Source organism: Pedobacter sp. ISL-64 (assembly GCF_018613605.1).
Classification (GTDB): domain Bacteria; phylum Bacteroidota; class Bacteroidia; order Sphingobacteriales; family Sphingobacteriaceae; genus Pedobacter.
The window spans coordinates 173014-288356 of record NZ_JAGGPU010000008.1 but is presented as its reverse complement, the minus strand read 5'-3'; the positions used below and the strand labels follow the sequence as shown (position 1 = coordinate 288356).

At 38.1% G+C, this 115343-nt stretch carries 101 protein-coding genes and 1 other RNA gene (2 of these 102 only partly in view); 55 read left to right on the top strand and 47 right to left on the bottom strand.

What is annotated here, in order from left to right; translation table 11 throughout:
• Positions 1 to 145, bottom strand: partial view of a 7TM-DISM domain-containing protein gene (locus J7E57_RS13120; protein ID WP_215129123.1) — the 5' end (the start) only. It extends 1442 nt beyond the left edge of the window; the window shows 145 of its 1587 coding nt (coding positions 1-145); it begins with the start codon at positions 143 to 145; the stop codon falls past the left edge of the window.
• 155 nt (positions 146 to 300) lie between these two features.
• Here J7E57_RS13120 and J7E57_RS13115 point away from each other — a divergent pair, with 155 nt between their 5' ends.
• From J7E57_RS13115 to J7E57_RS13080, 8 genes are all read left to right on the top strand, one after another.
• The gene (locus J7E57_RS13115; protein ID WP_215129121.1) at positions 301 to 1917 is read left to right on the top strand and encodes a Na+/H+ antiporter; all 1617 of its coding nucleotides are present in this window, start codon (positions 301 to 303) and stop codon (positions 1915 to 1917) included.
• A gap of 112 nt (positions 1918 to 2029) precedes the next feature.
• The gene (locus J7E57_RS13110) at positions 2030 to 3313 is read left to right on the top strand and encodes an ATP-binding protein (protein ID WP_215129119.1); all 1284 of its coding nucleotides are present in this window, start codon (positions 2030 to 2032) and stop codon (positions 3311 to 3313) included.
• A 51-nt stretch (positions 3314 to 3364) separates the two neighbouring features.
• Positions 3365 to 4138: a GDSL-type esterase/lipase family protein gene (locus J7E57_RS13105; RefSeq protein WP_215129116.1), complete on the top strand. Its 774-nt coding sequence runs from the start codon at positions 3365 to 3367 to the stop codon at positions 4136 to 4138.
• A gap of 212 nt (positions 4139 to 4350) precedes the next feature.
• Positions 4351 to 5091 carry a 5-oxoprolinase subunit PxpB gene (gene pxpB / locus J7E57_RS13100; protein ID WP_215129114.1) on the top strand — a complete coding sequence of 247 codons (741 nt, stop codon included), beginning with the start codon at positions 4351 to 4353 and terminating at the stop codon, positions 5089 to 5091.
• Between the two features lie 2 nt (positions 5092 to 5093).
• Positions 5094 to 6092 (top strand): biotin-dependent carboxyltransferase family protein, encoded by a 999-nt coding sequence (locus tag J7E57_RS13095; RefSeq protein ID WP_215129112.1) that lies wholly within the window; start codon positions 5094 to 5096, stop codon positions 6090 to 6092.
• Complete coding sequence (locus tag J7E57_RS13090; RefSeq protein ID WP_215129110.1) at positions 6089 to 6850, top strand: 5-oxoprolinase subunit PxpA; 762 nt, start codon at positions 6089 to 6091, stop codon at positions 6848 to 6850. The genes J7E57_RS13095 and J7E57_RS13090 overlap by 4 nt, the downstream gene beginning before the upstream one ends.
• The gene (locus J7E57_RS13085) at positions 6847 to 8031 is read left to right on the top strand and encodes an NRAMP family divalent metal transporter (protein WP_215129108.1); all 1185 of its coding nucleotides are present in this window, start codon (positions 6847 to 6849) and stop codon (positions 8029 to 8031) included. The genes J7E57_RS13090 and J7E57_RS13085 overlap by 4 nt, the downstream gene beginning before the upstream one ends.
• Positions 8032 to 8042: 11 nt before the next feature.
• Entirely contained in the window at positions 8043 to 10604 is a 2562-nt protein-coding gene (locus J7E57_RS13080; RefSeq protein WP_215129106.1) for a M1 family metallopeptidase, read from the top strand.
• A gap of 311 nt (positions 10605 to 10915) precedes the next feature.
• On the opposite strand, the gene J7E57_RS27270 is transcribed toward J7E57_RS13080, so the two are convergent.
• Positions 10916 to 11050, bottom strand: a complete 135-nt coding sequence (locus tag J7E57_RS27270) for a hypothetical protein (protein WP_262711985.1) — start codon at positions 11048 to 11050, stop codon at positions 10916 to 10918.
• A 197-nt stretch (positions 11051 to 11247) separates the two neighbouring features.
• Between J7E57_RS27270 and J7E57_RS13075 the strand changes: the two genes are divergently transcribed.
• From J7E57_RS13075 to J7E57_RS13055, 5 genes are read left to right on the top strand one after another with little or no spacing between them, the layout of a single operon-like run.
• A complete protein-coding gene (locus J7E57_RS13075) occupies positions 11248 to 12630 on the top strand; it encodes a mercuric reductase (protein WP_215129103.1) in 1383 nt (460 codons plus the stop codon).
• Between the two features lie 2 nt (positions 12631 to 12632).
• Positions 12633 to 13592 (top strand): ABC transporter ATP-binding protein, encoded by a 960-nt coding sequence (locus tag J7E57_RS13070; RefSeq protein ID WP_215129101.1) that lies wholly within the window; start codon positions 12633 to 12635, stop codon positions 13590 to 13592.
• Positions 13585 to 15156, top strand: coding sequence for an ABC transporter permease/substrate-binding protein (locus J7E57_RS13065; RefSeq protein ID WP_215129099.1), 1572 nt, complete (start codon positions 13585 to 13587; stop codon positions 15154 to 15156). Before J7E57_RS13070 ends, J7E57_RS13065 begins: the two co-directional genes overlap by 8 nt.
• A complete protein-coding gene (gene egtB, locus J7E57_RS13060; RefSeq protein WP_215129097.1) occupies positions 15156 to 16307 on the top strand; it encodes an ergothioneine biosynthesis protein EgtB in 1152 nt (383 codons plus the stop codon). Before J7E57_RS13065 ends, egtB begins: the two co-directional genes overlap by 1 nt.
• Positions 16308 to 16314: 7 nt before the next feature.
• A complete protein-coding gene (locus J7E57_RS13055) occupies positions 16315 to 17286 on the top strand; it encodes an L-histidine N(alpha)-methyltransferase (protein WP_215129095.1) in 972 nt (323 codons plus the stop codon).
• Here J7E57_RS13055 and J7E57_RS13050 read toward each other — a convergent pair.
• Positions 17283 to 18356 carry an aminotransferase class V-fold PLP-dependent enzyme gene (locus tag J7E57_RS13050; RefSeq protein WP_215129093.1) on the bottom strand — a complete coding sequence of 358 codons (1074 nt, stop codon included), beginning with the start codon at positions 18354 to 18356 and terminating at the stop codon, positions 17283 to 17285. The genes J7E57_RS13055 and J7E57_RS13050 overlap by 4 nt on opposite strands.
• A gap of 114 nt (positions 18357 to 18470) precedes the next feature.
• On the opposite strand from J7E57_RS13050, the gene J7E57_RS13045 reads away from it, so the two are divergent.
• Positions 18471 to 18947, top strand: a complete 477-nt coding sequence (locus tag J7E57_RS13045; RefSeq protein ID WP_215129091.1) for a DinB family protein — start codon at positions 18471 to 18473, stop codon at positions 18945 to 18947.
• A 115-nt stretch (positions 18948 to 19062) separates the two neighbouring features.
• A complete protein-coding gene (locus J7E57_RS13040) occupies positions 19063 to 19446 on the top strand; it encodes a VOC family protein (RefSeq protein WP_215129089.1) in 384 nt (127 codons plus the stop codon).
• 159 nt (positions 19447 to 19605) lie between these two features.
• Here J7E57_RS13040 and J7E57_RS13035 read toward each other — a convergent pair whose 3' ends face one another.
• The 3 genes from J7E57_RS13035 to J7E57_RS13025 all read right to left on the bottom strand — a co-directional run bounded on the left by J7E57_RS13035 (position 19606) and on the right by J7E57_RS13025 (position 23608).
• Positions 19606 to 20802, bottom strand: coding sequence for an acetate/propionate family kinase (locus J7E57_RS13035; protein WP_215129087.1), 1197 nt, complete (start codon positions 20800 to 20802; stop codon positions 19606 to 19608).
• Position 20803: 1 nt separating this feature from the next.
• Positions 20804 to 22891 (bottom strand): phosphate acetyltransferase, encoded by a 2088-nt coding sequence (pta, locus tag J7E57_RS13030; protein ID WP_215129085.1) that lies wholly within the window; start codon positions 22889 to 22891, stop codon positions 20804 to 20806.
• Positions 22892 to 23389: 498 nt separating this feature from the next.
• Complete coding sequence (locus J7E57_RS13025) at positions 23390 to 23608, bottom strand: DUF6965 family protein (protein ID WP_029276033.1); 219 nt, start codon at positions 23606 to 23608, stop codon at positions 23390 to 23392.
• Positions 23609 to 23819: 211 nt separating this feature from the next.
• Here J7E57_RS13025 and J7E57_RS13020 point away from each other — a divergent pair, with 211 nt between their 5' ends.
• On the top strand, positions 23820 to 24482 hold the full coding sequence (locus J7E57_RS13020; RefSeq protein ID WP_251029904.1) for a competence protein: 663 nt from the start codon (positions 23820 to 23822) through the stop codon (positions 24480 to 24482).
• 115 nt (positions 24483 to 24597) lie between these two features.
• On the opposite strand, the gene J7E57_RS13015 is transcribed toward J7E57_RS13020, so the two are convergent.
• Complete coding sequence (locus J7E57_RS13015; protein ID WP_215129083.1) at positions 24598 to 25179, bottom strand: DUF4142 domain-containing protein; 582 nt, start codon at positions 25177 to 25179, stop codon at positions 24598 to 24600.
• A 272-nt stretch (positions 25180 to 25451) separates the two neighbouring features.
• Here J7E57_RS13015 and J7E57_RS13010 point away from each other — a divergent pair, with 272 nt between their 5' ends.
• Genes J7E57_RS13010 through J7E57_RS13000 form a run of 3 tightly spaced genes read left to right on the top strand, consistent with a single transcriptional unit; the run spans position 25452 to position 30421 of the window.
• Positions 25452 to 27809, top strand: coding sequence for a TonB-dependent receptor (locus tag J7E57_RS13010; RefSeq protein ID WP_215129081.1), 2358 nt, complete (start codon positions 25452 to 25454; stop codon positions 27807 to 27809).
• A 29-nt stretch (positions 27810 to 27838) separates the two neighbouring features.
• Positions 27839 to 29086, top strand: coding sequence for a DUF4374 domain-containing protein (locus J7E57_RS13005; protein WP_215129079.1), 1248 nt, complete (start codon positions 27839 to 27841; stop codon positions 29084 to 29086).
• Positions 29087 to 29122: 36 nt separating this feature from the next.
• Positions 29123 to 30421, top strand: a complete 1299-nt coding sequence (locus J7E57_RS13000; RefSeq protein ID WP_215129077.1) for a PepSY-associated TM helix domain-containing protein — start codon at positions 29123 to 29125, stop codon at positions 30419 to 30421.
• A 137-nt stretch (positions 30422 to 30558) separates the two neighbouring features.
• On the opposite strand, the gene J7E57_RS12995 is transcribed toward J7E57_RS13000, so the two are convergent.
• Positions 30559 to 30759 (bottom strand): hypothetical protein, encoded by a 201-nt coding sequence (locus J7E57_RS12995; RefSeq protein WP_215129075.1) that lies wholly within the window; start codon positions 30757 to 30759, stop codon positions 30559 to 30561.
• Positions 30760 to 30995: 236 nt separating this feature from the next.
• Here J7E57_RS12995 and J7E57_RS12990 point away from each other — a divergent pair, with 236 nt between their 5' ends.
• Entirely contained in the window at positions 30996 to 31640 is a 645-nt protein-coding gene (locus J7E57_RS12990; RefSeq protein ID WP_251029903.1) for a Crp/Fnr family transcriptional regulator, read from the top strand.
• A 514-nt stretch (positions 31641 to 32154) separates the two neighbouring features.
• Positions 32155 to 32739: a molybdenum cofactor guanylyltransferase gene (locus J7E57_RS12985; protein ID WP_215129071.1), complete on the top strand. Its 585-nt coding sequence runs from the start codon at positions 32155 to 32157 to the stop codon at positions 32737 to 32739.
• On the opposite strand, the gene J7E57_RS12980 is transcribed toward J7E57_RS12985, so the two are convergent.
• The 7 genes from J7E57_RS12980 to nirB form a co-directional block, all read right to left on the bottom strand.
• Positions 32734 to 34215: a rubredoxin gene (locus J7E57_RS12980; RefSeq protein ID WP_215129069.1), complete on the bottom strand. Its 1482-nt coding sequence runs from the start codon at positions 34213 to 34215 to the stop codon at positions 32734 to 32736. The two genes, J7E57_RS12985 and J7E57_RS12980, sit on opposite strands and share 6 nt — an antisense overlap.
• Positions 34216 to 34218: 3 nt before the next feature.
• Entirely contained in the window at positions 34219 to 34722 is a 504-nt protein-coding gene (locus J7E57_RS12975; RefSeq protein WP_215129067.1) for a nitrate reductase associated protein, read from the bottom strand.
• 226 nt (positions 34723 to 34948) lie between these two features.
• Positions 34949 to 38500 carry a nitrate reductase gene (locus J7E57_RS12970; protein WP_215129065.1) on the bottom strand — a complete coding sequence of 1184 codons (3552 nt, stop codon included), beginning with the start codon at positions 38498 to 38500 and terminating at the stop codon, positions 34949 to 34951.
• A 42-nt stretch (positions 38501 to 38542) separates the two neighbouring features.
• Positions 38543 to 39910, bottom strand: coding sequence for an MFS transporter (locus J7E57_RS12965; protein WP_215129063.1), 1368 nt, complete (start codon positions 39908 to 39910; stop codon positions 38543 to 38545).
• A gap of 38 nt (positions 39911 to 39948) precedes the next feature.
• A complete protein-coding gene (locus J7E57_RS12960; protein WP_251029902.1) occupies positions 39949 to 40344 on the bottom strand; it encodes a hypothetical protein in 396 nt (131 codons plus the stop codon).
• 51 nt (positions 40345 to 40395) lie between these two features.
• Positions 40396 to 40743: a nitrite reductase small subunit NirD gene (nirD, locus tag J7E57_RS12955; RefSeq protein WP_029276048.1), complete on the bottom strand. Its 348-nt coding sequence runs from the start codon at positions 40741 to 40743 to the stop codon at positions 40396 to 40398.
• A gap of 37 nt (positions 40744 to 40780) precedes the next feature.
• Entirely contained in the window at positions 40781 to 43294 is a 2514-nt protein-coding gene (nirB, locus tag J7E57_RS12950) for a nitrite reductase large subunit NirB (RefSeq protein ID WP_215129061.1), read from the bottom strand.
• A gap of 251 nt (positions 43295 to 43545) precedes the next feature.
• On the opposite strand from nirB, the gene cobA reads away from it, so the two are divergent.
• A complete protein-coding gene (gene cobA, locus J7E57_RS12945; RefSeq protein WP_215129059.1) occupies positions 43546 to 44310 on the top strand; it encodes a uroporphyrinogen-III C-methyltransferase in 765 nt (254 codons plus the stop codon).
• 193 nt (positions 44311 to 44503) lie between these two features.
• Here the strand turns inward: cobA and J7E57_RS12940 are convergent, their stop codons facing one another.
• Positions 44504 to 45853: an alpha-L-fucosidase gene (locus J7E57_RS12940; RefSeq protein ID WP_215129057.1), complete on the bottom strand. Its 1350-nt coding sequence runs from the start codon at positions 45851 to 45853 to the stop codon at positions 44504 to 44506.
• A gap of 194 nt (positions 45854 to 46047) precedes the next feature.
• Here J7E57_RS12940 and J7E57_RS12935 point away from each other — a divergent pair, with 194 nt between their 5' ends.
• The gene (locus J7E57_RS12935; RefSeq protein WP_215129197.1) at positions 46048 to 46899 is read left to right on the top strand and encodes an SDR family oxidoreductase; all 852 of its coding nucleotides are present in this window, start codon (positions 46048 to 46050) and stop codon (positions 46897 to 46899) included.
• Positions 46900 to 46933: 34 nt separating this feature from the next.
• Positions 46934 to 47758, top strand: coding sequence for an ion transporter (locus J7E57_RS12930; protein ID WP_215129055.1), 825 nt, complete (start codon positions 46934 to 46936; stop codon positions 47756 to 47758).
• 52 nt (positions 47759 to 47810) lie between these two features.
• Here J7E57_RS12930 and J7E57_RS12925 read toward each other — a convergent pair whose 3' ends face one another.
• On the bottom strand, positions 47811 to 48125 hold the full coding sequence (locus tag J7E57_RS12925; protein ID WP_215129053.1) for a hypothetical protein: 315 nt from the start codon (positions 48123 to 48125) through the stop codon (positions 47811 to 47813).
• Positions 48126 to 48292: 167 nt separating this feature from the next.
• Here J7E57_RS12925 and J7E57_RS12920 point away from each other — a divergent pair, with 167 nt between their 5' ends.
• From J7E57_RS12920 to J7E57_RS12905, 4 genes are all read left to right on the top strand, one after another.
• Entirely contained in the window at positions 48293 to 48976 is a 684-nt protein-coding gene (locus tag J7E57_RS12920; RefSeq protein ID WP_215129051.1) for a DUF4142 domain-containing protein, read from the top strand.
• A gap of 264 nt (positions 48977 to 49240) precedes the next feature.
• Complete coding sequence (locus J7E57_RS12915; protein WP_251029901.1) at positions 49241 to 50875, top strand: FAD-dependent oxidoreductase; 1635 nt, start codon at positions 49241 to 49243, stop codon at positions 50873 to 50875.
• 49 nt (positions 50876 to 50924) lie between these two features.
• On the top strand, positions 50925 to 52874 hold the full coding sequence (locus tag J7E57_RS12910; protein WP_215129047.1) for a glycoside hydrolase family 97 protein: 1950 nt from the start codon (positions 50925 to 50927) through the stop codon (positions 52872 to 52874).
• Between the two features lie 243 nt (positions 52875 to 53117).
• The gene (locus tag J7E57_RS12905; RefSeq protein ID WP_215129045.1) at positions 53118 to 53714 is read left to right on the top strand and encodes an FMN-dependent NADH-azoreductase; all 597 of its coding nucleotides are present in this window, start codon (positions 53118 to 53120) and stop codon (positions 53712 to 53714) included.
• Between the two features lie 223 nt (positions 53715 to 53937).
• Here the strand turns inward: J7E57_RS12905 and J7E57_RS12900 are convergent, their stop codons facing one another.
• Positions 53938 to 54300, bottom strand: a complete 363-nt coding sequence (locus J7E57_RS12900) for a response regulator transcription factor (RefSeq protein ID WP_215129043.1) — start codon at positions 54298 to 54300, stop codon at positions 53938 to 53940.
• Between the two features lie 294 nt (positions 54301 to 54594).
• On the opposite strand from J7E57_RS12900, the gene J7E57_RS12895 reads away from it, so the two are divergent.
• Positions 54595 to 54909 carry a hypothetical protein gene (locus tag J7E57_RS12895; protein ID WP_057934638.1) on the top strand — a complete coding sequence of 105 codons (315 nt, stop codon included), beginning with the start codon at positions 54595 to 54597 and terminating at the stop codon, positions 54907 to 54909.
• 187 nt (positions 54910 to 55096) lie between these two features.
• On the opposite strand, the gene mnmA is transcribed toward J7E57_RS12895, so the two are convergent.
• Positions 55097 to 56188 carry a tRNA 2-thiouridine(34) synthase MnmA gene (gene mnmA, locus J7E57_RS12890; protein ID WP_215129041.1) on the bottom strand — a complete coding sequence of 364 codons (1092 nt, stop codon included), beginning with the start codon at positions 56186 to 56188 and terminating at the stop codon, positions 55097 to 55099.
• A 462-nt stretch (positions 56189 to 56650) separates the two neighbouring features.
• Between mnmA and J7E57_RS12885 the strand changes: the two genes are divergently transcribed.
• Both J7E57_RS12885 and J7E57_RS12880 read left to right on the top strand, forming a co-directional pair.
• Complete coding sequence (locus J7E57_RS12885) at positions 56651 to 58936, top strand: GH92 family glycosyl hydrolase (RefSeq protein WP_215129039.1); 2286 nt, start codon at positions 56651 to 56653, stop codon at positions 58934 to 58936.
• Between the two features lie 151 nt (positions 58937 to 59087).
• Positions 59088 to 60494, top strand: a complete 1407-nt coding sequence (locus J7E57_RS12880) for a DUF6794 domain-containing protein (RefSeq protein ID WP_215129037.1) — start codon at positions 59088 to 59090, stop codon at positions 60492 to 60494.
• A gap of 37 nt (positions 60495 to 60531) precedes the next feature.
• Here the strand turns inward: J7E57_RS12880 and J7E57_RS12875 are convergent, their stop codons facing one another.
• On the bottom strand, positions 60532 to 60945 hold the full coding sequence (locus J7E57_RS12875) for an EamA family transporter (RefSeq protein WP_215129035.1): 414 nt from the start codon (positions 60943 to 60945) through the stop codon (positions 60532 to 60534).
• A 141-nt stretch (positions 60946 to 61086) separates the two neighbouring features.
• On the opposite strand from J7E57_RS12875, the gene J7E57_RS12870 reads away from it, so the two are divergent.
• The 4 genes from J7E57_RS12870 to arsB are packed head-to-tail and all read left to right on the top strand — an operon-like array spanning position 61087 to position 63528.
• The gene (locus tag J7E57_RS12870) at positions 61087 to 61416 is read left to right on the top strand and encodes an ArsR/SmtB family transcription factor (RefSeq protein WP_215129032.1); all 330 of its coding nucleotides are present in this window, start codon (positions 61087 to 61089) and stop codon (positions 61414 to 61416) included.
• Between the two features lie 37 nt (positions 61417 to 61453).
• Positions 61454 to 62020: a DUF6428 family protein gene (locus J7E57_RS12865; RefSeq protein WP_215129030.1), complete on the top strand. Its 567-nt coding sequence runs from the start codon at positions 61454 to 61456 to the stop codon at positions 62018 to 62020.
• A 19-nt stretch (positions 62021 to 62039) separates the two neighbouring features.
• Entirely contained in the window at positions 62040 to 62459 is a 420-nt protein-coding gene (locus J7E57_RS12860) for an arsenate reductase ArsC (RefSeq protein ID WP_215129028.1), read from the top strand.
• Between the two features lies 1 nt (position 62460).
• The gene (gene arsB / locus J7E57_RS12855; protein ID WP_215129026.1) at positions 62461 to 63528 is read left to right on the top strand and encodes an ACR3 family arsenite efflux transporter; all 1068 of its coding nucleotides are present in this window, start codon (positions 62461 to 62463) and stop codon (positions 63526 to 63528) included.
• Positions 63529 to 63779: 251 nt separating this feature from the next.
• Here arsB and J7E57_RS12850 read toward each other — a convergent pair whose 3' ends face one another.
• The 3 genes from J7E57_RS12850 to J7E57_RS12840 form a co-directional block, all read right to left on the bottom strand.
• Positions 63780 to 64661: an SDR family NAD(P)-dependent oxidoreductase gene (locus J7E57_RS12850; protein WP_251029900.1), complete on the bottom strand. Its 882-nt coding sequence runs from the start codon at positions 64659 to 64661 to the stop codon at positions 63780 to 63782.
• Positions 64651 to 65493 carry an SDR family NAD(P)-dependent oxidoreductase gene (locus tag J7E57_RS12845; protein ID WP_215129022.1) on the bottom strand — a complete coding sequence of 281 codons (843 nt, stop codon included), beginning with the start codon at positions 65491 to 65493 and terminating at the stop codon, positions 64651 to 64653. The genes J7E57_RS12850 and J7E57_RS12845 overlap by 11 nt, the downstream gene beginning before the upstream one ends.
• Before the next feature lie 81 nt (positions 65494 to 65574).
• Positions 65575 to 66486 (bottom strand): helix-turn-helix domain-containing protein, encoded by a 912-nt coding sequence (locus J7E57_RS12840; protein ID WP_215129020.1) that lies wholly within the window; start codon positions 66484 to 66486, stop codon positions 65575 to 65577.
• A gap of 124 nt (positions 66487 to 66610) precedes the next feature.
• Here J7E57_RS12840 and J7E57_RS12835 point away from each other — a divergent pair, with 124 nt between their 5' ends.
• From J7E57_RS12835 to fabF, 5 genes are read left to right on the top strand one after another with little or no spacing between them, the layout of a single operon-like run.
• Positions 66611 to 67198 carry a TetR/AcrR family transcriptional regulator gene (locus J7E57_RS12835; protein ID WP_215129018.1) on the top strand — a complete coding sequence of 196 codons (588 nt, stop codon included), beginning with the start codon at positions 66611 to 66613 and terminating at the stop codon, positions 67196 to 67198.
• A gap of 38 nt (positions 67199 to 67236) precedes the next feature.
• Complete coding sequence (locus J7E57_RS12830) at positions 67237 to 67722, top strand: PaaI family thioesterase (protein ID WP_215129016.1); 486 nt, start codon at positions 67237 to 67239, stop codon at positions 67720 to 67722.
• Between the two features lie 13 nt (positions 67723 to 67735).
• Positions 67736 to 68506 (top strand): SDR family oxidoreductase, encoded by a 771-nt coding sequence (locus J7E57_RS12825; RefSeq protein WP_215129014.1) that lies wholly within the window; start codon positions 67736 to 67738, stop codon positions 68504 to 68506.
• Positions 68507 to 68519: 13 nt separating this feature from the next.
• Complete coding sequence (locus J7E57_RS12820; RefSeq protein WP_029275254.1) at positions 68520 to 68738, top strand: DUF2798 domain-containing protein; 219 nt, start codon at positions 68520 to 68522, stop codon at positions 68736 to 68738.
• An 11-nt stretch (positions 68739 to 68749) separates the two neighbouring features.
• Entirely contained in the window at positions 68750 to 70000 is a 1251-nt protein-coding gene (fabF, locus tag J7E57_RS12815) for a beta-ketoacyl-ACP synthase II (protein ID WP_215129012.1), read from the top strand.
• 271 nt (positions 70001 to 70271) lie between these two features.
• On the opposite strand, the gene J7E57_RS12810 is transcribed toward fabF, so the two are convergent.
• Positions 70272 to 70922: a YceH family protein gene (locus J7E57_RS12810; RefSeq protein ID WP_215129010.1), complete on the bottom strand. Its 651-nt coding sequence runs from the start codon at positions 70920 to 70922 to the stop codon at positions 70272 to 70274.
• Between the two features lie 173 nt (positions 70923 to 71095).
• On the opposite strand from J7E57_RS12810, the gene J7E57_RS12805 reads away from it, so the two are divergent.
• Genes J7E57_RS12805 through J7E57_RS12795 form a run of 3 tightly spaced genes read left to right on the top strand, consistent with a single transcriptional unit; the run spans position 71096 to position 74825 of the window.
• Entirely contained in the window at positions 71096 to 71719 is a 624-nt protein-coding gene (locus tag J7E57_RS12805) for a (2Fe-2S)-binding protein (protein WP_215129008.1), read from the top strand.
• The gene (locus J7E57_RS12800) at positions 71716 to 72699 is read left to right on the top strand and encodes an FAD binding domain-containing protein (RefSeq protein WP_215129006.1); all 984 of its coding nucleotides are present in this window, start codon (positions 71716 to 71718) and stop codon (positions 72697 to 72699) included. The genes J7E57_RS12805 and J7E57_RS12800 overlap by 4 nt, the downstream gene beginning before the upstream one ends.
• 2 nt (positions 72700 to 72701) lie before the next feature.
• Positions 72702 to 74825: a xanthine dehydrogenase family protein molybdopterin-binding subunit gene (locus tag J7E57_RS12795; protein ID WP_215129004.1), complete on the top strand. Its 2124-nt coding sequence runs from the start codon at positions 72702 to 72704 to the stop codon at positions 74823 to 74825.
• Positions 74826 to 75208: 383 nt separating this feature from the next.
• Here J7E57_RS12795 and J7E57_RS12790 read toward each other — a convergent pair whose 3' ends face one another.
• The 4 genes from J7E57_RS12790 to J7E57_RS12775 form a co-directional block, all read right to left on the bottom strand.
• Positions 75209 to 76822: a S8 family peptidase gene (locus J7E57_RS12790; protein WP_215129002.1), complete on the bottom strand. Its 1614-nt coding sequence runs from the start codon at positions 76820 to 76822 to the stop codon at positions 75209 to 75211.
• A 156-nt stretch (positions 76823 to 76978) separates the two neighbouring features.
• The gene (locus tag J7E57_RS12785; RefSeq protein ID WP_215129000.1) at positions 76979 to 77575 is read right to left on the bottom strand and encodes a DUF4142 domain-containing protein; all 597 of its coding nucleotides are present in this window, start codon (positions 77573 to 77575) and stop codon (positions 76979 to 76981) included.
• A gap of 58 nt (positions 77576 to 77633) precedes the next feature.
• The gene (locus J7E57_RS12780; protein ID WP_215128998.1) at positions 77634 to 78080 is read right to left on the bottom strand and encodes a GNAT family N-acetyltransferase; all 447 of its coding nucleotides are present in this window, start codon (positions 78078 to 78080) and stop codon (positions 77634 to 77636) included.
• A gap of 72 nt (positions 78081 to 78152) precedes the next feature.
• Positions 78153 to 78644, bottom strand: a complete 492-nt coding sequence (locus J7E57_RS12775) for a YajQ family cyclic di-GMP-binding protein (RefSeq protein WP_215128996.1) — start codon at positions 78642 to 78644, stop codon at positions 78153 to 78155.
• A 76-nt stretch (positions 78645 to 78720) separates the two neighbouring features.
• Here J7E57_RS12775 and J7E57_RS12770 point away from each other — a divergent pair, with 76 nt between their 5' ends.
• The 3 genes from J7E57_RS12770 to J7E57_RS12760 all read left to right on the top strand — a co-directional run bounded on the left by J7E57_RS12770 (position 78721) and on the right by J7E57_RS12760 (position 82392).
• A complete protein-coding gene (locus tag J7E57_RS12770; protein ID WP_215128994.1) occupies positions 78721 to 79350 on the top strand; it encodes a hypothetical protein in 630 nt (209 codons plus the stop codon).
• Between the two features lie 100 nt (positions 79351 to 79450).
• A complete protein-coding gene (gene ppk1 / locus J7E57_RS12765; protein ID WP_215128992.1) occupies positions 79451 to 81511 on the top strand; it encodes a polyphosphate kinase 1 in 2061 nt (686 codons plus the stop codon).
• Complete coding sequence (locus tag J7E57_RS12760; RefSeq protein ID WP_215128990.1) at positions 81511 to 82392, top strand: exopolyphosphatase; 882 nt, start codon at positions 81511 to 81513, stop codon at positions 82390 to 82392. The genes ppk1 and J7E57_RS12760 overlap by 1 nt, the downstream gene beginning before the upstream one ends.
• Before the next feature lie 118 nt (positions 82393 to 82510).
• On the opposite strand, the gene J7E57_RS12755 is transcribed toward J7E57_RS12760, so the two are convergent.
• The 5 genes from J7E57_RS12755 to J7E57_RS12735 form a co-directional block, all read right to left on the bottom strand.
• Entirely contained in the window at positions 82511 to 82879 is a 369-nt protein-coding gene (locus tag J7E57_RS12755) for a DUF5655 domain-containing protein (protein WP_251029899.1), read from the bottom strand.
• A gap of 5 nt (positions 82880 to 82884) precedes the next feature.
• Complete coding sequence (gene pgl, locus J7E57_RS12750) at positions 82885 to 83610, bottom strand: 6-phosphogluconolactonase (RefSeq protein WP_215128986.1); 726 nt, start codon at positions 83608 to 83610, stop codon at positions 82885 to 82887.
• Positions 83611 to 83706: 96 nt separating this feature from the next.
• Complete coding sequence (gene zwf / locus J7E57_RS12745; protein ID WP_215128984.1) at positions 83707 to 85221, bottom strand: glucose-6-phosphate dehydrogenase; 1515 nt, start codon at positions 85219 to 85221, stop codon at positions 83707 to 83709.
• A 29-nt stretch (positions 85222 to 85250) separates the two neighbouring features.
• Entirely contained in the window at positions 85251 to 86666 is a 1416-nt protein-coding gene (gndA, locus tag J7E57_RS12740; protein WP_215128981.1) for an NADP-dependent phosphogluconate dehydrogenase, read from the bottom strand.
• 88 nt (positions 86667 to 86754) lie between these two features.
• Positions 86755 to 87510, bottom strand: a complete 756-nt coding sequence (locus J7E57_RS12735; protein WP_215128979.1) for an ROK family protein — start codon at positions 87508 to 87510, stop codon at positions 86755 to 86757.
• A 163-nt stretch (positions 87511 to 87673) separates the two neighbouring features.
• Here J7E57_RS12735 and J7E57_RS12730 point away from each other — a divergent pair, with 163 nt between their 5' ends.
• From J7E57_RS12730 to J7E57_RS12700, 7 genes are all read left to right on the top strand, one after another.
• Positions 87674 to 88894, top strand: coding sequence for a sterol desaturase family protein (locus J7E57_RS12730; RefSeq protein WP_215128977.1), 1221 nt, complete (start codon positions 87674 to 87676; stop codon positions 88892 to 88894).
• 502 nt (positions 88895 to 89396) lie between these two features.
• The gene (locus tag J7E57_RS12725) at positions 89397 to 92708 is read left to right on the top strand and encodes a SusC/RagA family TonB-linked outer membrane protein (protein ID WP_215128975.1); all 3312 of its coding nucleotides are present in this window, start codon (positions 89397 to 89399) and stop codon (positions 92706 to 92708) included.
• 11 nt (positions 92709 to 92719) lie between these two features.
• Positions 92720 to 94288 (top strand): SusD/RagB family nutrient-binding outer membrane lipoprotein, encoded by a 1569-nt coding sequence (locus tag J7E57_RS12720; protein ID WP_215128973.1) that lies wholly within the window; start codon positions 92720 to 92722, stop codon positions 94286 to 94288.
• 10 nt (positions 94289 to 94298) lie between these two features.
• Positions 94299 to 95840 (top strand): DUF5689 domain-containing protein, encoded by a 1542-nt coding sequence (locus tag J7E57_RS12715; protein WP_215128971.1) that lies wholly within the window; start codon positions 94299 to 94301, stop codon positions 95838 to 95840.
• An 85-nt stretch (positions 95841 to 95925) separates the two neighbouring features.
• A complete protein-coding gene (locus J7E57_RS12710; protein ID WP_215128969.1) occupies positions 95926 to 97335 on the top strand; it encodes a calcineurin-like phosphoesterase C-terminal domain-containing protein in 1410 nt (469 codons plus the stop codon).
• Positions 97336 to 97480: 145 nt separating this feature from the next.
• Positions 97481 to 98380 (top strand): glycerophosphodiester phosphodiesterase family protein, encoded by a 900-nt coding sequence (locus tag J7E57_RS12705; RefSeq protein WP_215128967.1) that lies wholly within the window; start codon positions 97481 to 97483, stop codon positions 98378 to 98380.
• Positions 98381 to 98407: 27 nt separating this feature from the next.
• On the top strand, positions 98408 to 99103 hold the full coding sequence (locus J7E57_RS12700; RefSeq protein WP_215128965.1) for a GDSL-type esterase/lipase family protein: 696 nt from the start codon (positions 98408 to 98410) through the stop codon (positions 99101 to 99103).
• 378 nt (positions 99104 to 99481) lie between these two features.
• On the opposite strand, the gene bioD is transcribed toward J7E57_RS12700, so the two are convergent.
• The 4 genes from bioD to J7E57_RS12680 all read right to left on the bottom strand — a co-directional run bounded on the left by bioD (position 99482) and on the right by J7E57_RS12680 (position 102595).
• Positions 99482 to 100090, bottom strand: coding sequence for a dethiobiotin synthase (bioD, locus tag J7E57_RS12695; protein WP_215128963.1), 609 nt, complete (start codon positions 100088 to 100090; stop codon positions 99482 to 99484).
• On the bottom strand, positions 100091 to 101212 hold the full coding sequence (locus tag J7E57_RS12690; RefSeq protein ID WP_215128961.1) for an aminotransferase class I/II-fold pyridoxal phosphate-dependent enzyme: 1122 nt from the start codon (positions 101210 to 101212) through the stop codon (positions 100091 to 100093).
• 74 nt (positions 101213 to 101286) lie between these two features.
• Positions 101287 to 101739, bottom strand: a complete 453-nt coding sequence (locus tag J7E57_RS12685; protein WP_215128959.1) for a DUF4890 domain-containing protein — start codon at positions 101737 to 101739, stop codon at positions 101287 to 101289.
• Between the two features lie 79 nt (positions 101740 to 101818).
• Positions 101819 to 102595 carry an XRE family transcriptional regulator gene (locus tag J7E57_RS12680; RefSeq protein ID WP_086546492.1) on the bottom strand — a complete coding sequence of 259 codons (777 nt, stop codon included), beginning with the start codon at positions 102593 to 102595 and terminating at the stop codon, positions 101819 to 101821.
• Positions 102596 to 102728: 133 nt separating this feature from the next.
• Here J7E57_RS12680 and J7E57_RS12675 point away from each other — a divergent pair, with 133 nt between their 5' ends.
• Entirely contained in the window at positions 102729 to 103079 is a 351-nt protein-coding gene (locus J7E57_RS12675; RefSeq protein ID WP_029275228.1) for a GIY-YIG nuclease family protein, read from the top strand.
• 92 nt (positions 103080 to 103171) lie between these two features.
• Here the strand turns inward: J7E57_RS12675 and blaB3PEDO are convergent, their stop codons facing one another.
• The 3 genes from blaB3PEDO to J7E57_RS12660 all read right to left on the bottom strand — a co-directional run bounded on the left by blaB3PEDO (position 103172) and on the right by J7E57_RS12660 (position 109852).
• A complete protein-coding gene (blaB3PEDO, locus tag J7E57_RS12670) occupies positions 103172 to 104029 on the bottom strand; it encodes a PEDO-2 family subclass B3 metallo-beta-lactamase (RefSeq protein WP_215128957.1) in 858 nt (285 codons plus the stop codon).
• A 25-nt stretch (positions 104030 to 104054) separates the two neighbouring features.
• Positions 104055 to 107228, bottom strand: a complete 3174-nt coding sequence (locus J7E57_RS12665; protein ID WP_215128956.1) for a peptidase MA family metallohydrolase — start codon at positions 107226 to 107228, stop codon at positions 104055 to 104057.
• A gap of 173 nt (positions 107229 to 107401) precedes the next feature.
• Positions 107402 to 109852 carry a transglycosylase domain-containing protein gene (locus J7E57_RS12660; RefSeq protein WP_215128954.1) on the bottom strand — a complete coding sequence of 817 codons (2451 nt, stop codon included), beginning with the start codon at positions 109850 to 109852 and terminating at the stop codon, positions 107402 to 107404.
• Between the two features lie 144 nt (positions 109853 to 109996).
• Between J7E57_RS12660 and J7E57_RS12655 the strand changes: the two genes are divergently transcribed.
• A complete protein-coding gene (locus J7E57_RS12655) occupies positions 109997 to 110875 on the top strand; it encodes a polyphosphate kinase 2 family protein (RefSeq protein WP_215128952.1) in 879 nt (292 codons plus the stop codon).
• Here the strand turns inward: J7E57_RS12655 and rnpB are convergent.
• From rnpB to J7E57_RS12620, 7 genes are all read right to left on the bottom strand, one after another.
• Positions 110876 to 111257, bottom strand: an RNA gene (gene rnpB / locus J7E57_RS12650) — RNase P RNA component class A.
• A 181-nt stretch (positions 111258 to 111438) separates the two neighbouring features.
• Complete coding sequence (locus J7E57_RS12645) at positions 111439 to 111861, bottom strand: c-type cytochrome (protein WP_215128950.1); 423 nt, start codon at positions 111859 to 111861, stop codon at positions 111439 to 111441.
• Between the two features lie 143 nt (positions 111862 to 112004).
• Complete coding sequence (locus J7E57_RS12640; RefSeq protein WP_215128948.1) at positions 112005 to 112655, bottom strand: SCO family protein; 651 nt, start codon at positions 112653 to 112655, stop codon at positions 112005 to 112007.
• Positions 112656 to 112801: 146 nt separating this feature from the next.
• On the bottom strand, positions 112802 to 113062 hold the full coding sequence (locus J7E57_RS12635; protein ID WP_215128946.1) for a YHS domain-containing protein: 261 nt from the start codon (positions 113060 to 113062) through the stop codon (positions 112802 to 112804).
• A gap of 109 nt (positions 113063 to 113171) precedes the next feature.
• The gene (locus J7E57_RS12630) at positions 113172 to 113603 is read right to left on the bottom strand and encodes a hypothetical protein (RefSeq protein ID WP_215128944.1); all 432 of its coding nucleotides are present in this window, start codon (positions 113601 to 113603) and stop codon (positions 113172 to 113174) included.
• A gap of 10 nt (positions 113604 to 113613) precedes the next feature.
• Positions 113614 to 114528 (bottom strand): transporter, encoded by a 915-nt coding sequence (locus J7E57_RS12625; RefSeq protein ID WP_215128942.1) that lies wholly within the window; start codon positions 114526 to 114528, stop codon positions 113614 to 113616.
• A gap of 25 nt (positions 114529 to 114553) precedes the next feature.
• Positions 114554 to 115343, bottom strand: partial view of a cytochrome-c peroxidase gene (locus J7E57_RS12620; RefSeq protein ID WP_251029898.1) — the 3' portion only. 221 nt of this gene lie beyond the right edge of the window; the window shows 790 of its 1011 coding nt (coding positions 222-1011); the start codon falls outside the window, past its right edge — the gene reads right to left on this strand; it ends in the stop codon at positions 114554 to 114556.

Here is a 115343-nt window from a genome sequence, read left to right as displayed (position 1 = left end):
AAGATGTTGTTTCGAGCGTGTCCTGCCAAAAGTATCCTGCTTTGCCAATGTTAACAAAAGTTTGTTTCTCCACCCGGATCACCGGTTGAGCTACGCAAAGACTGCTTTTTATCAAAAAAGCAATAAGAATAAAAATGGTCTTCATTAATTAAACCAATGTAAAAAAGCTGGGATGACTTATTACAGGGGAGAAATTATAGCTTTATAATAGAAATTCCAAATTTTATCTGAAAAAAGAACATCACGTTAATGGTTTGGCATTCGCTTCAAATTTGTATTTTAGACCAAGCCCAAAATTATATGCACCAGCTGATTATACAATACGCTTTCTTGCTTGCAATTATTCTGTTTGTGGTAATGCTCGCACAAAAAATCCGTGTGGCATATCCTATTTTATTGGTAATTGCAGGTTTAGCCTTAAGTTTTTTACCAGTACTTCGTAATATTGAGATTGAACCAGAACTCATTTTTGTAATCTTTTTACCTCCATTGTTGTATGAAGCTGCTTGGAATACTTCATGGAAAGATTTCTGGAAGTGGCGTAGGGTAATCAGCAGTTTTGCTTTTCCAATTGTTATTCTTACCTCTAGTATTGTTGCGCTAATTTCTCAAAGCCTGATTCCGGGTTTTACATGGGCCCTGGGTTTTTTGTTGGGTGGAATTATTTCTCCGCCAGATGCGGTATCAGCATCAGCCATACTTAAAAATGTTAAAGTGCCCAAAAGGCTCACCACAATATTGGAAGGCGAAAGTTTACTAAACGATGCATCCAGTTTAGTGGTGTTCCGCTTTGCTTTAGCCGCAGTAATGACAGGAAGTTTCGTGTTTAGTAAGGCTGCTGGTAATTTTGTAATTGTTATTGTAATGGGAATTTTGGTCGGAATTGCAGTGGCCTTAGTTTTTTATGCTTTGCACAGATGGTTGCCAACCACTACAAATATTGATATTATCCTTACTTTTTTAACGCCATATGTAATGTACATAACCGCAGAGGAGTTTGGGTTTTCTGGTGTATTGGCTGTAGTAAGTGGTGGTTTGTTTCTTTCGGCCCGCAGAGACCAGATTCTTACCCACCGAAGCAGGTTGCAGGGTATAAATGTTTGGGAAGCGGTAGCTTTTGTGCTGAATGGCTTTGTTTTCTTGTTAATTGGCTTAGAGTTTCCGGTAATTATTCGTGGTTTGGGCAACGATGGGCTTTTACCAGCCATCCGTTATAGTGCCATTATTTGCGCGGTTTTAATTGTTACGAGGTTAGCCAGTACCTATGGTGCTTTATACTTTACACGTTTCATTAGTCGTTATATTACCACTGCCGATCCCAATCCAAGCTTGAAAGCGCCCCTGCTTTTTGGCTGGGCAGGCATGAGAGGAGTAGTTTCTTTGGCTGCAGCGCTTTCTATTCCGGTCGCATTAAAATCAGGTGAAGCTTTTCCTCAGCGTAACTTAATCTTGTTTATCACTTTTAGTGTAATATTGGTTACTTTAGTTTTGCAAGGTTTAACCTTGCCCGCATTGATAAAATGGGTAGATATGCCCGATCCGGATTATACTGTTCCTTTCGAGCAACAAAAACAAATGGTGAGAAAGAAATTATCCATGTTATCGCTTAAAATCTTGGATGAAAGGTATCACGATGCCTTATTGCATAACGATATGATCAGATCGATAAAAATTCGCATTGAGGCAGAAATGGAGTTGTTGAGAGATTGGGAAAAAGAAGAAAACATTTCAAGGTCTGACGGCTTTTATCACGACTATCGCATTGCACTTGAAGATATTATGGCTGAGCAGCGTATTTTATTGAAAGGACTAAATAAAAAAGAGCAGATTAATGATGAGCTGATTAGAGAACAACTAGAGCTGCTTGATCTGGAAGAAGAAAAACTTCGCAGGCATTTTAGTCATCGGGATATATAAATACTCTTTTAATGCACTAAAACCGGCTAGTTTATTTTGTGTGTAAAACTTGCATATCAACAACTGCAATGATTAAAATATAATCATATATTTGCTAATTAATTTAGTAATCATGTCGGTAAAGGTTAATATTACTTCAAAGGGAATACAAAAGGTTCTTAAAAATTATAATGAAAAGCAGGCCATTGCGGAGTATATTTGGAATGGTTTTGATGCCAATGCGACCACTATACGGGTAGATTATGCAGCCAATCCACTCGGTCTTTTAGCACAATTAACTATTGCTGATAATGGTTATGGAATTAATTTTGATCGCTTACAGCAAAAGTTCGATCCGTTCTTCGAATCTGAAAAATCCATTCAGATTGTAGCGCCAAAGCATACCTCAAAAATGCATGGCCGTAATGGAGTAGGAAGGCTAACCTTTTTTACTTTTGCGCATGATGCCGTTTGGCACACCACTTACCATTCAGAACAGGGGTTTCGCTATGGCGAAATACACATTAGCATTGGCGGTTTAAATAGTTATAGTCACGATTTTACCACTGCTCCAAGCAGTTCTGGTGAGACTGGAACAACTGTTTCATTTACTAATCTGAAAATCAGTCAGCAAGATGTAGAAGAAACGGTACTTCCTTTCCTGATAAACGAATTCTGTTGGTTTATTGAATTGAACAGGTATAAAAACTATTCGGTCATTGTAAATGGCAAAGCATTGGATTTTAGTAGCAATGTTAAAACTTTAGAAGAGTTTAATCTTTTTTACCCCGATACAGCCGTTACTTTTAAGATTAAATACGTTCATTGGAAAGAAAATTTGCATAAAGAACTGTCTAAATACTATTTTTTGGCCGGTGGTGAAGAAATTTATAAAGATTACACCACCCTAAATAAAAAGAGCGACGATTATTTCCATAGTGTTTATATTGATAGTGATTTTTTTCGTGATTTCGATTTTAAGAGTTTCGAAAATGAAGGGCAGGCGGCTATATTTGGAGCAGCTAAATCTTCCGCAGAGTATCGCTTTCTAATTAAAGCGTTAACAGAATATCTTAAAAGTAAACGTAAACCGTTTTTAAAAGAATATGCCATTCGCCTGGTTGAAACTTACGAACAGGATGAAATATTTCCGGTTTATGCTACCGAAAGAGAAAAAGAATTAAGAAAACCAGCGCTGGTTAATTTAATTAAGGGATTATATGAAGTAGAACCTAAATTGTTTAGTAGTTTAAATACCGATCAGAAGAAAACTTTTGTGCGATTGATGGATCTTTTAATACGCTCCAACTTGCGTGATGAGATTTTTGAAATGTTCAATGGTATGATCGAATTGGAGGCCGAAGAGCAGGATGAGCTATTGCAATTGATAAAAGGCCTTGAGCCGGCGAAAAATTAGATTGATACTAGTAAGTAATTTAGTAATTTGTTGCCGATAAAAACAGCTTAGATGAAAAGATACCTATTATTTATTGGCATTTTACTAATTAACATCCCATTATTGTCTGCACAGCATAAGAAGAGAAATCTTAATATTGTTTTTATCGGCAACAGTATCACGCAAGGCGTTCAGATCGCCAATGCTGCTGATGCCCCACCTGCTGTAGCCGTAGCTTACCTGCTTAAGCAAAAAAGAATAAACGAAGTTAAATTCAGTAATCAGGGCCATAGCGGTTATACCACTCTTGATTTTTTACCCAGTGCAAGCCGTACTTTTAACAAAGTTGAAGAAGCAGCCAATGCATTTACCAATAAAGAAGCATTATTGGTTTTTTCGTTAAAACTCGGCACTAACGATAGCGCTATAAAAGGGCCGCATGGAGCTCCGGTTTCGCCTGATCGATATATTGAAAATGTAAAAACCATTGTAGATAAGTTATTGGCCGATTTTCCTAAGGCTATTGTGGTGTTACAGCATCCTATCTGGTATAGTCCCAATACCTATAATAGCTCAAAATATATGGAAGAGGGCTTGTTGAGATTACAGGCTTATATTCCAAAAATTGATAGCCTTGTGGTAAATTATGGTTTAACTAATCCAAAGCATGTTTTTGTAGGGGATAAAAAAGCATTCAATTATTTTAAAAAACACCACCTTACCGAGTTGATTCCTGAGAAAGGGCAAGCGGGTACTTTTTACCTGCATCCAAATAAATTAGGCGCTGCATCTTTAGGCGAATTTTGGGGCAAGGCTATTGAACGGGTGGTGAAAAAGAATTTTTAGGGCCTTGCCTGGCCATTCATTTTAATAGATTACTAAAAATCAGTACCCGTATAGCCACTTAAAAAGACTTCTTTATTGTTTTTGCATGTAGTTAGCTGCGATTATTCACAAAACTTGTGATTTTGATATTATATAGTCATTTTTATAGCAGCAGTTTAGTTGTTTGGTCCGTTTTATGAAGAACACTTATTATTAAATCTTACTGTTTTTGTATGACTGAGCAGGTAGGGTATTTTGGAGCAAACATTCCCATAAAAATTTATGGGTTGAATGAAAAATCGGTTACTATAGGATTCGGAACAGCAATCGATCACGATTTGCTGGCCCTGATCACCGATTTTAATCAATTGTTGTTGCAAAACCCTTTTTCTGGTTTAATAACCACAGTTCCGGCTTACACTACATTAACTGTTTTTTTTGATCCCTTAAGTGTGATGTTATCAGATCTTCCGGGTCAGGTTTGTTTCGAAAAGGTATCAGCACATTTAAATAAAATTGCTCAAACAAAAAGAGAAAAATCAAGAATAACAACCGATAAGCTGATTATCCCTGTATGTTATGGTGGCGATTTCGGACAGGATCTTTCAACGGTAGCTCGCACAAACGAGCTTAGCGAAACTGAGGTAATTGATATACATACTGCCGGGCAATATACTGTTTTTATGATCGGTTTTGTGCCGGGTTTCGCCTATATGGGCGGAGTGGATACCAGATTATCAACCCCTAGAAAAGAGGTTCCCAATGCTAAAATACCCACCGGATCTGTGGGGATTGCAGGCAATCAGACCGGTATTTATCCTATGGAGACACCTGGTGGATGGCAGATTATTGGAAGAACACCATTAAAGATGTTTGATGTAAACCGCTTACAGCCATCACTTTTAAAGGGAGGCGATATGGTTACTTTTAAAGCCATTGGTATAAAGGAGTTTAATGCTTATGCTGAAATATGAGTATGAAAATCAGCATCATTAAGCCAGGTTTATTAAGTACCATTCAGGATATGGGACGATACCGATATCTTTCGCAAGCTGTACCTGTATCGGGCGCAATGGATGAACTGGCCCACCGATTAGCGAATAAAGCTGTTGGTAACGATGATAATAATGCTACCATTGAGTTTACCTATGCCGATGCTTCATTTAAAGCTGAAACACCTGTTCTAATTTCTTATTCTGGCGATGGTGCAACTTTAGTTTACAATAATGAATTAATGCCTGCAGAAAAGCCATTGTTTTTTTCGGCAGGTTCCGTTATAAAGCTGATCCATAATGCAATTGGGGCGCGTACCTATTTGGCTATTGCAGGTGGATGGGATGTGCCTGATGTAATGGAAAGTAAAAGCACCTATCTTACTGCTGCTTTTGGGGGCTTTAAGGGAAGGGCATTGCAAAAGGCAGATGTTTTGGTTAGCGGTACTTTACTTAGCGAAGTATCAGATGGAATATTAAATTATTTGATTGAAAGATCGTTAACCTATCCAAATTGGCGCATTTCGCGCGAAAGCTTACTGCCAGAGAATAGACAAAGCATTAGAGTTGTACTTGCCAATGAAATCAGCTGGTTCGACGCAACATCCATTATTTCATTTTTAACCAATTCTTATACCATCGATAGAAGGAGTAATCGTATGGGTTATCATTTGTTAGGGAAGCCATTGGTGAGGAAAGTTAAAAAAGAATTGCTCAGTACGGCAGTAACACCTGGCGTTATCCAGGTAACCGGAAGTGGCGATTTGGTTATACTCATGGCCGACTGCCAAACAACAGGGGGTTATCCGCGTATCGCGCACATTGCAGCAGTAGATTTACCTTTATGTGCCCAGTTAAAACCTGGCGATACTATTCATTTTTCCGAAATTTCGAGAGATGAGGCAGAATCGCTTTACCTTGAACGTGAACACGATTTATCGTTGATAACCATGGCAATAGGCCTTAAATATATTAAAACATGAAAATGATCGATCTTAATTGCGACATGGGAGAAGCATTTGGGAATTATACCATGCCCAACGATAACAAACTGATGGATTATATTTCATCGGCAAATATTGCCTGTGGCTTCCATGCCGGCGATCCGGCTGTGATGCAGCAAACGGTAACTTCAGCCTTAAAAAAAGGGATAGCCATTGGTGCACACCCTGGCTTGCCCGATCTGCAGGGCTTTGGTCGTAGAGAAATGAAGATTACCCCAACTGAGGCCTATCAATTTACATTATATCAGATTGGTGCATTAAGCGGTTTTGTCAAAGCTGCAGGTAGTAAATTACATCATGTTAAAGCACATGGTGCATTGTATAATATGGCTGCAAAAGATACTGCTTTGGCAAAAGCCATTGTACAGGCCGTTTACGATTTCGACCCTGGTCTGATCCTGTATGCTTTAGCAGGAAGTAAGATGATTGATGAAGCCGAAAAGAAGGGTATTGTAACCGCATCGGAAGTTTTTGCCGATCGAAGTTATCAGGATGATGGTTTACTTACCCCTCGGTCAGCAGACAATGCTTTAATTACGAATGAAGAAGATGCCATCAACCAGGTATTGGGATTTGCTTTAAACCAGGAAGTAAATAGTATAAATGGAAACCGCATTGCGGTTAAGGCCGAAACGGTTTGTTTGCATGGCGATGGTGAACACGCTGTTGCTTTTGCTAAATTAATAGCTGAACGATTACAAAAAGAAGGTGTCGTAATTAAAGCCCCAGCAATATGAAGCCAAAATACAATTGGAGTGTACTTTTAGGCGCAGCTTTTCTAATGGCTTCATCAGCCATTGGTCCTGGATTTTTAACCCAAACCGCAGTTTTTACCCAGCAGTTAGGGGCAAGTTTTGCGTTTGTGATATTGCTGTCCATCATATTAGATGCCATTGCACAGTTAAACATCTGGCGGATTATTGCTGTTGCCGACAAACCTGCTCAAGATATAGCCAATAAGGTATTTCCAGGTTTAGGATACTTTATTTCATTCCTGGTTTTTTTAGGTGGTTTGGCTTTTAATATTGGTAATATTGCTGGTGCTGGCTTAGGACTCAATGTATTATTCGGCGTTAGTGTTGGGCAGGGTGCCGTAATAAGCGCAATTATGGCAATAGGCATCTTTATCTACAAAGAAGCCGGCAAGGCAATGGATGTTTTTGCCAAAACCATGGGGCTGATTAAAATTGTACTTGCCTTAATTATCGCCTATACCAGTTCGCCACCATTGGCAGAAGCTGCATTAAGGGCAGTAAATCCTACGCAGTTTAGTTTTACGGCAGTATTAACCATAGTTGGTGGAACAGTGGGTGGTTATATCACCTTTTCGGGCGCTCACCGTTTATTGGATGCCAGGCAAACTGGGATACATAATTTAGGCGCCGTAAATAAAGGTGCATTAAGTGCCATCGGATTGGCCTCTATTATGCGCTTATTGTTATTTATTGCTGCTTTAGGAGTGGTAAGCAAAGGTTTTACTTTAGATCCATCCAATCCAGCTGCTTCGGTTTTTAAATTGGCCAGCGGCGAAATAGGATATAAGATTTTTGGTGTGGTGATATGGGCTGCGGGAATTTCTTCAGTTGTGGGTTCAGCCTATACTTCCATTTCATTTATTAAGAGTTTTCACCCACTGATATTAAAGTTTAACCGTGAGATTATCATTGCCTTTATAACCATCTCCTGCATTATATTTATCCTCATCGGTAAACCCGTTAAAATACTGCTTACCGTAGGCGCAATTAATGGTTTTATTTTACCCATTGCATTAGGTATTATGCTTATTGCCGCTTATAAAACCAAAATTATTGCAAATTACAAACAACCGTTTTGGTTAACCTTAACAGGTTTAGCTGTGGTATTAACCATGGTTTGGATGAGCTATGGTACCATTATACAAATGATAAAAGGAGAATAAATCTTTATACGATGAATACGATTACCAAATACTTTTGCTTTTTCTTTCTATTAAGTGCTACCTGTTTTGCGCAACAGGTTACTAATCCCGTAGCCATTGAACCTGGAGTTTCTCTTGCACTGGCAAGTTCCAGAAGTGCAGCCATAAGTAATATTCAATATAAGCTTCACTTTAGCATTCCAGCAGAACAAACAGCGCCAGTTCACTCAACTGAAAATATTGATTTTAAGCTAAATAAGTTAATTTATCTGCAGGTTGACTTTAAGCAGAATGCAGATCATATAAAGCGAGTATCGGTTAATGGCAAAACGATACCGATTGATTTTAAAGCCGAACATATCTTGGTAAAGCAGGAGCATTTAAAAGTAGGCGATAACCATATCGAGATTGGATTTATTGCGGGTAACGAATCATTAAACCGAAACAAAGACTTTTTGTATGCGCTTTTTGTTCCTGATCATGCCAGAACGGTATTCCCGTGCTTTGATCAACCCGATTTAAAAGCTAAATTTTTAGTTTCGTTAACCGTTCCAACTGATTGGCATGTAATGGCTAATGCGGTTAAAAAAGACTCATTTGTGCAAGGAAGTTCTACTACCTATCATTTCAATAATTCAGATAAATTACCCACTTATTTATTTTCCTTCACTGCGGGTAAATACACCTTGATAAATAGGGAAATGAAAAATAATAAAATGGAATTTTTGCACCGCGAAACTGATTCAGCCAAAATTAAGCTCAGCGTAGACTCTGTTTTTGTAGCACATCGTGATGCTCTCGATTTTTTGGAAGACTGGACAGCGATAAAATATCCTTTTCAAAAAGTGGGTTTTGTCAGTATTCCAGATTTTCAGTTTGGTGGTATGGAACATCCTGGGGAGGTACAATATAAAGCATCAGCATTGTTTTTAGATCAGGGAGCTACCAGAGATCAGTTCATTTCGCGTTCTAACCTGATTTCGCATGAAACCGCACACATGTGGTTTGGCGATCTGGTAACCATGAAATGGTTTAACGATGTTTGGATGAAAGAGGTTTTTGCCAATTTTATGGCCGATAAGGTAACTGAAAAGTTAATGGGTAAAAGTACTTTCGACCTTAAGTTTTTACAAGACCATTATCCGGCAGCTTACGGGGTAGATAGAACACTGGGCGCCAATCCCATTCGCCAGCAATTGGATAATTTACAAGAAGCAGGATCAATGTATGGAAATATAATTTACCATAAAGCACCCATTATGATGCGTCAATTGGAATTATTGATGGGAAAACAGAATTTTCAGCAGGGTATAAGGGAGTATCTGAAAAAGTACAGTTACAGCAACGCTACATGGAATGATTTGATTGCCATTTTAAGTAAATATAGCAAAAGTGATCTCCATAGTTGGAACAAAGTTTGGGTAAATGAACCTGGTAGGCCGGTTTTTAGTTATGATATTAAATACAACGGAGATAAAATTAGCGATTTAAGCTTAAACCAAAGCAGTGAGATGGGACAGCCACGGGTATGGCCGCAATCTTTTACAGTTAAGCTGGTTTACCCAACAGCGAGTAAGATTTTAGTTGTAGATGCTAAGCTTGCTAAGACAGATTTAATTGAAGCAAAAGGTCTTCCAAAACCACAATATATTTTGTTTAATGCAAACGGTGCGGGGTATGGCCTTTTTCCGATTGATAAAGAGATGATGGCAAATCTTTATGATCTTGCCGACCCGTTAGAACGGGCATCAGCGTATATCAATGCCTACGAAAATATGCTTTCGGGAAAAAGCACTAAACCTAAAGAACTTTTGGCTGTGTTTTTACAAGGATTGTCGGTTGAGAAAAACGAGATGAACCTCAGGCTGATTACGGGGTACCTAACCAATATTTACTGGACTTTTCTAACTGCTGAAGCACGGAATGCGGTGTATGAAAGTACGGAGAAAACAATATGGAATGCAATGGAGCAACAGCAAACGCAAAATAACAGGAAGATTTTGTTCAATGCTTATCAAAATGTATATCTGAGTGCGGATGCCGGAAAACGTATGTATAATATCTGGCTCAAACAAACCGCACCAAATGGAATTAAATTGTTAGAAGATGATTATAGCGCATTAGCATTAACGCTAGCCCTTAAAACAGATACTGCAAATACGATCTTAAAAGATCAGTTGGCACGGACCAAAAATGAAGATCGTAAAAACCGGCTTATTTATTTAACACCTGCCTTGTCTTTAGATGTTAAGGAAAGAGATAATTTTTTTAACGGCTTAAAAGACCGGAAAAACCGACAGAAAGAGGCCTGGGTAACTACAGCTTTATCTTACCTGCACCATCCCATCAGGCAAACAAGTTCTATCCATTATCTCAAAGAAAGCTTAGAATTATTGGAAGAAATACAGAAAACAGGAGATATATTTTTTCCGCAATCGTGGTTAGCGGCTATATTTTCGAGTTATAACAATGAAAAAGCTAATGCAGTTGTGCAGGATTTCTTGAAGTCACATCCTAACTACAACCCAAAATTAAAGGATAAAATTTTGCAGACTACGGATAACCTTCGCCGTGCACAGATCATTTTACATTAACTTTAATGTAAATAAATTTGTTACATACAGGTTTAAGAAGAATTTATACTTTTGTCGCGAGAGCGTTAATTTAGATTGAAAGGGGTAAACATGAATTTGTTTGCCCTTTTCTTTTTTAAGAAGTTACATCTATCTATAAAGCATCTTTATTGCTAAGGATTGAAAGCTTAGGCCCTTAATGCTCTTAAATTCTTAATGTTCAGATTGAATCTGCTTATTTTTTGGACCACCTAGGCCATCTGAGCTTAAAGATCAATATCTAAAGTCTCATTTAACCTTCTCGGCGATTTGTTCGTAATCGATGTTAAATTTTAATTAAAAGATTCTGTTTGACTGTTCAGATCGTCTAACAAACTGTTTAATAAAATGTCTCTTTTATCTTCAATTGAAGAATCATCCTGGATAAAAACGGTAAGGTTCGTGTTTTCTGTTGTTTGAGTTTGCATATAAGGCTGCGGTTTATGTTTGTCAATTAAATGTTTACAATTATTTAACGTCGATTTTGGAATATAGTTTGTAACTTTTTTATTCGAACTTGTAATGTTTCAATTGGACATAGTATAAATCAATATTGACCAAACATTGGACTCGTATTTAGGTTATATTTTTAAGGACAAAACAAATTCTATTAATCTGGAAATCGATGAAACACTACGACGCAATAATTATAGGTGCAGGGCAGGCAGGAACTCCTTTGGCCAAAAGGCTTGCCGAAGCGGGCAAAAAAACAGCGATTGTTGAAAAAAGATATGTTGGCGGCACATGTATTAATGATGGTTGTACACCAACAAAAGCAATGATCGCTTCTGCAAGGGCAGTGTATCAAGCCAGAAGAGCAACTGAACTCGGCGTAGAAGTTGGAGCGATCAAAATTGATTTTAGAAAGATAAAGCAACGGAAGGACGATATCGTAAACCAGTTCAGGTCATCATCTGAAAAAGGCCTTAAAAATACCAAAGGACTTGAGCTTATATTTGGAACAGCCAGATTTAGTAGTGAAAAAGAACTGTCTATTGCACTCAACGATGGCGGTGAAGAAAAAGTAACTGCCGAACGGATTTTTATCAACACTGGTGCAAAAACTACCATACCGGATATTGAAGGATTAGATGAAATTAATTATCTTACATCGACAACAATTTTAGATCTTAAAACTGTTCCAGAACACCTAGTGGTTATTGGCGGAAATTACATCGGGCTTGAGTTTGGGCAAATGTTTAATCGATTTGGTAGTAAAGTAACTGTTTTGGAAAAATCATCAGGCATATTAGCCAGAGAAGATCAGGATATCTCATCAGCACTTACTGAAATTTTAACCGACGAAAACATCGAACTGATCACTGATGTTAAAATCAAGAAAATAGCGCAGGATAAAAAACAGATTAGCATTACGCTGGAGTCTGGGAAAATCAAAAAAGAAATAACTGCGAGCCATGTGTTGGTAGCCGCAGGCCGTACTCCTCAAACTGCAGATTTAGATCTTGGAAAGTGTGGCGTAAAATTGGATGACAAAGGGCATATTCTTGTTAATGAAAAACTCGAAACCAATATTAAAGGGATTTATGCACTCGGTGATGTAAAAGGTGGCCCTTCATTTACACATATTGCTTATAACGATTATACCGTTGTTTACCGGAACCTAATGGAGGGCACAAATTATTCTATTCACGATCGGCCGGTGCCATATTGCATGTTTACCGACCCTCAACTTGGGCGGATAGGTATTTCTGAAAAAGAAGCAAAAGAAAAGAAATTGAATTATAAAGTTGCCGTTCTACCGATGTCGAATGTTGCGCGCGGTATTGAAACAAACGAAACTTTAGGGCTGATGAAAGCAATTGTAGATGCTGATAGTAAAAAGATACTGGGAGCTGCTATCCTAGCCTCAGAAGGTGGAGAAATCATGTCTGTTCTTCAAATGGCGATGGAAGGCGGGATTACTTACGATAGGATCAGATATTGTGTATTTGCACACCCTACATATTCCGAATCGTTAAATAATCTATTTATGAAAATCGATAACTAAGTATGATCCAATTAAAAGAGATAAGTAAGAAATTTGGAGATACCTTAGCGGTAAATAAAGCCTCTTTTAAGGTAGAAGAAAAGGAAACGCTGGTATTGTTGGGCACAAGTGGCTGTGGTAAAACCACCACGCTAAAAATGATCAACCGGTTAATTGAGCCCGATGCAGGTCAGGTTTTTATCAATGGCGAAAATATAACCAATCAAGATCCTGATGTTTTACGAACGGGAATTGGTTATGTGATGCAGAACATTGGGCTTTTTCCACACTATACCGTTGCTGAGAATATTGCCGTTGTGCCGAAGCTTTTAAAATGGGATAAAGAAAAAATTAAAGTCCGAACGCAGGAGCTGATCAAAAAACTCCATCTTCCTGAAAATAGCCTGGCGATGTTTCCACATGAGCTTAGTGGTGGGCAACAGCAGCGTGTAGGCCTTGCCCGTGCTTTGGTTACAGACCCTTCTGTATTGTTAATGGACGAGCCTTTTGGCGCTTTAGACAACGTTACCCGAACCAGTATCCAAAAAGAATTTAAGGGATTAGAAGAACTAAAAAGGAAAACCATTGTAATGGTTACGCATGATGTTCAGGAAGCTTTTGAATTGGCAGATCGCATTTGTTTAATGGATAAGGGAAAAATCATCCAGATTGGAACACCCAAAGAATTGCTTTATCAACCTGTAAATGATTTTGCAAGGAAATTTTTAGCCGGACAAAGGTTAGCCCTCGAATTTAAAGTAGTTAAAATACAGGATATTTGGCCTTATTTACCTAAAAGGGCATTACAAGATGGGAAAAGCCTATCTGCTGATTTGAATGTATGGGATGCGATGGAATTGTTGCGAAGTTCTGATCGGAGCGAACTTCTGGTTTCTGGTGCCAATAAGGACAGCAAAACAGTTAATTTCGAACAGTTAACCAAAGGATTTAACCAATTTCAAAATGCGCAGGCACATGGATGAGCATCAGCAAACTTTATGGCAATTTATGCATGAGCAATCTGATAAATTGTTTGCTCAAACCCTTCAACATGTTGGTTTAACCTTTATTTCCCTACTTTTTGCCATCGCCATTGGCTTACCACTTGGCATATTGATTGCCAGAAAAAGAAAACTTTCGGGAACGGTTTTAGGGATTGCTGGCGTATTGCAAACGGTTCCGAGCATTGCCTTATTGGGATTTATGATCCCCATTTTAGGGATTGGCGCAAAACCTGCAATTGTGGCGCTGCTAATTTATGCCTTGTTACCGATTATCCGCAATACCTATACAGGCATTATTGGCATCGATCAGTATGTTAAAGAAGCGGCCAGGGCAATGGGGATGAGCCAGAGCCAGATACTGTTAAAAGTAGAATTACCTTTGGCTATGCCGGTTATTTTGGCGGGTATCCGTACTGCAACAGTTATCAATGTTGGTGTGGCCACATTGGCTTCTTTTATTGCAGCGGGTGGATTAGGGGAGTTTATTTTTGGGGGCATCTCGCTTAACAACACCAATATGATCTTAGCTGGGGCTATTCCCGCTGCGTTATTGGCCATTATTCTCGATGCCTTACTTTCCCTGGTCCAGAAAATGGATTTTAAGAAGCTGAAAAAAGCATTGTGTATTTTGCCTGTTGTGATTTTAATGTTGGGTGGTTTTTATGCACTTCCATCGGCTTATGGTTCTACGTTAACCGCCGGATTTACCCCTGAATTTATGGGCAGGCAAGACGGGGATCTTGGATTAAAATCTACCTATGGCCTGAAAATCCATACCATTGTAATCAGCGATGCGGTAATGTACAAGGCCGCTTTTTCAAAAGAATTGGATGTGATTAGCGGTTATTCTACCGATGGCCGTTTGAAAGCTTTCGATCTGAAAATTTTAAAAGACGATAAAAGTATCTTTCCGCCGTACTATGCTGCACCAATTGTTCGAGATGAAGCATTGAAGCAATTTCCCCAATTAGCAGAAACTTTGAATTTACTTGCTGGTAAAATTACTGATTCGGTTATGACGGATCTTAATTACAGAACCGATTATTTGCACCTGACACCGGAACGTGTGGCAAAGGATTTCCTCATCAGTACTGGTTTGTATAAAGCGCCAAAAAACGGACATAACGGTGTAGTGAGGATAGGCTCAAAGATTTTTGGTGAACAATATATTCTGGCCGAAATGTACAGCATGTTGATTAAAGGAAATACAGATTATGAGGTATCTACCAAAACAGGACTTGGTGGAACAAAAATCTGTTTTGATGCACTGATGAACGATCAGATCGATTTTTATCCTGAATATACCGGGACAGGTTTATTGGTTTTGTTGCAACCGGATCCAAAAATTGCTAAGGAAATGGCACATGATAAAGATAAAACTTATGATTATGTCTACACCGAATTCGAGAAAAAGTTTAATATCAAATGGCTTAAACCTATAGGTTTTAATAATTCTTATGCTTTGATGATGCGGCAAAAACAATCAAAAGATCTGAATGTTAATACCATCACAGATCTTAAAAACTATCTAGATAAAAATTAATGACACTGGTAGAAGAATACTTGCAGATCAGGAAATACTCCGAACAAATTTGCGAACCATTGCAAACAGAAGATTATGTAGTACAGCCTATCGCGGATGTAAGTCCACCGAAGTGGCATTTGGGACATACCACTTGGTTCTACGAAACTTTTATATTAAAGCCATTTTCTGTTAATTATCAGGTATATAACGATGAGTATAATTTCGTTTTTAATAGTTATTATGAAACGGTTGGTAACCGCGTAATCCGGACAGATCGTGGTAATTTGAGTCGACCCAGTGTAAATGAGATTTACCAGTACAGGGCTTATGTAGATGAAGCCATGGTGAAATTCTTGGCCACGACACTAGCAGATGAAGTAAAAGAACTGTTGATTTTGGGTTTTAACCATGAGCAGCAGCACCAGGAGCTTTTACTTACCGATATTAAATACATTTTAGGAAACAACCCACTTTTTCCAACTTATTCAAAGAACCAAAAAGAAGTTTTAACCGTAAGTGAAATAGAGCCTGGCTTTATCCAAATTTCTGAAGGTGTTTATGAGATCGGTTATGATGGAAAGGATTTCAGCTTTGATAATGAATTAAACAGGCATAAGGTTTACCTGCACGATTTTTCAATCAGTAAAACATTGGTGAGTAATGCAGAATTTATCGAATTCATTAGTGCAGGCGGTTACGAAAATTTTAATTTCTGGCATGCTGAAGGATGGGATTGGGTGAAAAACAATAACATTAGTGCACCTATGTACTGGCACTTAATAGACGGAAAATGGTTTAATTATACTTTAGCTGGTCTTTTACCTATTGATTTAACCGCACCGTTAAGCCATATCAGTTATTATGAAGCTTATGCTTTTGCAGGCTGGAAAGGCATGCGTTTACCCACTGAATTTGAATGGGAAATAGCAGCCAAACACTTTAACTGGGGTGAACGATGGGAGTGGACCGAAAGTGCCTATTTGCCATATCCTGGTTTTAGTAAAGCACCGGGTGCCATTGGCGAGTACAATGGAAAGTTTATGGTTAACCAGAAAGTGCTTCGCGGTGCATCAATTGCCACGCCTGAAAATCATTCACGTATTACTTATAGAAATTTCTTCCACCCACATTTAAGGTGGCAATATACAGGCATCCGATTAGTAAAATAGTATAGATATGACCACTACCACTATCGAAACAGCGACAGACAAAACACAGTTCCTTCAAGAAACCTTGGCAGGCTTGCACTCCGAGCCAAAATTTATGCGCTCTAAGTATTTTTACGATGCTACCGGAGACCGCATTTTTCAGCAGATTATGGAAATGGAGGAATATTATTTAACCAATGCAGAAATGGAAATCCTGCAATACCAGGCCAACCAGATTTCTCAGGCGATATCAGCCGATGGAAGCACTTTTGATTTAATCGAACTGGGTGCTGGCGACGCAACAAAATCCATTCATCTGCTCAAATCATTGTTGGATAGTCAGTTGAAATTTAGTTATTTTCCGATTGATATTTCCGCCCATGTAATTTCAGATCTGGAAGAAAGTTTGCCTAAAAAACTTCCTGGATTGGATATGAAAGGTTTAAATGGTGATTATTTTAATATGCTTAAAAAGGCCACAGAATTATCCAGCCGCAGAAAGGTTGTGCTTTTTATGGGCGCAAATATCGGAAACATGAGTATAGCCGATGCCGGAAAATTCTGCTCGTCATTAAAAAAACTGCTTTCCCCTAAGGATTTATTGATCATTGGATTCGACCTAAAAAAAAATCCCCAGCAGATTCTTTCTGCTTATAATGATAAAGGTGGAATTACCAGATCATTTAACCTCAATTTACTTCATCGTATCAATAAAGAATTGGATGGCAATTTTGATCTGAACAATTTTGAGCACTATGCCAGTTACGATCCAGAATCTGGAGCCTGTAAAAGTTACCTCATCAGTTTAAAAAAACAGATTGTTAATATTGGTCAAAATGCCATTCACTTTGCAGAAAATGAGCATATTTTTATGGAAATATCACAAAAGTATTCGCTTAATGATATCGATCAGCTTGCAGAAAAAACCGGATTTAAACCGCTTAAGCGTTTCTTCGATCAACATCAGTATTTTGTAGATGCCATCTGGAAAGTAGACTAACTGCGGTTATCCAAAACCTGGAGCAGTTGATTTAAATCCTCTTCTGTATTATAAAAGTGAAATGAAATCCTTGTGCCTTTGCCACGTGGTGAGCAAAGTATTTTGGCTGCAGCGATTTTGTCAACTGTTTTTTGATCCAATGGCATGCTCATAATAGTAGATTGGTATTTTCGCTCCAATGTCCAATCTGGAATCAATCCCCTTAAATTTAATGCTAACCTGGCTTTGTTGGAAATTTCCTGTACAGTTTTTTCAATCCAATCGAAACCGATTGAGCCAAGTTCATTTAAGCTTTCGTTTAATGTGCCAAAATTTAAGGTGTCTAAGTGCCCAGGTTCGAAACACATAGATAAATGATCTTTGCCTTTTAAAAAAGGTGCTGTAGGCAACTCGGCCAGTTTGTTTTTGCTATAAATCGCATCTTTCATCTGATCGGAAAAAAAGGCATAACCGTTTCCATACCCCGCTAAAAGCCATTTGTAACCGCTTCCAATTAAAGCATCCAGACCTGACTTTTCAAAGTTAAAATTTGTTGTGCCTAAAAACTGAGTGCCATCACCGATCAACAAAAGATCAGGATATGTAGCTTTTAATTTCTGAATAAATTCATCATCCATCCTTAATCCACTAATGTATTGTACCATACTAAATGCCAGCACGGTAGGTTTAAATTTTTCAATGGCAATAATGATGTTTTCTTCTAGCTTTTCATCAATGGCTATGCTATTGTACCCAAAACCCATACTGATTACAGGATAACTCACAGATGGATATTCCTCCTCCAATAATAGAAAACGATGGTTTTTGTCCAATCCACTCAGTAAAGTATTAAAACCTACTGAAAAATTCTGAACCAGATAGGTGTTCTCGGATTTTGAACTGAAAAGTTTAGCTATGTTATTTCTGAGGTCGGTAATGATGGACAGATTTTCCATTCTGAAAATACTTCCTCCGGAAACAAAGTCTTGATCATGTTTAGTTCTCCATTCTGCCAAATTGGTAGATAAAATGCCAGAATTAGCGGTGTTGAGATAGGTATATGCTGTGAGGATCGGAAAAGATAGGTTCATGCCCAAATTTAAAAGAATTGTGCGTTAAAAAAATAGATGCTGCCACCGAAATTGATTTTTATACAAACCTATGAGAATCACGTTTGTTAGATTTATACAATCTGCTAATATTATATGGAAAATCAAACATCAATACTGGTTACGGAACTCAAAAAATTATTAAATGGGGGTGGAGCGCATGTAGGGTTTAAAGATGCTGTTGCCAATTTGCCGTTTAATCTATTGGGCGAAAAGCCTTACAACTTACCTTACAGCATTTGGCAATTGGTAGAACATATCAAAATTGCCCAGTGGGATATGCTCGAATTTAGCAAGGATGGATCGCATCGATCGCCTAAATGGCCAGACGAATATTGGCCTAAAGAACTGGTACCTAAAGATGAACAAGCCTGGAACAATACACTAAAACAGATTGATGCTGATCTGAAAGAATTTATTGCTTTGTTAGATTCTTCAGACTTATATGTGCCAATTCCGCATGGCGATGGACAAAGTGTATTACGCGAAGCCCTGCAGATTGCCGATCATAATGCCTACCACGTTGCCGAAATTGTAGTCATCAGACGTTTATTGGGTGCCTGGAAAAGCTAATGGAAGTTGTCTCGTTTGGGCCTGTATCTTGCCGTTTATACAGCCTGTTACTATTATTTTAATCCGCTAAATTTAACTGTTCGTTCTCACGAAAAATTGATTTAAAAAAAGATTTATGTTACAAAACTCAAAAGCATTCAGCTCGTTTTCTGTAGACGATGTACAGAAAGCAAAAGATTTTTATCAAGGCGTATTGGGTATCGAAGTGAAAGATAACCCGATGGGCGTAATTGAACTGGTTATTTCCGGATCAGCAAATGTATTGCTTTATCCAAAGCCAAATCATGTTCCGGCAACTTTTACGGTACTTAATTTTCATGTTGAGAATATAGATCAAGCGGCCGACGAACTTATCGCTAAGGGAATAAAGTTCGAGATTTACAATGAAGAATACTTCAAAACGGATAGTAAAGGCATCTCACGGGGAAACGGAGGGCCAAATATTGCTTGGTTTAGAGATCCTGCCGGCAATATTTTGTCTATTTTGGAAACGGCCTAAGCCTAGCTAGACTTCCGAAATTGGCAAAGCGCAAAGGCCATAACGTAAACTAAAAGTGAAATTCCATGGCTGGTTGCTTACCATCCAAAGATAATCTTACGCTAATTAAAACTTTCGAAGTTAGCCAGGCGCATTGCCATTGGCGCAGACTTCGGAAGTTTAGTCTATAAGTTCAAAACATTGATGGGCAATTTCATATTCTTCGTTGGTTGGAATAACCAGGATTTTTACTTTAGCGCTTGCCTTGTTAATTTCTTTCAATTCTCCATTATAGGCTGTATTTTGAGCTGGATCTAATTCAATACCCAGATAATTCAGCTCCGAACATACAGACTCACGCATGTTACTGTCGTTTTCGCCTACACCAGCGGTAAATACTATCGCATCTATGCCGTTTAAAATAGCTGCATAAGCTCCAACAAATTTCTTGATCCTATAGGCATAAAGTTTTAGCGCCAAAATTGCAGCTGCATCGCCTTCGTTTACCATTTTTCTAATGTCGCGCATATCGCTCGAGCCACCTACACCTAACAATCCTGATTGTTTGTTAACTAGGGTGCTCAACTGTTCTAAAGTATATCCAGAATGCTCCATTAAATGAAAAATAACTGATGGATCGATGTCTCCAGAGCGGGTGCCCATCATTAATCCACTTAATGGGCCAAATCCCATACTCGTATCTATTGATTTACCATTTCTAATGGCCGTAATGCTGCAGCCGTTGCCCAAGTGGATGCTGATAATTTTTGTATCAACTTTATTTAACCATTTAATGGCCTGCTCACTTACATATTTATGGCTGGTACCATGAAATCCATATACCCTGATGCCATGTTCTTTGTAATACCATTCCGGAATGGCATAACGATAGGCCTGTTCTGGTATGGTTTGATGAAATGCTGTATCGAATACTGCAATTTGTTTCGCGTTTACAAAAGTCTGTTCGGCTACTTCAATGCATTTATAATTAACCGGATTATGCAGCGGCGCAAGAGAAAACAGCTTTTTGATCTGATGTTTTACCTCATCTGTAATAAGGATTGCACCTGTAAAATGTTCGCCTCCATGCACTACTCTATGGCCAACAGCTGCAATATCATCAGGGCTGGCTATTACCGCGTATTCTCCTTCAGTTAGCAAAGCTAAAACCTGTTTTAAGCCTTCGCCGTGGTTAGCAATAAAACCTGATTGTTCTATGCTATGCTTTTCGTTGTTGCGATAAACTGTATGTTTAACAAACGAGCCTTCAATGCCAATACGCTCTACCAGACCGCTGCAAACCGGAGCCTTTTCTGGCATGTTAAAAAGCTGGTATTTTAAGGAACTACTTCCGGAGTTGATTACTAAAATGTTCATATTAAATGTCTTGGCATTGGATCGCTGTAATTACAACGGTATTAAAAATATCATCTACAGTACAGCCTCGGCTTAAATCGTTTATTGGTTTGTTTAAGCCCTGCAGCATTGGCCCAATAGCCAATGCACCGGTTTCGCGCTGTACGGCTTTATAGGTGTTGTTTCCGGTATTTAAATCAGGGAAGATTAATACACTTGCTCTACCTGCAACCTCAGAGCCTGGTAATTTTTGTTTGCCTACAAGAGGATCTACAGCAGCATCATATTGTATCGGACCTTCAATTTTTAATTCCGGATGCCTTGCTTTAACTATGGCAGTGGCTTCTCTTACACGTTCTACATCTTCACCTTCTCCTGATGTGCCGGAAGAATAAGATAACATGGCAATGCGTGGCTCAATGCCGAATTTGGCGCTGCTTTCTGCTGAAGAAATTGCTATTTCTGCCAGCTGTTGGGCAGTAGGATTGGGGTTAACCGCACAATCTCCAAATATGGCTACCCTTTCTGGCAGGCACATAAAGAAAATGGATGAAACCACCGATACGCCTGGCTTGGTTTTAACAAACTGTAAAGCAGGCCTGATGGTGTGCTGAGTGGTATGAACGGCACCCGAAACCATCCCATCGGCATCACCCTTGTAAACCATCATGGTTCCGAAATAAGAAACATCGGTCATCATATCCCTGGCCATTTCGAGGTTTACATTCTTGGCTTTACGTAGTTCGTGCAAGGTATCTACATAATCGTTATAATGAGCCGATTGGCCAGGATTATGTATTTTTATAGCACTGGGGTCCAGATTTAATCCAAGTCTTTTAATCGTGTTGGTAATTTCGGCTGGATCGCCCAAGAGCGTGATGTCTACAATATCCTGGGTAATGAGTTTTTCAACCGCTTTTAAAATGCGTTCGTCATTTCCTTCTGGTAAAACAATATGTTTTTTATCGCGTTTGGCCCATTTAACCAGTTGATATTGAAACATATGTGGTGTAATTCCCTGATAGCTAAAAGTGATAATTTTATCATCAAGCGCTTTAATGTCGACATATTTTTCGAAAAGCTCTATCGCGACTGCAATTTTCTTCTTGTTTTCGATTGTGATTTTTGAGTGGATACCGCCAATGGTTGTGGTGGTTTCGAAAGTTCCCTTTTTAACCGCTATTATTGGAATAATGGTTTGTAAACCTTCAATCAATTTAATAATCGGCTCATCCGGTAAACTGCCTGCGGTTAAAACAATGCCTGCAATTTTTGGGTAATTGGCTGATAAATTGGCCTGTAGTGCGCCAATAATGATATCGCCACGATCGCCGGGGGTAACAATAAGCAGGTTATCTTTTATGTGCCTTAAAAAATTGGGCAGCATCATGGCACCGGTCACAAAATTATCAACCTGGTTATCCAATAGTTCAGATCCAAAAAGTACCTCGCCACCAAGTGCCAAAGTGATTTCTTTCATGGTTGGACTTTGCAGGCCTGTTTCAGTAGGAATAACGGCAATAAGTAATTCGGCTGGCAATTGATTCGTTAAAGCTTGTTTAATACGGTCTGCCTCCTCTGGATTCACCATATTGGCCACCACGCCTAATACCTGTACATCTCGCAACAGGAAGTTACGGTAAATGTTGATGGCCGATTTAAAAAGCTGACTTGCTGTTTTGTTCTTTCCCGATACCACTATTAAAACTGGTGCACCTAAGTTTTTGGCCATTAAGGCATTTGATTCGAACTCAAATGCCATGCCTTCGCCTAAAAAATCGCTGCCTTCAATTACTGTGAAATCATAGTTGTCTTCTAGCTTTTTATATTTACTGATAATGGTATTGATAATTGCTCCACTATCTTCTGCTTGATGCAGCATTTCTTGGCGGGTAAAGGCAAAAGCATCCTCATATTTAACAGGGAGTGAGAAATAATCCAACATGGCTTCTACATGTTCATCTTTTTTATTCTGATCGTCTTGCGCAATAATGGGTTTAAAGTAACCTACTTTTTGTGTTTTAGCCAATAACATATTGATCATTCCGAAAGCAATTACTGATTTTCCGGTATAGGGTTCGGCCGAAGCAATGAATATATTTTTAGTCATAAATAAGGGTCAATGTATAGGAATAACCAATCACGGCCAATATAGTTGGAAATATCTATTTTAAAAACTAAAAGAGGTTAAGTTTTTAATTGCCTGATTAGAAAATCGGAGTCAGCTATTCCGACAACCATAAACATAAATAGGAAAGGCATGAATTGGACGTATGACAAATATAGACTTGTCATCCTGAGGGGTGATTTATTGTGTAAAAGTCAATATAGATGACAGAGATTTTTTTGTGCAATAATAAGCTGCGAGGCATCGTCATTGCGAGAAGGCTTTTTTAACCGACGAAGCAATCTTACAACGATCGTTACTTGCCTGCGCTTTAAGATTGATTCGTTCCTCGCAATGACGAGCTTTCTATTGGATTCTGTCAATGATAGCCTGTCGAAAGACCAGTTTAACAGATAGTAAGTGTTTCGATTACTTGTGTTGCGATTCAAATTGGCCCCTTCTTACCAATGGTGGAGCTGTAACAGCTAAATTAAATCGTTTTTATGCATTTGATTCAATCAATAACTTTAACATTTTTAGCCTATGTATTAGTGGTAGGTTCACTTTTGCATCAGGATTAAGCTTTAAAGGCATAAAATGACTTTCCAGAAAATGGGCATAATCGGTAATTACGGTAGCCTGATTAAGATAAATTGGAACCTCTTGCTTTCCTGCCTGGGTAAAAAAATCTTCTAGCTGCTGTATTTCTTGGATGGTCATACTGCAAAGTTATCATTCTATTCTGAGCAGATTGAAATAATTTTTTTTAACAGGTGGTATATGCCTAATGCTCAGTCATAATGATTTTTAAATATTGTCCGTTTATATCTCAAGTCTATTTTTTTTGCTAAAAATTTTAGTTTAAATTTGTTTTCCCTAATTAATTGTTTTAGTGATTTAATCACATTGAAAGAGAATGAACAATAGTGAAATGAAAAGAGATATCCTCCGTTCAGATATGATTCAGGATATTTCATCACTTAAAAAAGAATATTGCCGAAAGGAGACCGCATGGCACCGAGATTGGAAATTGGCTTTCCCGCCATCATTTAGAGAAGTTGCTTTTTATGATGCAGCCAATGCCGATATCCACCGTGCTGATGTATTTACCCCATCCGGTTATACCATTGAGTTTCAAAATTCTCCGATTACATTGGCCGAGCTTAATAGCAGAGAGGCGTTTTATCCAAATTTAATATGGGTATTGAATGGCAAAAAATTTAAAGGATTTAAAATATTGAAACATTTGCCTGATCTGGATGATCCAAAGCTAAAGGATTACGAGTTTTGCCATTCCGATCACCTTTCGATGGTTAGGAAACCGGAGGTAATGCAGGGGCTGCCCAATCCAAAAATACTTAATTTTTACCATCCCGAACTTCAGGGCATTAAACTCACCTCAAACCTTTATTCTTTTTGTTGGAAACAGCCACATAGTGTATGGTATTTAGCTACCGCAAAAATAATTGTAGACTTAGGTGGGCATTTTTTATATGAGCTAAAACAGCGTAACCAATTAAATGGAAATTATCCTTACCTGAAAATGTTAACTAGGAAAGCCTTTATTGATTGGCATACCCCGCCAGAGCTTTAAGTATAGCCTTCGAAAAATAAATTCAGCAATTAATGATAAAATCAGGAGCGCGCATAAGTAGGAAAAGTAGCGTATTAAATCCCTTTATCTAAGAAATTTAATACGCTAAACCGCATTATTTCATGCTATCGTTAATTTTGTTGATCATCACCAAATGGCTTTGAACTATTGGTGCTGTTTTAGTCGCAAATGCCTTAAGATCTGCATCTTTAGCATCTCTTAATTCATCTTCCATTAATTTTAGTGTAGATTTATGCCCACTCACCATGGCATCAACATAAGCTTTGTCAAAATCTGCACCTGATTTTTTGCTCAGGTCATCCATTTTTTTCTTGTGCTCATCGTCTACAGTGCTTGGCAGTGTAATGTTTTTTTGTTTCGCAATGGCCATTAATTCGGTGTTTGCCATGCCGTGGTCTTTTACCATCATGGTTGCAAATTCTTTAACCTGTGGATTGCTACTTTTTTCGAGGGCCAGTTTTCCTAGTTCTACTTCAGCCATACCACCAACTGCTGCCTGTGTAGTAAACTTCGCATCAGCTTCATCTACCGCAATTCCTCCGGTGGCAGCTGCATTGGTTGAACTGTCTTTAGCCATGTTTAAACTATCGGCACTTTCTTTGGCATCCTTGTTTCCTCCATTGCAGGCCTGAAATGCTAATGCAGAAATGGCGAATACATAAATTAACTTTTTCATATGCTTTGTTTTTTGTTGTATCTACATAAACATGTTTTAAACTAAAAGGGTTTTAAGCTTTTAAAATAATCAGGCGTCGGTAAATGTCAGATGCTCAGCTGAGTAAGCCTGTTTTCGTAGTGGGAGATATGGAAAAGGCTTGGAATTTAGTAATTCTTATTTGGACTTGATCTAAATAGAGGCTATATTTGCCGGAAACAAAAATGCCACACGGTTCAGACCCGTGTGGCTAAACCGGAAATCCGGCTCACCTTTAATCTCCATTAAAAGCCATGCAAATTAAGAAAATTTTGCTATTGGGCATGCTATGTGCCTGTGTAATTTTTACTTCTGCCCAAAACCGATTGTTGAGTATCTCGGGGCAAATCAAATCCATTGATGGTAATCCGCTCCCCGGGGCTACCATTAAAATCCACAAAACCAATTATGGTACATTCACAGACCAAAGTGGGAATTTTAAACTCTCCAATATTCCTCTGGGTAAATACACCGTACAGGTATCTGCAATTGGTTTTAAAACACAGAAAAAAGAGATCAATGTAGCTGATGATCAGCTCGGTACTTTCAGTTTTAGGTTATCAGAATCTACCGAGCAAATGGAAACCGTTAATGTAATTGGGAGAACGGCCAATCAGGAAGTTAACCGGCAGGCTTTTAATGTAACTTCAGTTGATGCTAAAAAACTTTACAATACAACGCTTGATATTTCTGGCGCTTTAGATCGGGTAGCGGGTATTAGGGTAAGGGAATCGGGAGGGGTTGGCTCAAACTTTAACCTTTCTTTAAATGGTTTTTCGGGTAATCAAGTGAGGTATTTTATTGATGGTATCCCGATGGATAATTTTGGATCATCGTTCCAGATCAACAATATTCCCATCAACATTGCCGATAGGATAGAAGTGTATAAAGGGGTGGTACCAATGTGGCTGGGCTCTGATGCCTTAGGCGGTGCCATCAATATTGTAACTGGCGATCGTTACCGCAATTATGTTGACGTATCTTACTCATTCGGATCATTTAATACGCATAGGGGCGTAATCAATGCAGCGGCTACCTCAGCAAATGGGCTAACTTTTCAAGTAAATGCCTTTCAGAATTATTCGGACAATAATTATAGGGTAAATGTAGAAGCCTCAGATATTTACACAGGAGCTTATGCGCCTATTGCATCTTTAAGGAGGTTTAACGATAAATATCACAATGAAACTTTAATTGCAAATGTAGGTGTGGTGGATAAAAGTTATGCCGATAAACTTTTGTTTGGGATTACTGTTGGTCAGAATTATAAAGAAATACAAACCGGTGCCAGAATGGTTTCGGTTTTCGGAGGCTGGCACCGTAGGGGTAACATCTTAATGCCCACCTTAAAATATAAGAAAGAAAACCTGATCAAAGGTTTAGATGTAACCATTAATGCCAACTATAATTTAGGTAACGAACAGAATATAGATACTTTAAATGTTAGGTACGATTGGTATGGAAACAGTAAACCAAATGGAACGAACGGCGAACGCTCCAAGAGTTTGTACAAATACAAAAACAACAATGGCTTGGCAACAACCATGTTGAACTACAGAATAGACGACAATCAATCGGTAGCGGTAAGTAATGTATTTACCACTTTTAACCGAAAAGGTAGCGATGAATTAAATCCTACTAATGCAGATTACGAAAGGCCGAAGAAAACCAATAAAAATGTTCTTGGGTTAGGTTATAATTTCGATGTAAAAGACCGATGGAGCGCAACAGTTTTCGGGAAATATATCAATCAGGGCAATGTTAACGGAAGTGGCAGCACTGCTGGTAAAAATAGTATCGATAGGCTGGGTTATGGCGCTGCAGCTACCTATTTTATTAACCGGAACACGCAATTAAAAGCTTCCTACGAGCTTACTAACCGTATGCCTGAGGCACAGGAGATTTTTGGTGATGTAGAAAATCAGGATGCCAACCCCAGTTTAAAACCCGAAAAAAGCGACAATTTTAATTTGGGCTTTAGTTACAGTTTCGCTATTAACCGGGAACATAATTTCTCTTTTACGGCCAATGGTATTTACCGCAATGCGACCAATTTTATCTATAACAGATTGAACCAAAATCAATCAAAACTTGTTGCCGATAACCGCGATGGGGTAAGAACAATAGGTGGTGATGCCGAAATCAGGTATTCGTATAAAAACTGGTTAAGTGTTGGTACCACAGTTACTTATCAGAACCTCAAAAATCTTCAGAAATACGAAGTTAATCCAAGCACGGGCGAAAAATTCACCAATGTAAGCAATGTATACCTGGATCAGATGCCCAATATTCCATACCTATACGGCAATGGAGATGTTTCGGTTTCATTAAAAGATCTGGGCCGTAAAGGCAATAATTTATCTATTGGTTATAACTTGTTATATGTGCATGCTTTTTGGTTGTACTGGCCAAGTCAGGGCGCAGTTGGAGATAAAAAAGTGATTCCACAGCAGTTCAATCATGATTTAAACTTCGTTTACAGCTTAAAACAAGGTCGCTACAATATTGGATTGGAAGCCAAAAATATCACCAATGCCGACCTCTTCGACAATTTTAGTCTTCAAAAACCAGGCAGGGCTTTCTACCTAAACCTGAGGTATTTCATCAATTAAAATCAATAATTAATACATAAAAAAATAATATGAAAACAAACTTTACCAAAGCGTTTATCGCTTTAGCTTTCGCTGCCGTACTTATCTCGTGTTCAAAAAAAGAAGAGAGCGAAAGTGTTCCGGAAAATCCAGGAAACTTTATCCTCGCCGTTACACCAATAGCTTCTACAGGTGTTGCCGATTATTTGCTTACTGCCAGTGATCTGGATAAAGGCACAATCTCTACCGCTGGAAACGGAGTAGAACAAGATGGAACTTATCGCTATTATGTTACGCACAACAATAAGTTTTTCAGCATGCTTTACGGTCAGGGAAATCCGGGTGCGGTAACTACCTACAATATTTTAGCAGGCAAACTAAATAAGGTTTCTAATTTTCAGACTGAAACCGTTCAGGCGTTTGCGCCAGTTAACGACGATCTGTTATTGATTAAAATCCCAAGAAATTTAGCCGCCCCAACAGCAAGCTGGTATAAAGTAAATACCAATAGCCTTTTAATCTCTGGAGAAGGAACATTAGATGCCACAGCTCCTGCAAACAACGGAGAAATCGCGCATTTTAGCTGGATTAAACAGGTAGGAAATAAAGTGTATGCGCCGTTTTTCTGTATCAACGGCAGCAGGTTCTGGACAAAATACCCTAACACAGCCTGGATAGCCGTTTATTCTTATCCGGAAATGAAATTAGAAAAAGTAATTAAAGATGACCGTACAAGTTTTATCGGAAGATATTTTACTGATGGATTGGGCGTAGTAGAAAATGGAGATGTTTATGCATTTTCGAGCTCAGTGGCTGTTGACGATAATACTGAAACTACTGACGTGCTTACAGATTCGAAAATAACCTCTACCAAACCTTCAGCAATTACCAAAATCAAAGCAGGCACAACCGAATTCGATTTAACTTATTTTCTAGATTTTGAATCTGTATCTGGCGGTTATGTAATTACCAATTGGATTTATATCGGTGGTAATAATTTCATTGTAAATGCGATATTAAAAGCCAACAAAGGCGCTTATACAGTAGGTAAGACTATAGGTGTATTAAATGTAGTTGATAAAACCTTCAAAAAAGTTACCGGGCTTCCTGCCGAAACTGCTATCTCTAGCATCACTACAAATAACTATACGCCAAAAGATGGAAAGCTGGCTTACCTGGGCTTCAATTTAAGTGATGGTACAAGCTACGTGTATAAAATTGATGCAGCTACAGCAACAGCTACAAGAGGATTAAAAGTAGAAGGTGGGGTAATCACTGCCGTTCAGCATTTGAAATAACAACAAATTATCATCTCAAAAACTAAAAACAGAACAATGGCAACGGTAAACAAAACTACTCCGGCAAAGAAAAAAAATAAAGATTCGCTATTTAACAGAATCAATAAATGGCTTCACCTCTGGCTTGGCCTAATATCGGGTGTCATTGTTCTCATTGTTTGTATAACAGGCTGTATTTGGGTTTTTAATGAAGAAATTACAGGTTTATTGGAGCCTGAAACCAAAATTGAAAAGCAGGATAAGCCTGTGATAACACCATCGCAACTGGGTGCCATTGCGTTTAAGCTCTATCCAGAAAAGATTCCTTCGTATGCACAATATCAACAGGGAAGGGCGATAAGTTTAAATTTAAGGGGAAAAAAGGATGAAGGACGACGCGGAGGAGGAACCAGCTTAAAAATTAATCCTTATACAGGAGAGGTAATCAGTAAAGTGGTTCACAAAAAAGGAGAGGTCGATTTTTTTAGGTTTATCCTCAACGGTCACCGTTTTTTGTGGTTACCTTATGCCATCGGAAGACCGATTGTAAACTACGGAACCATGATATTTGTGGTTTTGTTAATTACGGGATTAATCTGGTGGTATCCTAAAAAATGGAACAAATCAACCCGCGATAAGAGTTTCAAAATTAAATGGGGCGCCTCATTTAAAAGGGTAAACCTCGATTTACACAATGTACTTGGCTTTTATTCTTTAATCTTTTTGCTTTTTATCGCCTTGACAGGAATGGTTTATGGCATTAAATGGTATAGCGAAGGTTTGTATTGGGTAACCTCTGGAGGTGATAAATTAGGTGATTTCCAACGCCTGGAATCAGATTCTTTAGCTGTTGGGAAATTTTACACACCACAAAAAGCGATGGATCTGGCCTGGCAAAAAGTAATTCGCCGCCATCCAAAGTCGCAGGGCTTTTACTATAATTTCCCCGATACTTCAAAAGCAAAAGCCACGATCAACATTACCGTTTATCCCAATACAGGTCAGTTTTACAATAACCAGGGCTATACCTTCGATCAGCATACTTTAAAAGAATTTAAACGCGAAGGTGTTTATTCTATTGCTTACGAAGAAGCTGGCTTTGGCGGTAAACTTCGCAAAATGAATTACGATATCCATGTGGGGAGTATTTTGGGTTTCCCAGGTAAAGTAATGGCTTTTTTAGCGTCACTAATAGGGGCAAGTTTACCTATAACCGGCTTTCTGATCTGGTATGGTCGAAAATTTAAGAAGAAAGCTGTAAAGAAATCGCCCGTTTTAACCGAAAGTGATAATAAGCCTGTTGGTTTTAAGCCGAAAGCTAAAATTCCGGTAAAAAAAGTGGAAGAAGTTTTCTAAAGTTCGTCATTTCGAGCGAAGTCGAGAAATCTATCTCGAGATAGATCTCTCCGTTCAGCTGCGCTTCAGTCGAGATGACGACGATTTTGTTAAACAAGAAAACCCGGACATTGTCCGGGTTTTCTTGTTTTAATACCTTACAATTTTACCTTTTTAGTTTTTGGTTCTGGTTTTTCAGGTAATTGTATCGATAAAATCAAATCAATGCTTTCCGAGTTGGTTTCATAATCAGCTGCAATTTTTTCCCATCTTTTTAGCTCTGTCTGTAAGCTTTCGATTTCCTTACCCAATGATTCGATCTTATTCTGGATTGATTTTCTAACGTTTGTATTTGCCATAACACAAAATTATGATTTGATGGCATATCTTTAAACTTCTTTGCGATAGAGGTGCCTGTAAAAAACGCTAAGTGTTCTAATTCAGGGAGTTTTATTCTTATAAAATTTTCAACAATGGTGAAGAACCACTGAATTTGCGCACGATAGTAAATAATTGTGCAATCATTTGCTATTTTTACCCAACATCCCTGATAAATATGAAGAAAAATAGTAATTGCGATCTTAAAACCTGTTTTATGTGCCAACTCACATTGAAAGAATGGCATCCTGCTATTGAGGGCCATAAACGAAATTTTATCGCTAAAAAAGGGGAAGTAATTATCAAAGAGGGCGATCCGGTGAGTGGTGTTTATTTTGTTACTTCGGGTAATGTAAAAGTGCATAAACAATGGGGCGACAAAGAATTGATTTTACGTTTTGCAAACGATGGAGCCATAATTGGACATAGGGGAATCAGCAGCAGTATTTCTACCTATCCAATATCGGCAACAGCTTTAGAAACCACTAAACTTTGTTTTGTAGATATCGATTTTTTTAAAACAACCATAAAAGTAAACCAGAAATTTGCTTACGGTTTGTTGATGTTTTATGCAGATGAATTACATGCCTCGGAAAAGAAAATGCGTAATTTAGCTTTAATGTCGGTTAAGGGAAGGCTTGCCGTGGCTATTTTAGGATTGAGAGACCAATTCGGATTAGATGCCGAAGGATTTTTAAATTTAGCACTAAGCCGTCAGGATCTGGCTGCTTTTACCGGTGCCACTTACGAAACCGTTTTTAGGACCATGAACGAGCTGTTAGCAGAAAAGTTAATAATAGTGAAAGGAAAGCAAATTGGCATTTTAAACGAAGCTGGACTAACAGACTTGAGTAATAAATAATTAAGGTTTATAATTTTATTTTGTTAAAATCTGTTGTTGTCATATTGAGGGATAATTTATTGGATAAAAATTAATATAAATGACATTTAATTATTGATCTTGTTTGATATGTGATTCTCTTCTTTCATAGGGGGGGCGCGGGTCGGGGTGTTTATTATTCCTAGCCGGACAGGCTTCTTTCTTTTTGGCATCAAAAAGACCAGCGCAGCTAGCTTGAATGCCGTTGAAAACATAAAGGCCCATGAAAAAACAAAAAAATGCCGGCTGAAAATTTTTCTTTTGAAGCCAGTTGTACGGCCAGAACAGTGCAGCCCGAAAAATTTGTTACGCCGGATTTAAGTAGAACGGGGATACTGTGCTATGGCCTAGTTGGATGGAAATAAGAAATCGGCATAAAATGCTCATATTTAAATGATTGCAAATTAGCGTCATTGATGGCGTAGTTGAAGTATCTTTTCAAAATATTTATTTCGCTCGGCTTAACTAATAACCAGTTTTTAATTGTTAATATAATATGTTAGGAATCGTTTTATGTGGCGGGCAGAGTTTAAGGATGGGCACTGACAAAGGTTTGCTCAGTCATCAGGATAAATTATGGGCACAGATGGCAGCTGATAAATTAACTGCGCTTGATCTCCCGGTAAAATTTTCAGTTAATCCATCGCAGCAAGAAACCTATACAGGGTATTTTGGGAATGAACAGCTGATAGTTGATCATTCTTTACTTGATATCAAGGGACCATTATTGGGGGTGCTTTCTGCGCACTTAACAAATCCAGGGGAAGATCTGTTCTTATTGGCCTGCGATATGTTGTTGATGGAAATCAGGTTGCTGGAAAGGCTAATCCATTCACTTAAAGCTGATGATTCTTTCGAAGCTTATATTTTCACCAAAGATGGTCAGCAAGAACCTTTATGCGGAATTTATAAAGTTGAGGGTTTGAAAAAAATTGTACACCTGCTTCAAACCAATGGTTTGGCCAAACACAGCATGAAATACGTTTTATGTAATTTGCGAGTTTGCGAAATTGCCATTGAGGACCAGGATTATCGTTATTTCAGTAATTTTAACTCCCATGCAGAAATTAACGGCTTATAACAATTGCAAGGCCGATTGATCAATTTTAGTGAAATTGTCTTTTTCTCCTTCACAAAGCACACAACAATAACCTTCCGGTAAATCTTTAAATGCCGTACCTGGGTTAATGTTGTTTTCAATTTCGCCAATGCGCTCGTTGTACACTGTTAAACAATTGTTACACTGGTATAAAAACTCGCCATCTTTTTTTATCGTTTCTTCATTTTGAAAGCTCTGTTTTTGATTACCGGTTTTTATCGCATTTAAACGGTATTTGTAAAACTTAAATATCGAACGCCTTACTTGTTCTGGTAATAAAAAACTAGGATTACTCCTGCTAAAAATTTCGCCGGTACGCTCGTTGGGGTTAAAATCCTTAGCACAAAGGATATCGTAAACGGGGAGTAGTTTTAAACCCAATATATTAATCACGTGGCGTTTTTGGATCAGGATACTACTGAAAACCTCACTTTTTTTGCGTGTTTTAATGCCAAAGCAGATTCCAAACGTCCTGGTATCATCAATGCTTAAATGTTTAACAAGGAAATTTTTTAACGCCAGGCCTTCGTTACAATTGTCTTCCACCTGAAAGTTAAGTTCGTTGGCCGCATGCCGCATATTGATCTCAAATTCTTCGAGCAAGCCATTCCAAAGGTTTTTGTCTTTTTCATCAATCCCTTTTATAATAATGGTTTTCCAGGAGGTACAGCACAACTGACCGAGTTTGGTATCTAAACAAAGCTGGCAGAGTTTCTTTAAGAATGGAATGCTGAACAATTCATCACGCCTGTAGATACCCAACCAATATTTATTGTTATATCGGTTTAAGCCCTCGTAATAAGGTAGGTTAAATGAAGATAGCGATACGGTATTTTCGGCCTGTTTAAGAATGAAGTTGTCCTGATCTAAAAATGCAAAGAGCTCTTCACCATTGGCTTGTGGATTATCTACAAACTGTGACTGATTGTTTTTGATAATACCCTCCAGCGCTTTGGTAACCTGTGCAATATGGTTGGTGTAACAAAGCTGATTCCATTCATAAGTTACATTGGTTTTTGGAAACCGGATAATCAAATGCCAATAATGTTCGGATTGTGAAGAGGCAATCCAGTTGATATTACCCGTTAACATAGGGGTAAAGCTTTGGTCGCTATCGCAGATATTGACTTTAACGGAAGGTCTAAAGTCGATGTCGTCTAAAACATCCTTATATACCCCTTCAGTAAGCCAGGTTTTGCGGATAAAAATCTCTTCAGCAGGATAAGAACTGATAATATTCGGGAAATTATTGGTGTCAACTTCATAATCGATCCCAAGTTTATCCATTTCACCTGTAAATATGACAATATTATAGGTTGTAGTATCAATCAATAACTGCTGGCGGAGGCCAAAACGAACATATTGGATCCGCGCTTTTGTTGCCGCAACCAGGATATTATACAAATTGCCCGGTGATATGATGCCGCCTGGAAAGTTAATGATTATGGTTTGATACATGGTTTAGCTATTTAAAAGTCCAAATTCTACTATTGCCTTTGGGAAGTTTTTGTTTTCGTGCCCTGGTCTGCATAATTTTAAAAGCGCAAACCTTTGGATATTAGTGAGTTTTCGCCATTGGTTTAAGGAGAGCTGCAAAGCTAATTCTGTCGCCTTTTCTCTTAGCATCGTAGGGATTTGATGTAAGTTTCCCCAATCAGGCAGCGGGTCGATAGCTAGCGTGGTGGCTTGATTTCCAGTATATTTGGTAATCAGGTCAATCAGAAATTGATGGTACTTATCTGTTTGTTCTTGAGTTGAAACCGGTAGTAAAGCCAGTTGGATTCTTTCTGATGGATGAAATTTACTCCATTCAGCCAATTTTAGTTTTATTCCTGCGGCATCCATTTTAAAACGGACGATCATGGGGATACAACGTATATTTTCTTCAATAAAATCTTCTTCGAATTTAAAATATTCAATCCCTTTTAGGTTTTTAAATTCTGAAGGACCTATTTTTACTTTCATCACTTTGTTCAATTTAAATATTCTTTAGCAATCTATCGTCATTCTCGCGCAGGCGGGAATCTTAATGCAACCTACAAAACCTACTGTGGCATTACGATTCCCAATCAAGTTGGGAATGACGATACGCCGTACCCTGTCAGCTCAACTCCAATGTTTTTCCAAAACTTATTTCTCAGGATGACAATTCGTACTATGATACAAGCTTATGAATAATCACCAAAATCTATCATTTCTCTACTAAAACCTGCTTAGGTTCCGTTTTTAATACATTTACAAAAGAATCTAATATGGCTTTTACCTCGGGCCTGCAACTACCACAACCCATTCCAGCGCCAGTTAACTGGCAAAGCTGCAAATGATCTTTACAGCCATCTTTAATTTTGTTGATCAGGTTGCCTTCGCCAACATTGTTGCAGCTGCATACGGTTTTGCCTATAATAGGTTCGGTTGTTTTACCACTTCTTAATAACTGAAGCCGCTTTTCGCTCAACTCCATTTTATTTTCGATCAGGTTACGGAACTCCAAAAACTCACTTTTATCGCCGATTAATATCGCCCCAACCAATTTATCGTTATGTACAATACATTTTTTATAGTAACGTTTGGCTTTATCAATAAAAACAATTTCCTCATAAGTGGGGTCGTTGTTCGGTATTTCGGCCAAACCTAATGAACAGAGTTCTAAACTGTGCATTTTAAGGATATTCATGAGCAGGCTGCCCTGGTAAAATTTAGCAATATCTCCGCAAAGAAATCGTGCCACTATTTCGGCCTGTTGTTCTGCTGCTGCGGTAATGCCGTACATCTGGCCTTTAAATTCGGCAATCTCACCAATGGCATAAATGTCTTTTTCGGTGGTTCTCAGGTATTCATCAACCACAACACCTCTTTTACATTCTATGCCTGCTTCTTTAATCAGTTCCGTATTCGGAACAGTACCTATGGCAATTACTAAAGATTCGCAATCGATCAATAAACCACTTTTTAAACGGATACCCGAAATATTTTTTTCTCCGATAATCCGGTCTACTTCATCATTATAAAAAATATCAATGCCTTTGCTGGTCAGTTCTTCATGTAGTAACTGACTGCCTAATGCATCCAACTGGCGACCCATTAATCTCGATATCCGTTGGATAATCGTCACTTTTGATCCTGTTTCGGCCAAAGATGTGGCCAATTCGATTCCCAATAAACCGCCACCAACAATTACTACTTTTCCATTTGTGGTATCCACATGTTTTTTAAAACTGTCGGCATCATTACGGCTGCGCATGGTAAATATGCCGTTTAGTTTCGGGATATCTTTAAGCACAAAAGCCCTGCTTCCGGTGGCCAGGAGCAGAACATCGTAATGGTGGGTTTCTCCATTACTATCGATAATAGTTTTATTTTCCTTGTTGATTTTTTCAACACCTAGTCCCCGGTGCAGTTTAATTCTGTAATCGGTTTCCTCACTATCGCTCATTTTAATGAGGTTATGCCAGGGTAAAGTGCCAATAATATAATCAGGGAGAAGTACCCTGTTGTAAAAAGGGAAATTCTCTTTGCTAAAGATCTCAATATCATCTTCGGTATTTAAAGCCCTGTAACTTTTAACAAAACCGCAGGCACCAGCGCCAGCGCCAATAACAATGATCTTTTGTCGGGCTTTTTGATATAATTTTACTTCTACAGCACTAAATTTAAAATCGGGTTCTTTGCTTAGTGGGTCAACCAGGTTATTGGTTAGGTTATTCACCCGGTTTAGATCACTTTTTAAGATTTTTCCCCAGTGCATGGGCATAAAAACCACTCCGGGTTTAATATCTTCCGAAAATTTTGCTTTTACACGAACATTTCCACGTAAACTGGAAATTTCGATAATATCATTGTCTTTAATGTTCCGGGCTTCAGCATCAATTGGGTTGATCTCTAAAAAAGATTCGCTGATATGCTGGTTCAGTTTATTTACCTTGCCTGTTTTGCTTCGGGTATGCCATTGATCTCTGATTCTTCCGGTGGTTAAAATCAATGGATGTTCCGATGTTAAAGCTTCCGATTGGTTTTGGTCATCAAATGATAAAATATTGGCTTTTTTATCTGGTGTGTAAAACTGGTGATCGGTAAATAACCTGGCTGTTCCGAATGCTTTTTCTTGCTTCGGGTAAGGCCATTGAACGGCTCTTTTTTCCCTTAAAATCTCATAATTAAGTCCGCTGATATCAATGTTGGTTCCTTCCGTAAGGGCCGCATGCTCGTTATATATTTCGGAAGCACTTTTGAAATCGAAACCGTGATAACCCATTTTTTTTGCAAACCGGCAGATAATTTCCGAATCTGGTAAGGCTTCTCCAGGTGCTTCGGTTACTTTACTGAGATAAGAAATATAGCGGCCTGCATTGGTCATGGTGCCCTCTTTTTCTACCCAGGCAGCTGCAGGTAAAACCACATCAGCGTATTTTAAGGTTTCTACTTTGTTGCTAATGTCCTGAACAACTACAAATTTCGCTTTTTTTAATCCTTCTTCGGCCACACGAACATCAGGCAGGCTAATCAATGGATTGGTGCATAAAATCCATACCGCTTTGAGCTTTCCGGCATTCAGTTCATCAAACATTTCGGTTGCAGTTAAGCCCGGTTTAGATTGTATGGTGCCCAATGGGATCTGCCAAAATTTTTCGACCTCATTGCGGTGACTTTCGTTGGCTAAAATGCGATGTGCTGGCAATAAATTGCTTAAACCACCAACTTCTCGTCCTCCCATGGCATTTGGTTGTCCGGTGAGTGAAAAAGGTCCGCTTCCAGGTTTGCCAATATGGCCAGTAATCAGGTTTAGATTGATTAATGAAAGGTTTTTATTAGTACCCACCACACTTTGGTTAAGCCCCATGGTCCACATGCTGATGAAACCTTTTGCATTGCCGATGTACGATGCAGCCAAGCGGATATCACTTTCTTTTATGCCACAAATAACTGCTGCTTCGGCCAGTGAGGTTTCGAAAACGGTAGCATGGTATTTTTCATAACCATTGGTGCTGTTGATGATAAAATCAGCGTCGATTTTTCCATCTTCAATTAAACATCGGCCAATGGCGTGGTGAAGGGTAATATCGGTGCCTGGATTGAGTTGCAAATGGACATTGGCGAGCGAGCAGGTCTGCGTTTTTCGCGGGTCACTGACAATGATCTTTAAGTCTGGATTTTTTTGCTTTGCGGCTTCAACACGGCGCCAAAGGATAGGATGGCACCATGCTGGATTTGCACCCGCAACAAAAATACAATCGGCAATTTCAATATCATCGTAACTAATGGGCACAGTATCTTCACCTAAGCTCATTTTATAACCAACAACCGCACTGCTCATACATAAGCGGCTGTTGGTATCGATATTATTGCTACCGATAAAACCTTTAATCAATTTGTTTACTACATAATACTCTTCCGTTAAACATTGTCCGCTTGCATAAAAAGCCACACTATCGGGACCATGTTTTTTAATCAGTGCTTTAAAAACGGCTGCCGTTCTTTCTAGTGCGGTATCCCAACTAACCCTTTGGAGGGGCATATTCTTGTTGTAGCGCATTTCGGGGTACAGCAGTCTGTCACTTTTGTCATTCGCCGTGTAATGAAGATTCATGCCTTTACTACACAACATGCCTTTGTTTACAGGGTGGTTTTTGTCTCCTTCAACTGTTATCCGCTCATGGATATCTTTATTTACCACAATACCACAGCCCACTCCGCAATAGCAGCATGTTGTTGTATTATTTAGCGATATATTCTTTTCTTCTTTCAAATGATCAACGGTATTGTAGGTAGATTTTTACTTTTGGTATGACTATTTGCTCGGTGTAAGTACAAGATCTTCTATCTCTGCTCTTTTCTGTGCCATAATGGTTCTGAAAATAAATACAGCAATGCCAATTCCCAGAATGATAAAGCCTAGAAAGGTAAATGCACTGGTATAATCGATCAGATCTTTTTGAATAGAATGCCCATTTTCGATTACATTTTTAGTAGCATGACCAGCTTTGGCTTTAAACATAAATGCAATAAGCATAGCGCCGATATTTCCGCCGGCACCTACAATACCTGCTACACTACCAACTGCAAGTGGATTAATGAAAGGAACAAGGCTGTAAGTTGCTCCGTTGGCCATTTTTAAACTTAGACCGAAAACGAACATCATAAAAATAGCCATTCCAATATTGCCCGATTTTGCGAACCAGATCAGGCCGATTCCTTCTATCAGAAGCAATAGCGCAAGTAAAAGTGTTTTGCCATCAAATCCCCAGGTTTTACCAATTTTATCAGCAACAATTCCACCCAATGGTCTGGCAAAAACATTGATCCAGCCAAAAATACCTGCAACCATTCCGGCTATGGCGATTGTTGCGCCGAATGAATCTGTAAAAAAGATCGGCGCAAAGTTGTCAACCGTTATTTCTACACCAAAACAGGCAGCGTAGGCAATGGTTAAAATCCAGGTGCGGTAATCTTTTGCGGCGATTAAAAATGTGTTTTTGGTGCTTTTTATGTTTTCATCTTTTAAATCCTTAAAATCTCCCTGTGGGGTATCTAAAGTATAACGGTGATATAAAAAAGCACATACTAAAAGCATTACACCAGGGAAAATCATAGCATAACGCCAGCTGTCTTCAGTGCTACAAAAGCCCAGAGCAGTAATGCCAGATGCGATTAAAGGCATAAATAAATTGGCAGCACCACCACCTGCATTACCGAAGCCACCTGCAGTTGCATTTGCGGTTCCTTTAATGTTCGAAGCAAACATAATGGAGGTGTGGAATTGGGTAATTACAAATGAAGCGCCGATTACGCCAATCGCCAGGCGGAAAAGCAAAAATGAAGTATAAGAATGGCTGGTTCCGATTAACAGTACCGGAATGGCACACAGTACCAAAAGCCAGGTGTAAATAAGCTTGGGGCCAAATTTATCAATTAGCCGTCCGATCAGTAAACGGGCAATAATGGTAGCTGATACTGAAGCAATCTGAATATTGCCAACCTGATCTTTGGTAAGGTGTAATTGCTCTCTTGCAATTTTCATTAAGGGGGCCATGCCGAACCAGGCGAAAAAACAAAAGAAGAAAGTTAGCCAGGTGATGTGAAAGGTTTTCATCTGAACACCTTTGAACGAAAATATATTTAATTTATCTAGCGGTTTAGTAATGGAGTTTAGTGTCATAACGATCTGTTTAAGCGTAAATAAATAAATGGGTTCTTTTAGAATTTATAGCCTAAGCCTACGCCAACGTTCCATTCGCCATTTTTGACTGCGGTTTTAGGGTTGTAGTATAAAGGGAGTTGTAAAGCTACATGCCGAAATGCAGCTGTTAAGCCAAAACCCAGGCTAGGTGTAAGTAATTTGTTTTTTGGAGCGCCCGATGCCACTTTGTCTTCTTTAATTCTTAAAGTAGGTAACAGACCTAATAATACACTATAGGGCTTTTTGCTGAATTTAATGCCCGGTCCAGCGCAATTGAGAAATGCACCGCCATCTACATATCCGGCAACTAAAGTGCCGTCAAAAAGAACAGCTTTTGTTTGCGATTTGGCCGAAAAAAAGAACAAGGTAAGTGCAAGGCAGCATGATACTGCTGCATAATTTTGAATTTTCATGTTTGTTTGGTTTAAGTTTATACCGAATATAGTTAATCTTACTGGGTCAGGTTAAGATTTTGGTGTTGTACCAATGTAAACGGTTCCGTTTTCTATCTTTACAGGATAGGTTTTTATTGCGCATTCATCACCGCTTAAACATTCGCCAGTGCTCAATGAGAATGTTTTTTTGTGGAAAGGGCAGGCTACCTTAGGTTCATCGGTAGTAGATCCAATCATTCCACGGCTTAATGCCATCTGTTTTTTATGCGGGCACTCATTTTGTGTGGCGTACCACTCATTTCTTCTGGTGAAATAGAAAAGTGCAATCTGATCTTCACCATGTTTTACGCAAACGCCACCGTTCTCAATGGCATCCTCGACTCGGCAGGCTGCTAGCCAATTTGATTGTTCATTCATAATTTTTGGGTTTTATAAGGTTTGTAAAGATTATTTATTAAACTGTTTTCCATTCGGCGGTTCTTTTTTGTCCGCGCATCTCAACAAATTCTATAGTTGGATCTTTGTCTTCTGGTGCATTTACAAAATGAGAGAAGCGTTTTCTGATCGCAGGATTTTCTACAGCTTCTTTCCATTCGCATTTGTAAGAGGCAATTAAGTTTTCAATTTCATTTTCCCACTGGGCGGCCATTCCTAAACTATCGTTAATGATTACATTCCGTAGGTAATCTATTCCACCTTCCATTTTGTTCAGCCAGGTTGCTGTTCTGGTAAGGGGATCGGCAGTGCGGATGTAAAACATCAAAAATCTATCAATGTATTTAATGCAGGTTTCGCTATCTAAGTCTGTTGCCAGTAAAAGGGCATGTTGAGGTTTGCTACCTCCATTACCACATACATATAAGTTCCAGCCTTTTTCAGTAGCAATAATGCCGAAGTCTTTGCTCTGTGCTTCTGCACATTCTCTGATACAGCCACTTACAGCTGATTTAAACTTGTGCGGTGCACGGATACCCCTGTACCTTTCTTCGATCCGGATGGCGAAACTTACACTGTCATGCAAGCCAAATCTGCACCAGGTACTCCCTACGCAGCTTTTAACCGTTCTTAAGCCTTTTCCGTAAGCATGTCCGCTTTCAAAACCTGCAGCGATTAATTCCTCCCAGATAATAGGAAGATCGTTAAGGTGTGCACCGAACATATCAATACGCTGACCTCCGGTAATTTTGGTGTAGAGGTTATATTTTTTAGCTACTTCGCCAATTACTATCAATTTATCGGGTGTAATTTCGCCACCCGGAACCCGTGGTACCACTGAGTATGAGCCACCTTTTTGTATGTTGGCCAGAAAACGGTCGTTGCTATCTTGAGCCACATCATTTCCTTTTTTAAGAATCATTTCATTCCACAGGCTGGCAAGTAATGACGATACTAATGGTTTACATACTTCACAGCCGTCATTTTTACCTAAAGCATCTAATACTGCATCGTAACTTTTTAGTTCGTGGATATGAATAAGGTCAAAAAGTTCTTGTCGGCTATAGTTAAAGTGTTCGCAAATTACATTTTTGATATACTTACCTTGCGATTTTAAGGTATAAGTCATCAAGTCTTTAACCATTGGCAAGCATCCACCACAGCCTGTGCCTGCTTTGGTGCATTTTTTTAAGTCATCAATGTTTTCGCAAGAGCCATCAGCAACTGCAGCGCAGATATCACCTTTACTAACGCCCTCACAGCTACAGATTAATGCGCTGTCTGGTAAACCTGTAATTCCGGCTCCACCTGCAGATTCACTTCCGCCGCGCGTTCCCAATATCAGTTCTTCAGGATTTTCGGGTAATACAACGCGGTTATTAGAGGTCTGCAACAGCAGGTTGTAAGCTGTTGCATCTCCAATTAATATACCTCCTAAAAGGTATTGCCCGTCATTACTAACATTTATTCTTTTATAAACGCCTTTGTGTTTGTTTTCGAAGATGATGGTGCGGCAATCGGGTTCGGTAATAAAATTATCGCCAAAACTGGCCACATCGATACCGATCAGTTTCAGTTTAGTACTCATATCAAACCCTGTAAAGGTTTTTTCACCTTCGCAAAGGTTTGCAGCCAACACCTCGGCCATTTCATAACCAGGAGCGATTAATCCATAAATCATTCCATCGTATAAAGCGCATTCGCCAATGGCAAAAATAGCCGGATCATTGGTCTGCATTTTTTGATCCACAACAATTCCACCGCGTGGACCAACCTCGATACCACATGCCTTTGCCAGTTCATCACGTGGTTTTATGCCAGCAGAGATGACAAGCATATCTACATCTAAAGCAGTATCATCGCTAAACTTTAATGCGGTAATACGGCCATCGCCTTCAATACTTGTCGTGTTTTTATTTAAGTGGATTTGTAAACCAAGATCTGCAAGTTTAGATTTAAGCATATCGCTACCTGCAGCATCAATTTGTCTTGGCATTAAGCGCGGTGCAAATTCGATAATGCTTGTTTTTTCGATGCCCAGATCTATTAATGCTTTAGCAGCTTCCAATCCCAGTAAACCACCACCGATAACCGAAGCTGTTTTGGCCTTTTTGGCATAACCGCTAATCAGGTCAAGATCTTCAATGGTACGGTAAACAAAAACACCTTCTTTCTCGATACCGGGGATATTGGGAACGAAAGCCCCCGAGCCAGTTGCAAAAACAAGAATATCGTAATGATAATCGAGGCCACTGGCTGTGTAAACTTTTTGAAGCTCGCGATCTATTTTAACGATTGGATTATTTAAGAAAAGGGTAATATTTTGCTCTTGATACCAGTTTTCAGTAGAAAGAGAAAGATCATCAGCAGTTTTTCCGTTAAAATATTCACTTAAATGAACACGGTCATAAGCTCTGCGGGGTTCTTCGCCAAAAACGATAAGATTAAAAGAAGAGGTTTTTGATCTTAGCTTTTCGCAGAATTTATATCCCACCATTCCATTTCCTATTACGATTATTTGTGGTTCTTTCATAAATCTTAAAGGTATTTTGTGTTTGTTGGTTTCTGTTGGTTGTTTTTTGTTTCGAATTATTTTTTTTATTGTGTTTTGTTGATAATAATCGATTCAAAAATTCATATTTTAATATTTATATGATTTTTGATATTCAAATATAGGTTAAAATTCAATTAAAAGTTGTTGTTGTGTGATTTTTATCATAAAAAATTTAATTTTTTAATAAATTTTCATCACTTTTATGTTTAAATAGTTAAATCATTAAAATTATGAATCAAAAAACTAACGATTTTGGACTTTTTATAATGGGTGGAGGTCCTGGAGATCCTGAATTGATCACTATGAAAGCTTTTAATGTGCTAAAAAGAGCAGAAGTTATTCTGTATGATAACTTAAGTAATGAGAAATTGCTAGAAATTGCGCCGAAAAATTGCAAAATGGTCTATGTTGGCAAGCAACCTTATGGGAAATACACCCCACAAGAGAAAATAAATGAATTAATTGTCGAAAATGCCCAAAATTATCAAGTAGTGGTGCGTTTAAAAGGTGGAGATCCTTTTATTTTTGGCAGAGGCTTCGAAGAATTGATTTATGCGGAGGCTAGGGGCATCAAATGTCATTACATTCCAGGTATAAGTAGTATGCAGGGCGCAGGCTTTATTGATGTTCCTTTAACACACCGTGGCATTAGTGAAAGTGTTTGGATCCTTACCGGAACCAAGAAGGACGGAAGTTTAACCAACGATTTAAAATGTGCCATGAAAAGTTCCGCTACAGTTGTTATATATATGGGTATGAAAAAAGTTGGCGAAATCTCTAAAGCTTATTGTGATGCGGGCTTAGGTGATATGCCTGCGGCTGTTATTCAGCATGCTACCTTGCCCAATCAAAAACAAGTGGTATGTTCAGTTCAAAATTTACAGGAATCTGCTGAACAGGCAGGCTTAACTTATCCTGCTATTATTATTATAGGTAATGTGGTGCAGGCTAAAGCTTATGCGAACTTAAATCAGGGAGAACTTTTATCAGCGTAGAACGGTTCATTCGTAATTGATCATTACTACGTTGGTTAATAGTTTATAAATTTACGGTTGATTGTATACGCGATAACTAAAATCTTAACTCCCTTAAATCTTAATGGTCAGCCAAATAGATTAACTGTCTAAATGTTATCAATAAAAAAGCCCGCAAGGTTTAACTTGCAGGCCAATAAATAATATGGGTAGATTAATTTAAGGTCAATTCGATTACCGGGATTTCGAAATCGGGCTTTTTCTTTGGTAGTTTTAACACCAAGGTATTCCCGGTCGATTTTTGAGCATCAATCTGTATTTCAGAGTTGTCATGTAAAAACTGCGCGTATTTCGCCTTGTCTTTATATCCATCCAGCGTAATGTAGCCTGTATTAGGATATTCGAACAAATGCACATACAGTTTTTTGGTGTCGTTATTGTAAGTGAGTTTTACTCCTTCGGGTGCTTTAAATTCGGTTGGGGCGAAAGTACAATGATAAATAGATTTCGAATTGGCGTGCATCCAAAGGCCTAGGCTATCTAAAGCAACGTTTGCTCTGCTATCAAACTCACCACGCGCAGTGGGCCCAACATTTAACAATAAATTTCCTCCATTGGCTACTGAAGTTATCAAAAGATCTAATAACTTCCTGTTGCTTTTCCAGGTGTTTTCATCACGGTGATATCCCCACGAGCCTGAAAAGGTTTGGCAGGTTTCCCAAACTTTGCCGCGGTATTTTTCTAATTCCTTCGGACTAACCTGTTCAGGTGTTTCGAAATCTGTACCATCTTCGTAATCATTAAGATCCAAGCGGTTATCTACAATAATTTGCGGTTGCAGTTTTCTAATCTGCTTAAGTAATGCTACCGAACCCCAATCATCACGACCTTTACCATTTTTACCCGGATAAGAGAAATCTGCCCAAAGAATGTCGATTTTGCCGTATTTAGTAAGTAACTCAGTTACCTGATCGTATAGGTACTTGCGGTATTTGGCCATATCCCTGTTTTTATTTAATACCGCATATTGATCCTCATGGTCTTTATCTGGCCTTAAAGGATGGTACCTATCAACAGGAAAATCAGGATGATGCCAATCAATCAGCGAATAATAAAAGCCTACTTTTATGCCCTCGGCACGGAAAGCCTCAACAAATTCTTTAACCAAATCTCTTTTGGCTTGTGTGTTGGTTGCCTTATAATCAGTAAATTTACTATCAAATAAAGTAAAACCTTCATGGTGTTTGGTGGTTAACACGGCATATTTCATGCCTGCTTCTTTAGCTTCTCTGGCCCATTTTTTAGGGTTAAATAAATCAGGATTAAACTGATCGAAGTATTGCTGATAGTTTTCATTGGTAATGTGTTCATTGCTTTTAACCCACTCATGACGGGCTGGTAATGCATATAGGCCCCAGTGGATAAACATGCCGAAGCGTGCATCGGTCCACCATTCCATTCTTTTGGTTTTTTGGGCAGCAGTTTCATTGCCTAATCGTTTTTGAGCAAAGCCAGATAAGGTTAAGCCCAGTATGAACAAAGCTGATAAAATTGTTTTTCTCATTTTCGGTTTCTTTTGGTTAGCATTTAATGGGCTAATTTACTGAGGTATATCCTTTCAAAATAATGGAATATGAGCAAAATATTAAGTTAAATTGGTTTAAATCTTAATGGAGAAGGTTGAGTTTCTTAAAACTTTGAAGATGCTACTCTTGTTTAATTGGCAGTGTTGTGAAACTTAATTTGACAAAAGAAACGATGGAAACTCAAAAAATACCTGCCAAACAGAACAAACAACCAGGGATAGAGGCGAAGATGGATCCAAGACCTGAAGTAATTAAAGCAAACTATAAGGGAGCAGGAAAACTGAATGATAAGGTTGCCCTGATTACCGGCGGAGATAGTGGCATTGGTCGTTCGGTAGCAGTTCATTTTGCAAGAGAAGGTGCCAACGTAGCTATTGTTTATTTGGATGAGGATGTTGATGCAAAAGAAACCCAGAAAATGGTTGAAGCTGAGGGTAAAAATTGTTTATTGATTAAAGGAGATGTTAAAAAGCCTTCATTTTGTAGAAAAGCAGTAAAAACAACTGTTAAAAAGTTTGGAAAGATAAATATTTTGGTAAATAATGCAGGCATGCAGGTTCCGCAGAAAGACCCAAAAAAGATCGACGATAAACAGTTGGAAGATACCTTCCGTACTAACATATTTGGCTATTTTTACTTTGCGCACGAGGTATTGGAATATTTTCAGGCAGGCGATACCATTATCAATACCACCTCAGTAACGGCTTATCGTTCTTCACCAAATCTGATCGATTACTCTTCAACAAAAGGCGCAATAACTTCTTTTACACGTTCGCTCGCTACAAATTTAGCGAAAACGGGTATTCGTGTAAATGCGGTAGCACCGGGCCCAGTATGGACGCCGCTCATCGTATCTACCTTTGATCAGAAAAAGATTAAATCTTTCGGATCTGAAACAGCCATGGAAAGGGCAGGGCAACCCTCAGAACTCGGCCCATCTTATGTATTCCTGGCTTCAGACGATGCTTCATTTATCACTGGACAGGTAATCCATGTAAATGGTGGAGAAGTGGTAAACGGTTAATTTCTTTACCTTTAATCATATTTAAAACATTTTCATGGCATCAGATCCACCTAAAGATTGGCGTTTTAAGCTTCATGAAGTTATTTACGAATCGAATACACCTGCAGGTAAAGCATTTGATGTTGGTTTATTGATTGCCATATTTTCGAGTATCATTGTGGTAATGCTCGATAGCGTTATTGGTATCCATCGGCAATACGGCAAACTGTTTAATATTATGGAATGGATTTTTGCTGCACTTTTCACAGTCGAATACATTTTAAGATTGGTGAGTATCAGAAAGCCGATCAGTTATGTGATCAGTCCATTAGGTATTATCGATTTGATTGCATTGTTACCGTCTTATTTGAGTATCTTTTTTACTGGTGCACAATCTTTACTGGTTTTTAGGGCACTAAGGTTACTTCGTGTTTTCAGGATATTCAAACTCGGACATTTTTTAACAGAGATTAATTTTTTAACCCAGGCACTGAAAAATAGTGTGAGGAAAATTAGCATATTCCTGCTAACCGTTTTAACCATCACCATAATTCTTGGTTCTATTATGTATTTGGTAGAAAAGCGCGAAAATGGATTTTCGAATATCCCCGAAAGTATTTATTGGGCCATTGTAACCATTACAACCGTTGGTTATGGCGATATTTCGCCCATCACGCCACTGGGTAAGTTTGTGGCCTCTGTAGTGATGCTGATCGGTTACGCCATTATTGCTGTACCCACGGGGATCATTACCCACGATATTGCTGTTGCGGCCAGACAGAAAAAAGAATTACCTGAATCTTGTCCGAGCTGTAGTAGAGAAGGGCATGATAACGATGCCTTGTTTTGCAAATATTGTGGCTCTTCTTTGTTTAAATAAAAATGCCAGATAATTACTAACCTGGCATCTTTTATAACGGAAATAAATTGGCTTATAACATTTCGCTGTCTTCATCATCGTATGCATTCGGATCTTTATTCAGTTCTTCTATATCAGATTCGTTATAGTCATCCGTTTCTGCTTCATCGTCATCCTCATCTTCTTCGTCTTCCGGACCTTTGATTTCTTCATTTAATTGTGTTCCTTCTCCATCCGCAAATGGAACTTCATCCTCCGTATATGCGTCATCTTCGGTTGGCTCAGGAGCGGCGTGACCATCGGCTGCATTTCCCTCCGAACGGTTGATCTGAAACTGTTCGATATTCTGAATTTCTTCTTCAGGTTGATTGTTTTCTAGATTTTCCATAGTAAAAGTCTTTTATAACAAAACAGACTCAGATCAGATTAAGTTTGAAGAAAATTTAAAATCTTAAACCACTGGTGTTGTAAGGTTTTTAAAAGAGGATATGATTTGCTCAAACTTTTTAAATGTTAACGGGGTTTTATTAATGCATTTACCTTAATTACTTAACCATGAAAAACCATTTCAATACCAGGAAAATAGCAGTAGTGGGAATGATTATTTCAGCTACTTCATTTAATGCTGTTGCAAAAGCAGACTGGCATTATGCAGGATCATTTGATTATACTAATCAACAAGATAGTTTAACCACCGCGCAATTTTTGCAACAGGCGGCTATTGCCGGAATGAAAGAAGTATCGACCGGGAAACTTGCTGCAGAGAAAGCAACAGATCAAAAGATAAAGGCATTTGGCCAGATGATGGTTGATGATCATACCAAGGCCAATGAAGAATTAAGGTCGTTGGCGAAACTTAAGAAAGTAAATTTGCCAATGAGTAGGCCGGAAGGTGAACTACGACCAGATGGCAGGGTAGATTCATCACCTGAAAACATGAAAGACACTTCGCGAACCAAAAATGCCGGAGGTGAGGCAGGTAATACTGGCCTGGTGAAAAAAACCGCGAATGGTGCTACTGAAGCTGACGTGACCAATGCGATTGAAAAATTAAATAATTTAAACGGGGCTTCATTTGATAAAGCTTATGTCGGGATGATGGTTACCGATCATCAAAAAGCGGTTTCTTTATTTGAAAAAGCATCACGGTCTGCTGATCTTGAGGTTAAAGCATATGCCAATAAATATTTACCAGTATTGAAAAAACATTTAAAACAGATTCAAGCCCTGGCTAAATAATAGCTTAAGTTATTTAGCATAGTAACCTTGCTTTTATGTTCTTCTAAAACGATTTATTGGATTTGTAAGTTTAAATAATTAATATATTTGTTTAAACCTCGCCAATATATGTTTTCAATAAAACATTTTTCAGATTTAGGATTTTTCGTCCTTTCAAAACAAGAAAGTAAAACCCAATATGCAGAAATTTATAGTAAACGCTGTAGGTTTTCTTTGCAGACAATCCTCATACCAACTAGGAAAATTTTAATATGCTTTTTAGCCTTGAGCTCAATCTTTTTTACGGTTTGTGCTAAGCCAAGAGCGGAACACCATCAGGCAGATATTGTAATTTATGGTGGGACATCAGCCGGTATAATTGCAGCCGTACAAGCTACCAAAATGGGTAAAAGCGTTATTGTAGTTTCACCCGACCGCCATCTCGGTGGTTTGTCATCTTCAGGACTGGGCTTTACCGATACGGGAGACAAATCCGTAATTGGTGGCCTCGCCAGAACATTTTATCAAAAGGTTTATCAATATTACCAGCAAGCTGGTACCTGGAAATGGCAGAAAAAAGAAGAATATGGTAACAAAGGACAAGGCACACCTGCTATTGATGGAACGGACCGTACCATGTGGATTTTTGAACCTCATGTTGCTGAGCAGGTTATGGAAGATTTTGTTAAAGAAAATAAATTAAAAATTTACCGCGATGAATGGTTGGAGCGAAAACAGGGTGTAAAAATGAAAGATGGTAAGATTGTCAGTATCAAAACCTTATCTGGCAAAATTTTTAGCGCAAAAACGTATATCGATGCAACTTATGAAGGCGATTTAATGGCTGCAGCTAAAGTAAGTTACCATGTGGGCAGGGAAGCAAACCATATCTATAACGAACAGTGGAATGGGGTACAGGCCTTGGTTTTTCAGCATGCGCATTATTTTAAAAATAATATCGATCCCTATAAAATTCCAGGAGATAAAAAAAGCGGCTTGTTGACGGGTATTTCTACTGATCAACCTGGACCGAACGGAACGGCAGACCATAAACTTCAGGCGTATTGTTATAGGATGTGCCTGACCAATAAAGTCGAAAACAAAATAGAGTTTCCAAAACCAGACCGCTACAATGCAATGGATTACGAATTGCTGTTAAGGGTGTTTAATACCGGTTGGAACGAGCTTTTTAATAAATACGATCCTATTCCGAACCATAAAACAGATACCAATAACCACGGACCATTTAGTACCGATTTTATTGGAATGAATTATGCCTATCCTGAAGCAGACTACACAAAGCGGAAAGAAATTATTAAAGCTCACGAAAATTATCAAAAAGGATTAATGTACTTCATGGCCAACGATCCAAGGATGCCCGAAAAAATTCAGCAGCAGGTTAAAAAATGGGGTTTGGCGAAAGATGAATTTAAGGATAATGGAAACTGGCCATATCAGCTTTATGTACGGGAGGCGAGGAGAATGATTGGAGATTTTGTGATGACCGAGCATGAAGTTCTCGGCAAAAAAGAAGTACCAAATCCGGTAGGGATGGGCTCTTACGCCTTAGATTCTCATAATGTGCAACGTTATGTTACGCCCGAAGGTTATGTGCAAAATGAGGGTGATATCGGCGTTAAAGCACCGAAACCTTACAGTATCTCCTATCAGGCCATCGTACCCAGGAAAACCGAATGCAAAAATTTATTGGTTCCTGTTTGTTTGTCATCATCTCATATTGCGTACGGATCTGTACGCATGGAGCCTGTATTTATGATTCTGGGTGAATCAGCTGCCACTGCCGCATCCTTGGCTATCGATCATAAAATCAATATTCAGGATGTAAACTACAATGAATTAAAAAACTTGTTGTTAAATCAAAAGCAGTGTTTAACTTTAGAGACTAAAACGATTTATTAGCCTTAAAATGCAATAACCAAAAATTTTTATTAAACAAACAAACTTTAAAATGAAAAAATATCTGTCATTTGCCGCCTTAATGCTGGTTTTTACAATAAAACTCTTTAGCGCCCCTATAGAGATCCTATCTCCAGATAAGCGGATCAAAATATCGGTAGCCATTAAAGAAAAAATTGGCTACGCTGTTACATTCAATGGTGATCCTTTATTAGCCGATTCCTATTTACAGTTAAATTTGGCTCAGGCAAAGCTTGGTGAGCATGCAAAATTGATCAAAAAAACATTTTCATCTATAAACACCAGTTCAAATCCTGTTGTACCGCTTAAAAATGCCACAGTGATTAATCATTATAACTTGTTAAGGTTAGATTTTAAAGGCGATTTTAGTGTAGAATTTCGAGCTTATAACGATGGGATAGCTTACCGATTTATTACCAATAAAAAAGACTCGATCATTATAAATAGCGAAGATGTACACCTTAATTTTAATAATCCGGTTAAAGCGGCTTATTTAGAAACAGGCGGTTTTAAAACTTCGTATGAGATTTTATACCGCCAAAACGAGCTGGGAAAAGTGAATAAAGAGAAGATGAGTGTATTGCCAATATTGTTCAACACAGGAAAATATAAAACACTTTTATCAGAAGCAGATCTATACGATTACCCTTGTTTGTTTGTAAAAGCAACAGATGATAAAACTGTTGATGCTATTTTTCCAAAGGTGCCATTGGCTTTTGGAGAAGATGGAGACAGAAGTCAGAAAATTTTAAAAGAAGCCGATTATATTGCAAAAACAGCTGGTAAAAGATCGTTTCCATGGCGTTTTTTGGTCATTACCGATAAGGATACACAATTGGCTGCTAACGAAATGGTTTATAAGTTAAGTACACCTAACCAGTTACAAGATACCAAATGGATAAAACCTGGCCAGGTAACCTGGGAGTGGTGGCATAATGCCTATGTATATGGCGTGGATTTTAAATCGGGTTATAACCAGGATACCTATAAATATTATATCGATTTTGCTTCGAAATTTGGTATTCCATACATCATTATGGATGAAGGATGGGCGAAAACAACGCTTAATCCTTTTGAGCCTAATCCAACCATAAACCTGCAAGAGTTAATTGCTTATGGCAAACAGAAAAATGTAAAAATTGTACTTTGGTTTACCTGGCTGGCGGTAGAAAATAACTTCAATATTTTCGAAACGCTGGAGAAATGGGGCATTGCAGGGGTTAAAATCGATTTCATGGATAGGAGCGATCAATGGATGGTGAACTATTATACCCGTGTAGCCAAAGAAGCCGCCAAACACCACATATTGGTCGATTTTCATGGTGCATTTAAACCAGCTGGTTTGGAAGTAGCTTATCCCAATGTGCTCTCTTATGAAGGCGTTATAGGTATGGAACAAAATATTGGAGGCGGTTTGGCCACGCCAAACAACAACTTATTCCTTCCATTTTTACGTAATGCAGTGGGGCCGATGGATTACACGCCCGGGGCCATGCGTTCGGCACATAAAGAGGATTATAAACCTAGCTGGGTAAATACCATGAGCATTGGTACCAGGGCGCATCAGCTGGCCATGTATATTGTTTTTGAAAGTGGTTTTCAAATGCTGGCCGATAATCCTTTTAACTATTTAAGAGAGCCCGAAACCACTTCGTTTATTACCAGCGTTCCCGTAACCTGGGATGAAACTAAAATCCTGGATGCAAGTGTTGGCGAATATATCGTTACGGCCAAACGCAAAGGCAAAAAATGGTTTATTGGCGCTATGGGCAACGATCAAAAACATGATCTGAAAGTTGAAGCCAGTTTCTTGAAAGCAAACACAAACTACCAGATCACCCTGATCAAAGATGGCATCAATGCCGATTTTCAGGCAATGGATTTTAAACGCATCGTAAAACCAATTAAAGCAGGAGAAACGATCGATATCAATATGGTAAAAGACGGTGGCTTTGTTGCTGTAATTGAGCAGGTTAAGTAATGTAATTCCAAATGAATCGTCATTCTCGCGCATGCGGGAATCCTAATGCAAATAAATCACATCTTAATGCGTTAAGATTCCCAATCAAGTTGGGAATGACGAATTTCAATAAATCATTGTAACTGCCTTTTTAATTAAGAAAGAATAGCAACTATACCAAAGGATAGCACTATCCTCTGGTATAGTAGTAGCTTTTTGATACTTCGTATCTATAATTTTGCCAGACATAAAAAGGCAAAAAAAATGAAAATATTACATCTTATATCAAGCCCGAGAGGTGAAGCATCATTCAGTATTAAATTGGGAAATGCGATTGTTGAAAAATTACAGGCTGCAAATCCTGATAGTACATTAATTACACATGATTTGACGAACACCCCATTCCCACATCTGGAAGAAGTACACATTAATTCTTTTTTTACTCCGCTTGAAAATCACACAGCTGAATTTGCCGAAGCGATCAAACATTCTAACGAGGCTATTGCCGAACTTAAAAATGCTGATGTGATCGTAATTGGTGCACCTTTATACAATTTCGGTATCCCATCTACTTTAAAAGCATGGATTGATCACATTGCACGTGCAGGCCAAACTTTTAGTTATTCTGAAAATGGTCCTGAAGGTTTAGTGAAAAACAAGAAGCTGTATTTAGCCATTTCATCTGGCGGTGTATATTCGGAAGGCCCCATGAAAGCTTACGATTTTACTGAATCATATCTTAGATCGGTATTGGGTTTTATGGGTATGGTAGATGTTACGGCAATCAGGGCAGAAGGATTAAGTATGCCAAATCTGAAAGATGTAGCACTGGATAAAGCTATCGAAAGCATATCGATTTAAAAAAAATCTACTGCGGTAAACAGATTTACTGCAGTAGATTTTTTAGTTCATTTGTTCACTAGTCATTTGTTCATTAGTCCTTAATAGTGCCTAATCTACTCTGACTGGTAACTACCAACTCTGGACTAAACTTTAGCGATATTTTAAGACTTAATGTTCTTAATGGTCACCCATTGAAGGTTTCAATCGACTAAAGATTGAGGACTATTAACTCCCGACTGAACTAAGCCGCTAAATACTTTTCTACCCTACTAGCAAAGTCGTTTAGATCGAATGGTTTGTTGATGAAATCTTCTGCATCACATTTAGCTTTAACGGCGTTCAAGTGGTTATTGGCCGACATCATCATTACCGGAATATCATGTGTTTTAATATTTCGCTTTAGCATGTTGCAGATATCCAGCCCATTTCCATCAGGTAACATGATATCTAAAATCACCATATCCGGACGGTGTTTACTCATCTGAAACCAAAAATCATTGGTGTTTGGACAGGTCTTCACCTCGTATTGTTCCTCAATTAATAGAAATTCGATGATTTCTCTAATATTCGGATTGTCTTCAACTACATAGATGCACTTTTTCATAAGCTCTACTTTTGTTATATAGATAACTAACCTAGCTATCAGATGTTTAAGATAGTTATACACAATGTTACAGTTATTAACCTTATTAGTGGCACATGTCATGCGTTTCTATAATTTTTGCGTTGACTAAAAAAAATACAAAAATAAATTTTGATACTAATTTTTTTAGTATAGATTTGCTCTTGGAGAAGCAGGGTACAAGGCATATTATAAAGATAATTCCTTGTATTTAATTGATGATTTTAAATAAAAAGCTTCTAGCTTGGTTTGTTTGCTGATATATTTATTTTTTATATGACCGTTACCGTTTTAGCCATATTCGAAACAGATTTTAGACCAGATCTTTCATTAGGTAAAATCATGAATGAAAGACTGAGGATTGCTGCTGCAGATCTGCAGGACATTCATTTGCAGCATTTACATGCCATTGGGCAACGTAGTGATGATTTAGTGGTATATATAAGTTATAATCCCAAATATAAAATAAGATGGCGAGTTGTTAACGATGTGCCTGAAGATGTAGAAAACTTTGTAGCCCAAACCTGCGGTAATTTAGGTTACATCCACTGGAAAACAGCCTCTATTAATGTTTTTAAGGGAAATGAATAATTGATCAATCCTCAGTTTATTAAAGGATTTGTAAAATACGATTAAACAAAAAACGAGATGCTAAATAGCATCTCGTTTTTTGTTTTTGTGGTCGTCACCCTGAATTTATTTCAGGGTCTATTTCGCTAGTAAGACCCTGAAATAAATTCAGCATGACGCTCGCTCGTATATAACGGATAGGAGTCTATTAAACTAAAAATCCTCCGCCCAATAAATCATTTCCTTCGTAAAATACCGCCGATTGTCCTGGTGCAATTGCTGAAACATTATGATCGAACACCACACGCATTTTATCTTTTTCCTGAACAATTGTACTTAACATACCCGCATCTTTGTAGCGGATTTTGGTAATCACATCATTCATTGGTTCTTCAATGCTTGCATATTTTATCAGGTTAATGTTGCGTACCATGGCTTCGCGGCGTTCAAGCTCATCAGCTTTACCCAAAACTACAGTATTGCTTTCTGGGAGGATCTGCGTTACAAACATGGGCTCGCCAAAGGCAACGCCTAAACCTTTACGTTGGCCAATGGTGTAAAAAGGATAACCTTTATGTTGCCCAACAACCATTCCATTACCTAAAATGAAATTTCCGCCAGCTACTCTGTCTTCTAAATCTTCTACTTTATGTTTTAGGAAAGCCCTGTAATCGTTATCCGGAACAAAACAGATTTCGTAACTCTCCGATTTTTTTGCCAGTTCTTCCTGTCCCATATCTAAAGCCATTTGTCTGATTTCAGATTTCGCAAAACTGCCCAAAGGGAATTTAGTACGCGAAAGATTTTCTTGCGAAACGCCCCACAGTACATAAGATTGATCCTTGTTTTCGTCTTTTCCTTTTGAAATTACATAACGGCCGCTGTCTTGCTGGCGGATATTGGCATAATGCCCTGTCGCGATAAATTCGCAATCGAGTTTATTGGCACGTTTTAAAAGTGCTTCCCATTTAATATGCGTATTGCATAGCACACATGGATTTGGAGTTCGTCCCGCAAGGTATTCATCAACAAAATTATCGATTACATAATCGCCAAATTCATCCCTGATATCAAGGATATAGTGGGGAAAGCCATAGTTTACGGCAAGTGTACGGGCATCGTTGATACTATCTAATGAGCAACAGCCGGTTTCTTTACTGCTACCACCAGAAGTAGCATAATCCCAGGTCTTCATGGTTAATCCAATAACTTCATAACCCTGCTCATGCAACATTACAGCCGCTACCGAACTATCAACCCCGCCACTCATGGCAACCAGAATTCTACCGTGTTTACTCATCTTAAAAATATTGGATGCAAAAATAAGGTTTATTTAGCTGAAATTATTTAAAGCAAGTCAGTTACTTGTAAAAAGCGGTTGTTAAATTGCTTCTGCTTATTACTTAGATGGGCTAAAGTGACTCAGGTGTCATTAATATTTTGAAAATGGCTGGTCCGGTGTTAGTGGCTATCAGCAGTCCTGCTATCCCTTCAAGTCCTCGGCTCGTACCTCACCTCCGGGCTTTCCGTTCTATCAGGTTTAGATCATAAAGTCTGTGGTCTTTGACAATAAAAAAGAACACGCATAAACCTCGCAGGTTTTTAAAACCTGCGAGGTTTGAATCACAATAAGTTGTATCTTCAAGCTTATAAAATGTATTTTTTGTTTTACTTAAACGTTTTAGTGATATGTTTTATACATATTTGAAGATAAATTAATACCTTAGAATTTTCAATAAAACAAGCTAAATTTTAAAAAGATATGATTAAAAAAATTATCCTGCCTTGTCTTTTGCTATCGGCCCTGGTTACATCGGCACAGCAGAATCTGGTGCAGTATGTTAAGCCCATTATTGGTACATCTAAAATGGGGCATACCTATCCTGGCGCAACAGTCCCATTTGGTTCGGTACAGCTAAGCCCCGAAACGGATACTTTATCTTACGAAGTAAACGGAAAATACAATGGCGATGTATATAAATACTGTGCGGGTTATAAATATGAAGATAAAACCATTACAGGCTTTAGCCATACCCATTTTAGCGGTACTGGTCACTCCGATCTGGGTGATTTTCTCATTATGCCTACACAAGGTAAATTACAATTGAATCCTGGTACTGCATCAGATCCGAAAAGTGGTTACCGTTCGGCATTTTCGCATACCAATGAAGTTGCAGAGGCTGGTTATTACAAAGTAAAATTAGATGATGATAACATTACCGCCGAATTAACTTCGACCACGAGGGTAGGGATGCATCAATATACTTTTCCTAAATCGGATCAATCGCACATTATTCTCGATCTGATGGCTGGTATTTATAATTACGAAGAAAAAACGGTGTGGACTTACGTTCGCGTAGTGAACGATACCCTGATTACCGGTTACCGCCAAACCAACGGATGGGCCAGAACCAGAACCGTATATTTTGCGATGAGCTTTTCTAAACCTTTTAAAAGCTACGGACGTAAAAGCTATGATGCTAAACAGGCTTATAGAGGCTTTTGGGGCAAGTTTAACCAAGAGCAGAACTTTCCTGAAATTGCAGGCAAAAAACTGAAAATGTACTTCGACTTCGGTACCCAGGAAGGAGAGAAGATTAAAATTAAATTTGCTTTATCGCCCGTTAGCCAGGAAAATGCTCTGCAAAATATGCGTGCAGAAATTTCGGGCTGGGATTTCGAAAAAGTGAAGGCTCAGGCACAGGCTACCTGGAATAAAGAACTGAATAAAATACAGGTTACAACTTCTAACGATAATAAAATCAATTTTTACACCGCTTTATATCATGCTTTTATCAATCCAACAACCTATACCGATATTAATGGCGAGTATAAAGGTTTAGATCAGGGGATACATAAAGCCGAAGGCTTTACCAATTACACCACATTCTCGCTTTGGGATACTTACCGGGCCTTACATCCATTCTTTAATATTATGCAGCCAAGCCGCAGTAATGATATGGTGAAATCGATGATGGCGCATTACGATCAGAGTAGTTTGCACATGTTGCCGATTTGGTCGCATTATGCCAATGATAACTGGTGCATGAGTGGTTACCATAGTGTTTCTGTAATTTCTGATGCGATTATTAAGGGCACCTACAATGGCGATGCGAACAAAGCATTGGATGCCTGCATTGCAACAGCAAAACACCGCGATTACGAGGGAATTGGCTATTATATGGATAAAGGTTATATCCCAGCAGAAAAATCGGGCATTTCGGTTTCCAATAACTTAGAATATTCTTACGATGACTGGTCGATTGCGCAACTGGCCAAGAAATTAAACCGTATGGATGTTTACGACGAATTTATCAAACGTTCTAACAACTGGAAAAACAACTACGATAGTGCTTCTGGTTTCATGCGCCCTAAATTGGCAGATGGTTCTTTTAAAAAGCAATTCGATCCAAAAGATACCGAAGGACAAGGTTTTATCGAAGGAAATAGCTGGAACTACAGTTTTTTTGTTCCGCAGGATCCGGCTTCACTGATTGAAATGATGGGCGGCAAAAAGAAATTTGCAACCCGTTTAGATACTTTGTTTACCATGCACTTACCTGACGAATTTTTTGCGCATACTGAAGATATTACCCGCGAAGGTATTATTGGTGGTTATGTGCATGGTAATGAGCCTGCACACCATATCGCTTACCTTTATAACTGGACCGATCAGCCATGGAAAACTCAGGCGCAGATCCGTCACATCTTAAACATGCAGTACAAACCTACAGCCGATGGTTTGGGTGGAAATGACGACTGTGGACAGATGAGTGCCTGGTATATGTTCTCTTCGTTAGGTTTTTATCCGGTATCACCAGGTTCTGATGTATATTCATTAGGTAGTCCATTGGTTAATAATGCGGTAATTAATTTAGAAAACGGTAAAACATTTACTGTTGAGGCTATTAAGCAAAGCGATAAAAATGTTTATGTAGAGAAAGTTTTATTGAACGGCAAAGAAATTACTGATCATAAAATTAAACATGCCGATATCACCAACGGCGGAAAGCTTACTTTTTACATGAGTGCAAAACCTAAGAAATAATTTTCTCGTCCCTGTACAAATTAAACCGTTGACTAATTTTAGTTAACGGTTTTTTTATTTTAAATGAAAACTATGTTTAATACCTGTGGAATTTAAGATCTTTTAACATCTATATTCTAACCGATAAACTATTTTTATTTATTTTAATAGTATGACAAAAATAACGCTCACATTCGCATTTCTTTTATTACTCGGCATTCCTACTTTTAGCCAGTCCTCAACCTCCCGTGTTCCAATCACAGAAGTTTTTTCTTCCAATGGAAAATTTTCGGTTAAATCTTATTCATACGATGATGAATTTCCAACAACCAGGGGTAAATCTATAATATACAAGGGCAATAAAGTAATGTATGAGATCAACCGTTCATTTGATGTATATACTTTTGACCAGTATTTCTTAACCATTTCGAATGATGGCTCTACAATAGCTTATCTGGCAAATGCGACTTATCGTGATGATGGTTTTAAGAATGTTATTATCTATAAGGATGGAAAAAGGGCAGAAACTTATACTACAAAGGAATTTTCGAGCTGTAATTCCGATGTAGAGAAATGCAATCTGTTTTACGATAATTCGCGTACGGTAATCGATTATCAAAAAAGTAAGCCAGAGCTTGTCGTATTTAACGAAGGCACAACCGATGAAGAAAAATTTTTAAACGAGCAGTACGTGCTTAATTATAATGATGTTATTTACTGTGTAGATACAAAGAAGATGGTAACGTTATACGATCTTAAAAAGCGTGAGATTATATCAAAAGTTCCTTTCGCATCTGTTTATGAGAAGCTCAAAAGACTAAAACGCGAGATACCAAAAACCGATTTTTTCGAATATGCCTATAAATACATTCCAGATTTTGTGATCAAGAAAAACCAAAAAAAACTTGCAGTTGAGATGGAAAATAAGACCGGGTTAAAGTATGTGGGTATAAACACCACAGACTTTTTTAATTATAAAATATATCGGATAGTTTTAGCGGGCTACCTTACAAAAAACGGCAATTTTGAAATTGACACATTAAGCTGTGCCAAAGAAATAGATGAAAATAAGATTAGGGCAATAATGACAACCAATACTTTCGATGCCAGTTTTTTGTCTGAAAAAACAGAAAAACAATATTTCAAATACTTTTTGGGCGGTTTTAGGAATCCTGTTGATTCTCTGGCTAAACAAGAACTTTTGGTAGAGAAAGAAGAGCAAAAGAAGGAACGTGCCAGGCGGCTAACATTAGATTCTATTAATCATGTTTATATTCCCGTTAATCTTAACGATTGTTTTCTGCAGTTAAATAAAACTTTAAAACCAATTGACCGGGAGATGATTAAAAACTTTAAAGAAAGAAGCGATGTATTGAGCTTACATCTTGGATTGGGTATGTGGATCAGGAATAATTGGGGATTATGGGGCGGTTCCAGGTTACAAAGTTATTTTGCGCAAAGGGGTTTTTCTGAACCAGATGGAATATCCAGTATCATTTTAAATGAATACTACGGCTGGCTTAAGGGAAATCAGGAAGCTGGACCCAATTTTGAATTAAAGTATCCCATAAAAAACTAATGAATGAATAAATAAATGATGCATCGTGAAATATGGCTTAAAGTAATATCACCAAACTACCTGCAACAATTAAGCCTCCACCAATTAATGTTTTTGTTTCAATCGGTTCTTTTAAGATCAAAAAAGCCAAACCCATTGCAATGGCTACACTTAACTTATCAATCGGGGCTACTTTAGAAACATTACCCGTTTCGAGCGCTTTAAAATAGAAAATCCACGATAAGCCCGTTGCCAATCCCGATAAACCTAAAAATATTAGGTTATTTTTACTCAATGTTTTAAGCTGGGAAATTTCTCCGGTTGCTAATACAATGCCCCAGGCAATAAACAGGATGACTATCGTTCTGATAGCCGTTGCCATATTGCCATTAACGCCTTTGAGTCCAACTTTAGCTAAAATAGCCGTTGCAGCAGCAAACAAAGCGGAAAGTATTGCATAAAATTTCCACATGATTTAATTTTTATTTAAAATACAAATATTTATATACTAAGTAAATCATCGAATCTATAGAAATTCTGTAGTGCGTTACCGTAGGTTTAAAAATAAATTTTGATAACTAAATTATCTATCGTAATATTGCGATATAAAATTATGGGACTTACCAAAACAGAAATCTTCACCGAAGCGCAGAATCAGATGGCAGCGTTATTAAAAGCGATGGCTCATCCTGCACGGATTGCGATTCTTCAGCGCATTCTTAAATCGAATACCTGTATCTGTGGTGATTTGGTTGAAGAACTCGGCTTAGCTCAGGCGACCATCTCTCAACATTTAAAAGAGCTTAAAAATGCAGGTATTATACAAGGCACTATCGAGGGGGTGAGTATTTGCTATTGTATAGAACCTAAAACCTGGAAGTTATTACAAACACAGCTGGGCGATTTCTTTGCTGCATATAAGGGCGAGCAAAACTGCTGTTAAAATTTTTTACTTAAATCAATCGTTAAATTGCAATATTATGATCAATACATCTTCAACTGAATGGAACAGCTTTAAGGCTGAGCTTCAACAACATCCAGAATTGGTATTACAGTTTCAATATGCTCCGGGTAAGTGGGTAAATGCCAATTATCACATCACCGAAATTAAACAGGCGCCGATTGTTTCAGTAGATTGTGGAGGGGTAATGAACGCCTGGACCGAAATTATTGTACAGTTATGGGAACCTACCGAACAAGAACCGGGTAGGGCCATGCAGGTGAAAAAAGCATTATCCATTATCAATCTGGTAGAAAACAAACTGCCGTTAAACCCCAATGGAATTGTTAAAATTGAATTTGGCAATTCTGCGTTCGATACAAGGCAGATGTTTCCAGGTGAATTTAAAATTGATGGGGAAAACCTGGTTTTGGATCTTACACCCGATGCTACCCAATGTAAAGCGATTAACCGTGGCGGGAGCTGTGGCACCACCGAAACCGGCGAAGAATGTTGTGCACCTGCTCAGCCGATAAAGCAAAAGGTCGAATTGGTTAATCTAGCAGCCAGTCAAAATAATTGTTCTCCAGGAAGTGGATGTTGTTAATGATTCAAAATTTATAGGAATGAAAAATGTATTGGTGCTTTGCACCGGAAATAGTTGCAGAAGTCAACTGGCAGAAGGTTATTTGAAACATTTTGCTCAAAACAAAGCCAAAATCTACAGTGCTGGTATCGAAGTTCATGGCGTTAACCCAAGAGCGATAAAAGTAATGGCCGAAGATGGAATTGATATTTCTAATCAAACCTCAAATAATATTGAGGAATATTTTAATGTGCCTTTCGATTATGTGATTACCGTTTGCGATCATGCGAAAGAAAACTGTCCATATTTCCCAACGCAGGCTATAAAACTGCACCATAACTTTCCCGATCCTGCAAAAGCCGTAGGTACCGATGAAGAAGTCATGGCCGAATTTAGAAAAACAAGAGATCTGGTGAAGGGTTACATGGAAGATTTTGTGAATGAAAACTTTAAAGGCTAATATGTCAGCAGATATTTGTGCACCGGCAGCTCAAAGAAAACACCTAAGCTTTTTAGATCGCTATTTAACGCTGTGGATTTTCTTAGCCATGTTATTAGGGGTGGGCTTAGGCTTTTTGTTCCCATCATCAGCGGTCTTGACCAATTCATTTTCGAGCGGGAGTACAAACATTCCTTTGGCCATCGGATTGATCCTGATGATGTATCCGCCTTTAGCAAAAGTTAAATACCAGAATTTAGGCGAAGTATTTAAAAATGTAAAAATATTGAGTGTTTCGCTCGTTTTAAACTGGATAATCGGCCCGATTCTGATGTTTTTCCTGGCCATTGCATTTTTACATGACTATCCCGAATACATGGTTGGCTTAATTATGATCGGTCTTGCCAGGTGTATTGCGATGGTGGTGGTATGGAATGAGCTTGCCGATGGGAACCGAGAGTATGCCGCTGGTTTAATTGCCCTGAACAGTATTTTTCAGGTATTGTTTTACAGTGTGTTTGCCTATTTTTTTATTACAGTTTTACCACCCTTTTTTGGTTTAAAAGGTCTTTCTATATCAATTTCCATCGCAGAAATTGCAAAGAGTGTAGGAGTTTATCTTGGGGTTCCGTTTATGCTTGGTATTTTAAGTCAAAAAGTACTGATCAAGTGGAAAGGCGAAGAATGGTTTTATTCCACTTTTGTACCGATGGTTTCTCCTATAACCTTAATTGCCTTGTTATTTACCATTGTAGTGATGTTTAGTTTGAAAGGAGAATTAATTGTGCAGATTCCGTTTGATGTACTGCGAATTGCTTTACCCTTGGTGATTTATTTTGTGATCATGTTTGTGATCAGTTTTTTTGCGGGCAGGTATTTTGGAGCCGATTATGGCAAAAGTACCGCTATTGCATTTACGGCAACTGGTAATAATTTTGAATTGGCCATCGCTGTGGCTATAGGTGTATTCGGTATTCATTCAGGGCAAGCATTTGCCGGTGTAATCGGTCCGTTGGTTGAGGTACCCGCATTAATTGCACTGGTTAACCTGGCGCAATGGTTTAGGAAGAAGTATTTCAAAGAGTTGTAAGAGCCTGTTGAAATTTCATCCAATTATTTACTTATCTAACATTTCTGTCACACTGAGCGGAGTCGATTGCCTTTAATATATCAAAAAACGGTTTTTCACCAACCTACCATTAACAGACTCCAAAAGAAAAATCGTCATCTCGACTGAAACGCAGTGAAATGGAGAGATCTATCCAGACAGATTTTGCTTCGCAGAGCCTTCGGGTTCTCGGCTTCGCTGCACTCCGCTCGAAATGACGATTGCTCTAGATATTACGCATCAACCTCATCAAAATTAGTGGCGGTTGCCAGATATTTCCAATTGGCCATATCCCTTTGTACGTCTGCAATTTTTGCATCAGCTACCTGATAAGCATCAGGCCCTAAGAATAAATGGAGCGGTGGGTTTTCACTTTTCGAAGCTTCAATAATTACCTCAACTGCTTTGGCAGGATCACCCGGCTGTTGGTTATTGATGTCGTTCTGATGTGCCGCTTGCGAGTCGCGTACCTCTTTGTAGGCATCAATTGGTTTATTCGGTACGGCTAATGATCCTTCAGTTAGGAATGCTGTTCTGAAATAACCCGGCTCTACAATTGTTGCTTTGATTCCCATCGATTTTACTTCAGCCGCTAGCGATTCTGTAAAACCAACCACCGCAAATTTTGTAGCGCAATATATTCCGAAACCAGGGAAGTTACCTGAAAAGCCACCGATTGAAGAAATATTGAAAATATGACCTGATTGTTGTTTTCGCAATTGAGGAAGTACTTTTCTGATGACGTTTAACGAACCAAAAACGTTCACATCGAAATTTTGACGTGATTCTTTATCGCTCAATTCTTCTAAAGCACCAAGCATGCCATAGCCTGCATTGTTTACCACCACATCAACCTGACCAAATTTGCTGATCGTTTGGCTGATTGCCGCTTCTACACTGCTTTCGTCGATCAAATCAACAGCTAGTGGTAAAAAGTGTCCGTGTTCACCAACTGCGTTTATTAAATCGTTCAGGTTTCTTGAAGTTGCGGCAACGCTAAGGCCATTGCTTAATAATGTTTTTACTAATGTAAGTCCCAGGCCTTTTGATGCGCCTGTTACAAACCATACTTTTTGATTTTCCATAATGTTTTTGTCTATTGAATTAATTTTCATCGAAATCTGTTGAAATTGTAATGGCTTTCCAATCTCTAAATTCCTTTTGTAGTGATTCTACCTTGTTGTTTGCTCTTTGAAAAGCGTCGTTCCCTAAAAGTAAATGAAGGGGTGGATTAGGCATACTTGCCAATGAGATCATTGCAGCAGCAGCTTTCTCGGGGTCGCCGATCTGCTGACCGTCCATTTTTAGGTATTTGCTGTGTATTGCCCGCACTTCTTCGTATTCTGCAATTGGATTGGCAGCCAAAATCAGCGAATCAGTAGTTAAAAAACTGGTTCTGAATGCGCCGGGAGCCACAACAGTTACTTTTATGCCAAATTCTTTTAGGTCTTCCGCCGATACTTCTGACAATGCAATCACAGCCGATTTTGCCGCAGCATATACTGCCCAGCCTGTTGCGCCTGCAATACCTGCAATTGATGCAATGTTGATGATATGTCCGGCTCGTTGTGCCCTTAAATAAGGTGAAGCTTTTCTGATGACATTCAGTGTTCCGAAAACGTTAACATCAAAACTGTTGCGTGTTTCTGCATCGCTAAGCTCTTCAATACTGCCTCCGATTCCGTAACCTGCGTTATTGATGACCACATCGATTCTTTCGAATTTTGTAAAAGTCGTCTTTATCGCATCCTCGACGCTTTGCTCATCGGCCAGGTTAACGGCTAGAGGAAGGAATTTTCCGCTATCATTATTTACTGCTTTTTTAAGTTCATTGATATTTCTTGATGTGGCCGCAACATATTGGCCAGCATTTAGCAACTGATGAACCAAACTTAATCCTAAGCCCTTTGAAGCTCCGGTAATAAACCAAACTTTTTTCTTGCCCATAGTTTTTTCTTTTTGTTAAGACAAAATTACAGTGCAAATGAATTCGTTTTATTACGTTAATCAAACTTATGATTACGAAATTCAAACAATTCGGTAAGAAGTAGGGGTGTGGTTAGTTAGTTTTTTAAAAAAGTTATTAAAATGGGTAGGCTCTTCAAAACCAAGGCAATAGCCTATTTCTGATATATTCCAGTCGGTATGCTTGAGTAAAGCTTTAGCTTCACTTAATAAACGCTCAGTAATATAATGTGTGGTGGTTTTGCCAGTGGTTTCTTTAATTGCACGGTTTAAGTGGTTTACATGTACCGAAAGCTGCGAAGCATAATCTTTGGCTGAGCGCATGGTAAGCCTTTGCGTAGTCGTTTCGATGGGGAATTGACGCTCTAATAACTCCGTAAAAACAGAAGTGATCCTTGTATTGGCATCAGTATGTTTAAATAGCGTTTCAGATGGCTGTGTTTTTAGCGCAAAGTGTGTAATCTCAGTAATATAGTTTCTGAGCAGGTCGTATTTATAGATGTAATCGGTATTGATTTCCTCGAACATTTTATCGAAAATGCTTTCTATTTGAGCATCTTGTTTTTCATTTAAAATATACGCCGGTTTCCCGCCAGGTACGAACATGGGTAAATCCCCAATGTTTCCGCGGATCTTTTCGGTAAAAAAAGCTTCTGTAAAAATACAAAAATAGCCTGTCACCTCGCTTTGTTTACCACTGGCCAGTTCCCATGTATAAGGTACAAGTGGGTTAAAGAAGATTAAAGCTGTGCCATTGATTTCGATGCTTTTATCCGCATAATGGTAAACATTATGCCCGCGGGTAAGGCAGATTTTGTAATAATCCCTGCGATTATAACTCATTGGCTTATGATCATCCCTTAAACAATCTTCTAACTTGAAAACGTTAAAGTGCCCCACGCCGTTTTGTAGGTTGTCTGGTAAGAAACTAAATTTGTTCTGGTAAAAATCTTCAATTGTCTCCGGCTTGTTCATAAATCAAAGTTACAAAATTCAAACGTAAATTGAATTGCTGTAATTAAAAGGAGATTTCGGTGATAAAAATATTTGCATTAAATATACCGATTGGTATATATTTGCATCGTCAATTTAAAAGAACATGACTAAGGCAGAAAAAACAAGAAATTTCATTGTAGAGAAAACCGCACCTATTTTTAATATGAAAGGTTATGCAGGCACTTCTTTAAATGATATTACTGCTGCCACGGGTTTAACCAAAGGCAGTATTTACGGTAACTTCGCCAATAAGGATGAAGTGGCGCTGGCGGCTTTTGATTATAACCTGAAAAATGTTTCATCAAGGATAGATGCTGACATGAACAAACAAGTCAGCGTAAAGGATAAGCTTTTGGTGTACATCAATATTTACCAAAAATTTATCGATGGTTCAGTATCAGAAGGAGGTTGCCCTGTTTTAAATACTGCAGTTGACGCTGATGATACCCATCCCGAATTGCGGGAAAAAGTTTTGAAAGCAGTTTTAGGCTGGAAAAATAAAATTGCTAAACTGGTTGAATCAGGTATTTCTACCAAAGAAATCAATGCAGATCACAATCCAGAGCAGGTTGCATTAACAATTATTGCTATAATAGAAGGTGGCATTATGATTTCGAGGTTGACCGCAAAACCTGCACACTGGAATTTAATTATGGATTCGTTAAAAAAATATATCAATAGCCTCGGCTAAAAAATTTTAAACTAAAATATACCGATTGGTATTTTATTATGAAAAGAACCAGAATGATAACTTGGGAAGACCCTATGAAAGGAGCGAAGGAAGCTATGCAGATGGATGGTGTTGATTACCTGCAGGCCATGAGCGATCATAAATTTCCGCTGCCGCCATTATTACATACCTTGGATTTTAGTGTAAGCCTGATCGAAAAGGGCAATGTGGTTTTCGAATTTACACCTCAGGAGTTTCATTACAACCCAATCGGCACTGTGCATGGCGGGGTAATCACTGCTATTTTAGATTCGGCTATGGGCTGTTCGGTCCATTCCCTTTTATCTGCGGGAAAAGGATATACCACTTTAGAACTGAAGATAAATTTCCTGAAAGCTGTTACCATCCAAACCGGGAAACTAAAAACCGTAGGCAAGGTAATCAACCTTGGTGGACGTACCGCCCAGGTAGAAGCGCAATTAGTTGATGAAAATAATAGCGTTTATGCTCACGCGGTGAGCACTTGTTTAATCTTAAAATTTTAAAAAAAAATATAAAATGAAAACTTCACAAAATACCGTTTTATTGATCGGCGGAACAGCTGGTATCGGTTTAGAAATTGCAAAACAGTTAACTGCTTTAGATAATCATGTAATTATTACTGGTAGAAACCAGGAACGGCTAGATGCGGCTGCTGCATCATTACAAAATGTAACCACCATTCTTTCTGATGTAAGCAAGGCTGAGGATGTAGATCAATTGGCAGCCCGCATCCAAGCTGATTTCCCTCAATTGAATATCGTGATTAACAACGCAGGAAGAGCAATCCTATACAATTTAGCTGATCCCAATCAGGATGCTTTTGCCAATGCAGAAGATGAAATGCTGACCAATTATTTATCGATTATCAGGATCAATCAAAAATTGTTGCCTGTTTTAAAAGCACAGTTCGAATCAGCTATCGTAAACGTTTCATCTATTGTGGCTTATGTTCCTGGAGTTACTTTGCCAACTTACGCGGCCAGTAAAGCAGCATTACATTCTTACAGCACTTCGTTAAGATTGAGTTTAGATGAAACATCTGTTAAGGTTTTCGAATTGATGCCGCCACTGGTGGATACCGAATTCTCAAAAGAAATTGGCGGTCATAACGGCATTAAACCATCGGTTGTTGCGGATGATCTGTTGGCGGCTTTAGCCAATGATGAGTTTGAAATTAGGGTAGGTGATACTGCAAAGATTTATGAGTTGTTCAGACAATCGCCGGTTGATGCTTTAAATGTGATGAATGCAAATAGAAAAGCCTGGATCGATTCTGTTCAAAATTAATCATGTAACTGGAATGAAAAAGAAGGTAGCTTTTGCATCTATTATGGCGGTTTTCACTACAGGAATAGTTACTTTCGCAGCAATAAGTGTAAATCTTGGATTTACATCGACCTTTATTACAGTTTGGTTGAAATCATGGGGCATTTCTTATATCGTAGCCATTCCTGCTATATTAATTATTGCTCCAAGGGTACAATCGTTGGTCGATTATTTATTCAAGAATATTGACTAAAAATTATTAAAATGAAAAGAGTAGTAGTAACAGGTTTAGGTGCTATAACGCCACTTGGTAATACCGTTGAGCAATTCTGGCAACAGATCTTGGCCGGAAAAAGCGGCATTGGTGCCATTACAAAATTTGATGCCAGTAAATTCAAAACCCGTTTTGCGGGCGAGGTAAAGGATTTTAATCCTGAAGAGTACCTGGAGAAAAAAGAAATTAAAAAGTATGACCTTTTTACCCAATATGCAATCGGATCGAGCGATCAGGCGATAAAGGATGCAGGGTTAGATTTTACTGCAATGACCGATGATCAATTGGCTGAAGTTGGCGTAATCTGGGCAACCGGAAACGGCGGGATCGGTACTTTTGAAGCGCAGTTGGAAGAATTTCATGCAGGTGATGGGACACCAAGATTTAATCCTTATTTCATTCCAAAAATGATTGTCGATATTGCCGCCGGAGCCATTTCCATCCGTCATAAATTGCGTGGACCAAATTATTGTACCGTATCTGCTTGTGCATCATCTAATACTGCCATTATCAATGCTTTTGATACCATTCGTTTAGGAAAAGCAAGTGTAATGATTGCCGGTGGTTCTGAAGCTGCGTTAACCAAGTCATCTGTAGGTGGCTTTAATGCCGCTCAGGCTTTATCTAAAAATAACGAGGATCCACAAGGGGCTTCTAAACCCTTTGATGCCGATAGAGATGGTTTTGTAATGAGCGAAGGTGCAGGTGCATTGGTTTTAGAAGATCTGGATCATGCTTTAGCACGCGGTGCCCACATTTATGCCGAAATTATTGGTGGTGGAATGGCTGCTGATGCATACCACCTAACCGGAACGCCTCCTGATGGGATTGGTGCGGCTTTGGGTATGACAAAAGCTTTAAAAGATGCAGGAATTACTGCTGATAAAATCGATTATATTAATGCACACGCCACTTCAACTGGTTTAGGTGATTTAAGTGAATTACAGGCAATTAATACTGTGTTTAATGGTTTGCCAGTTATAATTGGCGCAACAAAATCGATGACAGGTCATTTACTTGGTGCTGCGGGAGCGGTAGAAAGTGTAATCAGTGTTTTATCGATCAGAGATAATGTGGTGCCACCTACTATTAATACCAAAAATCTGGACGAAAACATTCCAAAAGGATTGAATTTTGTGTTGGGAGAAAGTATTAAAAAGGAGATCAATTATGTTTTAAATAACACATTTGGTTTTGGTGGTCACACCGCGAGTACTATTTTTAAAAAATATGAGGCTTAATCAGGTTCATACTTGATTATTTATTTAGTGTTTGGTGGCTCACCAAACACTTTTTTTTTGTCTTGTGTCGTTGTGAGCTCCTGCTATCGGGTTGATTGCGAATCGTAATGCAGTAAGCTTTAAAATTCCCACCTGCGTGGGAATGACGACCGCCTGAAAAGCTACGCCAATAACCTGCACTGGCCTTAGCGTCTCGCTCAGACCGACAATCGCTTTGGGTTATGCCAATGGGTTAGAAACCAATGAACCAATGGCTAATGAACCAGTGAACCTACTTGTCCATTAATAAATTAACCAGTTCTTTCAATTCTTCAATTTCCAGTTCTAGTTTTTCTATTCTGTTTTCCAATTCAGTAGGATCGAATTGCGGTGTGCTTATTGTTTCGGTTTCAGGTTCTACAGTAGTTTCGGCCTGTTCGCCTAAAAGATGAACAAAACGGGCCTCTTTTTGACCAGTTTTTTTTGCCAGTTGTTTTACAAATGCTGGTTCTTCATCTGATAGTTTCTGAAGCTGTTCTAAGACTTCTTCTATGCTTTCAAATTCATATAATCTTCCCGAATTGCTATTGATTTCACCAGGCGTTAATGGTCCGCGTAAAAGTAAAAGGCAGATAATGGCCAGCTCCGAAGGTAATAAAGGATAAACAATGGCCAGATTATGTTTGTATTTAGTTGCGCGACTCGATCCTCCTGTAGCAGTGGAGATTAAACCTTTTATTTTTAGTTGGTTTAGCGTTAAAGTTATGGTTTCCTCATCGTAATTTACCACCGGATTTCTTGAGCTTTTTTGGTTGCATGCAGCAGTTAAACTGTTCAAAGTCATTGGGTAATAATCGGGCGTGGTGCGGCTTTTTTCTATTAATGCGCCTAAAACGCGTTGTTCTTCTGCTGATAAATCGGGAAGTGGTTTTACGTTGTCCATGTTATAAAAGTATAAATTGGTTGAACATTTTGGAAATTATTTTGTTAATGATTTATTTCTAATGAGTTATGCAAAATATTAACGATAGAATAATTCTAAATTTCTGAATTGCTAAATTCTGTGCTTTAGAATTACGAACTTAGGAGTACATCCCAATATCTAAATATCCAATTATGAAATCTTCCGATCAGAAACCAAATCAGGGTGATAGCAGGCGCGATTTCCTCAAAAAAAGTTCGGTAATTACAGCCATTGCACTAACGCCTGGCGTTGCGGTTAAAGCAGCAGAAAGCAATGCCGATGAACGTTTCGCTCAACTTTTTGAGAAAATCCCATTAAAACTTACGGTAAATAATAAAGCCTATCAAACTACGGTTGAGCCCAGGGTAACGCTTTTAGATTATTTGCGCGAAGAATTACACCTAACAGGGACTAAAAAAGGATGCGACCATGGCCAGTGTGGTGCTTGTACCGTTCATGTTGATGGACAAAGGGTAAATTCATGCCTCAGTTTAGCTGTGATGAATGAGGGAAAGAAAATTACCACGATTGAAGGTTTGGCCAATGGCGATACTTTGCATCCTATGCAGGCTGCATTTATCAAGCATGATGGTTTTCAATGTGGCTATTGTACGCCGGGACAGATTATGTCGGCCGTGGCCTGTGTACGCGAAGGGCATACGGGTTCGAGAGCAGAAATAAGTGAATATATGAGTGGAAATATCTGTAGATGCGGTGCTTATCCTAATATAGTTGATGCAATTATTGAGGTTAAGGAAGGAGGTGAAACGGTATGATCAATTTTCAATATTTAAGAACAACCACGGCAAAATCAGCAATTGCTTTATTGGTAAAAGATAAAAACGCCAAATTTTTGGCGGGTGGAACAAACCTGATCGATCTGATGAAAAGAGGCGTTACGGCGCCCGAAAAACTCATCGATATCAACCATGTTCCATTAAAACAGATCGAGCTGATTGGAAATAAAATCCATATTGGTGCTTTGGCTTCTAATTCTGCAGTTGCAGATCATGCCTTGATCAAAGAGAAACTACCATTACTTTCCTGGGCTTTACAAGCGGGCGCATCTGCCCAACTGAGAAACGTAGCTACTGTTGGTGGTAATATGATGCAGCGTACTCGTTGTGGTTATTTTTACGACACCGAAATGCCTTGTAATAAACGCCAACCCGGTACAGGCTGTGGTGCCATGGAAGGTTTTAACCGCATGCATGCTATTTTCGGGACTTCAGAGAAATGTATTGCCGTTCATCCAAGCGATATGTGTGTAGCATTAACGGCTTTGGATGCTGAAGTGGTGGTGGCCAATGCTAAAGGAGAACGTAAACTGTCATTTAAAGATTTTCATCGCCTGGCAGGAGATACTCCGCAGTTAGACAATAACTTAAAAGCAGACGAAATGATTATCCGTTTGGAAATTCCGGTGAATAACCTTGCCAAAAACTATCATTATCTTAAAGTTAGGGACCGGGCTTCTTATGCTTTTGCACTCGTTTCTGTAGCTGTAGCATTTGAGCTCAGCAATAATAAAATTACCGATATTCGTTTAGCAATGGGTGGAGTAGCGCATAAACCCTGGCGTTTAACGGCATCCGAAAATTTCTTAAAAGGAAAAGAAGCCACCTTATCGAATTTTGAACAGGCAGCCCAGTTGGCCATGAAGGATGCAAAAGGTTTTGGAGGAAATGACTTTAAACTTAAACTGGCACCCAATACAATAATCGAGGCGTTGAATCTTGCAAAATCTAAAGCTTAGTTATGGAAAAGAGAATTTTAAAAGACGACAACGACCGCGTAGATGGAATTTTAAAAGTTACGGGGCAAGCTAAATATTTTGCGGAATACGAACTGCCGGGTTTAACCTATGGTGTTTTGGTAACCAGTACCATTACCAAAGGAAAAATTACAGCGCTCGATACCAAGGCGGCTGAAAAAGCACCAGGTGTAATCGCTGTGATTTCGCATTTAAATAAGCCATCGGCAGCTGCGTACGAGCAGGAAGGCGGTTCACAGATGAAAATTTTTTATACCGACAAAATTTTCTACAATGGACAGCCAATCGCAATTGTAGTGGCCAATACCTTCGAAAGGGCAACTTATGCGGCTTCATTGGTTAAAGCAACTTATGCTAAAGAGGATTTTAACACCGATTTTGAAAAAGCTTTAAAAGATCCTAAAGCAAAGAAACTTCAAGGTCAGGCCGACTATAAACGTGGCATAGAAAACGCTTATAAAACAGCAGAGGTGAAGCTCGAAGAAAGATATTTCCTGCCTATCGAAACGCATAACCCGATGGAACTGCACGGAATTATCGCCGATTGGAGGCCAAATAACCAGCTTACCGTTTATGCCAAAACACAAGGTGTAAAAGCTACTCAGGGTACCATTGCAAATGTTTTTAAAATTCCAATGGAGAATATTCAGGTAAATTCGGAGTTTGTTGGCGGTGGTTTTGGAATGGCTTTACGCACATGGCCATTAGAAATCGCAACGGTAATGGCCTCTAAACATATTGGTAAACCTGTAAAAGTGGTGATTACCAGGATGCAGATGTTTACCATGGTCGGTAATCGGCCGGCAGCTATACAAACCATTGGTTTGGGCGCAAATAAAGATGGTAAATTAACGGGGATTACACACAGGGCTTATGGCGAAACTTCTACTTACGAGAACTTTACCGAAGGCGTGGTAAACATGGCGAAGTTTATGTATCAATGCGATAACGTAAATACGGCTTATGCCATTGTTCCCGTAGATCTTGGCGTTCCAATATGGATGCGTGGTCCAGGAGAGGCTACAGGAGCTTTTGCCCTGGAAAGTGCAATTGATGAAATGGCACATGCCCTTGATATGGACCCATTGGATTTCAGAATCAAAAATGATCCTGAAACCGATCAACAGAAAAACAAACCCTTTTCGAGCAAAAACATTAAAGAAGCCTATAAAATCGGCGCAGAAAAAATAGGGTGGAGCAACCGGAAAAATAAACCTGGCAGTTTGACTGAAGGACCATGGCAAACAGGTTATGGCGTAAGTGTTGGGGTTTTTAACGCCAATAGAGGTAAAGCAAGTGTTAAGGGTATTTTAAAGGCTGATGGATCACTGCTTTTGCAAAGTGCAACCAGCGATATCGGCCCGGGAACAGGAACTGGCATGACTTTAATCGCTAATAAACTGATGAAGATCCCTGTAAATAAAATTACATTCGAATTGGGTGATTCTTCTTTGCCACCAGCACCTAGCCAAGGTGGTTCGGCAACATTATCTACAGTAGGCTCTGCAGTGAATGATGTTTGCGTAGCGTTAAAATCAGCCATCGCAGAACTGGCTGCAAATTCGAATATGGATGCAACGGCTAATTTTGTTGATGTTTTAAAAAAGAATAATCTTCCGCAAATAGAAGTAACCAAAGAAAGTCAAGGGGGAAAGGAAAGGGATAATTACTCTATGTATTCGTTTTCCATTCACTTTGTGCAGGTAAAGGTTCATGCGCTTACTGGTGTAGTAAAAGTGAGTAAAATCGTTTCTGTAGGCGATTCCGGTACCATTGTAAGTCCAAAAACGGCCCGAAGCCAGATGCTCGGTGGTGCTGTTGGCGGTATTGGTATGGCTTTAACCGAAGAATCTATTATCGACCACCGTTATGGAAGATATATCAATAATAATTTTGCCGATTACCATGTTCCGGTAAATGCCGATGTACCAGAGATTGATGTTAACTTTATCAATAAACCCGATCCTTACATTAATCCAATGGGTGCAAAAGGAATGGGTGAAATTGCATTGATCGGTTTTTCTGCCGCTGTAGCCAATGCTGTTTTTAATGCTACTGGAAAGAGGATCAGGACATTGCCGATAACGCCCGATAAGATACTGGCTTAGGTATTTCGTTCAAATCCAGAGAAGTCAAGTTTTAAAATGCACTGCCCCCATAAAGCGTCCAAACTTCTGGGGACAGTCCAAAAACTTGACTTCTCTAATTATCCTAAACAAAAAATGCGTCCCGATTTACATCAGGACGCATTTTTTATGAAGATTCTTCGACTTCGCTACCATTGACAGAATCCAAAAAAAAAGTCGTCATTGCGAGGAGGAACGACGAAGCAATCTTTCATGCTAGGGATTCTGCGATAAAGATTACTTCGTCGGCTGAAAAAGCCTTCTCGCAATGACGATAATCTGAGGAGATTTATTCCCTTTAAATTCTATTGTATTAATATTGATTTTATACAATAAATTATCCCTCAGAATGACAAACAGAAAAATTATTTCGCAACTGCTTTACCTGAGTAAGTTGCCGCTAGCTTTAATGCATTGTAAGTATTAACAATTCCGCCACTGATACAAAGATCAGAGAATGGGATAGAAACTTTTTCTGCACCAGGTTCTTCGCCTTTAGCATACGTTACATTATGGTTAACTTTGGTAACCGATTTAACAATGATTTCTTTTACCTGCGCTGCAGTTAATTTTGGATAATAAGAGCGGATTAATCCTGCTAATCCAGCTACAACAGGAGAGGCCATACTGGTTCCGTCTAAATTTTTGTATTTAGAACCCGGTACAGTAGAATAAATCTGAACGCCTGGAGCAAAAACATCTACCTGGGTTTTGCCGAAATTAGAGAAACTGGCTTTTAGTGTTTCATCATCTTTAGGGCCTGAAGCACCAACGGTAATCCACGATGCAATAGTTTTCTCATCTAAATCTTTGTGGTTAGGGAAATTATTTTCTACATCGATATTTTTGTTTTCGTTACCCGCCGCCTGAACGATCAATACATCTTTAGATACCGCATATTTCATAGCCTCATTAACGATGGCTTTGTCCCAGCTATAAGCCTTGCCAAAACTCATGTTGATTACTTTTGCACCGTTATCAACAGCGTAACGAATAGCATTAGCAACATCTTTATCCCTTTCATCACCATTTGGCGTACAACGAACACCCATAATGGCAACGTTATCCGCTACACCTAAAATACCAAGTTTGTTGGTTCTATCAGCCGCAATGATACCGGCTACGTGTGTGCCGTGCATCGCATCAGGACCTGCAACATCGTTATTGCCATAAAATTTCTCCTTAACATTGTTCGGGTCATCGCCAACAATAGCGCGCGGATCATAATCAAGATTTAAGTTGTAATTAACCTGGCGACTATAATAATCAAATCCTTCTGTAATCTGATCTTCGTAAAAATCTTTGAAGTTGCCTTTTTCTAATTGCTGGCTTAGTATATTTTGGATCCTGCCTTCAACCTCTGTAGAAGGTTTGAAGTTTTTAAAATCTTCTACGGTTGGGTTTTCTTTACCGATTTTCTTTACCACAGCATCTAAAGCTGTTTTAAAACCAGTAATACCTGCCAAATTTTCCCTGGCTTCTGCCAATTGTTTTTCTAAGTCGGCTCTTTCTGCTTTAAAAATTTCGAAATCCTTTTTATCTTTTTCTACTACATTTGCATCTGTGGTATTGGCAAAACGTGCCTGATCGCGACGAACCAAACGGGTTAATTCTAAGGTTTCGAAGTTTACTGACTCTTTAGGGCTGCCAATAAAGTTCCAGCCATTTATATCATCGATATAACCATTCTTATCATCGTCCTTGCCATTGCCGGCTATCTCTTTGGTATTTACCCACATGATTCGTTTTAAGTCTTCATGGGTAGCTTCTACGCCGCCATCATTAACTGCTACGATAACCTTAACAGATTTTTTACCTTTTAAAAGTTCTTTATATGCTTTTTCGGTACTGATTCCGAATGTACTATCACTTTTAAGATCAAGATTTTGCCAATTGGCTTTTTGCGCATTGACCAAAGTTGGTACCGCACTTACAAGCGCAACACTTAACAGCGCGCTAAAAATTCTACTCTTATTCATTTATGTATTTTTGTATTAAACGGCGGAAGTTAATTTTAATTTTTTTATTGGAAGAAATTGTATTAAAAATGATGTTTTTGACACATTTTGGTAACGAAAAAAATCCTGAAATTCATTATTCAGGATTTTGGTCTTTAAAGCAAAATTCGCCTCTGTTTATTTCATGTTGGTAACGATTTTTTTAGCCATTTCATCATGTGATTCGATTACACTTAAAGTGTTACCCGCCCAGCTTTTAATTGCCTGATCGCGGTTTTGCATCCCCAGTTTAAATAAGGCTACTGTTTTTTCATGATCAGTAACCATCATAACCATATAATGTTTATCAAAAGCTGTACCTGTCATTTTCTTCATTTCATCCAAATGAATCTGATCTTCGGCCGGCAATGCATCAGGGGTGATTACTTTTTTGTTTACAGCCAAAGCTTTCAGCTCTGTATTGGCTTTTGTGTGATCAGTCAACATTTTAGCGGCGAAATCTTTCACTTCAGCACTTTTTGCATTTTTCTGCGCAATCTTAGCGGCTTCAACTTCCATGATACCTCCAATTGCTGCTTTTCTTAAAAAAGTTGCACCCGCTTCATCAACACCCGATTCTGTACTTTCAGCTCCTGTAGCATGGTTGCCATTTACCATATTGGTATCGCCAGCAACACTGTCTTTTGTGGTTGCCGATTTCTTGTCTGCAGTTTGACAAGCCTGAAATGAAAGTGCCAGGGCAAAAGCAGTGGATAATAAAAATATCTTTTTCATGTTTTCTCTATGTTTTGATGTGTATGAAAAACAAGAGAGTTGAAAAAAGGTTTTATATCTATTCTAATGCCTTACTATATACGTTTTGAATAACGATGCCCATTTGGCTTTCTGGATTTTTAATTGGCGAAAAACCAAATTGTTCATATAGGCCATGTGCATCTAAAGTCGCCAATTGGTAACGCCTCAAGCCCTGTAAATCGGGGTGGAAGATCATAAACGACATCATCTTTTTTGATAAGCCCAAACCACGGTAACTTTCTTTCACGTACACATCGCAAAGCCATGCAAAAGTAGCTTTATCGGTTACCCAACGGGCGAAACCTACCTGTTCTGTTCCTTTGTAAATGCCAAAACAAAGCGAGTTTTCAATAGAACGTTTAACGGTATCAAAAGGGATGCCTTTTGCCCAATAGGATTCTACACTTAAATAATGATGTATGGCTTCTATATCTAAAAGTTCTTTTTTATCGGAAAGTATAAAACCGTTTTCGCTGATTTCCATGAGTTGAATGGTTAATCGGTTAATTGTTTAACTGATAGAAGTAATCTTAACCAGTTTAGACCGTTAACCTTACTAATTGCGCATATTAATAAACTGTAACGGCTGACCAAAATCTTCATTTCTACAAAGATTCATTACCGCTTGGAGATCGTCGATTTTTTTTGCGGTTACGCGCACCTGATCATCCATAATAGCAGGCTGAACTTTTAATCCACTGGCTTTGATCTTTGCCACAACTTTTTTGGCCGCTTCTTTATCTAAACCCTCTTTAATACTAATTTCTTTTCTGATCATATTACCAGAAGCTTGGTGCTCATCGCCAAAATCTAAACTTTGCGGATCTAAATTCTGTTTCATCATCCTCGAGATAATCGAACCTTCGATGGCTTTTAATCGCATATCATCTTCAGTAACAATGGTTACCACATTGGTTTTTTTATCCAGATCGATGGTGCTTTTTGATCCGTTAAAGTCGAATCGGTTAAGAATTTCTTTTTTAGCATTGTTAATCGCGTTATCGAGTGTCTGCGCGTCAACTTTACTTACAATATCAAAAGAAGGCATGGTTTTAGCTTTAAAGTAAAAAAATAAGTAGATTTAATAGAAATTAATCCATCCTCACAAAAAAACGAAAAATAATATGAAAACCACTAAGCCGAAGTCTCAAAAAAAGATCACCAAAAAAGAAGTGAAGAAACAGTTAGAGCAATCGATCACCGATAAGTTCTTAGATGTGATCAAAAGTTTAGGTCATGATGTATCGGAAATCAGTGCGGAGGTGGGTAAGGCTAGTAAACGGGTGGCTAAAAAATTAACCAAGAAATTTACCATCGTAAAGGCTGATGTAGGACAAAAAATTGATGATTTATTACATGCATCAAAAGAGAAGGCAAAAGCAGCGAAGAAACCAGTTGCCAAAGCTGTAAGTAAGTCTGAAAAATCTGCTCAAAAAGTGGTTAAAAAAGCTATTGCAAAGGCTAAACCAGTAGTACAAAGCATTAAAGTAGCAGCTATAGAAACAGAAGAAAAAGCAGAAAAAGTACTGGCAAAACCAGTTGCAGAAGCAAAAGAAGTGGTAAAGGAAGCCACAACAGTTGCTAAAAAGGCGGCAAGTACGGTGGTTAAAGCACCAGCAAACGCTGCTACAGCAATTAAAAAGGCAGTAACTCCGACTGCGACTCCAGCAAAGGCTGCAACAGCTGTTAAAAAAACAGTTGCTAAAGCTACGCCAGTGGTTAAGAATGTGACGAAAACACCTACTAAAAAATAAATTTGTTAACGTTAACGTGTAAATGAATTAACATCAATTTAACAAATTAATGTGCAGTTTTGAGCATCCCTGTTTTGGCAGGGATTTTTTATTTTTTTAAATGAGCAATAAGAAGATCCCTTTTTTAAACCGCGAAATCAGTTGGCTTTACTTTAACGAACGTGTACTGCAAGAAGCTGCCGATGAAACGGTTCCGCTGATTGAACGGATTAAATTTCTATCTATATTTTCTTCAAATTTAGAGGAATTTTACCGTGTGCGAGTGGCCACCATGACCCGGCTAACCAATCTGAACGATAAGGCCAAAGCACTTTTGGGATTTAATCCAAAGAAAATTCTGAATGAGATTAAAAACATCGTTGTAAAACAAGAAAGAAAATTCGACCAGCTTTTTCAGGCTACCCTAATAAACGAACTTGCTCAAAACAGGATTTTTATCTTAAACGATACCCAACTGAATGTAAGCAGGGGAGAATTTGTTAAAAATCATTTCAGGGATAAGATTTTATCTAACCTGGTTCCCATTATGCTGGATATGGATAAACCTTTTCCAGAACTGAAAGACCGCTATCTTTACTTTTTTGTTAAACTTTCGAAAAAGGATACAAAAGTTAGGGAGAAATATGCCCTGATTGAAATCCCACCCAATTTACCGCGGTTTTTGGCACTGCCAGAAACAAACGATTTAAAGTTTATTATTCTTGCCGAAGACATTATCAGGTATTGTTTAGATGATATATTTTATGTTTTTACTTACGATAATTTAGAGGCTTATTCAATCCAGTTAACACGGGATGCCGAATTAGATATTGATAAAAATATTAATGATAAATTTATCGAAGATTTAAAAAGCAGTTTAGAAAAACGTAAAAAAGGGAAACCAATGCGTTTGCTTTATGATTCGGCGATGCCTTTAAGTATGCTTACTGTTTTGGTGAATAAACTTAAACTCGAGGCAGAAAGTCTAATTCCAGGTAACCGGTATCATAAATTCGGCGATTTTATCTCCTTTCCAAATGTCGGTAAAAAGGAATTGGAATACGCGCCCAATGTGCCACTGAAGGTTCACGACTTGCACAGAACCCAAAGTATGTTCAATAAAGTTGCCCAGCGCGATTATTTGGTAAATTTACCCTACCAATCGTACGATTATATTATTTTGTTCTTGCGTGAAGCCGCCATTGATCCCAAAGTAACTGAAATACAGATTACCTTATATCGGTTAGCCGAAAATTCAAAAGTAATCAATGCCTTAATCAACGCCGCTAAAAATGGTAAAGCTGTTTCTGTTGTATTGGAGCTTAAAGCCCGCTTTGATGAGCAGGCCAATATTTTTTGGACCAGCCGTTTAATGGAAGAAGGGGTTAAAGTAAATTACGGTTTAACCGATTATAAAGTACACTCTAAAATTTGTCTGGTTAAACGGATCGAAAAAGATAAGCCTGTTTATTATGCAAATTTGGCTACAGGCAACTTTAATGAGAAAACCGCAGGTTTATACTGCGACCATAGTATTTTCACCGCAAAGAAAGAGATTACCAACGATCTGGTAAAACTTTTTGATGCGTTGAGCAAACGTACCGTAACGAAGGGATTTAAACACCTGATTGTTTCGCCGCTGGAGAGCCGTTCGAAACTGGTCAATTTTATTAACCGCGAAATCAGGAATGCTAAACAGGGTAAACTTGCTTACATCATGTTAAAGGTAAATAGTTTAGCGGATGAAGGAATTATTGCCAAACTTTACGATGCGAGCAATGCTGGGGTTAAAGTTCAGCTGATTATCCGTGGTATCTGCTGTTTGGTACCAGGTGTGAAAGGCTTTAGTGAAAATATTACCGCCATCAGTATTATCGATAAGTTTTTGGAGCATGCCAGGGTTTATATTTTTGGTAATAATGGTAAAAACGATATGTATTTGTCATCGGCAGATTTAATGAGCAGGAATTTCGAACATCGCGTAGAAGTAGGTTTTCCAGTCCTGGATCATGATGTGAAGCAGGAGATACAGGATATCATCGATCTGCAACTGCAGGATAATACCAAATCGAGGCAGATTAATGCTTCGAACAATAATAAATACCATAAAAACAGATTAAGTAAAAAGATAAGGGCGCAGGTAGACATCTACAACTATTTAAAAACCAAGCATCAATCATAATGTTAAGATACGCAGCTATAGATATCGGTTCGAATGCGGTGAGATTACTCATTGCTGATATTAGCAAACAAGACGGAAAATATAAGTACAAAAAGAACACCCTAATACGTGTACCGCTCCGGTTGGGAGATGACGCATTCTTAGATCAATATATTTCGGAAAAAAAATCTGCAGATCTGGTAAAAACCATGACTGCTTTTAAAAATCTGATGGATGTTTATCATGTTTCGGAATATTTAGCCTGTGCAACATCTGCCATGCGTGAGGCCCGTAATGGAGAAGATATTGTTAAGCTGATTAAAAAGGAAGCAGACGTTACTTTAGAGATTATTGAGGGGCAGCGGGAAGCAAATATTATTTACGCTAACCACATTGAAGAAGAGTTAGACGAAAATAAAAATTACCTATATATTGATGTGGGTGGGGGTAGTACCGAACTGTCAGTTTTTGTAAAAGGTGCTCCAGAAGCATCAAGATCCTTCAATATTGGTACAATCAGGATGCTCGATAACCAGGATAAGGAAGAAACCTGGGAAGAAATGAAAGATTGGGTAAAAGAGCATACAAAAGCCTATAAACATTTGGCAGGTATAGGTACTGGTGGTAATATCAATAAATTGTTCCGCATGTCGGATGAAAAAGAAAATGCGCCTTTGTCTTTGCAGAAGTTAAATTCGATGTACAACAAGTTAATCAGTTATTCATTAAAAGAAAGAATTAATACGCTGGGCTTAAATCCCGATCGTGCAGACGTAATTATCCCGGCTTGTGAGATTTATTTAACCTTAATGAAATGGACTGGTATAAAACAGATTTATGTACCTAAAGTGGGTATGGCCGATGGGATTATTAAGTTGTTGATTGAGGAGAAATTGGATTAAATTAAGCTACTTGATCGTCATTTCGACCGAAGCGGAGAAATCTATCAAAATCCTGAACTTGTTTCAGGATCTTTTACCTTGAAAATTACCACAGTACATTATAGACCCTGAAACAAGTTCAGGGTGACGTATTTCGTTTCATCGCCATCCTTAAAAAGCTTTTCACTTCATCATTGACGTCTTCTTTAAAGAAGATCCTCAAATGATGATTAAATTGATTCGTTCCTGGCACCTGTGCAATTTTAGTGAAGCACAGATTGTTTTCATACGGTTGATTGAAAGGAATAATCACATGAATAAAGTTTTTACCCAATTGCGTAATATATGCAAATCCTGTTTTTGATTCGATTGCAATCATGGATTTTGTAGTCCGCAGATTAATTTCTCCGAGTTCAGCTAATTGCTCAATAAAAAAACGGAATAACCCTAGGGTATATTCCGTTTTTCCGTTTAAAAAGTCTGACAAATGTTTTTCTTCAGACATCATTATCTTTAATCTTCTAGTAATTTTGTTGCAGCCTCATCGGTAAACCAGGTTAATTTTCCATCAATCGGATCAATTAACTGTGAAGGGTAAGTTGCAACATCTTTTTGCTCATCGCCAATAACATGTTTTAAAGCTTCGGCTTTATTCTCCCCAAAAACCAAAAATGCTACATTATCGGCTTTGTTGATTAACGGTGCTGTAAAACTGATGCGGTACGTATCCAATTTCTCTACATAAACTGAAGCCACATTTACTTCTTCATCTTTAACCAAAGTGGTGTGTGGGAAAATCGAAGCCGTATGTGCATCATCGCCCATACCCAAAAGGATTAAATCGAAAATTAGATCTTCACCGTTAAAGTGTTTATCGATTGCTTTTTTATATTCGATAGCTGCTTTTTCTGGAGCCAAAGTGGTATCAACGTAAAAAATATGGTCTGCTGCAATACCTAGTGGATCTAAAATGGTTTTTTTTGCCATTAGTCCGTTGTAGTTATCGTCGCTGGCAGGAACATTACGCTCATCGCCAAAGAAAAAATATACTTTTTCCCAATCAATTCTGTGCTGCCCTTCGGTAGCAAGAAAATGGTAAAGTGCTTTAGGAGAACTACCGCCTGTAAGTACGAAATTGAAACGGTCGTTTTCTTCGATAGACATTTCTGCAATTTTAATTACATAATCTGCCAGATCCTGATTCAGTTCTTCTAATGTTTTGTATATGAGTAGATTCATTTTGTAACTAATAAGGGCCGTCATGCTGAATTTATTTCAGCATCTATCTCGAACAAGACCCTGAAATAAATTCAGGGTGACGACCTGAGTAAAAATTTATTCCTTATTCTTCAATGGCAGGTTAAACCAGTGGAAACCATCTCTTGCAATAAGTGCTTCAGCTTCTTCTGGTCCCCAGCTATCGGCAGGGTAGTTAGGGAAGTTGATTGATTTTTTGCTTTCCCAAGTATTTAAAATCGGCATGACCAGTTCCCATGCCGTTTCTACCTGATCGCCGCGCATAAACAAGGTTTGGTCACCCATCATTGCATCCAATAATAAGGTTTCGTAAGCCTCAGGGGTATCACCCTCGTAAGTTCCTTTATAATCGAAAACCATATCAACAGGATTCAATACCATATCCAATCCAGGTCTTTTGGCCTGTACCTGCATACGGATACTCATTTCTGGCTGTATGCTGATTACTAACCTGTTTTGTTGCCAGTTTTCGGTTACACCTGATGAGAAAATCTGATGCGGAACATCTCTAAATTGAATGGTAATTAAAGATGAAGTTTGGTTTAAGCGTTTTCCAGTTCTTAAATAGAAAGGAATACCTTGCCATCTCCAGTTATCGATATGGAATTTAACAGCAGCAAAAGTTTCGGTATTAGAATGTGCATCAACACCTTTTTCCTGACGGTATCCAGGAACTTCCTTACCTTCAACCCAACCTTTACTATATTGACCCCGAACAGTATGAAAACGGATATCTTCAGCAGAAAAAGGACGCATTGCTCTTAAAACCTCCACCTTACGGTTCCTGATTTCATCGGCATCGAAATTAATTGGCGCTTCCATTCCAACCAAACAAAGCAATTGCAACAGGTGATTCTGAATCATATCTCTTAAAGCACCAGAACCTTCGTAATAACCTCCACGATCGCCCACGCCTAACTGCTCGGTTACCGAAATTTGAACGTGATCAATATAAGATCTGTTCCATAACGGCTCGAACAATGCATTGGCAAAACGGAAAGCCATCATGTTTTGTACGGTTTCTTTACCCAAATAATGATCGATGCGATAGATTTGCTTTTCGGTAAAAATGGTGCTCAATAATGTATTCAGCTCTTTTGCTGATTCTAAATCATGGCCGAAAGGTTTTTCGATAACGATACGGCTATTGTCTTCATCTTGCGTAAGTTTATATTTCTGCAAACATTCAGCAATAATCGGGAAGAAATTAGGTGCAACTGCCAGATAGAAAATTACCTGTGTTCCGACTCCAAATTCTTTTTGATATTTTTCTACAGTTGCTTTAAGGTTTTCGAAAGTTTTTGGCTGGGCAAAATCGGTAGGACAGTAACTCATCGTCTTTGCAAAATCGTCCCATTTCTCTTTTTTTACTTTTCCGCTGCGAGAAAACTGGTTTACAGCATCTTCTAAAGCAGCTTTGTAGCTATCGTCGGTAAATTCGGTTCTACCGGTACCAATAATGGCAAATTTATCTGGCATGTAACCCTCAATAAATAAATTATATAGGGCAGGTGCTAATTTTCTTTTGTTTAAATCACCTGTTCCACCAAATATTACAAAAATGGTAGGGTTTAATGCGGTTTTGGTTTTCATTTTATGTTCTTGTTCGTGAATCTAATAGGTTATGATAATTTATTCCAATCAGCATGGAAAACACCATCTTTATCGATACGCTCGAAGGTGTGTGCTCCAAAGAAATCTCTTTGTGCCTGGATTAAGTTAGAAGGCATTCTAGCTGTGGTAATGGTATCGAAATAGGTTAGGGTAGACGCAAATGCAGGGATACCCAAACCGGAATTGATACATGCACTAATTGTTTTGCGTGTACCAGATAAAGTACCTTTGATAATATTCTGGATACCGGCATCGCCAAATAAATGTTCTAAAGCGTTGTTTTTATCGTAAGCCTGATAAATATCTTCTAAAAATTTAGCCCTGATGATACAGCCACCGCGCCAGATTTTAGCAATTTCCTGTAACTGTAAATCGTATTGGTATTCTTTTGAAGCCTGAACCAGTAAATGCATACCCTGTGCATAAGCACTGATCATAGAGAAGTAAAATGCATCTTCCAGTTCATCAATAGTAACAGCAATTTTGGTGTCTTTTTTGCCAAAAGCCTCCTCTAAAGAAACCCTTAGTTTTTTGAATTTAGATAAATCACGGTTAGAAACAGCTTCGTTAATGGTTGGTACAGGTAATTGAAGTTCCATTGAAACCTCCGAAGTCCATTTTCCGGTGCCTTTTGAGCGTGCTTCATCTTTAATCTGATCTAAAAGATCGTTTTGTGTTTCCGTATCTTTAAAAAGAAAAATTTCGGCAGTAATTTCTAATAAGAATGATTGCAATCTACCTTCGTTCCATTTTTTGAAAACCTTATATATATCATCGTTTGAATAGCCTAAGCCATTTTTAAGAATGCCATAAACCTCAGCAATAAGCTCCATAATGGCATATTCGATTCCATTATGTACCATTTTAACAAAGTGGCCAGAAGCACCAGGGCCAATATAGGTTACGCATGGATCGGTTCCAACTTTTGCAGCTACTGCATCAAAAACATCTTTAACTACGTTATAAGCTTGTTTATCGCCACCTGGCATCATACTCGGACCAAAACGTGCACCTTCTTCACCACCAGAAATACCCATTCCGAAGAAATGTAAACCATCTTTTTCCAATTCGTCAACACGGCGATTGGTATCGGTAAAATGTGAGTTTCCACTATCGATAATAATATCGCCCTTGCTTAAAAGTGGTTTTAGTTCTGCAATAACGCTATCTACAATTGGTCCGGCTGGTACTAATAGGATTAATGTACGTGGTGTTTGTAAGCTAGAAATAAAGCTTTCAATATCATCAAATCCTTCTAAGTTGTGTTTCTTGCCTTCTTCTTCAAGTTTCGAGATCATTTTTCTGTCTTTATCGTAACCTGTTACGGAGAAGCCTTTATCAGCCATGTTTAATAATAAGTTCCGGCCCATTGTGCCTAAACCGATCATTCCCAATTTATATTTTTTCGAATCGTTATTTGCCATTTTTTATTTTTTATAATGCACCCAAAATTAGGATTTACAAATTAATATTGCAGCTATTGTTGTTAAAAGATTGTAATAAAGATTATTATTATTTAGGCTCAACTGTAAAGATGTTGTACTTGTCGGCCAGTTTCCAGAGTTTAGCACCACCTTTAATCCCGTCTCTGTTGGTTACAATTTTAATATTGCTTTCCAGTTTAAAGTCTATTTGTTTAGAATTGCCACCACCAATATATAAGGTATCATAATTGAAAACCGTTTTATAGATTTCGATTACTTTTTTGAGCCTTTTATTCCAGCGCTCAGATCCAATTTTTTCAAAAGCCTTATTTCCGATATAATCGTCATAGTCTTCTTCCTTGCTGATCGGGAAATGGGCAAGTTCTAAATGCGGTAGTAATTCTCCATCGAATAATAAAGCTGTTCCAAAACCTGTACCTACTGTGAAAACAATTTCAAAGCCTTTGCCCTCAACCACACCTAAGCCTTGTTGATCGGCATCATTTACCAAACGTACCGATTTACCTAACTCGTTAGCAACACGCTGAGCGAGATCAACATCTGCCCATTTGTTTTTTGCCAGGTTAGGGGCGGTTTTAACAATTCCGTTTTTAACATAACCTGGAAAACCGATCGACACGCGGTTGTAGCTAACAGGAAAAGGCTTAATCAACTCTATAATTCCAGAAACAATATCCTTTGGAGTAGCTTCTGGCGGTGTTTTGCTTTTTAAATATTCGGTAAGCATATTTCCACTTTCATCCAAGAGAACCGTTTTAATGCTTGTACCGCCTATATCAATAGATAATATATTGTTGTTTTCAGCTTTTTTATCCGTAGCCATAATTGTGTATTTATAATTTCGAAGTTCTACAAATAAATTAAAACAACAAACATTAAATGAAGATCGGAGTAATTTAGGTGTAATAATATATTCTATAAAATCTATGTATTTAATGGAATATATTTAAGTTTGTTCCGTTAAACTAAAAAAGACCACAAAAGTTATGACGGTAAACTACCTTGCATTTGCTATTCCAGCATTTTTTATTTTTGTATTTATTGAGTTTAGAATCGCCCGGCACCAAAAAAAAGCGAAAATATTTAAATATGAAAGTACGGTTGCAAATTTTAGTGTAGGTATTGCCGAAAGGTTATTGAACTTATTTATTGCGGCGAGTTTTTATCAGGTGTACGATTGGGTGTATTTAAATTATGCAATTTTTGATATTTCTACAAAGTGGTATGTGTGGATATTATTGCTTTTGTCGACAGATCTTGTTTGGTACTGGTACCATAGGCTAGGCCATGAAATTAATTTTTTGTGGGCTGCACATATCGTTCATCACCAGAGCGAAGAGTTTAATTTATCCGCGGCTGCGAGGATTACGACCATTCAAGCCATTTTCCGCAATGTGTTTTGGTGTATATTACCATTAATTGGTTTTCATCCCAATATGATTATTACCATACTTTTAGCTCATGGAGCTTATTCATTTTTTACGCATACACAATTAATCGGTAAGCTGGGCTGGCTGGAACATATATTCATCACGCCCTCTTTACATGGTGTTCATCATGCTTCTGACGAGAAATACCTGGATAAAAACTATGGTGACGTTTTTGTTTTCTGGGATAAACTATTTGGTACTTTCCAGGCGGAAGAAGAAGCACCGAAGTATGGGTTAACACATCCTATTAAAAGTTATAGTTTCCTATGGCAGCATTTTCATTATTATCTGGAAATAGGAGAGGCATATAGGCGTGCAAATGGATTTAAGGCTAAATGGAATGCCGTATTCGGGAGTCCAGCGTTGATGGATCAAAACATCCGGCCAATTTTAGAAGAACGTTACTTTCAGCATAAAAAACAGAACCATGCTAAGCCCAAGTTTAAAACCTATTTAAATATGCAGCTGATCGGGGTAGTTGCAATGCTTACAGGCGCTACTTTATTTTATAGTGCTTTAACACCATTCAATAAGGGTGCAATACTTATCTTTAGCTTGGTTACATTAATCAATATCGGAGCCCTTTTAGAGCAGAGAAGGTGGATTTATTATTTGGAATGTTTCAGGCTGATATTGATTTTTGGCTTCTTTTTCTACACTTTTAGTCTGCTGGAATTTTTAATTATCCCTGTGATTATTTTGATTGTGCTTGAGCGGACATTCTCTTTACGTAAACTTTACATGAAACATGTATTTAAGTATATAAAGCTAGGTTAATCGTGTTTCTTTATCTTTCGAATTTGATTTGCATATAAATGTTACAAGACAGTGTTTCGTTTTGTTGCTCTCTGTTTTTTAGCATAGTTGGGTTTGTAATAAAATTATTACGAGATATCGTTGTGTTAATATTCTTTTGCTTTTCGGCTCCTTATTCCTTTGCTAATTAAGGATAAGTCACTTATTTGTGATTTAGCTGTATAATTGATTAATCTACTTCTTTTACAATCATCCATATTCCTGTCTTTTTAAACATTCAATTAAGAAATATTTCGTATTGATTGATTTTATTGTTTTTAGTTTCGATTTGTTTTTATAATTTTATATAACGAAATATATAGTAAGTTAAATAAAATAAATCGCAACTTATTAGAGTTGTCTTTAATACGTTAATACTTGCTTAATATATTTTTAACATAAACAGGCTTACTTTGCCCGCAAATCCGGACAAAATAAATCGCACATATGAACCCTATTACTAACCGGATATACTATAATAATTATGATCAAAAATTTTACTCAACAGATTTCGTGGTATGAGTGCGTTCTGCATGTAAAGAGAAGCAATCCCGACAATCACAAAGAAAGTAAACCTTTTTTTAAAGGAAAGCTAAAACGCTTTAGCGTTTTGGTGTTCGCAGCCGTAATACAACTTATTTGCATTAATTACAGTTTTGCACAAACGGCAGTACAGAACGTTGTCATCAAGGGAACGGTTTTAGATGATGAGGATGGACAAACATTAATTGGGACCACCATAACCGATAAGAATAAAAAGTTTTTAGCCGTAACAAATGAGAAGGGAAATTATTCTATCACTGTTGCTAAGGGGGCAACGGTTTTATATAATATGGTAGGCTATAAAACCCTTTCCAAGGTTTTTAATACCAATGATAATAATGCTGTAGTGAGGTTACAATCTTCCACAAGCTCATTAAATGATGTTGTTGTAACGGCTTTGGGCATTAAACGTGAAGAAAAGGCCTTAGGTTATGCAACAACCAAGCTTGATAGTAACGAATTTACAAATGCAGTAGCCAGTAACTGGACGGACGCCTTATCAGGAAAAGTAGCAGGTTTAAATTTGATAAGAAACAGCGGACCTGCGGCTTCAAATAAAATTATTCTTCGTGGCGAAAATAACCTTACTGGTGATAACGAAGCGCTAATTGTGATAGACGGAGTTGTAGCAAGTAGTTCTACGAGAAGAACTGCAGCTTCATCTGGAGGTGTTTATGGAACATCGGGAGACATTATGCCACCAGATTTTGGTTCTGCACTAAACGATTTAAATCCCGATGATATTGAAAGTGTTACCGTACTGAAAGGACCAGGTGCATCAGCACTTTACGGTCAGCGTGGTGCGAATGGTGCAATCATCATTACCACCAAGTCAGGTAATAAATCAAGAAAAAAACTATCAATCACTTTTACATCTAATAGTACCTGGGAGAAAGTGAACAAAAGTCCTGAAATTCAAAGTGAATTCGGGCAAGGCCAATTTGGTGTAAATTATTTCTCTTACGGCGCTTCTGATGATGGTGCGAGTACAAACGCAACGAGTGCAAGTTGGGGAGCACCATTTAATCAAGGAACAAGCTTTTTTCAATACGATCCAGCTACTAAAACAAGAGGAACAACCAGAACGCCATGGGTAGCATACGGCAACCCTGTTGATGCATTTTTCCAAACTGGTTTTGAATCTTCAAACGCAGTGAGTTTAGACGGAACGTACAAAGGTGTAGCGATGAGATTCTCGGCTTCGCATGGTAACAATGAATGGATTGTTCCAAACACTGGCTTAGAGCGTACTTCGTTGTCTTACTCTGCTAATTCTGATGTGACGAAAAAGTTAAATATTCAATTTAAAGCCATTTATAATAATAGACATAGCGATAACCTACCAGCTACAGGATACGGTAATCAATCGTTAATGTATTGGTTTATGTTTGCGCAACCAAACGTAAATACAGATTGGTATAAAGATTACTGGGCTAACGGACGAGTGAATGAACAGTTTGTAAATATTACCACTACGAATCCGGAAAGTCCATATGCCATATCAGAGCAATATCTTAATAAACAACGCAGAAATGGATTATTAGGAAGCTTACAAGCTACTTATAAACTTACTAAGGAGTTGAGTTTATTGGTTCGCGGATCGGTAGATTATAACCATGATGTTCGCGATACACAACGCCCTTATGATGCTGCAGGTAATAAATTTGCTCAGGGATCTTATCGTCAACAAAATATTAATTCTTATGAGATTAATGCTGATTTCTTATTGAGATATAATAAAAAGATCTCGCCATCAATTCAAATGAATGCAACAGTGGGTGGTAGCCAAATGCGTAATGAATATAAAAAAGGTGAACTAAGAGCTGATGGATTAGTTATTCCAGGGATTTATAGCTTGACTAATAATGCAAATCCTTTAATATCAGTACCAGATACAGCGAGGTATAGAATTAACAGTTTTTATTCATTGTTATCATTCAGCTTTAAAAATTATTTATACTTAGATATTACCGGTCGCCAAGATTGGAACAGTACTTTGGCAACTCCATTTAGAACGGATAACGTGGGCTTCTTTTATCCATCGGCAAGTGCATCATTTGTACCATCAGATCTTTGGGAAATGCCAAAATTCATCAGCTTTTTTAAGTTACGAGCGTCAATTTCTCAAGTAGGTAGTGGTGGTACTACGCCATATCGCACAGCTTATAACTACAGTTTAGCCTCTAACGGAATTTATCCGGATAGCGCAATGACTAACCCAAGCATTTTGCCAAATCCAAACTTAAAGCCATTAAAAACTACAACAATTGAATTAGGTACAGAATTACGATTATTTAAAAATAGATTAAACTTTGATTTCGCTGCGTACTCAGGCAATACCAAAAATCAAATTTTAAGTAGAATTGTAGATCGTGCTACTGGTTATAATGTAGCTGTATTTAACGTAGGCGAAGTTCAAAACAAAGGTTTGGAGGTTTCCATCAGCGGAACACTATTGCAAACAAAGAAATTTAAATGGCAACTTAATGGAACGTTTACCGCAAATAGAAACAAGATTATAGAATTAGCAGATAGTTCGGTTGTTTTAAGAACCGGAGCACTAGGTGGCGGACAAATTGTTGCCAACGTTGGAGGTAGTATGGGCGATTTATATGGTAGGGGATTTGTTCGCTCTCCAGATGGTCAAATTGTATATGACGCTACAACTGGTAATGCAAAAACCGGCACAGATCTAATTTACTTAGGTAACACAACGCCAAAATTTAGATTCAGTTTTGGTACAACAATAACTTACGATCGTTTTACCGTTTCAGGATTGTTCGATGCTCAGTTGGGAGCCGTGGCACATTCATTAACATTCTCGAGGATGGCTGCGCTTGGTAAATTGGCTTTAACATTGCCAGGTCGTTATAATGGTGTGGTTGGCGATGGAGTGGTGCAAAACACAGATGGTACCTATCGTACTAATGATATTGTGGCTACCAATCTAGAGAATTTCTATACCTCAATATATGGATCTGATCAAGCAGAAGGAAGTATTTTCCGTACCGATTATTTAAAGTTTAGAGAGGCAAACATCACTTATTCTTTCGGACCAATGTTTCTTAGAAAAATTGGCTTCACCAAGCTTACCCTTGGTGCGTATGGTCGTAACCTGTTTATTTGGTCACCATGGCCGGCGTTCGATCCTGAGTTTGGTACCTTATCGGGAACAGACATTGTACAAGGTTTTGAAACCGGACAATTGCCATCAACCAGATCTTATGGTGTACGTTTAGTTGTAGGTCTTTAATTAAAAAGAAAATGAAAAATATTAAAAACATATCCAGTTACACATTATTATTTGTTATTAGCATTTCGTTTTTTTCTTGTAAGAAAAATTTTAATGAAGTTAATACAGATCCAATTGGAAAAAGCACAACAACAGCAAACCAACTATTGGCGCCAGCATTGGTAAATGTTTTAAGTGCCAACATGAGTAGAAATCGTAGTTTCAATAATGAGCTGATGCAGGTTACTGTAGATATTAATGATGGTGAGGGAAGAATATTTAGGTATGATGTAAGACGTAATGTTGCAGATCAAACCTGGAATGCGTGGTATCCTGAGCTAACTAATTTAAGAAACATCAGCACTATTGCGAGTCAGGCTGGTTCTATAAATAAGTCATATCAAGCAATTTCTAAAATCACTGAAGCTTGGGTATTTCAATTACTTACAGATGTTTACGGTGATGTGCCATACACGCAAGCAAACCAAGGTAAGGATGGGGTTTTGGAGCCAATTTTTGATAAACAAAAAGATATCTATCTAGATTTATTTAAAAAGTTAGAAGAAGCAAATACACTATTAAGTGAGGGAGCTACAATTATACCAACCGGCGACCCAGTATACCAAGGTGATGTAACTAAATGGCGTAGACTAGGCAATTCTTTATATTTAAGACTTTTAATGCGCATCGCAGGAAAATCAGAGGTAAGTGCCCAGGTAATAGCAAAGATCAAAGAAATGATTGATACTAATCCAGCCAAATACCCAATTATTCAGGACAATAGCCAAACAGCTAAAATTCTTTGGAACGGTACAAACAGCAGCACTGCAGTTTACTCATCACCTTTTATGGGTATTCGTGCTGTAGATTTTAGAACTCCAGCAATTACGAAGTTTTTTATGGATAACCTTACTACATGGGCCGATCCACGAATAGATACAAAATACGGAAGAAACAATATTGGCCGTTGGGGAATTGCGCAAGGTCCTGGAGGGTACATTGGTGTTCCTAGTGGTTACGCTGCTGGTAGTTCTGTAGTGAAACAAGCATATTTTTATTCTGATGCTCAGGTCACTAATGGGATTACACTTCAGACGGATGCTTTTACTGGTATTATTATGAATGCTGCTGAAGTCGATTTTATTTTAGCAGAAGCAGCAGCGAAAGGATGGATTAGTACAACTGGCGAAACCTATTATTACAAAGGGATAGGTGATGCGATTAATTATTGGTTGCCTACTTTATTTACAAATCCAAACGATCCATTAATAAAAACTTATGCAGTTACTGCAGATATCGATTGGGATAACACACTTCCTTTAGATAATGTAACGGCAGGTGCAGCAAGTAAAATGGAATTGATCCACTTGCAAAAATATTATGCAATGTTTTTGGTAGATTTTCAACAGTGGTTCGAGTATCGAAGAACTGGTCATCCATTTATACCAAAGGGTAATGGCTTAGAAAATGGCGGCAGAATGCCAGCAAGATTAAATTATCCGTTAATTACGCAATCTACAAACCCAACAAGTTACAAAAATGCAGTAGCCTCTCAAGGCACTGATGATATCAATACATTGGTTTGGTGGCAAAAACCTTAATATTCAGCTTATGAAAAAGACATTAAATTATACCCTTTTACTAGTAATAACGGCTTGCATTTTTACCGCATGTAAGAGAGAAGATGATTACATTAAAATTATGCCAAGTTCTTTTATCGCCAACTTCGATTTAAAAAAACTTTATAAAGGCGGAGACGTACAACTTACATCAGAATTAATGGCTGGTGCAACTTTGGTTAAAGGTGTTGTCATATCAGATTTTAGATCGGGAAATTCTCCAACAGGCTTATTAATTATGCAAAATAGTAGGTTGGCAGGTAATGGAATCGATTCATTAAGAGGTATGGCTTTTAATCTTGGTGCCGACGCGTCAAAATTTATTCCAGGCGATTCTATTCATGTTAAAGTTGAAGGAGGAACTTTAAAGCGTGTGAATGGTATTTTACAAATTACAGGTGTTCCATTTAACTCGATCACTAAAATAGCGAGTGGTAAAACACCAAAAATGCTAGTAGTTAATATAGCTGCAATGTTAGCTGCACCAAATACTTTCGAAAGTACACTTGTTACTATTGCTAATTCAATTTACGAACCAGAAATAGTGGCTGGAGCTACTTACAGTGGCGATAAAACTATAAACGACGGATACGGAAAAGCAACCATTCATACAGAAGCAACAGCTAATTTTGCTTCAAGAGCATTGTCGCCTACTGGAAACTTTACAGGAATTCCATTTATCATTCCAACAAATGGGGTTAATCAAATCCAACTTTGGATGCGTGAGGAAAATGATTTTGTTTTTGTACCACTACCTAAACTTTCACCAATAGTAATTTCAGGCTTTCTTGTTGATCCAAATGGAGGAGATGCTAATAATGAATATATCCAGTTTCTTGCTACACGAGATATTAATTTTGCTACCACGCCATTTTCGGTATATACGAGTAATAATGCCGGGGCTACTACATTTCCAACCGAAGGATGGAATACAGGAGGAGCAAGGACCTACAAGTTTAACCTTACCAGTGGAACGGTTAGCAAAGGTCAATATTTTTACGTTGGTGGTACACCAAAAAGAATTAATGGTTCTTCGAGTGTACTTTCTACAGATATTAGCAGTGCCAAATGGATAAGAAGTGTAGATTATTCTGTTGCTACAGGAGCTGTTGGTGCTGATGGTATTGGTGCGAAAACTGATAACTTGTTGGCTAATAGTGGTAATGTTGCTGGTATAGCAGTTTTTGAGGGGACAGCGGTTACAGTAACTTCAACTCCGTTAGATGTGATTTTTTATGGTGGAGCAAACGGGAACTTCTATTCGGCTGGCCCACCAGAGGTTGGTTATAGAATTACCATTAACGATTTTTATACCACATTTAATCCTTCAACCCGTGGATTGCAGTTGTTTTACGGCGCAGGAACCAACTCAACTCGTTTATCCTTCCCTGCTGCCACCAGTTTTGTGAAGTTGGGAGGAGTTTACGACGCTACATCTGGCAGATGGGTAAATGGAAGATCACTAACCAATGTTCCTTTAACGGTTACTTCACCATTAACAGCTATTGAGGGTGGTACATCCCTTGTAAATTAAATAAAAAATATTAAGAGGGCTAGTGAGAACTGGCCTTCTTAATATTGAAGAATTTAAATCCTATGATTTAATATCCTTAAAAATCATGAATAGAAGATCATTTATACAAAAATCAACCTTATTAACCACAACCTTATTTGTTAGTTTAAAATCCTTTCCATCTTCCTTATTCGCTGTTGATGGATTGGTAAGCGGAACGGTAACCAGCAAAGGTAAATCTGTTTCAGGAGTAGTGATTTCTGATGGATACAGTGTGGTGCAAACCGATAAAAGCGGTAACTATGAGATTAAACTTCACGAACTGGCCCGTTTTGTTTGGATAAGCACGCCTTCGGGTTACGAGTTTAAAACCGAAAGTAGCATTGCCCGCCATTATTATAAACCAGATACCGCAGGTAAATTAAATTTCGATCTTAAGCCACTAAAACAAAACGACAACAAACACAACTTTATCATTTGGGCAGATCCGCAGGTGAAGAATAAAAAAGATGTCGCGCAGATGATGGAAACCTCAGTTCCTGATACAAGAGAAGTGGTTAAAGGCATGGGGAAAACACCCGTTCATGGAATCGGTGTAGGTGATTTAGTTTGGGATAATTTTGATCTTTTTCCTGTATACGATGAGGCTATTGCCAAAATCGGGATCCCATTTTTTCAGGCATTAGGAAATCATGATCAGGATTACAGGCAAGGAGGTGATGATACCTCTGACCGGACTTTTCAAGCACATTATGGCCCAACTTATTACTCTTTTAACAGGGGTAAGGCTCATTACGTGGTTTTAGATGATGTACGTTATTTGGGGGTAGAAAGAACTTACGACGGGTACATCACCCCAACGCAGTTGGAATGGCTGGCCAAAGATCTTCAACTAGTACCTAAAGATGCATTACTGATTATCTGCCTGCATATTCCTGTACATAATGCTGTTAAAAATAACAATGATTTTTATGCCGTATTAAAAGATTTCAAAAACGTTCATATCATGTCGGGACATACACATTTTAATAAAAATGTAATCAAGAACGGCATTTACGAACATAACCATGGTACCGTTTGTGGTGGCTGGTGGACGGGCCCGATCTGCGAAGATGGCACGCCGCGTGGTTATGGCGTTTATGAAGTAGATGGAACCAATTTAAAATGGTATTACAAATCGACCGGGAGAGACCGTAAAGAGCAGCTTGATATTTATGTTGATACCTTAACCAATCAAAAAAGATTAATTGCCAATGTTTGGAATTATGACCCCGAATGGAAAGTTGAATATTTTTTGGATGGAAAACCAATGGGTGTATTGGCACAACAAGATGGTTATGATCCATTGGCAGTAAAGTTGTATAAAGGCGATAAGCTACCAAATCCGAGGCCATTTGTAGAGCCCCGCTCAACCGATCACTTGTTCTTGGCACATTTTGAACCATCGGTTAAAAAAGTAAAGGTTGTGGCCACCGACCGCTTCGGAGAAAAATTTGAGGCGGAAATTAATGCTTAACATCCTTATATCTGTTCCGTGCTGTCGGATCCTGTGCTGTCAGATGGTAACATCTGACAGATTATTAATTTTAAAAGCTAAACCAATTATAGATTAATAGTGTCAGATGGTAACAGCTGACGCCACTATAAAATCCCTTCTAAATATGAAACTTAATACAACAGCAATTTTTATTTTCTTGTCTGCATTTGCAGTTAAATCATTTAGCCAGGAAGTTAAATTTCCGGTATTTAGCGCAGAAGCACATCGTGGTGGAAGAGGACTTATGCCCGAAAATACCATTCCAGCGATGTTAAACGCCATGAAAATAGAAGGAATTACTACTTTGGAAATGGATACCCATATTTCTAAAGATCGTAAAGTAGTAATAACCCACGATGATTACCTAAGCCCGGCATTTATGCTTACGCCAGACGGAAAAGATATTCCTGTAACTGATGCCAAAAAATATCCGATTTTTGGAATGAACTACGCTGAAATTAAACAGTTTAATCTGGGTACCAGGTATTATGAGCAATTTCCTCAGCAGAAAAAAGAAAAAACATATCTTCCATTACTTTCTGACCTAATAGATGCGGTTCAGCACGATATTAAGGCAAATAAGCGCAAGCAGTTTTTTTATAACATAGAAACTAAATGTAACGAAAAAGAAGATGGGATTACCAACCCTAAACCCGAAGAGTTTGTTAAACTTTTAATGGATGTAATTTTAAAGAAAAAAATCGCTGATTTTGTAGTAATCCAATCTTTTGATAAAAGGACAATCCAGATTATTCACGAAAAGTATCCTAAAATAAAAACCTCTTTTTTGGTTGCCAATAAAAAAACATATGAAGAAAATATTGCCGATTTAGGTTATAAGCCCTTTATTTTAAGTCCGGTTTGGCAAATGGTGAATGAAGAATTGGTTAAAAAAGCACATGCTGATGGTGTAAAAATCATTCCCTGGACTGCCAATACCTTAGCCGATATTCAGAAATTAAAAGCCTTAAATGTTGATGGTATTATTTCTGATTATCCGGATATTTTAGTTCAGGCAAAATAGTATTTTAGGCCTTTATAAAAGTATAATATGAAAGCACTTTTTAACAAGTTATTGGTAACCGTTGTTGTAGTTACGTTGAGTTTTACAGCAGCTACGGCTCAGGTAGTAAAATGGGACAGTACTTACCGTCCTGGGAAATATGTTGAGTTGGTGGCTAAGTTTAAAGCCGATCCAAAATCTAAAACAGATTTTGTCTTTTTGGGTAACAGCATTACAGCTGGCACGGATTGGGCTAAACTTTTAGATCTGCCACAGGCAAAAAACAGGGGGATTTCAGGCGATATTACTTTTGGTGTTTTAGAGCGTTTACAAGATGTAATTGATGGCAAACCGACAAAGGTTTTTATCCTGATTGGTATAAATGATATCTCCCGGAATGTTCCAGATAGTGTGATCTTAAGAAATTATAAAACAATGATTGCCAGAATCAGAAAAGGTTCTAAGAAAACACACATCTATTTCAATACGCTATTGCCAGTGAACAGTGCTTTCGAAAAATTTAAAAACCATTATGGCAAAGACGAACATATTCTTTGGTTAAATGATGAAATCAGAAAATTTGCAGATAAAAATGTAACAGTTATTGACTTATATCCAAATTTTACCGATCAGGACAAACATTTAAGGGCAGAACTTACCAAAGATGGTTTACACCTTATTCCGGCAGGATACCAGGTTTGGGCAGAATTTCTTAAAAAGTCTGGTTACTTAGCTGATCGATAATTTTTATGGCGATAGTGGTTTGCTGCCTTGTTAGATGGCCATGTGTTTGGAAAGCAGGGATGGAGGCATTAGTTAACAGCAATCCCGCTCTCGCTTCTGCTCCGATGGAAAAATCGGGAGCATCCCGCTTTGATCGGGTTTAGGTGGCAGTGCCAATACTACTATTTGAGGTGGAGATTCAAGAAATAAATAAAACTCTGTATTATGCTATTAAACCAGTAATAGTTGCAGAAGCGCTACAGTCCTAAACCTGGTTGACGCGGTAGCTTCCGATTTCGTTCAAATCGGGACTACAAGCAGAAGACAGGACTAAACTTTAAATGCAGTACGACAACTGCTTTCCAAAAAAAACACACTATAACTGGCTTTTGGAATTTGTTAAATAAAAAGGTCCTGGCCGGCAGTCAGCACTTTTTCTTTATCGATATCGCTGAAGCTAGGTACATTGCCCAGCTTTTTTATTTTGGTATATTGCTGGATATATCTTTCCGTTTCCACATTCTCATCGCCATTAAAAATGATGCCTTTAATTGGAATTTTATATTGTTTAAGCAGATTGACAGATAAAAGTGTGTGGTTAATACTTCCTAAATAATTTTGTGAAACCAGTATCACTTCAATATTCAACTTTTTGATCAGGTCGATAATCAGCTCTTTTTCGTTTAAGGGTACCATTAAACCCCCAGCGCCTTCAATAATCAGATTGTTCTCCGTTAAAGGCATATTGATTTTGTTCAGATCAATGTCAATGCCATCTAATCTCGCTGATAAATGCGGTGATAGGGGTTGTGTTAGTCTGTAGCTTTCCGGGTGGATAACGGTTTGCGTATTGCTTATTAAACTACCTAATGTTATGCTATCGCTAGTATCTAAATCTCCCGATTGGATCGGTTTCCAATAATCGGCTTTTAGTTTTTCGGTTAAAATGGCACTGATTAATGTTTTTCCGATACCTGTTCCAATGCCTGTGATAAAATATTTAGCCATTTAATTCAATTCTTTAAGGTGGTTAACCAACGAAATAATTTCCTCGTCGGTATTAAAGTTGTGAAGACAGATTCTGAGCCTTTCTTTGCCCAAAGCTACTGTTGGGCTTAATATTGCCCGTACATCAAAACCTTTGCTTTGCAGTGCCGTAGCGGCCAGTTTAGTTGCTTCATTTGGTGAAAACAAAATACCCTGAATAGTACTTTCGCTATCAAGTGCACTAATGTTTTGCTCTTTTAACATATTTCTAAACAATGCAATTTTTTGATGAATCAGCTGATGATCAATTTTATTTAAGTGTTGGTATGCCGATCTAACCGCAACTATATTATGAATGGGAGCAGCTGTGGTGTAAATGAACGATCTTGCAAAATTAATAAGGTAATGGCGTAAGTTTTTACTTCCTAAAATAATGGCTCCGTGTACGCCTAAGGCTTTTCCAAAGGTTACAATTCGTGCAAATACTTTACTGGTCAGGTTAAGCTGGTTGATCAATCCGCTGCCCCTTGCACCAAAAACTCCCGTAGCATGAGCTTCATCTACAATCAGGTTGGCCTGGTAGCGCTCACAAAGGTTAGATAGCTCTATTAATGGTGCAATATCTCCATCCATAGAATAAACGCTTTCTGCCACTACAAATATGTTTCCTTTTGCCAGTTTCAGTTTGGTTTCAAGATCGTTTATATCGTTATGAAGGAATTTATAACGCGTAGCGTGGCTTAACCTGCAGCCATCTATAATGCTGGCGTGAATCAATTCGTCAGTAATAATGGTGTCGCCGCGCTGCGGGATGCTTGATAATAGCCCTACATTGGCATCATAACCGGAATTAAAGATCAATCCACTTTCGGCCAGGTGAAAATCGGCAATAAACTGCTCGGTTTCTTCAGTAAACGCGGTATTTCCGCTTAACAGTCGCGAACCTCCAGCTCCGTTCAGGTAATTGGAGCGTGTGGTTATGGTATCGTCAATCTGTTTTTTTAATTCATCGGATCTGGCAAAACCTAAATAATCATTAGAACAAAAATCAAAAGGAGGGATGTTCGTCGATAAATTCCTGATCGAAAGGTTATCTTTTCGTTCCTGAAGTTTACCGTTAAGAAACTGTTCAATTTTGCTCATCGTTCAAAAGTAAAAAAAGCGCCCCGAATAATCGGAACGCTTTCAAAAATATAATTAATTAATGTTTGAACTATTTATCCTTGTGCAGGAGGATTAGAAACTACGGGTGCTTTGTCTTTTTTACCTCTTCCACCCATTCCTTTTCTCATTTTCTCACCCTTTTCTTTGGCTTCGGCGCGGAAAGCATCCATTTTGGTTTTTTGTTCAGCAGTTAAAATGCCATCTATTTTAGCTTTTTGCTCGTCAATAGCGGCTTTACGTTCTTTCATTTTGCCTTTCATATCGCCTTGATCAGCAGATCTCCAAGCCTCCATTTTCTTTGCGTTTTCCAATTCAATGGCGTAAATTTTGGTCTTTTGATCAGCGGTTAAGCTTAGCTGTTTCTCTAATCTGGCGGTAACCTTTTCTGCTCTTTGCTCGGCAGTCATTTTAGGCATTGCCCGTCTTACTCTCTTTGTAGTGTCTTGAGCAAATGCAGCGGTTAATCCCATTACTGCAATTGCTATTGTTAAAATTGCCTTTTTCATGTTCTGTTTTTTTATGTGTTTGTTAAATCAATAGATACATAAAAATGCAAACGGTTTAATCGGGCCTTGTTAAAAAATGTTAATTTTTATTTAACTGAGAGATTGATTTCTGCATTTGCGCCATCATCTGGGTCAAAGTTTCCATTGTTGGATCTGGTGCAGGTTCTGGTAATGAGGTAGATATATATGCCTTGGCTTTCCAGATTTCCAGGATGTCGTCGGCAGCAATTGTATAGGCATCATATACCTTATTATCTGATATCAGCTTTAAATCTTTATTCTCTCTGAAACGGTTACCTGCTCTTTTGTATACTACACCTTCATTTTTACTAATCACGATGTACGTTTCGCCGGTTTTTACTTCATTCCAGTTATCCAGGTATTCGCCAATAATCACACTGCCCGGTTGAACAGGTAACATACTATCGCCCATAATTTCAAAAGCCCTAAAGGTACCTTGTCTTAATGCGGCTAAGGGAAGTTGAAATTTCGGTAGGTCGCTAATATATTGAGGATCAGAAAAACCGTTCAAATAACCAGCGCTTGCTTTAACCGGAACCAATTCGATGTTTTCGCGATCGTTCTGATCAACAGAAATGCTCAGTACCCTTAGGTTAGATCCCTGGCTTTTTGGCTTCGGTTTCCAGCTGTCAGATATTTTCTCATTGATGAATTCATCGATAGTAAGATCAAAGTATTCGGCTATTTTTTTTAGCAAATCATATTTAGGTTCCGCCCGGTCTTCCTCGTAAGCCCCGATGAGCGATCTCTTGATTTCCATTATATCAGCGAAATTTTGCTGTGTATGGCCTTTTTTCTTCCTGAGGTACTTTAAATTATTTGAAATATTTGACATAAAAATAAATTTTAAAATAAATTTGGAATTACTAAAATAATTAGTAATTTTATGCTCATAAAGTTAGTAATATTATTTTGAATTGCAAGAGGGTATACTAAATAGTTTAGTTTTAAGTTTTAAACATAAGATCATGAAAAAGTTTGTTTATATCGTTACCGACAGAAATCGTACAAGTATGCACGTGGGCATGAGCTCTGATTTAATGAAGACACTGGATTTCTACAAACAGATGCCAAACTTATTTTTTGATAACGGGCAGCAATTAACCCGTCTGGTTTATTTTGAAGAATTTAAAACAGAAGCACAGGCTTTGCTGCGTTTTAAATCAATTAGTCGGTTTACACGCATGCAAAAAGAACGTTTGGTAAGATCTTGTAATCCAGATTGGATTGATTTAACTATAGGGCTCGATTTCGAAAATATTCTTTTACATCGGAATATAAGCAATCAGGTAAAACTATCATTTACGAGTTTGTCTTAATTGTTACGTTTATTAAACTAAAAGAAATTAAACTATCTCCATAAAAAAAGCGATTATTTGTATTTAATCGCTTTTAACAAGTTAGGAGAAGGTTAATTTTTTATTTTTTCGAGGAAAACATTTTCCAGATCTTCAAGATTCTTGAAAAATTTACTTTTATCCATAAAGATTTTTGGATTATAAGGGGCTCCTGATTTACGTTTATCATGGAGCTCAAACTGACTTGCGTGAGAGGCAACCCAAAGATCAAAGTCAAGCTTTTTCATTGCCTTAAAAGTTTCGGTATAATCTTTTTGGATATCTTTATATGATGCTATTTCTGAGAATTTTCTATCAACAATTATGGATGGCATATTGGCAATCAAAATTTTGTAGCTAGAATTTTTATCTTTCGTATCAAATATAAAACTACACGATCCTTTAGTATGCCCAGGATGATGAAGCATTGTTAAAGTAGTGTTGCCTAATTTAATCTTATCGTTATTCTTCAATAGGAAATCAGGTTTTACAGGCTTGAAACTTATGCCATATTTTCCAAGCTCATAATCCAATTTTCCGCCTGTTTCAAGAGCGTCCGCATCTTTCTCATCTACATAAAGTTTTGCACCGGTTTCTTTTTTAATCTCAGACATCGCACCCAAATGATCAAAATGAGCTTGGGTTAAGAGCAAAATTTTGATTGATTTATAATCAAATCCCAAAGCTTTTATATTTTCTTTTATTATTGAAAGCGAATTAGCTAAACCTGTATTTATTAATATATTTCCTTTTTCTGTTACAATTAAATAAGAAGCTAAATCATAAGTGCCTACATAATATAGATTACCTGCAATTCTAAATGGCTCTGTAGCTTGAGACCATTCTTTTGGATTATTAGCCGGCTCTGTTACTGTTTGAGCAAAACCCACCAGACTGCAAGACAATAAAACCATTAAAAATATTTTTTTCATATGCAATTTCGCAATTAATTTCCTTTTACCACCCTGGAGCGAATGTTAAACCAAATACTCCAGTTTTAACATCTTTCCTTTGGAAAGGAATCGCATAATAAGGCTCTAATACAAAATAGCCAAAAACGTTTACCCGTAACGAAATACCAATACTCATTGCTGGCACACGTTCCGTTGTAGATTGATAGGTAACTGGATTTCCTTTATCATCTTTAACAGGAACACCATTGTTATCTAATACAGGTTCTGTCGTATAGGTCGGTTCACTTTTAAACTTCACCTTGGTGTCGTTTGTCCAGGCCAATCCTGCATCAAAGAATAAATTCAGATCAGAGAATAAAAATCTAGAAGGTATTGCAGCTAACTTTTTAGGCCCTGTAAAAGGTAAGCGTACTTCGAAGTTAAAAACGGCTATTTTACTTCCTGTTAACTGGTTAATATCGAAAGATTCTGACGATTGAGCCGAGGTACTTTTGTAAATTGAATTTGATTCGTAACCTCTAATTAAATAAGGATAACCCAGATACATTGGATAAAGTCTATCCGCATCTTTACCAATTCTTAAAGTATTGTAACTTCTTACGGCAAAGGTTACGGGCTTAGCTCTCCAATATTTACGAAGATCGGCAGTTACACCAGCAAAATTATAGGAGCCAAAATACTTTTCCCCACTTACACGGTATCTAAAACCATCAAGTGGACCAGTAAGGCCGAAAATAGAATTATCACCGATAAAGCCAGCGTTTAACTGATAAAGTGTAAAAGAATTAAACGGAATGCCGTAGTCCTGAGAAGCAACGTCGTTAGAAATCCTGCTTTTGTCTGAACCAATGTAGTAACCCGCCGAATTGTAATAATTGCTATATCGATCAACTCTATAACTATAATGCGAAAATGCACCGCCCAATTCAAATCTATGTATTTTACTAAATGGGTAAGCCCCAAAAACCTGGATCTGATCTTCGAAAGTTCTAATAATATCCGTTCTGTCTGCTAAGGCGTTAACAGTTTGGTTATCACCTGTAGGGATATTTTCGTATCCGTAAGACCTAAACCCTGATACATATGGAATATGCGAAACAGCCGCCCCCCAGTTTATTCTGCTTTTTTGATTAATGTAGCCTACTAATCCACCAAAATCGTAAATTTCTCCATTTACGGATAGATTTGCTATGATTTGATTCGTGCCTAATATATCGCTAAACATACCCACAATACCACCTGAAACACCGGTTCCGAAACGGCTGGTAGAAACACCAACACCACTATTTGCTAAATAATCTAATCTGAATTTCGGTTTGTATGGCACAGTTTTCATCGAATCGGCTATGGTTTTTTCGAAACGATCAAAATTATTTAAATTGGAATTGATGATGTTTACACCAATGTTTTCCATCGGGGGAAGGATAGCAGCATCAAAGTTTTCATCCTGATTACCAATTCGTTTCGCTTTAAAGCTGCTTAACTTAGCATTATACAAAGTATAACGTTGGTAGCGATAATAGCTATATACAATATCATCAGTTGTAGATACTGAAATTGCAGGCGAAAACTCGGTAATCCCGCTAATTCCTGTAAAATAATCGGTTAACTGATCTACTGTATTATCTGCGAAATTGTATTTATATAAATTCCTAAATCCATCTCTGTTAGAAAGGAAATAGATATTTTGACTGTTTGAAGAGAACTGTGCATTTAGGTTATTTGCTCCTGGAAAAACATTTAAATTGCTCACCGTTTTAGAAGCGATATCGTAAACAGCTAGGTTTATAGGCAGTACTGCATTAACTACGTTCGCCTGAATTGCCGCTCTATCTGATGAAAATACCAATTTTTTGCCATCTGGAGAGTAACTAGGTGCATAATCAGAATAAACATCGTTAGTAATTTGAGTAACTGTTTTGGTGTCTAAATTGTAAGAGAAGATATCACTTTGTCCTTCAACCATGCCCGAAAAAGCCACATCTTTTCCATTTGGCGACCAGGTTAAATTACCAAATTGCTGCACCTGATCCATCGCTGTTTGAGAAACTGTGGTTCCGTTTGAAACATTGATAATCATCATCTGGTTTTTACCATGGCTGAAGATACTAAAGGCAAACTGTTTACTATCCGGCGACCATGCTCCAGCTGACTCTATAAAGTTGAAATCATCAATATGGCCGTTAGAAATCTGACTGCTCAGCTTCCTGATAATTCTGCCGGTTTTAGCATCTGCAAGAAACAAATCAATGCCAAAAAGGTCTTTTTCTGACATGAAAGCCAAATATTTCCCATCTGGACTAAGGGCAGGGGCAACGTTCATATTGCCTGCGTTTTTATTATCGATGATTTTCGTGCCCGTAATTTTGATCTGCGAACTATCTGCTTTTAACATTGGTTTATAATGCGCATCGATAGAATTTTTCCATAAACCCGACAATGTTTTGTCATCATAGCCAAAAGTATACCTGATAGCGTTTTCATAACCATATTTTGCAGTATTCTTAAACAACGGAACGATGGTGGTATCGCCGTACTGAGAACCTATGTAAGTCCAAAATGCCTGGCCATAACGGTAAGGGAAATATTTATTAGAGTTGGTTAAATCTTTCAATGAAGGGATATCACGGTTCAACATGGCATCGCGCATCCACATGGAAGTAAATGCATCCTTTTTTCCGATTGACAAGTATTCAGCCATACCTTCAACCATCCAGAGTGGTGTTTGCCCAACATTTTCTAAGCTAATCGAATCTTTTTCGAGCAAAAGGTGGTATTGAAAAGCATGAACAAGCTCGTGACCTAAAACGTGTCTTGTTTGGCTATTTAGCTCCATAACAGGCATAATTACCCTATTTTTTAGTGCCTCTGTAACTCCACCGGTACCAATTCCAATTTCTCCGTTAAGAGCTGTTGTTTGCTGGAAATCAGGATGGTTATTATACAGAATAATAGGATTTTTCTTTAAAAAAGTATCTCTAAAAACTTCCTGATGCATTTTGTACCAGGTTTCGGCGTCTTGCGAAAACCGTTTTAAAAGTTTCTCGTTTTTGATATAATAATAAATCTCGAAATGGGGGGTTTGCAAAACTTTAAAGTCGAGTTTTTTATACCTTACCTTGTTTTGTCCGAAATATTGGGCCTTAACAGAAAAAGAAAGAATAAGCAGAAGCAATAAAGAAGAATATCGCTTTAATAAAGTAGAGCCTATTTTCATATGTGTGGTTTTAGTAATGAAGTTCAATAATTTGCGAAAATGAAATTGTAAGAGATTTGGAAAATAAAAATAGCAATTGTTTAAAACAGTATTAAAATTTTAACACTTTTTAGAATTTTTTCTACTCAAAAGCGCAGATAGTTGAGGTATCTGGTTATTTATCGCGATAAAAACTAAGGCTGATTGTTCTCGTTCTTTTTCTTTTCTTTTTCTTCCTGACGTTGTTTTCTTCTCAGTTCTCTTTCTTCCTTTTTGGTTAAAGGAACAGTAGCTGCTGGAGGAGTTTGAACAGGCTCAACTTTCTTTTCTTCTTTTTTTACTTCAGGTTCAATGGTTACAGGAATAACCGTTTCTGGTGTTTCAGGAACGGTAAAATCTGTTGAATCTACTGCTAAGCTATCGGTTGATGTGGTATCTCTTATAATCCGTGGGCTAGGGCAGTTGTAGGTTCTCGTAATATCAACTGTTGCTTTAGGGAATGGACCATATGTATAACCGGATTTTGGATCGAGGTATACTTTCTCCATAAACTTAGCGAAAATGGGTAGTGCCGTTCTTGAGCCTTCTCCTTGTTCACCGTTTTTAAAGTGTGCAGTTCTTTCATCACAACCCACCCAAACACCAGTTACCAGGTCTTTGGTTAAACCCATATACCAGGCGTCTACATAATCAGAAGAAGTACCTGTTTTACCGCCAATTTGATTGTTTTTTCTAAATAGATCCGGCCATTCCCATAATGCTTGCGATGTACCTTCTGGTTCTTCCATACCACCACGGAACATATAAGTCATTAACCAGGCAATTTCTTCTGTTAAAACCCTTTTTGTTTTAGGTTTAAACTCCTCAATTACATTGTTATCCTGATCGGTAATTTTCTCAACTAAAATGGGATCAGTTTTGATGCCTTTATTCATGAAGGTAGCATAAGCTTTTACCATTTCATAAACTGTAACATCGTTTGAACCCAAACTTACAGATGGAACAGATTCTAGATGGCTATCGATTCCGCACTCGTGTGCATATTTTACAACGTTATCCCAGCCCACCTTTTCGGTTACCTGAGCGGTAATGGTATTTACTGATTTCGCCATTGCCCACCTTAAACTCATTTCGCGGTACGAAACACTGTAATCAGCATTTTTTGGCTCCCAATATTTCGTTTCACCTTTATCCTGATAAGCGATTTTAACTGGTTTATCTGTAAATTTATCACAAGGACTCATGCCTTGTTCTAATGCCGTTAAATAAGCAAAAGGTTTAAAAGTAGAACCTGCCTGGCGTTTAGATTGGTTAACGTGATCATATTTGAAAAATTTATGGTCGATACCACCAACCCAAACTTTAATCTTACCACTTGCGGGTTCCATGGTCATCATTCCGGTATTCATGATTTTACCATAATAACGGATAGAATCTAAAGTAGAGAATGAAGTATCACGATCGCCTTTGTAAGTGAAGATCTGCATCCTTTTCTTTTTATTAAAATAAGCGGTAACAGAATCTGGACTGTTAGGGAATTTCTTTTGTAAAAGTGCGTAAATCGGCAAGTTTTTCATCGCCCTGTCTGGATAATTAACCTTTTGTTTTTCAGAATCGTACCAAGGATCTTCGTTGCCCCACACATTATAGAACCTGCGCTGCAAAATCCTCATCTGATCGGCAACTGCTTCCTCAGCATATTTTTGAAGTTTAGAATCTATAGTAGTGTAAATTTTTAATCCATCTTCATAAAGGTCGTAACCATTATCAGTACTCCATTTTTCCAAGTATTTTGCCACAGCAGCCCTTAAATAAGAGTCACCATCACTACCATCCTGCATTTTGCCTTCTTTTAGTTTAATCGGCTCCTTTGATAATTCTGTCAAACTATCTTTGCTCAGGTACTTGTACTTGTTCATTTGTGCAAGCACCACATTTCTTCTTTCTAATGCTTTTGCAGGGTTTTTGGTTGGATTATATAATGTTGTGCCCTTTAGCATACCCACAAGCATGGCTGCATCTGTAGTGGCTAAATCTTTTGCTTCCTTATCAAAATAAATCCGGCTGGCTGTTTTTATCCCATAAGTATTGTTACCGAAAGAAACAGTATTCAGGTACATGGTGATAATATCATTTTTAGAATAGTTAGATTCTAACTTTACAGCAGTCATCCATTCCTTTAATTTTACAATTAAGGTTCTTACTAGAGGTATTTTGATCAATAATCCCTGCGATTTATTATACCGCGTACGGTAAAGGTTTTTTGCCAATTGTTGGGTAATAGTACTGGCCCCGCCATCTTTTCCTAAGCCAACAACTGCACGGCCAACCGCTTGCACATCAATCCCCCAATGTTTGTAGAAACGCACATCTTCGGTAGCAACCAAAGCTTGCACTACACTCGGTGCAATTTCATTATAATTTACAGGCGTTCTGTTTTCTTTAAAGTATCTGCCAATCAGTTTTCCATCGGCAGTGTAAAGTTCCGAACCTACACGAAGGGTAGGCGCTTTAATATCTCGAACACTTGGTGAGTAGCCAAATAGCCACAAAAAGTTTAATTGGAGGGCAGAAAAGAAAATTATTATAAAAAATAAAAATATTGTAGAATAACGTAAGTACTTGTTTTTTATCTCTTTAAACATATTGGATAAGATGATCTTTAGGTAAAAGCTGTGGCGTTAAATATAAAAAACTCTATATGCAAATTAACGTATTTAATTTACTTATTTTTTAGTTCTATATTTAAATTATTGATGCATCGATTTATCTAAAACCAATACATGATTATGAAAAACGAATTTAAAGGATTAATTGTACAAGGCGATAAGAAATTTTCTTTAAAAAATCACAAAACAGATTATACTGGCGGTTATAATAAAGAAAAAGCTAAAGATGCATTGGTGAATTCGAAAATAGAACTCAATCATTTACAGGAGAAATTATATGCATCTGGAAAACATTCCGTTCTGATTATTTTTCAGGCAATGGATGCTGCAGGGAAAGACAGTGCAATCGAACATGTAATGAGTGGACTAAATCCACAGGGATGCCAGGTTTATACTTTTAAAGTGCCAACGTCAGAAGAATATGAACATGATTTTTTGTGGAGACATTATAAAGCTTTGCCAGAACGTGGCAGGATAGGTATTCATAACCGTTCGCACTATGAGAACGTTTTGGTTTGTAAGGTGCATCCCGAATATGTTTTAAGCGAAAATATCCCAGGACTTAATGATGTAAAAAAGATCAATAAAAGCTTTTGGCAACAGCGCTATAAGAGTATCAGAAATTTTGAAGAACATTTAACGGCCAATGGAACGGTAATTTTGAAGTTTTTTTTAAATGTGAGCAGAGATGAGCAAAAACAACGCTTTTTAGAACGTATTGATGATCCTACTAAAAACTGGAAATTCTCTTCGGGCGATATTAAAGAAAGGGCTTTATGGGATAAGTATATGGAAGCTTATCAGGACGCGATTAACGAAACAAGCACAGTAGAATCGCCTTGGCACATTATACCTGCCGATAAAAAATGGTTTGCCCGATTGGCAATAAGTGAAATTATTGAAGATAAATTAAAAAATCTGGATCTGAAGTTTCCTGTTTTGGGCGAAGCAGAAGTGGCCAAACTCGACGAAACAAAAAGTATTTTATTAAGTGAATAAAAAAAATGCAGGTCTATAAGCCGGGTTCTGTTTCCTGATTGCTCAGGATTTCTATCATTTATCCACTATAAACGTTGCCGTTTATCTCTAACGACCTACCCACTAACATCGGACGGGCAGCCCTACGTACGTTAGCCTATTTGGTCTTTCAACTCTCGGGGTTTACAAACCACTACAATCGCCTGTAATGCTCGTGCGCTCTTACCGCACGTTTTCACCCTTACTCAGACATAAGCCAGAGCGGTATATTTTCTGTTGCACTAATCCGTAATTCAGGTTTTCATTCCTGAACCCCTTTCCGTTAGAAAGCGAGATGCCCTGCGTTGCCCGGACTTTCCTCTCTCTCGATTTTACCCGAGACAGCGATAGAACAACCTGCATTTTGCGCAAAGATGGGGTTTTTTAAGTACAAAGGCACAAAGAACACGAAGATTTATCTCTGGTTATCGTCATGCTGAATTTATTTCAGTATCTGTATTAATATTTAAGACCCTGAAATGAATTCAGGGTGACGTACGCAGTAGAAGAAAAATACCTTAAATAGAAATAATTATAGCACCTGTTTATTTACAATTCTGCAAATCCTTTGAAACCTGCGAGTAGGGCACAAAACCCTGCTTATTGCCAAACGAATTGCTGATATAAACCATTACCTGTGCTACATCAATATCAGCCAGTTCAGAGAAAGCGGGCATTTTATCTTTGTATTCTTTTCCGTGGATGATTAAAGATTCGTTTGCCCCGTTTTTGATAAAACAAGCTAAGCGGTTTTTGTTTGTTTTTAAAAATACCGAATCGGTCAATGGGGGTGCAAGCTCACCCAATCCTTCACCATTTTCGCCATGACAATTCTGGCACTTGGCTTTATAAATATCTTTTCCGTTAGACATGTAATTCTGCAGATCGATTGTTTCCTGGTTTTGGCAGGATACAATGATGCCTATAATGAAAAGGAAAAAGATTGAATTGATAATGTACTTGCGCATGGACTTTTGTTGTAAAAATCGTCATTTCGAGCCTATGAAATGGAGTCGAGAAATCTAATAGATTCATTAATGGATTTCTCGCCCGAAAGTTCGGGACTGCACTTCATCCGATAGCTATCGAATCGAAATGACGATTGAGATTATTACTTTTTATATTCGGCCAATAAAACCGGGATATCCTTTTTTAATTGTTCTACCTGCTCTTCTTTAGTGCCATCATAAGCACCGCGGATCCGTCTGTCTTTATCGATTAAAACCAAATATCCTTGATGGATATACCCATCTTTAGCAGTACTATCTTCGCCAACAGCCACTAAATAGTTCTTTTCTGCCAGGGTATATACGCTGTCTTTACTTCCATAAAGAAACTGCCATTTTGGTCCGTCTACACCTAATTTTTGAGCGTATTTTTTCAGAACGTGGGGTCTGTCGTATTTAAAATCGATGGTGTGTGATACAAACATCACATCCGGATTAGTTTTAAATTCATTGTAAACCGACATTAAGTTGCGGTGCATGGTAGGGCAGATGGTGGTACAAGAAGTAAAGAAAAAATCAGCAATGTAGATTTTACCATCTGTTGCCTTGTTCGTTGTTACTATGCTATCCTGGTTTAAGAAAGACCAATTCGGAATAGTTTGGTAAACGGTATCAATTTTCTCTATTCCAGCTGCATCTCTAACGGTTTCGGCATGACGTTCGCCATAAAAGGGAAGTTTTCTCTCTTGTTTACAAGCGGTAAATATGGAAACAACTAGCAGACAGGTTGCGATGTAAGCAGTAATTTTATTCATGATTTTATGTTAAAAGTGTAAATATACGAGGTAATTTGTTTGGGTTATCGTCATGCTGAATTTATTTCAGCATCTACTACCCAGAATCAAAGACCCTGATCCGATATGAAAAATCGGGACAGGTTGACAAACATTAGTCTCCCGACTTATTTTTTTAAATACTTTGCTGGTTCGGCCACAAACTTTTGCTTACAGCTTTCCGAACAGAAACTATAGGTAACCCTATTATAAACCGTATTTTTAGCTGTCTGGGCTTTTACTTTCATTTTACAAACAGGATCTACCGTTGCTTTCTTTGCAGAATCGATAGGCCTTGTTTTTGATCCGTTGATTACTGGTGTCGCATTTGATTTTAATGACAGGGTTGTTAATCCAATTAGGATTATTGCGAAATTTAATTTTTTCATTTTGAATTGTTTTAAAGTCCAGGGCCGGATGTTCGAAGACCGAGGTTTAGATACTTAATTTGTTAAATTTTATATCTTCGGCCTCCTGACATCTGACTTCCCGACTGTTTTATTTAATTTGATATACGTTTATCAACGAATCTGATTCTCTGGTAACCTTGATGTAGCTATCTTCAACGGCCCTTATTTTCACCATTTCGGATTTATAATAATCAAGATCTTCCTGTTCAGTTTTTCCCTTAAAATCGTCTTTGAAGAAGTGCATCCAATCCATCATTTTTTCATCGGCTGCATTTAACCGTATAATTAAATCGTTTATTTTTTGTTTTTGTAGTACCGAATCCTGAGCAAGTTTAATCTGATCTGAAACCAAGAGTTTGTCTAATTTCATTTTGTTCTTTACTACTTTTTCCCCATCAATCATTAATTTATCGTGGATGTTAAGTACTTCCTGGCGTATCGCTTTCGAATCAGGTTCCGTTTTACAGGAAAAAAGTAAAGTAGTTACTAGGTACAATACCGTAAGATTTAATCTGTTCATATGCTGTGATTTAAAAATTATAAGTAATTCCAACATAAACCTTTCCGGCACTCATTGGGTGATCGGTTTCGGCTTCCCAGATATTCTTTTGAATACCTGCATTTAGCGCCACATTCTTATAAAAAACATCTATACCTGCGCCGCCCATCAGATTATTCATGACGTGCTCTCCGGTTTTTTGGCCTTTGTATTTTTCCCCACCAGAATATTCATAAAAAAACTGCGCTGATGGCATAATCTGAACATCTTTACCAATCCTTTGGGTATAAAAAATATTTAAGAAACTGGTCGTGCTGTTAGCAATACCTTCATCGCGGCTGTTGGTTCCGTTAACCTTGTAAGAAGTATTTAAACTTGCCCCAAATTTGCCCAAACCTACCATATAGTTCAGGTACACAAAACCATCGGTACTTCCTGTTCCTGCCTGCATCAGTGAGGAATAACGGATACCTGCCGCATTTTTGAAATCGTTTCTACCTGTTGGCAATTTTATACCGGCTCCGGCAATCAATTGTTGTTTGAAACTATCTTCTAGTTTTTGCACGAGATGGTAACCTACATACAAATTAATATCGCCCAGGCTAGAAATAGAGGAGGTATATCCATTGTAACGCTCGCTATTGGACACATACGGTAAAATGGCATTGATTTCCAGTTTACTATTGATGAAATATTTACCTCTAACCTCTAAAGAACGATAAAGTTCATAATCATCTGGATTGCCCGCATGATTGGTTATAGGTGAATCCTGGCTTCGCGCTGGGATAAAGAAATTTCCTCCATTTGGAAATAAGGAATGCGATTGTCGTTCGTAGCCGCTAAACGAACGGTAACGATATAAAACGCTGATGCTGTTACGGTTGTAATAAGGGGTGATGCCCATAAAACAACCACAGATATCGCAGGCAAAAACTTGGCCGCTCATGAGTATGAAAACTAAAATCAATAATTTACGACTCGCTGTATAGTGTGTTTTTGATAAATTCATTGTCTGTTAATGTTTTTAAAAAGGCTTTAATCTGCACTTTTTCTGTGGTATTTAAAGGGATGCCGTTTTTTAGTTGAACGTCGAGATTTACTGATGCTTTAACGCCCGAATTATAATGTTCTAAAACCTCATCCAAGCTGTAAAAGCGCCCATCGTGCATATATGGACTCGTATATTCGATATTGCGTAAGGTAGGCACACGGAACTTTCCTAAATCTGAAGCTACACCCGTAATATGCGATCGCCCTTCATCGGTACTTACCAGATCTAATCCGTTACTGCGGTAAGAAAAATCAGTAAAAAATGGTTCTGCATGGCAGGAAGTGCATTTTTCTTTGAACAGATTGTAACCCGCCAATTCTGCTGAGGTAAAGGAAACAGCACTCTCTTTGCGCATTACCTTATCGTATTTCGAATTTCCTGAAACCAGTACTGCCGTAAATTGAGTAATCGACTTTAAAATCAGTTGCGAATTGATTTCTGTTGAACCATAGGCCTGTTTAAATAAATCAGGGTAAGGAGCCGTGTTTTTCAGGAACGCAACGATTGTTTGTATATCAGTACCCATTTCGCAGGCATCGGTAATGGCATTAAGCGGAGAAGTCTCGATGTTTTTTACACCTCCATCCCAAAAGAACGCTTTTTGCCATGCCAGATTAAAAAGTGGAGGTGTATTCCGTTTTCCCTGGCAATTATTTACGCCATGACTCACTTTATGATCAAGTTGTGTAAAAGCAGCAAATTGCTGATGA

Bases quoted from the DNA above. Each gene is read 5' to 3' on its own strand.
- J7E57_RS13115 (WP_215129121.1), top strand. From the start codon at position 301: ATGCACCAGCTGATTATACAATACGCTTTCTTGCTTGCAATTATTCTG.
- J7E57_RS13110 (WP_215129119.1), top strand. From the start codon at position 2,030: ATGTCGGTAAAGGTTAATATTACTTCAAAGGGAATACAAAAGGTTCTT.
- J7E57_RS13105 (WP_215129116.1), top strand. From the start codon at position 3,365: ATGAAAAGATACCTATTATTTATTGGCATTTTACTAATTAACATCCCA.
- pxpB (WP_215129114.1), top strand. From the start codon at position 4,351: ATGACTGAGCAGGTAGGGTATTTTGGAGCAAACATTCCCATAAAAATT.
- J7E57_RS13095 (WP_215129112.1), top strand. From the start codon at position 5,094: ATGAAAATCAGCATCATTAAGCCAGGTTTATTAAGTACCATTCAGGAT.
- J7E57_RS13090 (WP_215129110.1), top strand. From the start codon at position 6,089: ATGAAAATGATCGATCTTAATTGCGACATGGGAGAAGCATTTGGGAAT.
- J7E57_RS13085 (WP_215129108.1), top strand. From the start codon at position 6,847: ATGAAGCCAAAATACAATTGGAGTGTACTTTTAGGCGCAGCTTTTCTA.
- J7E57_RS13080 (WP_215129106.1), top strand. From the start codon at position 8,043: ATGAATACGATTACCAAATACTTTTGCTTTTTCTTTCTATTAAGTGCT.
- J7E57_RS27270 (WP_262711985.1), bottom strand. From the start codon at position 11,050: ATGCAAACTCAAACAACAGAAAACACGAACCTTACCGTTTTTATCCAG.
- J7E57_RS13075 (WP_215129103.1), top strand. From the start codon at position 11,248: ATGAAACACTACGACGCAATAATTATAGGTGCAGGGCAGGCAGGAACT.
- J7E57_RS13070 (WP_215129101.1), top strand. From the start codon at position 12,633: ATGATCCAATTAAAAGAGATAAGTAAGAAATTTGGAGATACCTTAGCG.
- J7E57_RS13065 (WP_215129099.1), top strand. From the start codon at position 13,585: ATGGATGAGCATCAGCAAACTTTATGGCAATTTATGCATGAGCAATCT.
- egtB (WP_215129097.1), top strand. From the start codon at position 15,156: ATGACACTGGTAGAAGAATACTTGCAGATCAGGAAATACTCCGAACAA.
- J7E57_RS13055 (WP_215129095.1), top strand. From the start codon at position 16,315: ATGACCACTACCACTATCGAAACAGCGACAGACAAAACACAGTTCCTT.
- J7E57_RS13050 (WP_215129093.1), bottom strand. From the start codon at position 18,356: ATGAACCTATCTTTTCCGATCCTCACAGCATATACCTATCTCAACACC.
- J7E57_RS13045 (WP_215129091.1), top strand. From the start codon at position 18,471: ATGGAAAATCAAACATCAATACTGGTTACGGAACTCAAAAAATTATTA.
- J7E57_RS13040 (WP_215129089.1), top strand. From the start codon at position 19,063: ATGTTACAAAACTCAAAAGCATTCAGCTCGTTTTCTGTAGACGATGTA.
- J7E57_RS13035 (WP_215129087.1), bottom strand. From the start codon at position 20,802: ATGAACATTTTAGTAATCAACTCCGGAAGTAGTTCCTTAAAATACCAG.
- pta (WP_215129085.1), bottom strand. From the start codon at position 22,891: ATGACTAAAAATATATTCATTGCTTCGGCCGAACCCTATACCGGAAAA.
- J7E57_RS13025 (WP_029276033.1), bottom strand. From the start codon at position 23,608: ATGACCATCCAAGAAATACAGCAGCTAGAAGATTTTTTTACCCAGGCA.
- J7E57_RS13020 (WP_251029904.1), top strand. From the start codon at position 23,820: ATGAAAAGAGATATCCTCCGTTCAGATATGATTCAGGATATTTCATCA.
- J7E57_RS13015 (WP_215129083.1), bottom strand. From the start codon at position 25,179: ATGAAAAAGTTAATTTATGTATTCGCCATTTCTGCATTAGCATTTCAG.
- J7E57_RS13010 (WP_215129081.1), top strand. From the start codon at position 25,452: ATGCAAATTAAGAAAATTTTGCTATTGGGCATGCTATGTGCCTGTGTA.
- J7E57_RS13005 (WP_215129079.1), top strand. From the start codon at position 27,839: ATGAAAACAAACTTTACCAAAGCGTTTATCGCTTTAGCTTTCGCTGCC.
- J7E57_RS13000 (WP_215129077.1), top strand. From the start codon at position 29,123: ATGGCAACGGTAAACAAAACTACTCCGGCAAAGAAAAAAAATAAAGAT.
- J7E57_RS12995 (WP_215129075.1), bottom strand. From the start codon at position 30,759: ATGGCAAATACAAACGTTAGAAAATCAATCCAGAATAAGATCGAATCA.
- J7E57_RS12990 (WP_251029903.1), top strand. From the start codon at position 30,996: ATGTGCCAACTCACATTGAAAGAATGGCATCCTGCTATTGAGGGCCAT.
- J7E57_RS12985 (WP_215129071.1), top strand. From the start codon at position 32,155: ATGTTAGGAATCGTTTTATGTGGCGGGCAGAGTTTAAGGATGGGCACT.
- J7E57_RS12980 (WP_215129069.1), bottom strand. From the start codon at position 34,215: ATGTATCAAACCATAATCATTAACTTTCCAGGCGGCATCATATCACCG.
- J7E57_RS12975 (WP_215129067.1), bottom strand. From the start codon at position 34,722: ATGAAAGTAAAAATAGGTCCTTCAGAATTTAAAAACCTAAAAGGGATT.
- J7E57_RS12965 (WP_215129063.1), bottom strand. From the start codon at position 39,910: ATGACACTAAACTCCATTACTAAACCGCTAGATAAATTAAATATATTT.
- J7E57_RS12960 (WP_251029902.1), bottom strand. From the start codon at position 40,344: ATGAAAATTCAAAATTATGCAGCAGTATCATGCTGCCTTGCACTTACC.
- nirD (WP_029276048.1), bottom strand. From the start codon at position 40,743: ATGAATGAACAATCAAATTGGCTAGCAGCCTGCCGAGTCGAGGATGCC.
- nirB (WP_215129061.1), bottom strand. From the start codon at position 43,294: ATGAAAGAACCACAAATAATCGTAATAGGAAATGGAATGGTGGGATAT.
- cobA (WP_215129059.1), top strand. From the start codon at position 43,546: ATGAATCAAAAAACTAACGATTTTGGACTTTTTATAATGGGTGGAGGT.
- J7E57_RS12940 (WP_215129057.1), bottom strand. From the start codon at position 45,853: ATGAGAAAAACAATTTTATCAGCTTTGTTCATACTGGGCTTAACCTTA.
- J7E57_RS12935 (WP_215129197.1), top strand. From the start codon at position 46,048: ATGGAAACTCAAAAAATACCTGCCAAACAGAACAAACAACCAGGGATA.
- J7E57_RS12930 (WP_215129055.1), top strand. From the start codon at position 46,934: ATGGCATCAGATCCACCTAAAGATTGGCGTTTTAAGCTTCATGAAGTT.
- J7E57_RS12925 (WP_215129053.1), bottom strand. From the start codon at position 48,125: ATGGAAAATCTAGAAAACAATCAACCTGAAGAAGAAATTCAGAATATC.
- J7E57_RS12920 (WP_215129051.1), top strand. From the start codon at position 48,293: ATGAAAAACCATTTCAATACCAGGAAAATAGCAGTAGTGGGAATGATT.
- J7E57_RS12910 (WP_215129047.1), top strand. From the start codon at position 50,925: ATGAAAAAATATCTGTCATTTGCCGCCTTAATGCTGGTTTTTACAATA.
- J7E57_RS12905 (WP_215129045.1), top strand. From the start codon at position 53,118: ATGAAAATATTACATCTTATATCAAGCCCGAGAGGTGAAGCATCATTC.
- J7E57_RS12900 (WP_215129043.1), bottom strand. From the start codon at position 54,300: ATGAAAAAGTGCATCTATGTAGTTGAAGACAATCCGAATATTAGAGAA.
- J7E57_RS12895 (WP_057934638.1), top strand. From the start codon at position 54,595: ATGACCGTTACCGTTTTAGCCATATTCGAAACAGATTTTAGACCAGAT.
- mnmA (WP_215129041.1), bottom strand. From the start codon at position 56,188: ATGAGTAAACACGGTAGAATTCTGGTTGCCATGAGTGGCGGGGTTGAT.
- J7E57_RS12885 (WP_215129039.1), top strand. From the start codon at position 56,651: ATGATTAAAAAAATTATCCTGCCTTGTCTTTTGCTATCGGCCCTGGTT.
- J7E57_RS12880 (WP_215129037.1), top strand. From the start codon at position 59,088: ATGACAAAAATAACGCTCACATTCGCATTTCTTTTATTACTCGGCATT.
- J7E57_RS12875 (WP_215129035.1), bottom strand. From the start codon at position 60,945: ATGTGGAAATTTTATGCAATACTTTCCGCTTTGTTTGCTGCTGCAACG.
- J7E57_RS12870 (WP_215129032.1), top strand. From the start codon at position 61,087: ATGGGACTTACCAAAACAGAAATCTTCACCGAAGCGCAGAATCAGATG.
- J7E57_RS12865 (WP_215129030.1), top strand. From the start codon at position 61,454: ATGATCAATACATCTTCAACTGAATGGAACAGCTTTAAGGCTGAGCTT.
- J7E57_RS12860 (WP_215129028.1), top strand. From the start codon at position 62,040: ATGAAAAATGTATTGGTGCTTTGCACCGGAAATAGTTGCAGAAGTCAA.
- arsB (WP_215129026.1), top strand. From the start codon at position 62,461: ATGTCAGCAGATATTTGTGCACCGGCAGCTCAAAGAAAACACCTAAGC.
- J7E57_RS12850 (WP_251029900.1), bottom strand. From the start codon at position 64,661: ATGAAAATTAATTCAATAGACAAAAACATTATGGAAAATCAAAAAGTA.
- J7E57_RS12845 (WP_215129022.1), bottom strand. From the start codon at position 65,493: ATGGGCAAGAAAAAAGTTTGGTTTATTACCGGAGCTTCAAAGGGCTTA.
- J7E57_RS12840 (WP_215129020.1), bottom strand. From the start codon at position 66,486: ATGAACAAGCCGGAGACAATTGAAGATTTTTACCAGAACAAATTTAGT.
- J7E57_RS12835 (WP_215129018.1), top strand. From the start codon at position 66,611: ATGACTAAGGCAGAAAAAACAAGAAATTTCATTGTAGAGAAAACCGCA.
- J7E57_RS12830 (WP_215129016.1), top strand. From the start codon at position 67,237: ATGAAAAGAACCAGAATGATAACTTGGGAAGACCCTATGAAAGGAGCG.
- J7E57_RS12825 (WP_215129014.1), top strand. From the start codon at position 67,736: ATGAAAACTTCACAAAATACCGTTTTATTGATCGGCGGAACAGCTGGT.
- J7E57_RS12820 (WP_029275254.1), top strand. From the start codon at position 68,520: ATGAAAAAGAAGGTAGCTTTTGCATCTATTATGGCGGTTTTCACTACA.
- fabF (WP_215129012.1), top strand. From the start codon at position 68,750: ATGAAAAGAGTAGTAGTAACAGGTTTAGGTGCTATAACGCCACTTGGT.
- J7E57_RS12810 (WP_215129010.1), bottom strand. From the start codon at position 70,922: ATGGACAACGTAAAACCACTTCCCGATTTATCAGCAGAAGAACAACGC.
- J7E57_RS12805 (WP_215129008.1), top strand. From the start codon at position 71,096: ATGAAATCTTCCGATCAGAAACCAAATCAGGGTGATAGCAGGCGCGAT.
- J7E57_RS12800 (WP_215129006.1), top strand. From the start codon at position 71,716: ATGATCAATTTTCAATATTTAAGAACAACCACGGCAAAATCAGCAATT.
- J7E57_RS12795 (WP_215129004.1), top strand. From the start codon at position 72,702: ATGGAAAAGAGAATTTTAAAAGACGACAACGACCGCGTAGATGGAATT.
- J7E57_RS12790 (WP_215129002.1), bottom strand. From the start codon at position 76,822: ATGAATAAGAGTAGAATTTTTAGCGCGCTGTTAAGTGTTGCGCTTGTA.
- J7E57_RS12785 (WP_215129000.1), bottom strand. From the start codon at position 77,575: ATGAAAAAGATATTTTTATTATCCACTGCTTTTGCCCTGGCACTTTCA.
- J7E57_RS12780 (WP_215128998.1), bottom strand. From the start codon at position 78,080: ATGGAAATCAGCGAAAACGGTTTTATACTTTCCGATAAAAAAGAACTT.
- J7E57_RS12775 (WP_215128996.1), bottom strand. From the start codon at position 78,644: ATGCCTTCTTTTGATATTGTAAGTAAAGTTGACGCGCAGACACTCGAT.
- J7E57_RS12770 (WP_215128994.1), top strand. From the start codon at position 78,721: ATGAAAACCACTAAGCCGAAGTCTCAAAAAAAGATCACCAAAAAAGAA.
- ppk1 (WP_215128992.1), top strand. From the start codon at position 79,451: ATGAGCAATAAGAAGATCCCTTTTTTAAACCGCGAAATCAGTTGGCTT.
- J7E57_RS12760 (WP_215128990.1), top strand. From the start codon at position 81,511: ATGTTAAGATACGCAGCTATAGATATCGGTTCGAATGCGGTGAGATTA.
- J7E57_RS12755 (WP_251029899.1), bottom strand. From the start codon at position 82,879: ATGATGTCTGAAGAAAAACATTTGTCAGACTTTTTAAACGGAAAAACG.
- pgl (WP_215128986.1), bottom strand. From the start codon at position 83,610: ATGAATCTACTCATATACAAAACATTAGAAGAACTGAATCAGGATCTG.
- zwf (WP_215128984.1), bottom strand. From the start codon at position 85,221: ATGAAAACCAAAACCGCATTAAACCCTACCATTTTTGTAATATTTGGT.
- gndA (WP_215128981.1), bottom strand. From the start codon at position 86,666: ATGGCAAATAACGATTCGAAAAAATATAAATTGGGAATGATCGGTTTA.
- J7E57_RS12735 (WP_215128979.1), bottom strand. From the start codon at position 87,510: ATGGCTACGGATAAAAAAGCTGAAAACAACAATATATTATCTATTGAT.
- J7E57_RS12730 (WP_215128977.1), top strand. From the start codon at position 87,674: ATGACGGTAAACTACCTTGCATTTGCTATTCCAGCATTTTTTATTTTT.
- J7E57_RS12725 (WP_215128975.1), top strand. From the start codon at position 89,397: ATGATCAAAAATTTTACTCAACAGATTTCGTGGTATGAGTGCGTTCTG.
- J7E57_RS12720 (WP_215128973.1), top strand. From the start codon at position 92,720: ATGAAAAATATTAAAAACATATCCAGTTACACATTATTATTTGTTATT.
- J7E57_RS12715 (WP_215128971.1), top strand. From the start codon at position 94,299: ATGAAAAAGACATTAAATTATACCCTTTTACTAGTAATAACGGCTTGC.
- J7E57_RS12710 (WP_215128969.1), top strand. From the start codon at position 95,926: ATGAATAGAAGATCATTTATACAAAAATCAACCTTATTAACCACAACC.
- J7E57_RS12705 (WP_215128967.1), top strand. From the start codon at position 97,481: ATGAAACTTAATACAACAGCAATTTTTATTTTCTTGTCTGCATTTGCA.
- J7E57_RS12700 (WP_215128965.1), top strand. From the start codon at position 98,408: ATGAAAGCACTTTTTAACAAGTTATTGGTAACCGTTGTTGTAGTTACG.
- bioD (WP_215128963.1), bottom strand. From the start codon at position 100,090: ATGGCTAAATATTTTATCACAGGCATTGGAACAGGTATCGGAAAAACA.
- J7E57_RS12690 (WP_215128961.1), bottom strand. From the start codon at position 101,212: ATGAGCAAAATTGAACAGTTTCTTAACGGTAAACTTCAGGAACGAAAA.
- J7E57_RS12685 (WP_215128959.1), bottom strand. From the start codon at position 101,739: ATGAAAAAGGCAATTTTAACAATAGCAATTGCAGTAATGGGATTAACC.
- J7E57_RS12680 (WP_086546492.1), bottom strand. From the start codon at position 102,595: ATGTCAAATATTTCAAATAATTTAAAGTACCTCAGGAAGAAAAAAGGC.
- J7E57_RS12675 (WP_029275228.1), top strand. From the start codon at position 102,729: ATGAAAAAGTTTGTTTATATCGTTACCGACAGAAATCGTACAAGTATG.
- blaB3PEDO (WP_215128957.1), bottom strand. From the start codon at position 104,029: ATGAAAAAAATATTTTTAATGGTTTTATTGTCTTGCAGTCTGGTGGGT.
- J7E57_RS12665 (WP_215128956.1), bottom strand. From the start codon at position 107,228: ATGAAAATAGGCTCTACTTTATTAAAGCGATATTCTTCTTTATTGCTT.
- J7E57_RS12660 (WP_215128954.1), bottom strand. From the start codon at position 109,852: ATGTTTAAAGAGATAAAAAACAAGTACTTACGTTATTCTACAATATTT.
- J7E57_RS12655 (WP_215128952.1), top strand. From the start codon at position 109,997: ATGAAAAACGAATTTAAAGGATTAATTGTACAAGGCGATAAGAAATTT.
- J7E57_RS12645 (WP_215128950.1), bottom strand. From the start codon at position 111,861: ATGCGCAAGTACATTATCAATTCAATCTTTTTCCTTTTCATTATAGGC.
- J7E57_RS12640 (WP_215128948.1), bottom strand. From the start codon at position 112,655: ATGAATAAAATTACTGCTTACATCGCAACCTGTCTGCTAGTTGTTTCC.
- J7E57_RS12635 (WP_215128946.1), bottom strand. From the start codon at position 113,062: ATGAAAAAATTAAATTTCGCAATAATCCTAATTGGATTAACAACCCTG.
- J7E57_RS12630 (WP_215128944.1), bottom strand. From the start codon at position 113,603: ATGAACAGATTAAATCTTACGGTATTGTACCTAGTAACTACTTTACTT.
- J7E57_RS12625 (WP_215128942.1), bottom strand. From the start codon at position 114,528: ATGAGCGGCCAAGTTTTTGCCTGCGATATCTGTGGTTGTTTTATGGGC.